Genomic DNA, 112031 nt, shown 5'->3' with positions numbered 1-112031 from the left:
TTTCCACCGGCGTCGCGGCAGTCATATAAAGGAAGATCGCAGCGCCGAGGCCGAACACCGACTGCCAGAAATATTTCCAGCGGCTCGGCAGGCCACGGGAGTTTTTCTCGATGACTTTGCGATAATCGTCGACCCAGCCGATGGCGCCGAACAGCAGGGTCACCAGCAGCACCACCCAGACGTAGCGGTTGCTCAAGTCAGCCCAGAGTAGAGTGCTGACGCCGATCGACGACAGAATCAGCGCGCCACCCATGGTCGGCGTGCCGGATTTGGACAGATGCGATTGCGGGCCGTCGTTACGTACCGATTGGCCGATCTGACGGTTCTGCAGAGTACGGATCATCCACGGGCCATAGCACAGCGACAAGACCAGCGCGGTCAGTACACCGAGAATCCCGCGCAGGGTCAGGTACTGGAAGACCGCGAAGCCTTTGTAGAACTGTTGCAGATACTCCGCTAGCAGCAGCAGCATTAATGTTTCTCCAGACTGGACCCGCACAGAGCCGCAACGATGTTTTCCATCGCTGCGCTGCGCGAACCCTTGATCAAAATGGTGGTGTTTGTGTCCTGCTCGGCGGCGAGGGCCTGGATCAGCTCGGCCTGGGTGCCGAAGTGCTGCGCCTGCTCACCGAAAGCGTTTACCGCGTGGACCATGTTCGGCCCGACCGCGTAAAGCGCGGAAACCTTGCCTCGGGCGTACTCGCCCACGTCGCGGTGCCCCTGCTCCGCCCAGTCGCCCAACTCGCCGATATCCCCGAGCACCAGGACGGTGCGGCCGGAAAAGCCGGCGAGTATATCAACGGCCGCGCACATCGAGGTGGGGTTTGCGTTGTAGGTGTCATCGATCACGCGCATGCCGTTTTTCGCCAGTTGCGCGACGGTGCGCCCCTTGACCGGTTGCACCGCGCCCAGCCCAGTGGCGATGCCGAACAGCGACACGCCCAAGGCGTGGGCAGCAGCGGCGGCAGCCAGGGCATTGGCGACGTTATGGGTACCGAGCAGGTTCAGTTGCACGCGCTCGCTACCTTCAGGCGTGTGCAGGTTGAACGCCGGGCAACCACGGGCATCAGTGGCCAGATCGCTGGCGTGGAAATTCGCCTCGCTGTTGCTGAGAGCGAAGGTCAGCACCTGACGACCGGCAGCGCGGGTCTTCCAGATACCGAAAGCCTTGTCATCGAGGTTGAGCACGGCGATGCCATCGGCGGCCAGACCCTCGATGATTTCGCCTTTGGCTTCGACGATTTTTTCCGGACCGCCGAACTCACCGACGTGAGCGGTGCCGGCGTTGTTCAGGATCGCTACGTGCGGCTTGGTCAGCCCGACGGTGTAGGCGATTTCACCGAGACGCGAGGCGCCCAGTTCGATTACGGCGGAGGTGTGCTCCGGCGCCAGTTCGATCAGGGTCAGCGGTACGCCGAGGTCGTTGTTCAGATTGCCACGGGTCGCCAGCACCGGACCGCGGGTACGCAGGATGCTCGCGAGCATTTCCTTGACCGTGGTCTTGCCGCTGGAACCGGTCACCGCTGCCACGGGCTGGGTGAACGCGGCACGGTTCAACGCGCCGAGTTGGCCCAGCGCCTGACGGGTGTCCTTGACCAGTAATTGCGGCAGCGCGCTGTCGGCGACTTCGCGCTCGACCAGTGCCGCCACGGCGCCTTTGCCGGCAACGTCGTTCAGATAATCATGACCGTCGAAACGCGGGCCGGTCAGGGCGATGAACAACTGGTCGGGCTGGATCGCACGGCTGTCGATACTGACGCCGTCGAAACTCACGTCAGCGCCGATCAAACGGGCCTCGAGTGCGTTGGTCAGTGCGCTGAGTGTCAGGGCCTTAAGCATGGGCCACCTCCCACGCGGTCAGGGCATGATCGGCCTCGACCAGATCGGAAAACGCATGGCGCACGCCGTTGATTTCCTGATAGTCCTCGTGACCTTTGCCGGCCAGCACAATCACGTCGTCAGCGGTTGCGCCGGCAATCAATTGCGCAATGGCCTGACCGCGACCGGCGACGAAGGTGACTTTATCCACAGCGGTGAAACCGGCACGGATGTCGTCGAAAATCACCGCAGGATCTTCGGTGCGCGGGTTGTCGTCGGTGACCAGCACTTGGTCAGCCAGACGCTCGACCACTTCGGCCATCAACGGGCGTTTGCCACGATCGCGATCACCGCCGCAGCCGAACAGGCACAGCAGTTGGCCTTTGACGTGCGGGCGCAGTGCGGTGAGAACTTTTTCCAGCGCATCGGGCGTGTGGGCGTAATCGACCACCACCAGCGGCTGCGTGCCGCCACCCAGACGCTGCATGCGCCCGGCCGGGCCTTCGAGCTTCGGCAGCACTTTGAGAATTTCGTCGAGGGCGTAATCCAGACCGAGCAAGGCGCCGACTGCCGCCAGCACGTTGCTCAGGTTGAAACGCCCGAGCAGCGTGCTGCGCAGGTGGTGCTCGCCTTGCGGCGTTACCAGCGTGGCGCGTACGCCGTGGTCGTCGAACTGCGCTTCGCGGCAAAACAGGTAGGCGCTGCTGTCGAGCAGGCTGTAGGTGATCAAACGCGACTCGCGTTTTTCCGCCGCCAGTTGCCGGCCGAAATCGTCGTCGAGGTTGACCACGCGGCACTTCAGGTCATTCCAGGCGAACAGCCGGGCCTTGGCCTCGGCGTACGCCTGCATGGTGCCGTGATAATCCAGGTGATCGCGGGACAGGTTGGTCATCACCGCCACGTCGAAGGCCAGCGCGGTGACCCGGCCCTGATCCAGACCGTGGGACGAGACTTCCATGGCCACGGCTTTCGCGCCGGCCTTTTTCAGGTCACCCAGGGTCGCTTGCACGGCAATCGGGTTCGGCGTGGTGTGCAGGCCGCTTTCCAGCGCGCCATAGAAGCCGGAACCCAGCGTACCGACGATGCCGCAATGCTGGCCGAGCAGATCCAGCGCCTGCGCGACCAATTGGGTCACGCTGGTCTTGCCATTGGTGCCAGTGACGCCGATCAGGTTCAGATGGTGACTCGGCTCACCGTAAAAACGCCCGGCGATGTCCGACAGCTGCGCCGCCAGCCCCTTGACCGGAATCAGCGGCACGTCAGTGATCGGCAGCACGGTGGCGCCTTCGACTTCATAAGCCACGGCAGCCGCGCCGCGTTGCAAGGCATCGGCGATGTGCGCACGGCCATCGAAGCGGCCACCGGGCACGGCGAGAAACAGATCGCCGGCGCGCACGTTGCGGCTGTCCAGCGCCAGTTCACGGATCAACAGATCGTGGCCGGCGTGGGGGAATATCTTGTTCAGACTTAATGACATCAGCCGCGCCCTCCATTGGCTTTCAGCGGAACGACCGGGGTGGCATTGGCCTGTTGGGTGGTCGGCAGGTTGTCCGGGGTCACGTTCATCAGGCGCAGGGTGCCGGACATCACACGGCTGAACACCGGCGCCGACACCAGGCCACCGAAGTAACCGGCCTTGGTCGGTTCATCAATCACCACAACAATCGCGTAACGCGGATCGCTCATCGGGCCGAAGCCGGCGAACAGCGAACGGTAGGAGTTTTCCGCGTAGCCCTTGGTGCCGACCGAGGTCTTGCGCGCGGTACCCGACTTGCCGCCGACGTGATAAGCCGGCACCTGCGCACGGAACACTCCGCGCGGCGCTTCGATCACTTGCTGCAACATGCCCTGCATGGTTTTCGCCACGGCTTCCGGCAGCACTTGGGTGGTCTGCGGCATCTTGTCGGTTTTGATCAGGGTCAGCGGCGCGAGGCGGCCGTTGTTGGCCAGCGCCGAGAACGCGTGCACCAACTGGATCGCGGTCACGGAAATACCGTAGCCGTAAGACAAGGTTGCAGTTTCAGCCTTGCGCCATTCGCGGTAGTTGGGCAGATTGCCAACACGTTCGCCGGGGAAGCCCAGGCCGGTGTCCTGACCGAGGCCGACTTTCTGCGCCAGACGGAAAATCGTTTCGCCGCCGATATCGAAGGCGACTTTACTCATGCCGACGTTACTGGAATTGATCAGGATGCCGGTCAGATCGAGCACCGGCCCTTCGGTCTTCGACACGTCTTTGATGGTGTATTTGCCGATCTGCAACGAGCCGGGATACACCTCGACGGTGTCGCTCGGTTTCCAGCGGCCGGTTTCGATCGCCGCGCTCATGGAAATGGCTTTCATGGTCGAACCCGGCTCGAACACGTCGATCATCGCGCGGTTGCGCATCATCGCCGGTTGCAGGTTGCGACGGTTGTTCGGGTTGTAGGTCGGCTGGTTGACCATGGCCAGGATCTCGCCGGTCTTCACGTCCATGATCACCAGACTGCCGGCCTTGGCGCCGTTCTCGATGATCGCGTTGCGCAGTTCGCGGTTGGCCAGGTATTGCAGACGCAGATCAATCGACAACGCCAAGGGCTTGCCGGCCTTGGCGTTTTTGGTGACCTGAACATCCTTGATCAGCCGGCCACGGCGATCCTTGATGACTTGTCGCTTGCCCGGCACCCCGGCCAGCCATTCGTCATAGGCCAGCTCGACACCTTCGCGACCGTGATCGTCGATATCGGTAAAGCCGACCATGTGCGCGGTGACTTCACCGGCCGGGTAGAAGCGGCGGAACTCTTCGATGCCATAGACGCCGGGCACTTTCAGATCGAGCACAGCCTGGCCCTGCTCGGGGGTCAGCCCGCGCACCAGATAAATGAATTCTTTGTTGGCCTGGGCTTCGAGGCGTTCGCTCAGCGCTTTCGGGTTCTGGCCCAACGCGGCGGCAAGTGCCGGCCACTTCTCTTTGGCCGACTGCATTTCCTTGGCGTTGGCCCACAGCGTGGTCACCGGCGTACTGACCGCCAGAGGCTCGCCGTTACGGTCGGTGATCAGGCCACGGTGCGCCGGAATCGGAATGTGCCGCAGGCTGCGCGCGTCGCCCTGACCTTTGAGGAAGTCACGGTCGACCACTTGCAGGTCGATGATGCGCCAGCAGATCGCCGCGACCATCAGACCTAGCAGCGCCACCATCAGGCGGAAGCGCCATGGGAACAGTGCGCCTTCGAGTTTCATCATGGCGCCACCATTTTCACGTCAGCCGCGCCAGGGATGTGCATCTTCAGTTGTTCGGTGGCCAGCACTTCGATGCGGCTGTGCGCAGTCCAGGTGCTCTGCTCGAGAATCAGCCGGCCCCATTCGGCCTGCGCCTTGTCGCGCACGCTGAGTTCGTTATAAAGCGTGTTGAGCAATTGCCGGTTCCAGTGCGCGCTGTACGACACGGCAATGGCCGAAAACAGCACGCCGATAAACAGCAACAGCATCAGAAAGCTGCCGCCGGGCAGGGGTTTGGCGAAAAGCTTGCTCACCGCAACTTCTCCGCGACACGCATGACGGCGCTACGGGAACGTGGGTTGGCTTTGAGTTCGGCGTCGGAGGCCGTCTGCGCTTTGCCGTGGATTTTGATTTTCGGTTCGAAGGCGACGTGGCGAACCGGCAGATTGCGCGGCAGATTATCCGCCTCGCCTTTCACCAGTTTGCGCATGAACAGTTTGACGATGCGGTCTTCCAGCGAGTGGAAGCTGATGACCACAAGACGGCCGCCAACTTCCAGCGCGTCCAGCGCGGCGTCGAGGCCGGCTTCAAGATCGCCGAGTTCGTTGTTGACGTGAATGCGCAAACCCTGAAATGCGCGGGTGGCCGGGTTCTTGCCCTTTTCCCACGCCGGGTTGGCGACTTTCAGCACTTCGGCCAGATCGGCGGTGCGCTCGAACGGCTTGATGTCACGGCGCTCGGCGACGGCACGGGCCATACGCCCTGAGAAACGCTCTTCGCCGTATTCCTTGAACACCCGGGCGATTTCTTCCACCGGCGCGGTGTTGACGAATTCGGCAGCGCTGATACCACGGGACGGGTCCATGCGCATGTCCAGCGGCCCGTCATTGAGGAAACTGAAGCCGCGCTCGGCGTCATCGAGCTGCGGCGACGACACACCGAGGTCGAGCAGAATGCCGCTGACCTTGCCGGCCAGCCCCTGCTCGGCAACCACCGAACCGAGCTCGGCAAAGCTGCGCTGCACAACGACAAAGCGGCCGTCTTCGGCCGCTAGCGTTTGCCCGGTGGCAATCGCTTGAGGATCCTTGTCGAATCCGATGAGTCGACCGTCCGGCCCGAGCTGGCTGAGGATCAACCGACTGTGCCCGCCGCGCCCGAACGTGCCGTCCAGATAGCAGCCATCAGGACGTACGGCGAGAGCCTCGACGGCTTCGTCAAGCAGTACGGTGATGTGGTTAAAGCCGCTATCAATAGTCACAGGATCAAATCACGCAGTTCATCAGGCATCGCGCCCGGTTGTTGAATAGCAGCAAGGTCAGCGGCAGATACCGCATTCCATGCATCCTCGTCCCACAATTGGAACTTGTTCAGTTGGCCGACCAGCATCGCGCGCTTATCGAGCTTGGCGTATTCGCGCAAACGCGGCGGAACCAGGAAACGACCACTGCCATCGAGTTCGAGGTCGACGGCATTACCAATCAATAAACGTTGCAGGCGACGGTTCTCTTCGCGAAGCGAAGGGAGTGCGCGCAACTTGGTTTCAATAATTTCCCACTCATCGAGTGGATAGACACACAGGCACGGATCAACGGCATCAATGGTCACGATCAATTGACCGGAACTGCGCGAATCGAGCTCGTCACGGTACCGGCTCGGCATGGCGAGACGGCCCTTTGCATCGAGACTGATAGCGTTAGCTCCGCGAAACACGTCAGCGTTTCTCCAATTTTTATCGTTTTGAGCTCAAAAAACCCACTTCATGCCACTTTCCGCCACTTGCGCACACTATAGGAATGCGCCCACCACACCGTCAAGGCGCGGATTAAAGGAAAAGCCTTACAGAACGGAGATTTAGCGACGTAAAAGGAGGCGCAACGAGAATCTGACGTGAAGTTTCGACCAATAACTTGATGCAGCACTGAAAGCTGCGCTCGAAAGTTAAAGTAGTTTGTTAAGAGTAAGATTTTTTCGGTATTACAAAGGCGCTTCGGCTGTTGATTGAAGCAGGGTGGGAAAAGGCTATTACCGCGTTTGCCGCTGCCGGAGTTTCAGACCAGGCCGGCTGATATTACACAGCCGCGTCTTCTTTGTTTCAAGCAGGGAAAGAAAAAGGTGGAGAGTCGATCTGTAAGCCGGGTTCTGTCTTGAACAGTCATTCGTCTACGATGGCCATCACTGGACATCTTTAGCAACCTACCCGGTCCCAGCGCGGGCCACGCCTTGGGACCCTATTTGGTCTTGCTCCAAGTGGGGTTTACCTAGCCACGAACTGTTGCCAGACGTGCGGTGCGCTCTTACCGCACCTTTTCACCCTTACCGGCGCTTGCGCGCTTAGGCGGTTATTTTCTGTGGCACTTTCCGTAGGCTCACGCCTCCCAGGCATTACCTGGCACTTCGCCCTATGGAGCCCGGACTTTCCTCCCCCCTCTAATTTTCATAGAGGGCAGCGACTGTCCGATCGACTCTCCGCCGCGAAGGTTAACGGCAGAGCGCCGGAAGAACAAGCGCTAAAACCCTCATGAACGCCATGGGCGACGGCTTACACGCCTTTCTGTTTATCCAGCGCCACCTGATACAGCACGTTTTTGCGCTCGCCGGTGATTTGCGCTGCCAGCGCGGCGGCGCGCTTGAGCGGCATTTCCTCCAGAAGCAGATCGAGGATGCGCATGGCTTCACTGCTGACCGCGTCTTCCGACTCCGGCGCGGTCCAGCCGGCCACCAGCACTACGCACTCGCCGCGCTGCTGATTGCTGTCGGACTCGACGAACGCACGCAGTTCGCCGAGCGGCAGGCCTTTGAGGGTTTCGAAGGTTTTGGTGATTTCCCGCGCCAGCAGAGCCTGACGCTCGCCGCCAAACACTGCTTCCATATCCTGCAGGCATTCGAGAATGCGATGCGGCGCTTCATAGAAAATCAATGTGCGCGGCTCTTCTTTAACCGCTTCCAGACGCGCCTTGCGTCCGACCGACTTGGCCGGCAGAAAGCCTTCGAAGATAAAACGGTCGGACGGCAAGCCCGCCGCCGACAGCGCTGCGATCAACGCACAGGCACCCGGCACCGGCACCACGTTGATCCCGGCCGCACGGGCCTGACGCACCAGGTGATAGCCCGGATCGGAAATCAGCGGCGTGCCGGCATCGGAGATCAGCGCGACGTCGTCGCCCGCCAGCAACCGGGTAATAAAGCGGCTACCCTCATCCCGTTCGTTGTGTTCGTGACATGCGGCCAGCGGCGTGCCGATGCCGAAGTGCTGCATCAGGCGCGCCGAATGCCGCGTGTCTTCCGCTGCAATCAGGGCCACTTCACGAAGGATCTTCAACGCCCGGGCGCTGATGTCGTCCAGGTTGCCGATGGGCGTCGCCACCACATAAAGCGAGCCAGCAGCGGAATTCAAAGGACCTGGAGCAGTCAAAGCGCACACCTCGTGATCGGTAAAAGCGGCCATTGTAGCGCGTCATGAGGTTTGCGATGCGCTCCGGCCGAGCGCGGTTTTTCGCCCGGTTGTGCGCTGCCGCAACATTTACTCCAGCTAAATTGACCGATTCACGCCAGTAACATCGCGCCCCGGCCAGTGCTTGGGTACAATTCCACGCTAATTTGATCGAGTATCAGGAACACTTACATGATCGCTTGCCTGCGGCTGTTCACTGCCCTCTGCCTCGCTGCCTTGTTGGCCGCGTGTGCCAGCTCCCCTTCCTCCAGCCTTGGCGAACTTCCACGGACTCCGGACGCCAGCATCGAGCAACTGCTCGAACAGGCTGCCCAGGCTAAAACCCCGGAACAAGCCGCCCTGCTGCGCCTGAGCGCGGCGGACCAGGCTTACCGCCAAGGCAATGCCGGCCAGTCCGCGCAAATCCTGCAACAAGTGCCGGTGGAGCAACTCAAGCCAGGCCAGCAGATTTTCGCCAATACGCTGTCCGCCGAACTGGCCATGACGCGCAATCAGCCGAAAGCTGCGCTGACCGCCCTGAGCCATCCAAGCTTCCAGAAGCTCGGGGAAATGCCGGAAGAGCAGCAAGTGCGCACTGGCACTGTTCACGCCCGCGCCCTTGAAGCCGATGGCCAGACGCTGGCCGCTGCCCGTGAGCGTGTGTTCATTGCACCGATGCTGGAAGGCGAAGCGGCGAGCAAGAACCACGAAGCGATCTGGACCCTGATCGCGTCGCTGCCAACCGATCAATTGCAACCGAACAACACCGACGATCTCGGCGGCTGGATGGCGCTGGCGCAAGCGGTGAAAACCGCAGGCACGCTGGAACAGCAACAAGCCGCGATCGACAACTGGCGTGCGCAGAATCCAAAGCACCCGGCGGCTGTCAACCTGCCGCTGCCGCTGACCAAGCTCAAGGAACTGGCCAGCCAGCCACTGAGCAAAATCGCCCTGCTGCTGCCACAGGACGGCCAGTTGGCGTCGGTCGGCAAAGCGCTGCGTGAAGGCTTCATGGCCGCGCATTATCAGGCGCAACAGGCCGGCCAGAACCCACCTGCCATCGAGTTCTACGACAGCTCGAAGCTGACTTCGATGGACGAGTTCTATCGCAAGGCTCAGGCTGACGGCGTGCAACTGGTAGTCGGCCCGCTGGAAAAACCACTGGTCAAGCAACTGAGCACTCGCCCGCAACTGCCAATCACCACCCTGGCGCTGAACTACAGCGAAGGCGAGCAAGGCCCGGCGCAACTGTTCCAGTTCGGCCTCGCTGCTGAAGATGAAGCTCGCGAAGTCTCCCGTCGCGCCCGCGCCGATGGCCTGCATCGCGCCGCGATCATGGTGCCGAAAGGCGAATGGGGCGATCGCGTCCTGCGTGCCTTCAGCCAGGACTGGCAAGCCAATGGCGGCAGTATTGTTGCCACCGAGCGTGTCGATCAGCCGGTGCAACTGGCCCAGCAGATCGCCGACATGTTCCAGCTGCGTCAGAGCGAAGCTCGCGCGAAGAGCCTGCAGAATGTTGCCGGCACCAATGTCGCCGCCCAGCCTTCGCGTCGCCAGGACATCGAATTCATCTTCTTGGCCGCCACGCCGCAACAGGCCCAGCAGATCAAGCCGACCCTGAACTTCCAGTACGCCGGTGACGTGCCGGTCTACGCGACTTCCCACGTGTACAGCGCCAGCGGCGACGTCAATCAGTACAACGACATGAACGGCATTCGCTTCTGCGAAACCCCATGGCTGCTGGAAACCAGCGATCCGCTGCGCCAGCAGGTGGCTGCGCAATGGCCGCAAGCCAATGGCAGCCTCGGTCGCCTGTATGCCATGGGCGCCGACGCCTATCGCCTGGCACCGCGCCTGGGCCAACTCAAGGCCCTGCCGGACAGCCGCATCGAAGGTCAGTCGGGCAGCCTCGGCATGACCCAGACCCAACGCGTAGTGCGCCAGTTGCCATGGGCACAGTTCGTCAGCGGTCAGGTGCAGCGCCTGCCGGACACACCGCGCTGATGCCCGACAGGTCACGCTCGCAAAGCGGCAAGGATGCCGAGCGCCAGGCGCTCGAACATCTGCAACAACAAGGTCTGCGCCTGCTGGCGCAGAACTGGTTATGCAAACGCGGCGAGCTTGATCTGGTCATGCTTGATGGCGATACAGTAGTATTCGTTGAAGTTCGCTACAGAAAAAACACTCAATGGGGTGGCGCGCTCGCCAGTATCGACGAGCGCAAGCAGCAGAAACTGATCTTTGCAGCACAGTATTTTCTTCAGCGCGAGTCGCGTTGGGCCAATTCCCCCTGCCGCTTCGATGTGGTGGCGATCGACAGCCACCCGAATCAGCTGAACTGGTTGCAGAATGCTTTCGACAGTTGATCGCCTGCACCCTGCCCTGTTTTCGTCCGACACATTTTGCTCTTTGTTTTGCCGGCTGCACATTCACGTGCCGAACAGCCGCGCCACTTAAGGTCACACAGATGGACATGCAATCCCGAATTCGCCAGCTTTTCCAGGCCAGTATCGACACCAAGCAACAGGCGATGGACGTACTTGCACCGCACATCGAGCAAGCCAGCCAGATCATGGTCAACGCCCTGCTCAACGAAGGCAAAATGCTCTCGTGCGGCAACGGTGGTTCGGCCGGCGATGCCCAGCATTTTTCTTCGGAGCTGCTCAACCGCTTCGAGCGCGAGCGTCCGAGCCTGCCGGCGATTGCGCTGACTACCGACACTTCGACGATCACCTCGATCGCCAACGATTACAGCTACAACGAAGTGTTCTCCAAGCAGATCCGCGCGCTCGGCCAGCCGGGCGATGTGTTGCTGGCGATTTCGACCAGCGGCAACTCGGCGAACATTATTCAAGCGATCCAGGCCGCACATGATCGCGAAATGATTGTCGTAGCTTTGACCGGACGCGATGGCGGCGGCATGGCGTCGCTGCTGTTGCCCGAGGACGTCGAGATTCGCGTACCGGCCAACGTCACTGCACGTATTCAGGAAGTCCACTTGCTGGCGATCCATTGCCTTTGCGATCTGATCGACAGCCAACTGTTCGGGAGTGAAGAATGACCCCTAATCGCCTTGGCCTTCTGGCCTTGACCCTGTGCCTCGGCATCAGCGGCTGCACCTCGGTGGTGAACGCCAGCCGTGAGGCGCCGATCGAAGACGACCGCGGCACGCGTACCTTCGGCAGCAAGATCGACGACTCGCTGATCGAAACCAAAGCAGGCGTGAACATCGCCAAGGCCGATCCGGCACTGGACAACGACTCGCACATTGTCATCACCAGCTTCAACGGCGTCGTCCTGCTCGCCGGCCAGACTCCGCGCGAAGACCTCAAGGCCAAAGCCGAACAGGCCGCCGCCAACGTCCAGCGCGTGAAGAAGGTGCACAACGAGCTGCAAGTGCTGCAACCGTCCTCCCTGCTCGCGCGCCAGAACGACGCGTGGCTGACCACCAAGATCAAGACCCAGATGCTCACCGACGCCAGCATTCCTGGCTCGCGCATCAAAGTCGTGACCGAGAACGGCATCGTCTACCTGCTGGGTCTGCTGACCAAACAGGAAGCCACCCAGGCAACCAATCTGGTTCAGGGTGTGTCTGGTGTGCAGAAGATTGTGAAGCTGTTCGAATACATCGACTGACCGTAAAAGGCAGACACAAAAAAGGCGATCCATCCGGATCGCCTTTTTTTATTTCACAACCTTCAAACTTGGCCGGCCACTCGGGCGTGGCGGCTCGCTGCCCGGTGGCGGCGAGTCGTCATCCGGATCGATGTCTTCCTCGTCGTCCATCGGCAACTCGAGGTCAAACACCATGCCCTGGCCGTTCTCACGCGCATAAATGCCCAGGATCGCGCTGATTGGCACGTAGAGACTGTGCGGAACACCGCCGAAGCGGCCTTCGAACGTCACCACGTCGTTATCCATGTGCAGATGACGCACGGCACTCGGCGAGATGTTCAGGACGATCTGGCCGTCACTGGCAAAACCCTGTGGCACCTGCACCGCCGGGTACTCGGAGTTGACCAGCATGTGCGGGGTGCAATCGTTATCCACAATCCACTCGTAGAGCGCGCGGACCAGATAAGGTCGACTGGAGTTCATAGCGGCTCCTTAAGCCTTAGCGCATATCGCGTTCGACACCAGACAGACTCGCCTGGAAAGCCTCACGCGCAAACTGGCGCTCCATATAATCAAGCAGCGGCTTGGCCGGCCGCGGCAGTTCAATACCCAGAATCGGCAAACGCCAGAGTATGGGTAATAGGCAGCAATCCACCAGACTTTGTTCCTCACTGAGGAAGAACGGCTTGTCGGCGAACAGCGGCGAAACGCCGGTCAGGCTTTCGCGCAATTCCTTGCGCGCCACGACCCGTGCTGCCTCTTTGCTCTTGGGATCCAGAATCAGATCCACCAGCCCGCACCAGTCACGCTGAATCCTGTGGATCAGCAGACGGCTGTTGGCCCGCGCCACCGGATAAACCGGCATCAGCGGCGGGTGCGGGTAACGCTCATCCAGATACTCCATCACCACGGTCGACTCCCACAACGCCAGGTCACGATCGACCAGCGTCGGCAGACTGCCGTAAGGGTTCACCTCAATCAGTTTAGGCGGCTGGCGGCCCGCTTCCACGTAAATGATTTCGGCGCTGACACCCTTCTCTGCAAGCACGATGCGCACTCGGTGGGAATAGTGGTCGGCGGGGTCGGAGTAACAGGCCAACCGATTGGTCACGCCCATGGCGATCCTCCTCGCTTGTTGAATTTGTCGGAACCGGAAAAACGCGCGCGCCCAGAGGGCACCTCCCGCAGGGTCTGACTGAGCAGATCCTGCTTTAGCGGAGGCGCCCTTGGGCGCGCGCGATTAACAGCAATGCTTGAAGCGTATCAGTGCACGTCTTTCCAGTATTCACGCTTGAGCAGGTAGGCGAACACAAAGAAGAACGCCAGGTACAGCAAGACATAAGTACCGATGCGCTGATGTTGCAGCTTAACCGGGTTAGCCGAGTAAGCCAGGAAGGTTACCAGATTCTTGACCTTCTCATCGAACTGCTCTTCGTTCAGAGCACCGGACTTCGGCACGATGGTCAACTGATCGCACGCTTCATGGGTCAGCGGCGTGCCGGTCAGCGGATCGTATTGCTTCTTGCCGTCCTCGACGATCTGCACCTGTTTGCAGCCGACGACCTGACGACCTTGCAGGCCGACCAGCACGTTAGGCATGCCGACGTTCGGGAAGACCTTGTTGTTCACGCCCCATGGACGCGCCGGATCTTCGTAAAACGACTTCAGGTAACCGTAGAGCCAGTCGGTGCCGCGTACTCGCGCTACCAGAGTCAGGTCCGGCGGCGCTGCGCCGAACCAGGTCTTGGCGTCGGCAGGCTGCATGCCGATGTTCATGTGGTCGCCAATCTTGGCACCGGTGAACACCAGCTTCTCCAGCATCAACTCGTGCGGGATGCCGAGGTCATCGGCGACGCGCTCGTAACGCTGGAACTTGGCACTGTGGCAACCCATGCAATAGTTGGCAAAGGTCCGCGCACCATCCTGCAGGGCGGCTTTGTCGGAGACGTCGATATCGACACTTTCCAGTTCCGGACCATGACCCTCGGCAGCAAAAACCAGGGAAGGCAGCGCAGCAAAAATCAGAGCAAGAAATAATTTTTTCATCAGCCAGTCACCCTTTCCGGAACCGGTTTGGTCTTCTCGAGCCGGGTGTAGAACGGCATCAGAATGAAGTAGGCGAAATAAAGGAAGGTGCAGACCTGCGACAGCAACGTGCGCCCTGGCGTCGGCGCCAGAACGCCAAGAATGCCGAGAATCACGAAGGAGATGCAGAACACCACCAGCCAGATTTTGCTCAGCCAGCCCTTGTAGCGCATCGATCTCACCGGACTGCGATCCAGCCATGGCAGCACGAACAGCACCGCAATCGCCGCACCCATGGCGATAACGCCCAGGAGTTTGTCCGGCACCGCACGCAGGATTGCGTAGAACGGAGTGAAGTACCAGACCGGGGCAATATGCTCAGGCGTCTTGAATGGATTGGCCGGCTCGAAGTTCGGTTTTTCGAGGAAGTAGCCGCCCATTTCCGGGAAGAAGAACACAATGAAGCAGAAGATGAACAGGAACACCACCACACCGACAATGTCCTTCACCGTGTAGTACGGGTGGAACGCGATGCCATCCAGAGGGATGCCGTTTTCGTCTTTGTGCTTCTTGATATCGACGCCGTCAGGGTTGTTCGAACCGACTTCGTGCAGCGCCAGAATGTGCAAGACCACCAGACCGAGAATCACGATCGGCAGCGCGACCACGTGCAAGGCGAAGAAGCGGTTCAGGGTAATTCCGGAGATCAGGTAGTCACCACGAATCCACTGGGTCAGGTCATCGCCGATCAGCGGAATCGCACCGAACAGCGAGATGATCACCTGGGCGCCCCAGTACGACATCTGGCCCCACGGCAGCAGGTAACCCATGAACGCTTCGGCCATCAGCGCCAGGTAGATCAGCATGCCGAACACCCAGACCAGCTCGCGCGGTTTCTGGTACGAACCGTAGAGCAGACCGCGGAACATGTGCAGATAGACGACGATGAAAAACGCCGAGGCGCCGGTCGAGTGCAGCAGACGCAGGATCGAGCCGTACTCGACGTCGCGCATGATGTATTCAACGGAAGCAAAGGCCTCTTCTGCCGACGGCGTGTAACTCATCGTCAGCCAGACACCGGTGACGATCTGGTTGACCAGCACCAGCAGCGCCAGCGAGCCGAAGAAATAGAAGAAGTTGAAGTTTTTTGGTGCGTAATATTTGCTGAGATGGTCTTCCCACATTTTGGTCGCGGGAAAGCGCGCATCAACCCAATCCATGAACTTGCTCATCACGCTTTCTCCGTATCGACGCCAATGACAATCAGGTCATCGGTCTCATAGGAATGCGGGGGAACTGGCAGGTTCAAAGGCGCAGGTTGCGACTTGTAGACGCGGCCAGCCAGATCGTAGTGGGAACCGTGGCACGGGCAGAAATAGCCGCCTACCCAGTCTTTGCCCAGATCCGCAGGTGCCACTTCGGGACGGAAGGTCGGTGAGCAACCCAGGTGCGTACAGATCCCGATCAGCAGGAGAATTTCCGGCTTGATCGAGCGTACTTCAGGGTCGACATAAGTGGGTTGCGTGGAGTTTTTGGAGGTCGGATCGGAGAGCTGACCCTCGATCTTCTTGAGATTCCCCAGGATTTCCTCGGTACGGCGGACAATGAACACCGGCTGGCCGCGCCATTCAGCAATCATCTGCTGGCCTGGCTCGATTTTGCTGACATTCACTTTCACCGGTGCACCGGCAGCTTTCGCCTTGGCACTGGGAAACCATGACCCCACGAACGGGACCGCAGCCCCCACCGCTCCTGCAGCACCCACCACGGATGTGGCTGCCACCAGGAAGCGACGCCGGCCTGCATTCACGCCGTCATTGCTCATTCAGTCCTCTCCCATCAGCTTTTTTGGCCTGTTAAATCAGGCGTCTACTAAATAAATCAAATGTTACTTATAAAAATTTTGCCCGAATGGTAATGAAAACCCCCAATTCTGACAAGGTTAATTCCCCGGGGCTCAGCCCCTTAAGCCTTGGAGTATAGGGGGTCTACGGCTGTGGCAAGTTGTCACAACGCAATTCTTTGATAAATCGCAGGCATAAAAAAACGCCCGCTTCCGTGAGGAGGCGGGCGTTCTTTTTTGAACGTGGAAGCGGAATTAACGCTTCGAGTACTGCGGACGCTTACGCGCTTTACGCAGACCAACTTTCTTACGTTCAACTTCACGGGCGTCGCGGGTAACGAAGCCAGCTTTGCGCAGAGCGCTACGCAGGGTTTCGTCGTAGTCCATCAGAGCGCGAGTGATGCCGTGGCGGATTGCGCCAGCCTGACCACTTACACCACCGCCGATCACGGTGACGTAGATGTCGAACTTCTCGACAGTCTCGGTCAGCTCCAGCGGCTGACGAACTACCATGCGGGCAGTTTCGCGGCCGAAGAAGTTATCCAGCGAACGGTTGTTGATGGAGATGTTACCAGTACCCGGACGCAGGAAAACGCGTGCGGTTGCGGTCTTGCGACGGCCAGTGCCGTAATTTTGAGTCGCCGACATAATGAACTATTCCGTTAAATCTTCAGTTCTTGGGGCTGCTGAGCAGTATGAGGGTGTGCAGCGCCCGCATAGACTTTCAGCTTACGGTACATGTCGCGACCCAGTGGGTTTTTAGGCAGCATGCCTTTAACCGCGGTCTCGATCACGCGCTCAGGGGCTTTGGCGATCAGCTTTTCAAAGTTGATCGACTTGATGCCGCCCGGGAAACCGGAGTGGGAGTAGTACATTTTGTCAGTGGTTTTAGCGCCGGTAACACGGATCTGCTCGGCGTTGATGACGACGATGTAGTCGCCGGTGTCAACGTGAGGAGTGTACTCAGGCTTGTGCTTGCCACGCAGACGGCTCGCGATTTCGGTGGCCAGACGACCCAGGGTCTGACCAGCAGCGTCGACGACAAACCAGTCGCGCTTTACTGTTTCCGGTTTAGCAGTAAAAGTTTTCATTCTTTATAGCCTCAGGGGCCGCCTGTAAATAAGACGGCGGATCTTACTGAATAGTGCGTACTTTGACAAGTCAAAGGCAGCCGGATACAGACGCTTTCGGGGGCTCGGGTCGGCGCGTCCGTTCAACGGCAAGATTCTTCGGCGGCGGCGCATCACTTCCACTGCAGAAAGAGGTCGGCAATTATGCAGATTGCGAAAAATTTTTCAACCTGCTTTTATGATTGTTTTGCCCAAGGAGCACCCGATGGACTATCGCCAGCTAGGCCGTACCGACCTGAACGTGAGTGCAATCTGCCTCGGCACCATGACCTGGGGCGAGCAAAACACTGAGGCTGAAGCCTTCGCCCAGATTGAACGGGCCAAAGAGGCGGGGATCAATTTCCTCGACACCGCCGAAATGTATCCGGTGCCGCCCAAAGCCGAAACCTACGCCACCACCGAGCGCTACATCGGCAATTACTTCAAGAGTCGCGGTGACCGTTCCGACTGGATCCTCGCCAGCAAGATCGCCGGCCCCGGCAACACCATCGACTACATCCGCGACAAGAACCTGCGCCACAACCGCCAGCACATCACCGAAGCACTGGACGGCAGTCTCAAGCGCCTGCAGACCGATTACATCGATCTGTATCAATTGCACTGGCCGGAGCGCAGCACCAACTTTTTCGGACAGCTGGGCTACAAGCACAAGATCGAAGCCAACCTGACGCCGCTGGAAGACACCCTCGAAGCCCTCGACGAACAGGTGAAGGCCGGCAAGATCCGCCACATCGGTCTGTCCAACGAGACGCCGTGGGGCACGATGCGCTTTCTGGCTCTGGCCGAAGCCCGTGGCTGGCCGCGTGCGGTGTCGATCCAGAACCCGTACAACCTGCTCAACCGCAGCTTCGAAGTCGGCCTGGCCGAGATCGCCATCCGCGAACAGTGCGGCCTGCTCGCCTACTCGCCACTGGCGTTCGGCTTCCTCTCCGGCAAGTACGAAGGCGGCGCCCGACCACCGAAAGGCCGCCTGAGCCTCTACAGCCGCTTCAGCCGCTATTTCAATCCGCAATCCGAAGCGGCGTGCAGCCGTTACGTTGCATTGGCCCGTGAACACGGTCTGGACCCGGCGCAAATGGCCTTGGCCTTCGTGACCCAGCAACCCTTCGTCACCAGCAACATCATTGGCGCGACGACGCTTGAGCAACTGGACAGCAACATTGCCAGTTTTGATCTGAAACTGTCCGATGAAGTGCTGGCCGGGATTGAGGCGATTCACAAGGATCATCCGAATCCCGCGCCGTAACTGACCGCCAAAAGCTTCGCGAGCAGGCTCGCTCCCACAGGTACGGTGATCCCCTGTGGGAACGAGCCTGCTCGCGAAGAGGCCAGTCGGATTACCTCAACAGCGGAACGCGGAGCGTCCCCGGCGGCATTCCCACGCAGAGCGTGGGAGCGATCATCAAAGCGACCGCGCAATAATCTCCTTCATGATTTCATTGGTGCCGGCATAAATCCGCTGCACCCGCGCATCCGCCCACGCCCGGGCCACCGGGTATTCCCACATGAAGCCGTAGCCGCCATGCAATTGCACGCACTCGTCGAGCACTTTGCATTGCAGGTCGGTGGCCCAATATTTGGCCATTGCCGCCGTCGGCACATCGAGTTTGCCTTGCAGGTGCAGCTCCAGGCAGCGGTCAACGAAGACCCGGCCGATCTGGATCTCGGTGGCCATTTCGGCCAGTTTGAAGCGGGTGTTCTGAAAATCGGCAATCGCCTTGCCGAACGCCTTGCGATCGCGGGTGTAATCCAGCGTCCATTGCAGCGCTGCCTCGGCCGAGGCCAGGCCGCCGATAGCCACGGTCAGACGTTCCTGCGGCAACTCCTGCATCAGATAGGCAAACCCGGCACCCGCCTGGCCGAGAAGGTTTTCCTTCGGCACGCGCACGTCCTGGAAGAACAGTTCCGAGGTGTCCTGCGCCTTCATGCCGACCTTCTCCAGGCGCTTGCCCTTCTCGAAGCCCGGCGTATTCGCCTCCACCAGAAACAGGCTGGTGCCCTTGGCCCCAGCCTTGGGGTCGGTCTTGGCCACCACGATCACCAGGTCAGCCAGAAAGCCGTTGGTGATAAAGGTTTTCGAGCCGTTGATCACATATTCCTCACCGTCCAGCACCGCCGTGGTTTTCACCCCTTGCAGGTCGGAACCGGCGCCAGGCTCGGTCATGGCAATCGCCGTGACCATTTCGCCCGAGACCAGTTTCGGCAGATATTTGTGTTTCAGCGCCTCGCTGCCGTAATGCAGGATGTACGGTGCGACGATGTCCGAGTGCAGCGAGAAACCGATACCGGTCAGACCCAGACGCCCGACTTCTTCAATCACCACGGTGCTGTAGAGGAAATCAGCGCCGAGCCCGCCGTACTCTTCCGGCAGATGCGAACAGAGCATCCCCGCCTCCCCCGCCTTGTTCCACAGCGCGCGATCGATGTGCCCCTGCTTCTCCCACTGCGCGTGATACGGCACGGCCTCTTTTTCGAGGAAAGTTCGCACGCTGTCGCGGAACAATTCGTGCTCGGAGCTAAACAGGGTTCTGGGGATCATGCGGCACCTTTCTTTGTTGTTGGAGGGATACGGCTCTCAGAGACTAAGCCCGACTCCTGCTACGGGACACTGGACACATCCGACAAAAAATAAGACGATCCAGCCGTCTGGTGACCACTTTCCCTTATAAAAACAAAACAAAAGTTGAATTATGTCTAAGCACGTCTCCCCGCCCTTGCGGCGCGTCAGCATCCTGGCCATCGACCGGGTTTTCGCTTACACCCTCATGCAGGCCAAGGATTTTTTCCATGTGGCCAGCCTGCGTTACGGCAAACAACTGGGCCACGGCCTGACCCCGGCGTTCGAAACTCGCTTGGTCAGCCCCGATGGCAAACCGGTAAAAAGCTTCAGCGACGTGGTCATGCCGGTCGACGGTGGCCTGGAAAACGCCGACGTGATCATCCTCCCGGCGTTCTGGGACGATTTCGACACGCTGTGCAGCCGTTACCCGCAAATCCTGCCGTGGCTGCGCGAACAGCATGCGCGCGGCGCGGTGTTATGCGGCGAAGCCACCGGAGTGTTCTGGCTCGCCGAAGCAGGGCTGCTCAACGGCAAGGAAGCGACCACTTACTGGCGCTTCTTCAATGCCTTCGCCGAGCGCTTTCCAAAGGTCTATCTGAATCAGGACAAGCACCTGACCGACGCCGACAATCTCTATTGCGCCGGCGGCACGACCTCGGCCTGCGATCTGTACATCTATCTGATCGAACGCTTCTGCGGCGCAAACGTGGCACAAGCCGTGGCCCGCGACATTCTCTACGAAGTGCAGCGCAGCTATTCGCCGGGACGTATCGGTTTCGGCGGGCAGAAGCTGCATCAGGACGTGATCATCCTGCAGATCCAGCAGTGGCTCGAAGAACATTTCGCCGACAAGTTCCGCTTCGAAGACGTCGCCCGCGAGCACGGCATGAGCATCCGCAACTTCATGCGCCGCTTCCAGACCGCCACCGGCGACAAACCGCTGCACTACTTGCAGCGCCTGCGCATCGAGACGGCCAAGGGCCTGCTTTCGGGCACGCGCAAGAGCATCAAGACCATCAGTTACGAGGTCGGTTACGACGATGCGAGCTTCTTCGCGCGACTGTTCCGCCAGCACACCGAGCTGTCGCCGAATCAGTATCGGCAGCAGTTTCAGCAGGCTGCCTGACCCCGGTCAGACTGAAGTCCCTGTGGGTGTAGTCCTCCCACGGGGACTGGCGTGCAAGCTGTGATTCGTCCGACACAAATGAACGAAAACAGAACAACGTCTGGCTGTGTTTTACGACTGTTCGGACGCGCCTGCGCCGACCAGACTACTTCCCAAGCACATCGCATCAGGGAAGATCAACAGTGACCATCGGCTCCAGCTACAACTACCCCTCACAGGCTCCTGGCCTTGAAAAACGCAAAAAACGTTCGCCACAGGGCAAATGGAAAGCCCGTTTCCCCAATCCGCCGGACCTGTGTTTTGACTACCGCGCGTTACTGGAGCAGCCAGGCGGAATCGCCCGAGCGAATGATTCGAGCCATCGGATCTGCATCATCGGCGCAGGCATCACGGGCCTGACGGCAGCGAGAGAATTGCTGCGCTGCGGCTTCACCCAGATCACGCTGATCGAACAGTCCTCGCGAATCGGCGGCAGGCACCTGACCGTTCCCGGCAGTCCCCAATCCAAGGCCAGCCATACCCCATTCGAAATGGGTGCGATGCGTATGCCTTTGTTCAATCGCGAAGGAGAATCGCCGAAGGACGGTCGTTCGCTGATGGCCTACTACGCGACGATATTCGACCTGGCCCTTTCAGACTTTGCCAACCCCGGCAGCCAGTGGGTCAAATCAACCGGCATCTATCTGCGCGAGGGCAGCCTGTCGAAGCAGGCTACGCCGCAAATGCTTATCTGGAAAAACGCCGACGGTCGGACTCGCCCTCCCGGTGAGGAGCTGCAAGCGGTATATGCAAAATGGAGAGCCTTCGCCGACCGCATGACCCGGCACGTTTGCGACAGTTATGCGAGCGAGGAATGGGAGTCCGTGTGGGCAGCTATTGTCGCCAGGTATCACGCCATTTCCTTCCGTGATCTGGTGAGCATGCCGGTGCTGCAACGCTGGGAAAAAGACGCGCCGGGCGATTTTGGCGGGATGGGAATGTCGCCAGAGGAATCGGCCATTTTTTATGCCATCGGCATCGGTGACGGCAGCTGGGGCGCATTTTATGACGTCTGTGCACTGTACCCGCTGCGCACTGCCATATTCGGGTTCAGCAGTCACTTGCAACTGGTGCTGGGTCGGGTAGATGAAAAAGGCGATCCTCTGCCTGACTCTCCGCATATCCGCAGCAATGCGGTTTTCGATTCAACCGGGCTGCAGTTCGAAGGCCCGCGCTACCTCGGTCTCGCGGCGCTGAGTGAAAGCCTTATGTTCATCAAACCTGATGAAACAGCGATGTCTTTCCACGAACACAGCCTGCAATACCGCGAAGGTTTGCTGACCGATAGCGCCGTCACTCGGCTGAAAAAGCTCGACAGCGGTAAAACCCGTGTCTACTACAACTGGAAGCAAAGTCGCCCCCATCAGGCCCAGGAAAATTTCAGCGATTATGACTCCGTGATCATGACGCTGCCTTCGTGGTTGATCGAAACACGAATCAGGCTTGAAAACTTCACGGTACAAATGTTGCCGTTCGAAACGATTAATGCCTACAAGACTGCGCATTGGGAAACCAGCTGCAAGGTGTTCGCTCCGCTGAAGAAATCCTTTCTGTCCGGCAACACCGCTATCCCCCAAGCCATCGTCACGGACAGCTTCATCCACGATGTTTATACCTACCGCTATAACGATCACTACAGCTACGACTGCATTCTTCTCAGTTATACCTGGGAAGATGACGCTACCAAACTCTGCTGTTTCAGCGACAAGGAACTGGTCGCCAAATGTGCCGAAGAACTTGATCGAATCCTGATGAACTGCAGCAATATCGGGCAACGCATCTCGCCTTTCATTGGCCTCAATCAGGCCGTCGTACAGCGCTGGATCACCGATAAGAACTCACTGGGGTGCGCCAAACTTTACCGCCCCGGCGCCTACTACGACGCTGTAAGCCTGATGAAATACAACCGCGAGTATTCCAGTGTTTCGGGGCTGTATTTGTCTGGCGAATCGTTTTCGGTGGATGCCGGCTGGACCGAGCCCTGCTTTCGCGGTGCCATCGATGCTGTAATTCATATTTGCGAAAAAACCTCGGCGCAGTTCAATGGCGGCTTCCAGATAACCGACTATCCACACTACCAGGCCGGACCATGAAGCTTTCAGTCATGCAATTCGGCGTCCTGAGCGTGCACCGTCGATATGTGTTTAATCATCCTAGGAGGTGTACTACAAGCTAACCGGAAAGCGCCGACTTACCTTCCACTGCTGACTCGACTCTTATGTTCCTCCGCCACCCAATGGCGTGCAAACAACAATAAGGGATCATGAAAAATGAGTGAGTCAACCAGCCCCGTTCGTGTCGCGGTCGTGCAATGCGATCCGCAGGTCGGTACGCAAAATCGTGCAGCGAATCTGAGCAACAGCCTGGAGTTGTCACTTCAGGCGGTCAATGGTGGTGCCAACCTCATCGTTTTGCCCGAGCTGACAAACACCGGTTATTTCTTTCGCACTCGACAGGATGCGTTCGATCACGCCGAATCGGTTCCGGAGGGGCCGAGCGTGAGCCGATGGGAGGATTTTGCTCGCCAACATCAGGTGTATCTGGTGGCCGGGCTGACCGAGCGCTACGGAGCGCGCCTTTACAACACAGCCGTGCTGGTGGGGCCTGACGGTTTCATTGGCAAATACCGCAAGGCGCACCTGTGGAATCTCGAGAAGCTCTGGTTCACTGCGGGGGATTGTGGTTTCCCGGTATTCGAAACGCCGATCGGCCGTATCGGCATGCTGATCTGCTGGGACATCTGGTTTCCCGAAGTCCCGAGAATCCTCAGCCAGCAGGGCGCGGACATTATCTGCAGTCTGAACAATTGGGTCTGGACGCCACCGCCACTATTCGATGACGCCGGCAAATGCATGGCCTCGTACCTGACCATGACCGCAGCGCACGTCAACAATGTGTTTATCGCGGCAGCGAGCAGAATCGGCGAAGAGCGCGGTGCTCGCTACCTGGGATGCTCTTTGATTGCCGGCACCAACGGCTGGCCGATCGGCCGGGTCGCATCCGCCGATCAGCAGGAGATTCTCTACGCCGATATCGATTTGACCAGCTCGCGCAGTGCGCCGATCTGGAATGACCTGAACGACCTGCACCGTGATCGACGTTGTGATGTCTACGATCGGATGCTCGGTTACACCCAGCATCCGTGCCTGCCGCGTTGACCGGAGGCCGGGCTATGGACATTCACGCAAAGCAACGCAAAACAATCGTGGCCAGAACCGCGATGGATAGCGCCATCATCGGCCTGATTCTGGGTGCGACCGCATTGATTGCCTGGCTATCGCTCACCCATCATTCGTTGTGGTCGGCACGCTGGCCGGATTACGGCCATATGGTCTCGAGCTTTCCCGACGCTGCTGCCTGGCTGCGCTGGGTGCTCGGGGATATCAGCGAGGTAGCATTCTATAAACACGAGTTTGCCTCGATCGGCCTACTGGCTGGTGCATATTTGGGCTATTGGGCGAATCGAACGGGAAAAGCCTGGCAAGGCTTCACCATCTGTTACGGCAGCGGGCTCTGGCCGTGGCTGGTGACAAGCTCATTGCTGGGCCTGGTGCTGAGCAATCTGCTATGGGGCTGGACTGTCACCGCCACCAGTTGGCAGCCAACCTTTGCGGCATTCGTGTCGTTGCCTGCGGCCATGGTGCTGATGTTCGGTGCCGGCTGGAAAGTTGCCATTAACGGCGCAATCATGGGCGCACTGTGCGTGACACCGCTGTGCCTGCTGATGGTCAATTACGTATGCAACCCACTCGGTCTGCCCGTGGTGATTGGCAATGTTTCGGGCATGGCCATCGCCAGCATCGGCGCCTTCGTGCTTTGTCGCTACGTGCCAAGCCTGGTGAGACCAGCGCAGCTCGAGCCGGCTGCCGAGGAAGTCAGCGTCACCGAGTCCGGCAAGGCGCCGGATTATGGCGTGGTATGGAGCATGCGCCGGGTCTTGGCGGATTTCTCCGAAGCACCTTTCTTCGGCAATGAATGGGCGAGCCTGGGACTGATTGTCGGTGCGTTGCTCGCATTCACGTTGAACCCCATGAGCCCCGTCTACGGCACCGGTCTGCTGCCGCAACTGCTGGCCGGTCAGGCGCTGACCTCGGCACTGGGCGTGTTGATCTGGCGCAGGCAGTGGATGGAGCGCGGTTGGTATCCGACTTATGTGCCGCTGGTGTCCGTTGTTCCGGCTGCGATCCTTACCTTCGGCGGCGCTTGGCAAGTGATCATCTCCAGTGCGCTGCTCGGCGCCCTGATCGCCCCGCCAGTGGCCTGCGCCCTCGCACAGAGGCTGCCAGGCTTTATGCATGGCTTTATCGGCAATGTGTTGTCGATGGCCCTCAGTACGCTTTTGATCCTGCCAATCGTTGGATGGCTCGCCATCCACTGACTTTATCCTGCCCCGGCTGGCTTCTGGATCGTCTCCAGAACAGCCGGTTCTTCGCGAGGTATCACATGGAACTGCCAAAACTGGCCATTGCCGCGCTCGGCGGCACTGTCAGCATGCAATCGACGCAAGACGGCCAAGGCGTCGTTCCGGCGGTGTCCGGCGAAGCGTTGCTGAACACCGTGCCAGAGTTGAATATGCTCGCACGAGCAACCGTCGAGACTTTCGGTCTGTTACCCAGCGCTTCGCTGGATTTCGAATACCTCTTGAACGTATTGGACTGGGCCAACGCGCAGATCAGCCAAGGCGTGGGCGCAGTCATCATCATCCAGGGCACGGACACTCTGGAGGAATCCGCCACTTTCTTCGATTACCTGTGGGCGCACGACGAGCCACTGGTGCTGACTGGCGCCATGCGCTCTGCCATGCAAGCGGGGGCTGACGGTCCGGCAAACCTGCTGGATGCCGGTCGCGTTGCGTTGGCGACATGCAGTCATGGGCGCGGAGCACAGGTGGTTATCAACGGCGAGATTCACCGCGCCAATAGCGTGCGCAAGGTCGATTCAATGGCCATGCACGCCTTCGCCTCGCCCTTGACCGGTCCTGCCGGCTTGTTGGTCGAAAGCGCACCGCGCTACTTTCAGCCGCCCGTTGCGCGCCATGTATTGCCGATGCCGCAAGACACGCTCCCGAAGATCGCGTTGCTGGAAGCATCACTTGGTGCGGACAGTATGCTGTTGGACAAGATAGTCGAGTCGGGTTACGACGGCCTGGTGATCGCCGGCTTTGGTGCAGGCCATGTTTCCACGCACTGGGCCGAGGTCATCGAAGGCATCGCCCGGCACATCCCGGTGATCATTGCCACCCGCACCGGTTGCGGCGCGACGGCGCAAGCGACGTATGGCTTCGCCGGCAGTGAAATCGATCTCACGCGCAAAGGCGCCGTCATGGCAGGATTTCTCTGCCCGCGCAAAGCGAGAATCCTGTTATGGCTTCTGGTTGCCTGCCGACAGCAAGCACAGTTGGTCAAATGCCTCGCTGAATCCACGCCATGAAAAAAGGCCTGCAATCGCAGGCCTTGTTCGTTGCCGAAACTCCGTTTAAGGCTTGTGCGCCCGCGACAGGAATTCGTGAGATTGCATTTCCAGCAGTCGGCTCAGCGTGCGCTGGAACTCGAAGGTCAGCCGTCCGCCGGTGTACAGATCCTTCAGCTCGACTTCGGCAGAAATGATCAGTTTGACGTTGCGGTCGTAGAACTCGTCGACCATGTTGATGAAGCGACGGGCGATGTCGTCGGTGGTGACGCTCATCTGCTCGACGCCGCTGAGCAGCACGGCGTGGAAGATCTTGCCCAGTTCGATGTAGTCGTTCTGGCTGCGCGGGCCGTCACACAGTTCGCGGAAATCGAACCAGGCCACGTCGTCGCAGGTGCGCAGAGCGCGGATTTCGCGGTTCTCGATGATCAGCACATCGTTTTCCACCGCTGCCGTGCACTCCGGCGTCAGTGCCTTGAAGCTCTTGCGCAGGCTTTCGTGCGCGGCTTCGTCGAGCGGATAGTGGAACAGCTCGGCTTGCTCGAGGTGACGCAGACGATAATCGACGCCGCTGTCGACGTTGACGATCTCGGTGTTCTGCTTGATCAGCGCGATGGCCGGGAGGAAGCGCGCGCGCTGCAGGCCATCCTTGTACAGGCCGTCCGGAACGATGTTCGACGTCGCGACGAGGGTCACGCCGTTCTTGAACAGTTCTTCCATCAGCGTGCCGAGGATCATCGCGTCAGTGATGTCGGAGACGAAGAATTCATCGAAGCAGATCACCCGCGACTCGGCCGCGAAGCGCTTGGCGATGATGGTCAGCGGGTTCTTCTCGCCGCCCAGGGTCTTCATTTCTTCGTGCACACGCTTCATGAAGCGGTGGAAGTGCGTGCGGGTCTTTTCCTTGAACGGCAGCGCTTCGAAGAAGGTGTCGACCAGGTATGTCTTGCCGCGACCGACGCCGCCCCAGAAATACAGGCCCTTGACCGGTGCCTGATCCTTTTTGCCAAACAGCTTGCCGAGCAAACCCGGCTTGTTCTGGTCGGCGGCGATCAAGTCGTCGTACAGACGCTGCAAGTGACGCACAGCAGTTTCCTGCGCGGCGTCATGGAAGAAGTCCGGGCGTTTCAGATCAGCTTGATATCGTTCTAGGGGCGTCATAATTCGTTAGCAAGGCAACAAAAACGGGCCGTCACTGTAGCGACGGCCTGTGGGAATGGCAATCGGCCCTTGGTCGGGTCGTGCCGCCGATCAGTCTTGAGCTGGAGTCAGTGCGACGCGCAACGCCTCGATGGCGGCGTCCCGCGCACCGATGTCGGCAAACGCCGGGCTGTCGCCCACGCACTCACCGGCCAGCCAGACGCTGAAGCTCAATTCTTCAATACGCACGTCCAGCGGCTCGCCGGACTGCAACTGTTTGGTCACCTGGCCGGCAGTTTTGCCGTCGGCGAAGTTGCGCGACAGCAGCAATTGCTCGCCATCGGCCGCCAGCAGACGGAAACGGAAGCTGCCGTCGTCCTCGCGGAAGCTGACGAAACGTGCGGCTTTCGCGGCTTTTTTCTTGGTAGTCGCGGCGACCTGAACCTGATTGACGAAAGAACGCAGGCCAACGGCTTCGCGCAATTCATTGAGGAACGGCGTGGCCACGGCGCGGGCCTTCTTCGCACCGATCTGCAGGATGTCTTCCAGATCCGCAGGACGCTCGATCAACTGGTGATACTTCTCGCGCGCTTCGCCGAGATCGTTGTCGAGCAACTGGAACAGGCGATTCTTCGCTTCACCCCAGCCCAGACCACCGAGTAGCTCGCTGCGGAACTCGTCAGCCTGCGCCGGAGTGGCGAAGGCCTGGAACAGAGTGAACAGGTGCGAGTTATCGGGATCTTTCGCTTCGCCCGGGGCCTTGGAGTCGGTGACGATCCGCGAGATCGCGTCCTTCATCTCTTTGGCGCTGGAGAACAGCGGAATGGTGTTGTCGTAGCTCTTCGACATCTTGCGACCGTCGAGGCCCGGCAAGGTGGCCACGCTTTCTTCGATCAGCGCTTCGGGCATGGTGAAGAACTCTCTGCCCTGGCCGAACAGATGGTTGAAACGCTGACCGATATCGCGGGCCATTTCCACGTGCTGAATCTGATCGCGACCGACCGGCACCTTGTGCGCGTTGAACATCAGAATGTCCGCCGCCATCAGCACCGGATAGCTGTACAGGCCCATGGTGATACCGGCGTCCGGGTCTTCACCCGTCTCAACGTTCTTGTCCACCGAGGCCTTGTAGGCGTGCGCGCGGTTGAGCAGGCCCTTGGCAGCGACGCAGGTCAGCAGCCAGGTCAGCTCGGGAATTTCCGGGATGTCGGACTGGCGGTAGAAGGTCACCCGATCGACATCGAGGCCACCGGCCAGCCAGGTCGCGGCGATTTCCAGACGCGAGCGCTGGATGCGCAGCGGGTCATCGCATTTGATCAGGGCGTGGTAGTCGGCCAGGAAATAGAACGAATCGGCCTGGCTGTCGCGGCTGGCGAGGATTGCCGGGCGAATCGCGCCGGCGTAGTTGCCCAGGTGCGGCGTGCCAGTGGTGGTGATGCCGGTGAGAATGCGGGTACGGTTGGTCATGGGTAATCGCTTGTCAGACTGCAATCAATTCGAGAGACGCGGCAGCAGCAGATCTTTGAGATCGGTCAGCTTGCCGTGAAAAAAGTGTCCGCATTCTGCCACTTTCAGCAGCTCATGGGGGCGCTGGAGTTGTTCCGACCACCGGTAGACCAGTTGCGGATCGATGACTTCATCGGTTTCCGGCTGGATCACGGTCAACCCGCCGTGCTGCGGCAGTTGATCCTGCTCGCCCAGACGCATCACCGCCGGGGCAACCATGAACAGGTGTGCAAGCTGGACGCCCTGGGCTTCGAGACGGCCGCCGAGACTTGCTGCAACAAATCCGCCGAAGGAGAAACCGAACAGGGTCAGCGGCAGATCCGGGTGTTTTTCCCGCAGCCATGTAGCTGCGGCCTGAGCGTCGTCGACTTCGCCGGTGCCCATGTCGTGCGTGCCCTGGCTGGCGCCGACGCCGCGATAGTTGAAACGCAAGGTGATCAGGCCTGCGTCGCGCGCGGTGCGCTGCAGGGTCGAGACGACCTTGTTGAGCATGGTGCCGCCCTGTACCGGGTTCGGATGGCAGATCAGCGCGATGCCGCGCGGCTGCTCGTTATCCAGATACAAAGCCTCAATTTGGCCGACAGGGCCGTCAATCACTACAGGGGTTTCACGCATCAGCAAGGGAGGAACTCCGTGACCTCGAATCGGGTCGACTCGTCTAGCAAATTGTCTGTGCCAATCTATTGCGAGTGAATCGCGGTATACAGCGCAGGTTCGAGCCGTTAACGTAAAGCAAAGCCGTTTATAGAGGAAGGACTCGTGGAACACTCGCTCTTAGTTTGGTTGTTACCGACTCTTGCCCTGGTTGTGGGTGTCGCCATTGGATTCCTGATCGCGCGCGTTGCGCCGAACGCCGCACCGAGCCGTACGCAGCGTCAACTGGATGATATCCAGGAGCGTTTCGACAGTTATCAGAACGAAGTGGTCACCCACTTCAACAGCACCGCGATGCTGGTCAAGAAACTGACCCAGAGCTATCAGGAAGTGCAGGACCACCTCGCCGAGGGCGCCAATCGTCTGGCCCTGGACGAGCAGACCCGCCAGCGCCTGATCGCCGCCCTGCACGCCGACGCAGCGCAGGCACCACGCGAACGCCTGACGCCACCGCGCGATCAGGAACCACCGCGTGACTATGCGCCGAAATCGCCAAATTCCCCTGGCATGCTCGATGAGCATTATGGTTTGAAGAAGTAATCGGGTTTCGCGCCCAACAAAAAGCCCCCGGACAATGCTGGTGTCCGGGGGCTTTTTTGTATCGGCTGATTTTGCGGTGACAACACTGGCCTCTTCGCGGGCAAGCCCGCTCCCACAGGGGTCAGGTGTGGAACACAGATTTTGGGTACGCCACCAATACCTGTGGGAGCGGGCTTGCCCGCGAAAGGGCCGGCACAGATGACACAAAAAAATGCCCGAATCACAGGACCGGGCATTTCTTCAATCAGGCAATCGCTTACGGATACTGCTGCACCGTGCCCGGCTGTTGCTGCTGACCACCATACTGCTGACCCGGAATAGCCTTCAGGTTGACCTCGACCCGGCGGTTCTGCGCGCGGCCGTTGACGTCACCGTTACTGGCAATCGGGTTATCCGGGCCGGCGCCACGGGCTGACAGGTTGGCACCGCTGACGCCTTGCGAGGTCAGGTAGGTCGCGACGCTCTGCGCACGACGCTGGGACAGGTCCATGTTGTGCTGGCGGCTGCCGGTGCTGTCGGTGTAGCCGACGATTTCGATCTGGTTCTGGCTGAACTCTTTCAACGAGTTGGCCAGGTTGTTCAGAGGCTGGTAGAAGCTCGGTGCGATGTTCGCCGAATCGGTGGCGAAGGTGATGTTGCCCGGCATGATCAGCTTGATCTGATCGCCCTGACGCTGCACTTCAACGCCAGTGTTGGCCATGCTCGCGCGCAGTTTCTTTTCCTGCTGGTCGGCGTAGTAGCCGTAGCCTGCTGCGGAGGCACCGACCACGGCAGCGCCGATCAAGGCGCCCTTGCCACGGTTGTCGTGTCCGATGGCGGCACCGGCGAGTGCACCGGCCAGCGCACCGAGGCCACCGTATTTGGCGGTTTTGCTCATGCCTTGCGAGCCACCGTCGGCCTGACCCTGATTGTCATACGGATTGGGCGAGGCGCAGCCGGACAGCACGGCCACGGCAGTAGCGACAATAATCAAACGACGCGTGGTGAACATGGAGAGCTCCTGGTTTTTTGCATTCTGTGGTGCAGCGGCCACTGATCAATCAATGGACCTGCGCGGGCGTTGGATCATGACAATGCCTAAAAATTCCGCCCGCTGCCCGTGACAAAAAATTCAGGCACGCACAAACGGGTTCTCACGCATCTCATCACCCAGACGCGTATCCGGGCCGTGCCCGGTGACAACCGTTGCATCCTCGTCCAGCGTATACAGCCGCTGCTTGATCGAACGCACGATGGTCGCCTGATCGCCACCCCACAAATCCGTACGTCCTACCCCTCGACGAAACAGCGTGTCGCCGGCTATCAACAGCTTAGCCTCGGAAAACCAAAAGCTCATGGACCCGGGTGTATGGCCCGGCGTGTGCAGGGCCACGCCGCAACCGCAGGCGAGTTCTTCGTCATCGCTCAGCCAACGATCCGGCGACGGCACCGGGGTGTACGGCACGCCGAACATCTGGCACTGCATTTCGAGGTTGTCCCAGAGGAACTGGTCTTCCTTGTGCAGATGCAGGGTCGCACCGGTTTTCTCCTTCATCTGCCCTGAAGCGAGAAAGTGATCGAGATGCGCGTGGGTATGGATGATGCTGACGACTTTCAGGCCATGGGCATCGAGGCGCGCCATGATCAGGTCCGGGTTGCCGCCCGGGTCGACGACGATGGCTTTTTTGGTGATTGGGTCGCCGATGATGGTGCAGTTGCACTGGAGCGGGCCGACGGGGAAGGTTTCGCGGATAAGCGCAGGGCTGGGCGTGGTCATGGAAAAATCCTGGACAGGGTCAACGCCGTTGGCAACGGCCGATGGCGAATTTTACCGTCGCTAGAGCAATAACCCCAATGCCTTCGCCCGCGCCACGGCCTGCGTACGCCGCTCAACCCCGAGCTTGCTGTTGATATGGCTGGCGTGGGTTTTCACGGTGTGAAGGGAAATGAACAACTGCTCGCTGATTTCCTGATTGGAACAGCCCTGAGCGATCAGACGCAGCACCGCCAGTTCACGGCTGCTGAGTTGTTCGGTAGCGGAGCTTTCCACGGTCGGGCGCGGCGCGGCTGTTGGGAAATGTGTGAGCAATTGCTGGCTGACGGCGTTGCAGGAAAGCGCCTGCAATTGCCCGCGCATCCAGTCGGCATGACTTTTCAGCAGCGCATCGAAGGGCTGGAAGACGCCGCCGGCCGCTGCTTCCAGGGCCTGACTCAACACTTTGCGCGCCTCGGGCTCGCGCCCACCGGACAGCAACAGCGCTACCTTCTGCGTCAACGCCATCACGCTTAGCAACTGCCGCCCGGTCTGCTGGCCGTTTTCATGCAACACGTTCAAGCGCCCTTCGGCAAGCATCGGTTGCCCCTGAATCACATCGAGCAGCGCCTGTTGCAGTTCCACATGCAGCGGCAGCTGTGGATGAAACTCCGGTGGCGCCGCAGCGTTTTCGCCGGTGTAGGTCTGGCCCAATCGTGCAAGCCAAGCCTCGGCAAGATCAATCCGGCCCTGAGCCAGCCACAGCTCGCATTTGACCAGAGTGATCATCGCCAGATAGTAAATCGGCGGTACGTCCCAGATGTGCATCAGACGTTCGGCTTCGGCGAGTTCGGCGAAGGCCTTGGCGAACTCGCCGCTGGCGCCGTCGAGGCGGGCAATCACGCAGTGGCCGATCAGCACGCTGATGTCGCGACAGGCGCGCGCCTCGCCAATCCCGGCCAGCAGACGCACACGTGCGGCTTGCGGCTGCAAACGCATCGCCAGCAGGAAACCTTCATACAACGTCAGCCGCGCGCGCACGGCGTACAGTCGTTGCGGCGACAGACCGCGCAAGCGTTCCAGGCCCTGATGCACTTCATCCAGCGCGCGCAGAATCTCGCCCCGCGATTGCAGAACCCGCGCCCTGTCGTAATGCGCGAGTGCTTCGAATAATGGATTGCCAACCCGCTGTGCCAGCTCGAGGGATTCGCGGTTCAGGCCACGGGCGCGCCACAGATCGCCGTCGGCGATCGCCAGATTGGACAGGGTCGACAGGCACATCAGCCGCTGGCCATAACGCTTGGCCGGCAGGCTCTCCAGCGCTTCACTGCCATAGCGCAGGGTCAGTTCGCGATGGCCGCGTCCGCGAGCGATGATCCCGCTCAGCGCCAGCCATTGCGCCAGCATGGATTTCTGCGCAGTGGCCGAAGGCGCCGGCAGGAAACGGCTCAAATGGCTGGCCAGCTCTTCAGCGGCATCGAGCTGACAGGCCAGCCCCAGCGCCCAGCTGTAGAGCACAATCAGCCGTGGCGTGCTGATCAGCAGACTGTCGGGCAAGTCCATTTTCCAGCGCAGCAGCATGCCGACGTTCTGCTCGGCGAGCAGCTGTTCTTCGGACAGGTTCTGTACGAGATTTGCCGCGACATCGAGATGCCCGGCACGCAACGCCTGTTCCACCGCCTCGTCGAGCAAGCCTTGCGCATTGAACCAGCGGCAGGCGCGCAAATGCAGGGTGGCGTTGGGCACCATTGCCTGGGCGATCGGCCGGCTGCGCAACAAGTCGGAGAACAGATGGTGATAGCGATACCAATGACCGTGCTCGTCCAGCGGCACCAGAAACACTTGGTGAGCGAGGAGAAAGCGCAGGATCTCGGCGCTGTCATGGGCTTCGCGGACGGCGTCGCAGAGCTCGCTGCAAAAGCGTTCCTGCGGAGCTGTTTCGTAGAGAAACGATTGCACTTCGACCGGCAGGCAATCGATGACTTCTTCGAGCAGATAATCGCGTATCAGCCCTTCGCCGCCGTTCAGTGCTTGCGGCAGCGCGGCATCGTTGCCCGCCTCGGCCACCGCCAGCAGCCAGAAGCGCAGACCGGCGACCCAGCCTTCGCTGCGCTGGATCAGGCTTTCCAGTGCTTCGCCGCGCAGTGAGCTGCTGTGGCGATCGAGCAAGGTCAGGGCTTCGTCGTGGGTCAGGCGCAAATCCTGTTCGTGCAGCTCGAGCAACTGCCGCGACAGGCGCAGACGCGCCAGATGCCAGTCCGGGCGCTGACGGCTGGTGACCATCACCAGCAAGCCATCGGGCAGATGATTGAGGAAGAATTGCAGGCAACGATCCAGCACCGGCCCCTGGGCAAGGTGGTAGTCGTCGAGTACCAGCAGCAGCGGTGCAGCAGGATCGAGATGCAGCGCCAGCTCATCGAGCAGACCGTCGAGCCACTCTTCGAACGCGAATGGTTGATGGCGCTGACGCATTTTCAACAGGCCGAGGGCACCAGCGCCCAACGCAGGAAAATAGTCCTGTAGCCCTTCAAGCAAGCGCTCGAGAAAACGTCCGGGATCACTGTCTCGTGGGCTCAAGCCCAGCCAGAGACTTTGCCAATGCGCCGGCAGGCTTTGACAGAACTCCACCGCCAGCGAGCTTTTGCCGAACCCGGCCGGGGCGCTGACCAGCAGCAACCGACCTCCGAGCCCGGCCTGCAGACGCTGGCAAAGGCGCGGCCGCAAGACATAGCCATCAGGCAGCGGCGGGCGGAAAAAACGCCCGTCCAGTGCTGCGACGGTGATGCTTGCGGGACCCGGAAGTGGGGACAGATCAGTCATGGCCGGCTCTTGTTCGAAGGCGATTGGCGGCGTTGCAGATGTCCGCAGCCTAGCCTTAAACGAAGAGGTAATGAAGGTCACTGCTACAAATGGCTACAAAAAGGCTACAGACACAAAAACGCCCCGAACCGGTCGGGGCGTTTTCACGAGGATGCGGCCTCGGGTTTACGCAGGTTTAGCGAACACCATCCTGACGCAGGGCGGCCGGAGTGAAGTCGCTGGTGGTGGCGGTGAAGCCAAAGTCATACGCCTGCTTCTCTTCGTTCTTCATGCCCAGTGCCAGATAGCGGCCGGACTGCAGGTCGTAGAGGGTTTCGAGGGCGTACCACGGCACTTGCTTGTCGTAGTAGTTCTCGGCATGTGCCTCGGCTACACGCCACAGTTGGCCACGACCGTCATAGTGGTCGATGACCGCTGCCTGCCAGGTGTCCTCGTCGATGTAGAAGTCACGCTTGGCGTAGATGTGGCGCTGGCCTTCCTTCAGGGTCGCGACCACGTGCCAGACGCGGCGCAGCTCGTAGCGTGCCAGGTCCTGATTGATGTGGCCGGCCTTGATGATGTCCGAGTACTTCAGCTTCGGATCGTCGAGCTTGTAGCTGTCGGAGGCGATGTACATTTCCTTCTTGCCTTCAAGCTTCCAGTCGTAGCGATCCGGGGCACCGTTGTACATGTCGAGGTTGTCGGAAGTACGCAGGCCGTCGGCGGCGGTACCCGGGCCGTCATACGACACTTGTGGTGCACGGCGCACACGACGCTGACCGGCGTTGTAGACCCACGCCGAACGCGGCTCCTTGACCTGATCGAGCGTCTCGTGCACCAGCAGTACGCCACCGGCCAGACGCGCCGGCGCGGTCACTTTCTGCTTGAAGTAGAACAGGATGTTGCCCGGGTTCGCCGGATCGTAGTCCTTCATCTTGTCGCGAAACACGAACTGATCCTGGAAGTACACCAGGCTGTACGAGCCGTTCGGTTGCGGCGTGGCCTGGGTCACCAGACGGGTCACGCTGCCGCCGCGATAGCGGGTGATGTGGTTCCAGATCACTTCCACGCCGGTTTTCGGGATCGGGAACGGCACGGCGGTATCGAAGTTTTCCAGACCGTTGCCGCCGGACACCAGGTTGGTGCTGGTGGCGTTCTTCTTGATCGCGGCGAACACGTCATCCGGCACGGTGGCGCCGCGATGGGACGGATAGACCGGCATCTTGAAGGTTTCCGGATAGCGCTTGAACATCGCGTACTGGCCCGGGGCAAGCTTGTCCTTGTACTTGTCGACATCCTTGGCAGTGATGGTGAACAGCGGTTGCTCACTGGCGTAAGGGTTGGACAGGAAGCCTTTGCTGTCGACGCTGCCGGCATTCTTCGGCAGTGGTTTCCAGGCCGGGATCGAACCGTCGGCATTACCGGCCATTTCCGCGCCCATCGGCGTCAGGCTCTTGCCCAGTTTGTCCGCTTCGGCAGCAGGCACCGCCGCCATGACACTGGTCGCCAGCAGCGACAGGCCCAGAACACCGGCGTGGAACAGACTCTTTGTTATTTTCATAAATTCGTTCGTCCTGAAATGCAGTGCTTAGAAGTTCACGCCGAAGCTGAGCGCCACGAAGTCGCGGTCATCCACGGTGGTGTACTTGCCGTCGAAGAAATTGGTGTAAGCCAGGCTCGCGGTGTAGGTGTTCTGGTATTCGGCGTCGACGCCCAGGCTGACCGCTTTGCGACCTTCCTCGAAGTTGCCGCCAGGGCCTGGCGAGTAACCGCTGACGTCGTGGGACCAGGCCACGTTCGGCTTGAGGTTCACACCGGCAAACACGTCGTTGTATTCCCAGATCGCCCGACCACGGTAGCCCCACGACATCGACGTGGTGAAACCGTCGTTTTCGCAATTGCGGCTGCGGTTGTTCTGCGGCGAACCGGGACCTGCACCGTTGATGGTGCTGTTGTTGAGGATGTTGGCGCAGGTATCGATACCGCCAGTGGCCGGCAACTCGCCCGGACCGTAGACCGGGTCACGGCCATAGCGCTTGTCGGAACGGCTTTCCAGGCCACCGACGTAGGTCGCGCCGACTTCACCGACGAGGGTCAGACGGCTGGCGCCCATGACCTGATCGAAGAAGTGCGTGAAGGTCGTCTGGATCTGGGTGATTTCCTTGCGCTCATAGCCATGCAGATCCTGACCCGGCACGCCGGTCAGCAGCGAAGCGTTGGTCAGCGCGCCGCCCAGCGGACGCACGCCGGCAAACAGGATGTCGGTGGAGTTCAGTTGTACCGGCGCGTTCGGACGGTAGCTGATCTCACCGCTCCACGCCGTACCGGTAGGCAGGGTGGTGGAGAAGCTCAGACCGTAGAGACGAATGTCTTCCGGGTATTCGATGAAGTAATTGGAGTTGCCCGCAACCAGCAGCGGTGCGAGTGCGGCAAACGGCCCCGGCAGCGCGGCGGCAGTGTTGTAGACCGACTGCGGTGCGCCGGTGGCGCTGAAAATCGGCGCACGGCTGTGGTAGTTCATGAAGTAGGCGCCGAACTCGGTGTCGAGTGGCTCGAACATGTATTTGAGGGACGCGCCCCACTGACCGCTGTCACGCGCGTCACGGTCCGGCCCACGGCGCACCAGCACGCCTTCTTGGTCGACGTTCACACCGTTGGCGGCCAACGGCCCCAAAGCGATCGCCGGAATCTGCGAACGCTTGTTCAGTACGCGCAAATTGTTGTCGCAACCGTCGGCAACGATGTCTGGCTGGGAGAAGAAGGTGCCGCAGTTGTCGACGACGGTCTGATCCCATTCCAGTTGGTAGAACGCTTCGGCCGAGAGGTTATCGGTGAGGCTCTGCGACACGTAGAACATGTTGACCGGGATCAGGCCTTCCTTGATCTCGGCGCCCGGACGACGGAACGCGGAGACGTCGATCGGGTTGATCGAGTTGATGCCGCCGCCGATGAAGGTACTTTCACCCCAGCTCACTACCTGCTTGCCCAGACGCACGGAACCCGGCTGATCGGCGATCGCGTAGTTGTGGTAGACGAAGGCATCGAGGATCTGCCCGCCGGAGGACTTGGCGCCCTCTTTGCGGTTGCTGTCGCTGATGTCCTTGAACTCGCGGCTCTCGTCCTTCAGTTCGAAGTCGTACCAGTACTTGCCACGGACGAACACGCCGGTGTCGCCGTATTTCAGTTCGAGGTCATGGATGCCCTTGAAGATCTTCGAGAAGGTTTCGCCGCTCTTGAAGTTGGCGTGCCCATCATCTGAAGTCTGCGACAGGCCACGGCCGCCGTTGTTGACGCCAATAAGATTCTTGTTCGGGCTCTGAGTAGACCAACTGGCACCGATCGACAGGGACGAGTCGAACTGGCCTTCGATTTCACCGACGTTGAAACTGACGCCGAATGCAGGCCCGGCGAGCGAGGAGGCAAGACTGACCGCCAGAGGCAGTTTCGCCCGGCGCCAGAACTGGTTTACTGAGGTCATCGACGCTACTCCATGTGCATTATTGTTATGGCAGTGAGTACTTTTAAAAACGCTGTGGAGGACCGGGCGCCAGGGCTGCCCGAAATCGTTCCAGAGTTGCTCGCCCCGTTCAGTGCGTGTGCTCCGTTTTCAAAAAGTCCTTGAGCGGACTATAGCCAGCGGGTGGTAGTGCTTGATCCCTCTAAAGTGTGATTTGCAGCCGCCAACCACTCTGGAACAGTCCTTTCGCCAGTCCGACACACGTCGGCACGGCAAGGATGGCTGATTTTTTCGATTTCACAAGCCAAGCGCTTGCTTGGTGGGTCTGGCGCGCCGGTTTCGGCGCGCCAGCAGCCACTTAAAGTGTCGAAAGGAAGGTGCTGTTGTTGGCCTGCCATTCGGTGATGTCGAGGCGGATGCGCTTCTTGTCGAGCTTGCCGACACTGGTCTTGGGAATTTCGGTAACAAGGGCGATCTGACTGGGGATCGCCCACTTGCTCAGGTGCCCCAGCTCGACGAACGGCTTGAGGTGTTCCTTCAGTTCCCGTGCGCCAATCACCTGCCCTTCGCGGACCACCAGCAAGGCAAACGGACGCTCGCCCCACTGCGGATCGGCGATGCCCACCACTGCTACTTCGCGTACCGCCGCATGCCTGCTGATGAGGTCTTCGAGGTCGAGTGAGGAGATCCACTCGCCGCCGGTCTTGATCACGTCCTTGATGCGATCACGAATATCGATCACGCCCATACTGTCGAGCGTGGCGACGTCACCGGTGTGCAACCAGCCACCGGCCCAGAGCTCGGCGCCCTTCTGCGGCTCGTTGAAATAACCTTCGGTCAGCCATGGCGCGCGCAGCACCAGTTCGCCCTGGGTTTCGCCGTCGGCCGGAAGGAAATTGCCCTCGCCGTCGACAATCGCCGCTTCGACCAGTGGCCCCGGCACGCCAGCCTTGATCCGGTAAGTGGTGCGCTCGTCTTCGCTGCCGGCCATCAATTCGTCGTTGAGGTGCGCGCAGGACACCAGCGGCCCGGTTTCCGACATGCCGTACGCGGCCGTCAGTTGAATGCCTCGGGCCTTGGCGTTTTCATAGAGGCTGCGATTGAGCGCGCTGCCGCCGATGACGATTTTCCAGCCGCCAAAGTCGGCGCCCTGCGCGGCTTTGGCGTTGAGCAGCATCTGCAGGATGGTCGGCACGCAATGGGAAAAGGTGACCTTCTCCTTGCGCCACAACTCCACCAGATACTCCGGATCGTAACGCCCCGGATAAACCTGCTTGAGCCCGAGCATGGTCGCCACGTAAGGCAAACCCCAGGCATGGACATGGAACATCGGCGTGATCGGCATGTACACATCGTTGGTACCGAGCAGCCGTACGCTGTCGATCGAACCCATGATCGTCGCCACGCCGATGGTGTGTAGCACCAGTTGCCGGTGGGTGAAATACACGCCTTTCGGATTGCCCGTGGTGCCGGTTGTGTAGAACGTGGTGGCCACCGAGTTTTCGTCGAAGTCTTGGAAATCGTATTGCGCACTCGCAGCGGCCAGCAGTTGCTCATATTCGCCGACGAGGTTCGGCAGCTCTGCGGTTTTCTCCGGCAGATCGCTCAGCAGCAGGGTTTTCTCCACCGTGGTCAGCTGCGGCGCGATGGCCTGATACAGCCCGAAGAACTCGCTGTTGACCAGCACGAAGCGGTCTTCGGCGTGGTTCATGGTGTAGAGGATCTGCTCCGGCGACAGGCGCACGTTGATGGTGTGGATCACCGCGCCGATCATCGGAATGGCGAACATGCATTCCAGATAACGGTGGCTGTCCCAGTCCATCACCGCCACGGTGTCACCAGCCTTGACGCCGGCAGCCGTCAGCACGTTGGCCAGCCGCGCAACCCGCTCGATCAGGGTCGGATAGCTGTAGCGCAACTGGTCGCGGTAGATGATTTCGCGGGTTTTCTCGTAACGGGCGCCGGACATCAGCAGCCGTTTGATCAGCAATGGATACTGGTAGGCCCCATCGGCCGGCGGAATGACCCGAGTCTGCAACATAAGAATCCCTTTTCTGACTGCACGGTGTTGGCGGAGAGATTCGTACTCTAGTGCGCCTGCATGACAGTCAAATCAGCCAAAGGAATGATTTGCAGAGCCGTACAAATGCTAGCTTTGCGCCAGCATTTCGGGCCGAATTAGAAGAAACCACGACCGGTGGGAGCGAGCCTGCTCGCGAAGGCGTAGGGTCAGTGACATTTTTGGTGACTGGACTGGCGCTTTCGCGAGCAGGCTCGCTCCCACAGGGATTGATGTGTTCCAGTTCTCAATGCATCTCGGTGAACGCGATTTTCACGCCGAGAGCAATCAGCACGGCGCCCATGGTGCGGTCGAACCAGTGGCCCATGCGGGCGAAGCCGGCGCGCACCCGTTGTTGGCTGAACAGCATCGCCACCAGGCAGAACCAGATCGCCGTCGCCACCGCCAGGTAAACGCCGTAACCGGCCTGCACCGCCAGCGGCGTGTGCGGGTTGATCACCACGGTGAACAGCGAGAGGAAAAACAGCGTGGCTTTCGGGTTCAGGCCGTTGGTGACGAAGCCTGAGGTGAACGCGCCCCGCGCGGTGCGTACGCCGGTTTCCCGGTGCAAGTCATCGGTGACGGTTTTCGCCGGTTGCGCGCGCAAGGCCTTGAAGCCGATGTACAGCAGGTAAGCCGCCGCCGCCCACTTCATCGCGTTGAACAGCACGATCGACTGCGACACGATCAGACCGATGCCGAGCAACGAATAGCCGACATGCAGGAAAATCGCCGAGCCCACGCCCAGCGCGGTCCAGGTGCCGGCGCGACGCCCATGGGTCACGCTCTCGCGCACGACCACGGCAAAGTCCGGTCCGGGGCTGGCCACGGCGAGCAGATGGATCAGGGCAACGGTCAAGAACTCGGTCCAGTACATGGGGGCTCCTTTGGGGCAGCTTGGTCAATAAAAAATCTGTAAAGAACACAGTCCTGTGGCGAGGGGATTTATCCCCGTTGGGTTGCGAAGCACCCCAAAAATTTCTGTCTGGCCCGCAGGCAATGATTTTGCGACTGCTGCGCAGCCGATCGGGGCGGTGCGACGTTTCGCTAAATCCCCTCGCCACGGGGTTATGTGTCCGCTGCGGGATCAGCGTAACGATTTGTTTCATCTGGTAGGCTCGGCAGAGTACGCCCTCCGCTCACAGCACAAAAGGTACAGTTGATGACGAACACGCGCCGCGCGGTATTCCTTGATCACCCTTCGCTGGATCTCGGCGATCTGGACCTCGGTCCGTTGCGCGAATGCTTCAGCGACTTGCAGCTGTTCGCCCAGACTCTGCCGGAACAGGTCAGCGAACGCCTGCACGGCGCCAGTGTGGCGATCACCAACAAGGTCGTGATCGACGCGGCCGCGATGGCTGCCAACCCGCAACTGAAACTGATCCTGATCAGCGCCACCGGCACCAACAATGTCGACCTCACTGCCGCCCGCGCCCACGGCATCACTGTGTGCAATTGCCAGGCTTACGGCACGCCGTCGGTGGCGCAACACACGATCATGCTGTTGCTCAACCTCGCTACGCGCCTGGCCGACTATCAGCAAGCAGTGGGCGAAGGCCGCTGGCAACAGGCGAAACAGTTCTGTGTGCTCGACTACCCGATCGTCGAACTGCAAGGCAAAACCCTCGGCCTGCTCGGCCATGGCGAACTCGGCGGCGCCGTGGCGCGACTGGCCGAAGCGTTTGGCATGCGTGTGTTGCTTGGGCAGATTCCGGGGCGCCCGGCTCGGCCGGATCGCCTGCCGCTGGAAGAACTGCTGCCGCAGATCGACGCCCTGACCCTGCACTGCCCGCTCAACGAGCACACCCGGAACTTCATCGGCGCCGGCGAGCTGGCCGCGATGAAGCCCGGCGCATTTGTGGTCAATACCGCTCGTGGCGGCTTGATCGACGAGCAAGCGCTGGCCGACGCTTTGCGCAGCGGCCACCTCGGCGGTGCGGCGACCGATGTGTTGAGTGTCGAGCCACCGACCCAGGGCAATCCGCTGCTCGCCGCCGATATCCCGCGCCTGATCGTCACCCCGCATAACGCTTGGGGCAGTCGCGAGGCGCGCCAGCGTATCGTCGGGCAACTGAGCGAAAACGCCCAGGCGTTCTTCAGCGGTGAGGCGCTGCGTGTCGTCAGTTGATAAACTGCGGCACTTTTTTTCAAGGAGCAGTTATGGATCCGCGCAGTGAAGTACTGCTTCGTCAGGCCGAGTTATTCCAGGGTTCGCTGCTGTTGGCCGGCCTGCCCGCCGATGATTTGCTCGGGCGCTTGCCCAACGCGTTCGGCTGGTGCTGGCACGCTGGCGATCAAGCCGCACTGGACGCACGTTTCGAAGGCCGCAGCCAGTTCGGCGTGAATGTCCCGGAGCGCGAGTTCGACAGCGCTGTGGTGTTCCTGCCCAAATCCAAGGACCTCACCGATTACATTCTTAACGCCGTGGCGTCGCGTCTGGCCGGGCGTGAGGTGTTTCTGGTCGGGGAAAAACGCAGCGGCATCGAAGGCGCATCCAAGCAGCTCAATCCGTTCGGCAAGCCACGCAAACTCGACAGCGCTCGCCACTGCCAGCTCTGGCAAGTCACCGTGGCCAATGCGCCTGAAGCGAAACCGCTGGAAAGCCTGGCGCAGACTTACGAACTGCCGCTGGCCGAAGGGCCGTTGAAAGTCATCAGCCTGCCGGGCGTGTTCAGCCATGGGCGCCTGGATCGCGGCAGCGCCCTGCTGCTGGAGCATCTGGACAAACTGCCGAGCGGCCATCTGCTCGATTTCGGTTGCGGCGCCGGCGTGCTCGGGGCTGCGGTGAAACGTCGCTATCCGCACAATCAGGTGACGTTGCTGGATGTTGACGCATTCGCCGCCGCCAGCAGCCGTCTGACCCTGGCTGCCAATGGCCTGGAAGCCGAAGTGCTGACCGGCGACGGCATCGACGCCGCGCCGATGGGTTTGAGCGCGATTCTGAGCAATCCACCATTCCATGTCGGCGTGCACACCGATTATTTCGCAACGGAGAACCTGCTGCGAAAAGCGGCGAAACATCTGAAAAACGGTGGCGAACTGCGCCTTGTGGCGAACAGCTTCCTCAAGTATCAGCCGTTGATCGAGGAGCACCTGGGCGTGTGTGCGATCAAGGCTGAAGGCAATGGTTTCCGGATCTACCGGGCCAAGCGCGGCTGAAAATTTGTTCTTGCCCAATCGGATTTGCCTAGGCAGAATCCGCTCCGTCCTAGGGGAGTAGTCTCCCACGAGCGCCAAGCTCGTCCGGCATACGTCAACATACTTGATCCTCAGATCATGGCGTATGCGACCCAAGCGTCCGCATCAGACGGATCGCAGGGTTTGACAAGACCTATGACACGCACACCTTACCCGGGGCGGGAAGGCTGTACGTGTCATAGCCGTGTCGACCCGCCCCTTAGGAAATCCCTGATGCTGGACTCGCTACTCGTTCCCACCGCAATCGTTGCCTTGGCCGAAATCGGCGACAAGACGCAACTGCTCGCGCTGATTCTCGCCGCTCGCTTTCGCAAACCCTGGCCGATCATTGCCGGGATTGTCGCCGCGACTTTGGCCAACCACGCAGCAGCCGGTGCGGTAGGTGCCTGGGTCGGCAGTTTCTTCTCCGACGCCGTCCTGCACTGGATCCTCGCCGCCAGCTTCGCCGCCACGGCGCTGTGGACCCTGGTCCCGGACAAAATGGATGACGACGAAGCCAGCACGGCGCGCAAGTTCGGGCCTTTCCTGACCACGCTGATCGCGTTCTTCCTCGCGGAAATCGGCGACAAGACGCAGATCGCCACGGTGATGCTCGCCGCGCAATATCCGGAACTGTGGCTGGTGATTATCGGCACCACCGTGGGCATGCTGATTGCCAACGTGCCGGTGGTCCTGGCGGGTAACTTTGCTGCAGAGAAACTGCCGCTGACCCTGATCCGCCGCCTCGCGGCTTCGGCGTTCATGATTCTGGCGATTGTTGCGGTTTATAAAGCGATGCAGAGCAGCGGCTGGGTTTAACCCCGTCTACTGAACTACCCAAAACCTGTGGTGAGGGGATTTATCCCCGATGAAGGATCGTTCCCACGCTCTGCGTGGGAATGCCTCAAGGGACGCTCCGCGTTCCAATGGGACGCAGAGCGACCCGGGCTGCATTCCCACGCAGAGCGTGGGAACGATCATTGGCTCAGGACTTCGGGGCTTTTTCGTACAGCGGCATCACCTTCGGAATCGCTGCCTGCAACGCAGCAATGCGGCTGCTCGATGCCGGGTGAGTGCTCATGAATTCCGGTGGCGCGCCTTCGGAAGCCTTGCTCATCTTGTCCCACAGGGTGATCGCCGCGTTCGGGTTGTAGCCGGCGCGGGCGGCCAGTTCCAGGCCGATCAGGTCGGCTTCGTTTTCGTTGGCGCGGCTGTTGGGCAAGGTCATGCCGTAGTTGGCCACGGTGTCGGCCAGGGCCAGGCTGTCCTGGCCCAGACCGAACAAGGCACCGGCGCCCTGCTTGGCCATTTCCATGCCATAGGCTTTGGACATCGCTTCACGACCGTGCTCGCGCAGGGCGTGGGCGATTTCATGGCCCATGACCGCAGCGATTTCATCGTCGGTGAGTTTCAGACTGTCGATCAGTCCGGTGTAGAAGATGATCTTGCCGCCGGGACCGCAGTTGGCGTTGAGCTCATCGCTCTTGATCAGATTGACTTCCCATTGCCACTGCGCCGCGTCCGGGCGGAAGGTTGGCGCCTGGGCGATCAAGCGGTTGGCGATGGTCTGCACGCGCTTGGCTTCAGGGCTGGTCTTGTCCAGCACACCTTTGCTCGACGCCTCGCCGACGGTCTTCTGATACGACTGCGCGTACATCTGATCGACCTCTTGCGAGGACAGCATGCTGAACATGTACTGCTTGCGCTCCACGCCCACGGCACCGCCGCTGGTGGTGTTGACCGACTGACAACCGGCCAGCAACAGCGCTGCGCTCAAAGCACTTACCACTAATGTCTTGTTCATTCAAAAGCTCCCTGAAAACCTGAGGCGTATCCTAGGCGGCTAATTGTATCGGCGCCAGATACAACGGACGCATTGCGCGTACATCCACCTAAGGCCGCAAGTCTGGCTGGAAATTCCTCAACGCGCATTGAATCCGCCGTGCACCGATCCATCAGCGACATCGCGCGGCGATTCCGACCAGCGTCTCTCATGGCCGCGCCCACCCCGCCGATAAATCCCTCGCAGATTGTCCTCTTGCGTGCGGAGCTACCATGAAGTTCAAGTCGATCCAGTTTTCCGTCGCCGCCCTGGCCGGCGCCATCGTTCTCAGCGTGGTCGCGGCGCTGGTGCTGTACGCGCTGTTCTCCGGCGCTCGCACGCAAGAAATGGTGCAACAGCGCACCCAGGCGCAGTTCGAGCAAGTCATCGAACAGCGCCTGACCTCGCTGGCGCAGACCCAGGTCAGCCAGATCCAGCGCGAACTCGAAGCGCCGCTGCTGATTGCCGGCGGTCTGGTACGGGTCAACGCCCTGCTCGGCACAACCGGCACCGATGGCCAGCCGCGCCTGAGCGTCAGCCGCGAACAACTGATCAGCCTGATCAAGGAAAACGTCGAAAAGAACCCGAAGATTCTCGGCACCTACATCGGCTGGGAAAAAAACGCACTGGACCACAATGACGCGGCCTACATCGGCAGCGCCGTGGTCGGTATCGACCCGGCCACCGGGCGCTTTTTGCCGTGGTGGTTCCGCAATACCGACGGCAGCCTGGGCGTGGACAAACTGGCCGATGTCGACGACCAGAAAACCTTGTCCACCGGCATACGCGCCAGCGAGTACTACCTGTGCTCGAAAGAGACGAAGAAACCCTGCGTGATCGACCCGGCACCGTACAAGGTCGGTGACAAGATCGTCATGCTCGCCTCGTTCATCGAACCGATCATGGTCAACGGCGCGTTCCAGGGCATCGTAGGCGCCGACCTTTCGGTGAACTTCATTCAGGACATGCTGCTCGCCGCCAACCAGAAGCTTTACAGCGGCGCCGGTGAAATGGCTCTGGTCGGCGGCAACGGGCGGATCGTTGCCTACACCAAGGACTCGAGCAAATTCGGTGAAAAAGTCAGCGACATCCTCGACGCCGAACAGGCCAGCAATCTCGCCAACCTCAAGCGCGACGAGGTCACCTATTCGGTGAATCAGGCCAAGGGTCGTATCGAGCTGTACCTGCCGTTCGGCATCGGCCAGACCGACGCGCGCTGGACGCTGATGCTGCAACTGCCGCTCAACGCCGTCATGGCCGATCTGCAAAACCTCCAGGCCGACCTTGATGCCCAGCGCAAATCCGACACCTTCGGCATGGCCATGGTCGGCCTGATCATCGCCGGCATCGGCCTGCTGGTGATCTGGCTGGTGGGCCACGGCATCGCGCGGCCACTCAAACAAATGGTCGCCATGCTCGATGACATCGCTCAGGGCGAAGGCGATCTGACCCGGCGCTTGAGCAGCGACCGCAGCGATGAACTGGGCTCGATTGCCAAAGGCTTCAACACCTTCCTCGCCAAGTTGCAGGCGATGATTACGCAAGTGGTGACCTCGGTGCAGAGCGTCAGCGATTCTTCGGAACACACCGCCGACATCGCCATTCGCACCAACATCGGCGTGCAGAAACAAATGGCCGAAATCGATCAGGTGGCGACTGCGGTGCAGGAAATGACCGCCACCGCCCAGGACGTGGCGCGCAACGCCACCCAGGCCGCACAAGCGGCAAGCCACGCCGACCAGGCCGCCAGCCAGGGCATGCAGATCGTCCGCGACACCTCGAATTCGATTGGCGTACTGGCGGTGGAAATCGGCAAGGCTGTCGAGGTGGTGCAGACGCTGGCCAAGGACAGCGAAAACATCAACGCTATCCTCACCGCCATTCGCGGCATCGCCGAACAGACCAACCTGCTGGCACTGAACGCGGCAATCGAAGCCGCGCGCGCCGGCGAGCAGGGTCGCGGTTTCGCCGTGGTTGCGGATGAAGTGCGCAATCTGGCGCAGAAAACCCAGAAGGCCACCGAAGAAATCCAGAGCATGATCCAGCAGTTGCAACAGGGCACGCGCGATGTCGTGCGCGTGATGGAAGACAGCCAGAACCGCACCGACGAAAGCGTGCAGCACGCGGCGAAAGCGGCCGAAGCGCTGGAGACGATCACCCAGGCGGTGTCGGTGATCAACGACATGAACACGCAGATCGCCAGTGCGGCAGAAGAGCAAAGCGCAGTGGCCGACGACATCAACCGCAATGTGATCAACATCGGTCAGGTGGCGAATGAAGTGGCCGGCGGTGCGGATGAATCGAGCTCGGCGAGCGCCGGGTTGACCAAACTGGCGGAACAGCAGCGGCGGTTGATCAATCAGTTCAAGGTTTGAAAGATCAAGAGCCCCTCACCCTAGCCCTCTCCCTCCGGGAGAGGGGACCGACCGCGATGTCTTGCGCTATACATCGACCTGAAAAAAACAGTCGATTATGGATTCACAACAGATCGTTCAGGTCGGTGTACCTCTCAAGCATCCCCCATTCGGCTCCCTCTCCCTCCGGGAGAGGGCTGGGGTGAGGGGCTTTTGATCCACGCAAATCAAGCCGGGGTCAAACACTCCGGCCCGTTCAACTTCGGATCATTCACCAGATTCGCCAACACCCGCTCGCGCAGCGCCGCCGGTTCGCTGGCGAGCAATCCCTGCAAGACATGCATCGGCGTTTCAGGATCAAGCCAGGCAGCCTGCCCCGCTTCATCAAGAATCAACGGCCGCCGCTGACTCGCCGCCGACTGAGTAATCACTGCCGTGCTCAGCCAGACCTGTTCCTGCACTGGATACGCTTCCCAGATCGCCGCGAAAAACAACGACGAGCCCTCCCCCGGCGTCAACCAGTAAGGCCGCTTGCGCTGGGTGCCGCGCCATTCGTAAAAGCCGTTGGCCGGCAGCAGGCAGCGACGCAAGCGCAAGGCCTCACGAAACATCGGTTGTTCAGCGACGGTTTCGGCGCGGGCATGGGCCGGGGTCTTCGACAGATCGGTCAGCCACGGCGGCGTCAGGCCCCAGCGCGCACGGGCCAGCGTGCGCTGGCCATCTTCTTCGGCACGCAGCATCAACACCGAATCATTCGGGGAAATGTTCCACTGCGCCTGCTGATCGGCGGGAAAACCTGGCAGGGCCGCGAACTCGCGGTTCCAGCGAAACAGGGCATAACGTCCACACATGGGGCAACACGACTCTGAATAAAACGAAGGCCAGCCTAACAGACCAGCGTGCCGGGAAAGCTTTCCGGTTCGTCGCCGGGCAGCGGCAGCGCGGCATTGTACGCGGTGATCAACTCGCGGGCGTATTCGGCCTGATCGTTATCCACCGACAGCCAGAGCAGGCCGAAGATCGGCAATTCACCCGCACCGCCCACCAGATCACGGCCAATCAGATGCGCCTCGATCCCCTCAGTGGCAAGCATGCCCTTGAGCATTTCGCCCTCCATCAGGTTCGCCGGTTCGTAGATGCGCTGCATACGCGGCCCTCACTCGTTTTCGCTGAAGACTTCCAGATGCCACTCTTCTTCATGCACCTGCAGGACAAAGGTGATCGGACGACAGCACACCTGGCAGTCTTCGATATACGTTTGATCCCCACCGGACAAATCCAGAGTGGTCTCGACTTCCTCACCGCAATACGGACATTCATACAGTGCATTTTCCAGCATCGCGGTCTCCCCAGTGACTTGTGCGTATAATCGCCGGTCTATTTGCAGGGCTATTTTTGTCTGACTACTTTTCAGACCGTGCCCCGCGGGTTTTCGATCAAACCCTTTACTTACCCTAGCCGTTTCCAACAAGAGAGCATGATGGGCGAATTCGATGCCATCCGACCTTACGACGACAGCGAAGTACCTGCGGTACTGGCAAGGCTGCTCGGCGACAAGGCGTTTCTAGATATCCTCACCCACTTCCGCTTCCCACGTTTTGCCGGTGCCTTCGGCTGGATGCTCAAACCTCTTATAGCCCATCGGCTGCGTCGTGAGTTTGCCGGCGTGAATTCCGTGGCTACCTTACAGGACAAAGTCGAGTTCTACGTCGACCACACCATCGAGCGCGCCACCGACGGCGTGACGTATACCGGTGTCGAGCAATTCAAGTCCGGCAGCGCCTACCTGTTCATCGCCAACCACCGCGATATCGTCATGGACCCGGCCTTCGTCAATTACGCCGTGTACCACGCCGGCCTGCCGACGCCGCGCATCGCGATTGGCGACAACCTGCTGCAGAAGCCGTTTGTCAGTGACCTGATGCGCTTGAACAAGAGCTTCATCGTCCACCGTTCGATCACCGGCCGTCGCGAGAAAATGGCGGCGTATCAATTGCTGTCGGCGTACATCAATCACTCGATACGCAACGATTGCGCGTCGATCTGGATTGCTCAGGCTGAAGGTCGGGCGAAGGACGGCGACGACCGCACCGAGTCGGCGATCCTCAAGATGTTCCACATGAGCCGCAAGGACGAGCCGTTCGGCGAAGTGATCCGCTCGCTCAACGTGACGCCAGTGTCGATCAGCTATGAGTACGACCCTTGCGACCAGGCCAAGGCCCGCGAACTCTACATCCGCGCCACCACCGGCACCTACGCCAAAGCGCCGGGCGAGGATGACGTGAGCATCGCCAAGGGCATCACCGGCTACAAGGGCCGGGTGCACGTGAACTTTGCCGCACCGATCACCGAGGTGTTCGAAGACACCAAGCAATTGGCGATCGAAATGGACAAGCAGATTCTCGGCGGCTACCGGTTGTTCCCGGTGCATTACCTGGCGTACGCACAGTGGGCGGATGCCGATCCGCAACTGAATGTGCCGACGGCGGCCGAGGTGTTCCCGGCTGACGAACTGGCCAAGGCGCAGGATGAATGGCAAAGCCGACTGGACGCCTGCCCCGCTGAGCATCGGCAGTACCTGGTGCTGCAATATGCGACGCCGGTGCGCAACCAGTATCGGGTCAAGGCTGGATTGCCGCTGTAAAGCAACAGCAAGATCAAAAGATCGCAGCCTTCGGCAGCTCCTACATGGGAATGATGTACATCCTGTAGGAGCTGCCGAAGGCTGCGATCTTTTGCTTTTAAAAGCGGGTGCTGATCCAGGAGACGATCAACGCAAGCCCCAGGCAAGCAAATCCGAAGCGATAGAAAAACCGGTTCATGCGCAACGTCGCCCAATCGAGCATCGGCTCGGCATTGGGCTGCGCCTGGCGCTGTGCCGCCAGACTGGCCTGGGCGCGCTGCTCTCGGCGGCGGGTCGCGTGCAGCAGCCAGCTGCCCGGAAAGGCCAGGAGCAAGGCCAGCAGGTTGATCAACTTGGCGGGATGGGCGGTAAACAGCGTCATCAAGTGCAGCGACATCACAGACCTCGAACTTAACCGGTGTGGCAGACGCCAGACCGACGACCGCGGCGCGGATTCTACCCAAACCCTGACGCCCTGCCCCAGCCTTTGCGACAAATAACATGACAATCGACCGATGGCTGTCCTGTGTCATGGCATCGTCACGTGGATGCTTCACCCTGCGCGCCTCGAAACCCGAATGGAATGCGACATGCTGCACGCGGAAAACCAGGATCGCCTGTACCTCATCACTCCTTACGACGACCAGCAAAGCCTGGTCGGCAGCCTCGCCTTCAACGTGCAGGACCGGCACTGGCTGGTGTATTGCGCGCTGGGCGGGCATCAGCATGCGGACTTGCCCGAAACCGATTTGCTGACCGGCGTGAGCGTGCTTGATTTCTATTCCCAGGCTGCCTGAACGTCAAAAGCACCCTCACCCTAGCCCTCTCCCAGAGGGAGAGGGGACTGACCGAGGTGTTTGCGGTAGATACGCCGACATGAGATACCGCGCCGAATTCAGGTTTTGAAGCACACGCGATCGGCTCCCTCTCCTTGGGGAGAGGGGACTGAACGAGGTGTTTGCGGTAGATACGCCGACTTGAGATACCGCGCCGAACTCAGGTTTTGAAGCACACGCGATCGGCTCCCTCTCCCTCGGGAGAGGGCTGGGGTGAGGGGAATCGATTTCCCATACGACACAAATCTCAGATCCACAAAAAAGCCCGGAACCATCACTGGCCCCGGGCTTTTTCACATTCGCTGCAAACTTACTCAGCGAGCACCTGACCCACGGTCGGGTCCTTGAACAGACGCGTCAGTGCGTCACTCAATACATCGCTGACCAGTTTGGTATTGGTCTCCTGATTCGGCGCCATGCCGAAGCGCTGGTCCAGCGACGCACCGTAACGGCCGCTGTAACGGCGGTTGGCGTTCTGCACGTCGGAGCGGAAGGTCGCGCCGATGGTCGCTTCGGTCACGTACATGCCTTCTTTCGGCGACTGGTATTTCAGCTCGGCCAGGGTCACGGTCAGCTGCGGCGCGTTGGGTGCGTTAGTGGTCGGGGTGAAGCCGAGCAGGCGTACGGCGGCTTCGGCCTGGGCCTGCAGCTTGGGCAGGATCTGCTCGCGCTGTACGGTGATGGCGCTGGTTTCCGGGTACAGACCGCCACGGGTGCCGAGGGTTGGCGACGGACGACCGTCGACCACACGCACGATGACAGGCTGGCCGCGACCGACCGCTGGCAGTTGCGTGGTCAGCTTCGGCTCCGGATTCAGTTGTTGCGGGCTGTGGGCGCAGCCGGCGAGGGTCAAACCGGCGACAGTGATCAAACCGAACAACAGGCGTTGCAACATGCTCTTCTCTCCAGAATCAGGCACAAACAGGCCGGCAGTATAGCGGTGGGCCACTGCGCGTAACCAGCGCCGCACAGTGAATACTGCAATGTCTGACACGCCCCGCCGAAAGCGGTTCCTGTCACACATTCTTCACCGTCCATACACCGCGGCGTCATGGCTTGCCGACAAGCTTCAAAGCAGTCCTCTTTCAAGGAACTCTGCCATGCGTTATCTGATCTCGCTGTTCGCCCCACGCCCGCTGCATCGCAGCTTTGCCCTTCTTGACCGCAACGGCCGTTGCCAAGCCTTCAAGCAGTGCAGCCTGCAACCGATGGGCGACGGCTGGGTGGAAATTGAAGAAATCCGCCTGACCTGGTTGAACCAGCCGCTGCCCGCCAGCGCCCGGGTCGTACCGCGACAAATGCGCGCACGGGGTCAGGTGCAGTTGAGCATCTGACCGGATGCCTAATAAAAGTCATTAAACACGAGCAACTACGCGCATTTCTTCGCTACAATCTCCCCCCGATTATAAGGACGTCTCCTGATCGGGCCCCGCAACAGCGTCAATGCGCATGCATCGACATCAAAATCGCCCACAGAGAGCCGCCCACACAGATCGAGTGAAGTTGGCGCGCTTGCCTGTTCTTCCGGCAAAAACCCGCTTTTCGCGAATCTGCAGAGCTGTCATTCGCTCGGCCACCGCGTTGTTTTGCCCTAGCGGGCAGGTGCCAGGCCAAGGCAGCCCTTTTTTGAGGTTCACGTCTTCAAAAGAGCGTGAAAAAAACGGGTTTTCACAACTTCACAAGAGTGTGGCGAGCAAATGAATAGTTTTGCGTCTGAACATGCACCATTAGCGTCTGAAACAGCCCAACGACACAGGACCGGGTATACCTCGAACATCGGAGCCTGAAGCCTGTCCGCTACGGATTTGGTTGCACGAAAACGGATGACTCGACCATAAGTCGAATTGCCAGCCCTGCGTCAAAATGCGTTCATGGAACGCTTGAAACCAGGCCGCACGCATCCGTCGAAGTTGCGAAAAATTGCGAAGATTCGGACATGGCCCACCTGACCACGGATAGCCCGGGCCCACTGACCTGCCCTGGAACGCCTGGCAGCCATGCCGACAATTTGGTGCTGCAGATTTGGGAGACGCGTTAAATGGCGCATAACGAAGCAGTCGACGTAGTTCTGGTAGGGGCCGGCATCATGAGTGCCACCCTGGCCGTACTGCTCAAAGAGCTCGACCCCGCGATCAAGCTGGAAGTCGTCGAGCTGATGGATTCCGGCGCCGCCGAGAGTTCCAATCCGTGGAACAACGCCGGTACCGGTCACGCCGGCCTGTGCGAGCTGAACTACACTCCGCAGGCTGCCGATGGCAGCGTCGACATCAAGAAAGCCGTGCACATCAACACCCAGTTCGAGGTGTCGAAGCAGTTCTGGTCGTACCTGACCAAAAAAGGCACGTTCGGCTCGTGCAAATCCTTCATCAGCCCGGTTCCGCACCTGAGTTTCGTTCAGGGCGAAAGCGGTGTGTCGTTCCTCAAGGAGCGCTTCAATGTCCTGAGCAAGCACCACGCGTTTGCCGACATGGAGTACACCGAAGACAAAGGCAAGATGGCCGAGTGGATGCCGCTGATGATGCCGGGCCGCTCGCCCGACGAAGTCCTCGCCGCCACCCGCGTGATGAACGGCACCGACGTCAACTTCGGCGCCCTGACCAATCAGTTGCTCAAGCATTTGAGCAGTGCTCCGGACACCCAGGTCAAATACTGCAAGCGCGTGACCGGCCTCAAGCGTAACGGCGCCGGCTGGACCGTCAGCATCAAGGACGTCAACAACGGCAACACCCGCGAAGTCGACGCAAAGTTTGTCTTCCTCGGTGCCGGTGGCGCGGCCCTGCCGTTGCTGCAGGCTTCGGGTATCGAAGAAAGCAAAGGCTTCGGCGGCTTCCCGATCAGTGGCCAGTGGCTGCGTTGCGACAACCCGGAAGTGGTCAAGCACCACCAGGCCAAGGTCTACAGCCAAGCGGCCGTGGGTTCGCCACCGATGTCGGTGCCGCACCTCGACACTCGCGTCGTCGACGGCAAGAAATCCCTGCTGTTCGGGCCATACGCCGGTTTCACCACCAAGTTCCTCAAGCATGGCTCCTTCATGGACCTGCCGATGTCGGTGCGCGCTGGCAACATCGGGCCGATGCTGGCGGTGGCGAAAAACAACATGGACCTGACCAAGTACCTGGTCAGCGAAGTGATGCAGTCGATGGAACAGCGTCTGGAATCCCTGCGCCGTTTCTACCCGCAGGCGAAAGCCGAAGACTGGCGCCTGGAAGTGGCCGGCCAACGGGTGCAGATCATCAAGAAGGATCCGAAAAAGGGCGGCATCCTGCAGTTCGGTACCGAACTGGTCGCCGCGAAAGACGGCTCCCTCGCTGCCCTGCTCGGCGCTTCGCCAGGCGCGTCGGTGACCGTTTCGATCATGCTCGAACTGATCGAAAAATGCTTCCCGGCCAAGGCGTCCGGCGAGTGGGCAAGCAAACTGGCGGAGATCTTCCCGGCCCGTGAAAAGGTTCTGGAAACCGATGCTGCGCTGTATCGCAAGATCAACACGCAGAACAACATCGCCCTGGAACTGGTTGAAGAAAGCAGCGAGACACCAAGCTTCGCTTGATCTTGCGGCATAAAAAACGCCCCGTACTCCTTGAGTGCGGGGCGTTTTTTATGGCCAGGCAAGAACCAATAATCCTGGCTTACAAACCTTTGTAGTGAGGTGGCCTCAGGTGCGAGCCTTCTTGATCAATTCGATGTAGTCGCCAGCGTTGCGATGATCCTTGATCAATTTGACGAAAGTGTTGCCCTGCTCATCCTCGCCATCGACGTCATAACCCGCCGCAACAAAGAAGCCCAGAAAGCGCTCGAAGTCATCGATGCGCAAACCGCGGTAGGCCTTGATCAGTTTGTGCAGCGACGGCGAAGTGGCGTCGACCGGCTCAAAATCGAGGAACAGCTTGATCTGCTCATCGCCGATCTCGTCACCAATCACTTGTTTCTTATCTTTACGCATTGCCGACTCCAGCTCGCAGACATGACACGGGGCGGGCAGTTTACCCCTGCCCGACCGCCCGGCTCAACGCGGACGAATCGCCCCGGTGTGCAAATCGGCCCAGATATGGCCATTGGCATAACTGAGGAACTGTACATACACCGTGTCGTTGCGCAGCAGATCCATCACCACGCGGTACTGAGCGAGCGGATAGAACAGCGTCAGGGTTTTGCTTTTGTCATCGTAGGCCGGCTTTTTCAGGCTTTTGCTCTCGCCGTCGAAACTCACCAGCACCTGAGAAATGCTCGCGCCCTTGTTCAGAGACTTGCCCTTGAGGCGTATCAACAAGGACGAGGTGACCGGAATCGGCTGCTGATTGGACTGGCGCTGCGCACCGACCACCACCGAATACTCGCTGACCTGCAGCAGTTGCTGCTGCTCGGGTTCAGCGTCGCGCAGGGTCAGATCGTCCGGCGGCAGGAACTGGCTGTGCATCGGCGCAGCGGACAGCGGCAGGCTGAGGGACAGCAACAGGGCGGCGAGACTGCGGATCAAGAGGCGCATGACAGGCTCCGGGGGGCGGGGCCGAGCACTCTAGCATGGCTGTCGCGCAAGGATCAGCACACACAAAAACAACTGTGGGAGCGAGCCTGCTCGCGAAAGCGGTGTGTCAGTTTTCAATGATGCTGACTGACACGAAGCCTTCGCGAGCAGGCTCGCTCCCACAGGGGGCAATGCAGGTTCTTACATGCCTTTAACGGCGTAAATCCCGTTGGCGTTGCGCCAGTAGCCCTTGTAGTCCATGCCATAACCGAAGATGTAGCGGTCGATGCATGGCAGGCCGACGAAATCGGCTTTCAGGTCAGGACGTGCCTTACGGTCGTGGTCCTTGTCGATCAGCACGGCGGTGTGCACTTTGCGTGCGCCAGCGTGTTTGCAGAAGTCGATGATCGCGCCCAAGGTGTGACCTTCATCGAGGATGTCGTCGATGATCAGCACGTCGCGGTCGATGAACGAGACTTCCGGCTTGGCTTTCCAGAACAGGTCGCCGCCGCTGGTTTCGTTGCGATAACGGGTCGCGTGCAGGTAGGACGCTTCCAGCGGGAATTGCAGATGCGTCAGCAGTTTGCCGGAGAAGATCAGGCCGCCGTTCATCACGCAGAACACCACCGGATTGCTGTCAGCCAGTTGTTCGTTGATTTGTGCACCGACGCGGGCGATGGCCGCCTCGACTTCAGACTCGGTGTACAGGCAGTCAGCCTCTCGCATGATTTGACGGATATGCTCGAGATCAGCGGACATGGCGCTCTCCAGGGGGTTGGCGGAATTGGAAAAGCGGGCAAAGGTACGCATCCCGCGAGGTCGAATCAAGCTCTTATGGACTAACGTACAGAATGTCCTATAGGACATCACCCTCGGATAGATTAATCTAGGCCGGTTTTTTTGCCCGCCGCCGGAGCCTTTCCCATGCCCATCCTCGAGATCCGCCATCCGCTGATCCGTCATAAACTCGGCCTGATGCGCCGCGCTGACATCAGCACCAAGAATTTCCGCGAGCTCGCTCAGGAAGTCGGCGCCCTGTTGACCTATGAAGCTACAAAAGATCTGCCGCTCGAATCCTACGACATTGCCGGCTGGTGCGGCACCGTGTCGGTGGAGAAGATCGCCGGCAAGAAGATCACCGTCGTGCCGATCCTGCGTGCCGGTATCGGCATGCTCGAAGGCGTGCTCAGCCTGATCCCGGGCGCCAAGGTCTCCGCTGTGGGCGTTGCCCGCAACGAAGAAACCCTGCAAGCGCACACCTATCTGGAAAAACTGGTACCGGAAATCGACGAGCGCCTGGCGATGATCATCGACCCGATGCTAGCCACCGGCAGCTCCATGGTTGCCACCATCGATCTGCTGAAAAAGGCCGGTTGCCGCGACATCCGTGCCATGGTCCTGGTGGCCGCGCCGGAAGGCATTGCTGCCGTCGAACAAGCGCACCCGGACGTGACCATCTACACCGCGTCCATCGATGAACGTTTGAACGAGCACGGCTACATCATTCCTGGGCTTGGCGATGCTGGTGACAAGATCTTCGGCACCAAGCAGAAGGACGCGTGACCATGCAGCAAGAGTTCAACGATCCGCTCTGGCGCACGGTGCTGTCCGGTGCGCAGATGCTGTTCGTGGCCTTCGGTGCCCTGGTGCTGATGCCGCTGATCACCGGCCTGGACCCGAACGTGGCACTGTTCACCGCGGGTCTGGGGACGATTCTGTTCCAGATCGTCACCGGGCGACAGGTGCCGGTGTTCCTCGCGTCGAGCTTCGCCTTCATCACGCCGATCATTCTCGCCAAGGGCCAGTTCGGTCTTGCCGCGACCATGGGCGGGGTAATGGCGGCCGGTTTCGTCTACACCTTCCTCGGCCTCGCCGTGAAGATCAAAGGCACCGGCTTCATTGACCGTTTGCTGCCACCGGTGGTGATTGGTCCGGTGATCATCTCCATCGGCCTGGCCATGGCGCCGATTGCCGCAAACATGGCGATGGGCAAGGCCGGCGACGGCACCGAGCTGATTCACTATCAGACGGCGATGATGATTTCCATGCCGGCGCTGCTGACCACGCTGATCGTGGCGGTGTTCGGCAAGGGCATCTTCCGTCTGGTGCCGATCATTTCCGGCGTGCTGGTGGGTTTTGCCATGTCGTTCTATTTCGGCGTGGTCGACACGGCGAAAATTGCTGCAGCGCCATGGTTCGCCCTGCCGCACTTCACCGCGCCGGAGTTCAACTGGCAGGCGATTCTGTTCATTGTTCCGGTGGCGCTGGCCCCGGCGATCGAGCACATCGGCGGCGTGATTGCCGTGGGTAGCGTGACCGGTCGCGATTACCTGAAAAAGCCGGGCCTGCATCGCACCCTGCTCGGTGACGGCATCGCCACCACTGCTGCCGGCCTGTTCGGTGGCCCGCCCAACACCACTTACGCCGAAGTGACCGGCGCGGTGATGCTGACCAAGAACTACAACCCGAAAATCATGACCTGGGCGGCGATCTTCGCCATCACCCTGGCGTTCATCGGCAAGTTCGGCGCGCTGCTGCAGAGCATTCCGGTACCGGTAATGGGCGGGATTCTTTGTCTCTTGTTCGGATCGATCGCAGCGGTGGGCATGAACACCCTGATCCGTCACAAGATCGACCTGGGCGAAGCGCGCAACCTGGTGATTGTTTCGGTGACGCTGGTGTTCGGCATTGGCGGTGTGCTGGTCGGCACCGGCACCGGTCCTGATGACTTCGGCCTCAAAGGCATCGCGCTGTGCGCGGTGGTGGCGATTGCGCTGAACCTGATCCTGCCGGGCAATGATGGGTGGAAGAACAAGAAGGCGGATGAGCCACTGATTTAACCCCCCGCAATGATCGTTCCCACGCTCCGCGTGGGGATGCCTCAAGAGACGATCCGCGTCCAGTGACGCGGAGCGTCACGGGCTGCATTCCCACGCAGAGCGTGGGAACGATCACTGTGTGAGCGGGCTTGCTCAGAGGGCCAGCGGCGCTCTTTCGCAGAGCGTGGCCAGCGCCTTGGCCCATTGCGGGTCGTCGTTCAGGCACGGCACCAGCACCAACTCCTCGCCCCCCGCTTCGCGGAACTGTTCCCTACCGCGATCACCAATCTCTTCCAGCGTCTCGATGCAATCGGCGACGAACGCCGGGCACATCACCAGAATCTTTTTCGCCCCGCTTTTGGCCAGTTCATCCAGCCGCGCTTCGGTGTACGGCTCGATCCATTTCGCCCGGCCCAGGCGTGACTGAAACGACACCGACCATTTGCCGTCCGCCAGGCCCATGCTTTTGGCGAAGGCGGCGGCGGTACGGAAACACTGCGCGCGATAACAGGTTGCCAATACCGCCGGCGAGGCGCTCTGGCAGCAATCGGCGCCCTTGAGGCAGTGATTGCCCGTCGGGTCGAGTTTGCTCAGATGCCGCTCAGGCAAGCCGTGAAAGCTCAGCAGCAGATGATCGTAATCCTGCTGTAGATGCGGACGCGCACTGGCGGCCAGTGCTTCGATGTATTCCGGCTGATCGTAGAACGGTTGCAAGATCGACAACTGCACATCGAGCTTCATCTCGCGCAGCACGCGTCGGGCTTCTTCGATCACCGTGGTCGTGGTGCTGTCGGCGAACTGTGGGTACAGCGGCGCCAGCGTAATCTTCTTATGTCCCGCTTTGACCAGACGCAGCAGACAGGTTTCGATCGACGGCTCGCCATAACGCATCGCCAAATCCACCGGGCCGTGTTTCCACGCCCGGGTCATCTGCTCCTGCAAGCGGCGGCTGAGCACCACCAGCGGCGAGCCCTCTTCCCACCAGATCGAGGCATAGGCGTGTGCCGATTGTTCGGGACGCTTGATCAGGATCAGCGACACCAGCAACCGCCGCAGCGGCCATGGCAGGTCGATCACGTAGGGGTCCATCAGAAATTGATTGAGGTAGCTGCGCACATCGGCCACCGAGGTGGAGGCCGGAGAGCCCAGGTTGACCAGAAGCAAAGCGTGATCGGTCATGCAACGTCCTATTTCAGAGGCGGCTGGAGAGATCATCCAGAGCCGCGCGTAAATCCGTAAAGCGGAAGCTGAACCCCGCTTCGAGCAAGCGTGCCGGCGTCGCGCGCTGGCCGCCAAGCAATAACAGAGAGAGCTCGCCGAGCATGACTTTCAGCGCCAGGGTCGGCATCGGCATGAACGCCGGGCGGTGCAACACACTGCCCAGGGTCTTGGCAAATTCGCGGTTGCGCACAGGTTTCGGCGCGCAGGCATTATAAGGACCGCTCGCCTGATTCCGGTGCAGAAGAAAATCAATCAGGGCGATTTGATCGTCGATATGGATCCATGGCATCCACTGCCGACCATTGCCCAAAGGCCCGCCGAGCCCGAGCTTGAACGGCAGCAACAGCCGCGACAAAAAGCCGCCCTCGGCCGACAGCACCAGACCGGTTCGCACCAGCACCACGCGGATGCCGAGGTTCTCGGCACGCAGCGCGGTCTCTTCCCAAGCGATACACAACTGACTGGCGAAGTCGTCGATGCCGGGCGGTGATTCTTCAGTCAACTCGCGTTCGCCAGCGTCGCCGTACCAGCCGATCGCCGAGCCGGAAATCAGCAGCGCCGGTTTCTGCGCGCGAGTTTCCAGCCACGCCAGCAGCGTTTCCGTCAGGGTGATGCGGCTGCTCCACAGCAACGCCTTACGGCGATGAGTCCAGGGGCGGTCGGCAATCGGCGCACCGGCGAGATTGACGATCACATCCAGCGGCTCTTCGCCGAGGTCCTCCAGACGCGAAATTCCGCGCACTTGCGCGCCGCAGATCTGCGCGACTTTTTCCGCGCGGCGACTCCACACCGTCAGCCGATGGCCCTGCTCCAGCCAATGCCGGCAGAGCTGACGTCCGATCAAACCAGTACCGCCGGTCAGCAATATGTGCATGACATCTTCCTCGCGTGGCGTTTAACCCGGATCACTAGTCTATTTTTATAGGCAGGGATCTTTTCGATCGGGCAGGCTCTATGGTTTAACAATAGGCCAAGCTGTCAGAACGAGAACGCTAGAAGTTATACCAAAAAACAGAATTGTACAGGTTTGATCGACGGCGTAGTCTGTACAGAAAGGTAAACGAGGCCCCTATGACTGTACCTATCGCAATCATCGGCACCGGCATCGCCGGGCTCTCCGCCGCTCAGGCTCTGACAGAGACCGGGCATACCGTTCAACTGTTCGATAAAAGCCGCGGCAGCGGCGGGCGCATGTCGAGCAAGCGCAGCGACGCCGGCTCGCTGGACTTGGGCGCTCAATACTTCACCGCGCGTGACCGGCGCTTCGTCACCGAAGTGCAGCGCTGGCAGAGCCAGGGCTGGGCCGCCGAGTGGGCGCCGCAGCTGTACACCTTCCAGGGCGGCCAACTGAACATGTCGCCGGACGAGCAGACCCGCTGGGTCGGCACGCCGCGCATGAGCGCCATCACCCGTGGCCTGCTCGATGGCCTGGACGTGCAGTTTGCCTGCCGCATCACCGAGGTCTATCGCGGTGAAGAGCACTGGCATCTGCAGGACGCCGATGGCTGCACCCACGGCCCCTTCAGCCATGTGGTGATCGCCACACCGGCACCGCAAGCCACCGCGTTGCTGGCCGCCGCACCGAAACTTGCCGGCGTCGCGGCCGGGGTGAAAATGGAGCCGACCTGGGCCGTCGCTCTCGCCTTCGAAACCCCGCTGGATACGCCAATCGAAGGCTGCTTCGTACAGGACAGCCCGCTCGACTGGCTGGCGCGCAACCGCAGCAAACCCGGGCGCGACAGCACTCTCGACACGTGGGTGCTGCATGCAACCAGCGCCTGGAGCCGGCAACACATCGACCTCTCCAAGGAGGCGGTGATCGAGCATCTGCACGGTGCTTTCGCCGAACTGCTGCACAGCGCCATGCCTGCGCCGACCTTCAGCCTCGCCCACCGCTGGCTCTACGCCCGCCCCGCCACCGGCCATGAATGGACCACACTGGCTGATGTCGATCTGGGCCTGTACGCCTGTGGCGACTGGTGCCTGTCGGGCCGCGTTGAAGGCGCCTGGCTCAGTGGTCAGGAGGCTGCACGTCGCTTGCACGAACACCTGCAATGAATCGTATCAATCCGCGCAAATTGCTGCTGTCGAAGTGGACAGCAGCCCATCCGCAAAATCGCGAAAAACATTTTCTGGTCACCGAACTGATCCGCGACGAGGAAGGTACGGTGCTGGAAGTTGAATTGCAGGCGGTGCTGACCCAGCGTAGCGAGCGACTCGATTGGCAGGTGCTGAAAGACAGCGAGCACTGGTTACTCGGCTGGAAATAGATTTCCCTTGCGGTGGCGAGCCTGCTCGCGAAAGCGCTGTATCAGATTCGAATTCGTCGACTGCCCCACTGCTTTCGCGAGCAGGCTCGCTCCCACAGATCAACGCCGCACAAAAATCTTATACAAATCATTTGACTTGTACATCCATCGATCTATGCTGAGGAAAAGTTGTACAGCGATAACTCTCTGTACAGGTATAGATTCGAGGTGCTCATGTCTACTGCTTCCCTGTCCAAGCCGAAGATCGCCATCAGCGCCTGCCTGTTGGGCGAAGAAGTGCGCTACAACGGTGGGCACAAGGAATCGCGGCTATGCAGCCGTACCCTCACCGAATATTTCGATTTCGTCCCGCTGTGCCCGGAAGTCGCCATCGGCATGGGCATTCCCCGTGAGCCGATCCGGCTGGTCGGCGACCCTGAACAACCCGAGGCCGTCGGCACCGTCGACCGGACCATCAACGTCACCAGGCCACTGGCCGAGTACGGCGAGAAAATGGCCGCCGAGTTGCAGGACCTGTCCGGCTACATCTTCATGCAGCAGTCGCCCTCCTGCGGGCTGGAACGGGTCAAGGTCTATCACGACAACGGCGCGCCAGTGAACGGTGGCGGACGCGGCATCTATGCGCAGGCATTCTGTGCCCAACATCCGGATCTGCCGGTGGAAGAAGCCGGGCGCCTCAACGATCCGGTGCTGCGGGAAAACTTCATCACCCGCGTCCTGGCCTACAGCGCCTGGCAGCAAGTGCTCGCCGAGGGCCTGAGCCGCCGCGCCCTTACCGAGTTCCATTCGCGCTACAAGTACCTGCTGATGGCGCACAACCCGCTGCAATACAAAAACCTCGGCAAGATGCTCGGCAATATGGCTGACAGCGATCCCGCCGAGCTCGGCCCGCGCTACTTCAGCGAGCTGATGGCCGCGCTGAAGAAATGCGCCACGCGCGGCACCCATTGCAACGTGCTGCTGCACCTCAGCGGTTATTTGAAACAATCGCTGAGCGCCGAAGACAAACAGGAAATGCAGCAGATCATCGGCCAGTATCGCCAGGGCATCGTGCCGCTGGTGGTGCCGTTGACGCTGCTCAAACACCACTTTCGACTCCATCCGGACCCGTACATCGCGCAGCAGGTTTACCTGCAGCCGCACCCGGAAAACCTCAGTCTGCGAAACGCGATCTAATGAACGATAAAACCGACAGCAGCGCCCGGGAAGACCTCGGCGCCGACTTCAAGAAAGCCCTCGACGAGGGCTGGTTGCCGATTCGCGAAGTCGCGCGGCAGACCGGCGTCAACGCCATCACCCTGCGCGCGTGGGAACGTCGCTATGGGTTGGTGGTGCCCCAGCGCACGCCCAAGGGCCATCGACTGTATAGCGCTGAACATGTGCAGCGGATCATGGCCATCCTTACCTGGCTCAACCGTGGCGTTGCGGTCAGCCAGGTCAAGCCACTGCTCGATGCGCCGCAGGCCTTCACGGAAACCGTGGAAAACGATTGGCAGCGTCTGCATCAGACGTTGCTGTCGGCGGTCACCTCGCTCAATGAGCGCGCGCTGGATGACAGCGTCAATCAGGCCATTGCCTTGTATCCGCCACGGACGCTGTGCGAGCAATTGCTGATGCCGTTGCTGGCCGAGCTCGAACAGCGCTGGCAGGGCCAGTTCGGCGCACAGATGGAACGGACGTTTTTCTTTTCCTGGTTGCGCAGCAAATTCGGCGCACGCATTTACCATAACAACCGCCAGCTGCATTCGGCGCCGCTGCTGTTGATCAATCATTCCGACCTGCCGCTGGAGCCACATCTGTGGCTGTGCGCATGGCTGATCAGCAGTGCCGATTGCCCGGTGCAAGTGTTCGACTGGCCACTGCCGGCCGGTGAACTGGCGCTGACCGTCGAGCATCTGCAAGCCCGTGGCGTGCTGCTGTATTCGAGCAAAGCCATGCAACTGGCGCAGCTGCCCAAGCTGTTGGCGAACGTCAACTGCCCGACCTTGATTGCTGGCCCCACGGTGCACATTCACCACACCGAGTTGTCCGCACGCACCGCCCAGACTGCCGATCTGTTCCTGGCTGAAGATCCGCTTGCCGCACACCAGGCGCTGCTCGAGCGCGGATTGATTTGATGATGGGTTTAATCACATGCAACTGATCTGGCTGCGCAGCGACCTGCGCCAACATGACAACACCGCCCTCGCGGCCGCCGCAGCGCGCGGCCCGACTGTGGCAGTGTATCTGTTGAGTCCGCAGCAATGGCTGGAGCACGACGATGCGCCGTGCAAAGTGGATTTCTGGCTACGCAATTTGCGCGAACTGAGCCAGAGCCTCGGCGCGCTGAACATTCCGCTGTTGATTCGCAGCGCGCCGCACTGGGATCAGGCGCCAGCAGAACTGCTCAAGCTGTGCCGGCAATTGAAGATCGAGGCGGTGCACGTCAACGAGGAATACGGCGTCCACGAAAGCCGCCGCGATGAAGCCGTGGCCGAAACGATGCGGGCCGAGGGCATCGAGTTCCACAGCTATCTGGATCAGTTGCTGTTCAAACCCGGCACGATCCTGACCAAGACCGGCACCTACTTCCAGGTGTTCAGTCAGTTTCGCAAGGTCTGCTACGAGCGCCTGCATCGCTCGATGCCTGCACTTGTAAAGGCACCGGGCAAACAGGCCGCGCTGGGTATCGAAAGTGACGCAATTCCGGAGGCGGTCAAAGGCTTCGCCACGCCGAGCGAATCCCTGCGCGCCTTGTGGCCGGCCGGCGAGCAAGAGGCGCGGCGCCGCCTCGACACCTTCACCGACGCGCAGATCGACTACTACCGCAGCGAACGCGATTTCCCGGCCAAACCCGGCACCAGCCAATTGTCGGCGTACCTCGCCGCCGGGGTGATCTCGCCACGCCAGTGCTTGCACGCTGCACTGCAAAGCAATCAGGGCGAGTTCGAAAGCGGCAAAGTCGGCGCAGTGACCTGGATCAACGAGCTGCTGTGGCGCGAGTTCTATAAACACATTCTGGTCGGCTACCCACGCGTCTCCCGGCATCGCGCCTTCCGCCCGGAAACCGAAGCGCTGGCCTGGCGCGATGCGCCGGAAGAACTCAAGGCCTGGCAGGAGGCACGCACCGGACTGCCGATCATCGACGCGGCGATGCGCCAATTGCTCGAAACCGGCTGGATGCACAATCGCCTGCGCATGGTCGTGGCGATGTTCCTGACCAAAAATCTGTTGATCGACTGGCGCGAGGGCGAACGCTTTTTCATGCGCCACCTGATCGACGGCGACCTGGCGGCCAACAACGGTGGCTGGCAGTGGAGCTCATCGACCGGCACCGACTCGGCGCCGTACTTCCGTATCTTCAACCCGTTGAGCCAGTCGGAAAAATTTGATGCCGAAGGCGTGTTCATCAAGCACTGGTTGCCGGAACTGGCCGGGCTCAACAAGAAGGAAGTGCACAATCCGGCGGCAGCCGGAGGACTGTTCGGCGTGGCCGATTATCCGGCCCCGATCGTCAACCTCAGCGCCTCACGCGAGCGTGCGCTGACGGCGTTCAAGAACCTGCCGTCGCGCCAGCCTGTGGGCGGCAGCGATGAGTGAATTCCTGCGCAGCTTCGCCCGCGAGTTTTGCGGGTTGAACAAAGACAACCTGCATCGCCTCGGAGAGCTGTACAGCGACGACATTCATTTCACCGATCCGCTGCACGAAGTTCAGGGCCTGCCACAACTGCGGGATTACTTCAGTGAGCTGTACGCCAACGTCAGCGATCTGCGTTTCGATTTTCACGGCTTTGACCAGATCCGCGAAGGTGAGGGTTACCTGCGCTGGGTCATGAGTTATCGCCATCCGCGCCTGGCCAACGGTCGGGAAATCAGGGTCGGTGGCTGCTCGCACCTGCTCTGGCGCGACAAGGTTTATCGCCATCGGGATTATTTCGATGCCGGGGCGCTGCTGTATGAACACTTGCCAATATTGGGCCGGGCGATTGCCTGGCTGAAAAGGAGAATGGGATGAGTCGTACACCTCCACGGCGGTATTGGTTGACCGGCGCCAGCAGTGGCATCGGTGCAGCCTTGTGTGAGGACATTCTGAAAAGCGGCGCACACCTGGCGGTCAGCTCGCGCTCGGCCGCGCCGCTCAAAGTTTTGTCCCAGCGTTACCCGGGCCAGGTGCTGGTGGTGCCCGGCGATCTGACCAACAGTCAGACCGTGCGTGAAATCGGTGAGCAGATCGCCGAGGCCTGGGGTTCGCTGGACAGCGTGATTCTCAACGCCGGCACCTGTGAATATGTCGACGCGCGCCAGTTCGATTCCTCGATCATCGAGCACGTGGTACGCACCAATCTGCTCGCCAGCAGCTATTGCATCGAAGCCGCCCTGCCGCTGTTGCGCAAAGGCACCGCGCCGCATCTGGTCGGCATGGCCAGCTCGGTGACTTACCTGCCGCTGCCACGGGCCGAAGCCTACGGCGCATCGAAGGCCGGGCTGCGTTACCTATTCGAATCGCTGCGCATCGATCTGGCGGATGAAGGCATTGAAGTCACCATCATCAGCCCGGGTTTTGTCGAAACGCCGCTGACCGAGAGGAACGATTTCCCGATGCCGCTGAGCTGGCCTGCGGATAAAGCGGCGCGGCACATCTTCGCCAAACTCAAGGACCGTCCGCTGGAAATTGCCTTCCCCGGACTGTTCATGGCCGCGCTGTGGCCGCTGTCGAAACTGCCCGCCCGCGCGCAATTGGCGATCGGCAAACGCATGGTGCGCAAGAACCCACCGCAGCGGGACCCGATATGAAAATCGCCGTAATTGGCAGCGGTATCGCCGGGCTCACCTGCGCCTACCTGCTGAACCGCCGCCACGACATCACCGTGTTCGAAGCGAGTGACTGGGTCGGCGGCCATACCCACACCGTACCGGTCAGCGTGGCCGGGCAATCGTTCGCCATCGATACCGGTTTCATCGTGTTCAACGACTGGACCTATCCGAATTTCATTCGCTTGCTCAACCAGCTTGGCGTGGCGTTCAAGCCGACCGAAATGAGCTTTTCGGTAACCGACCCGGACACCGGCGTGGAATACAACGGCAACAACCTCAACAGCCTGTTCGCCCAGCGCAGCAATCTGTTGTCGCCGGGGTTCTGGGGCATGCTGCGCGACATTCTGCGCTTCAACAAAGAAGCCCAGCGCGACCTGATCGAACTGCGCATCGCCGCCGACACCACCCTCGATGATTACCTCAAGGCTGGCGGCTACGGCGAGCGTTTCATCCTGCATTACATCGTGCCGATGGGCGCGGCGATCTGGTCGATGCCGATGGCGGAAATGCTCAATTTCCCGCTGCAATTCTTCCTGCGTTTCTTCAAGAATCATGGCCTGCTCTCAGTCAGCGATCGTCCGCAGTGGCAGGTCATTGAAGGCGGTTCCAGTGCCTATGTGGCGCCGCTGACTGCTTCATTCAGCGACAGGATCCGCCTGAACTGCCCGGTCAAGCGCGTCGAGCGCAACCAGCACGGCGTAGTTATCCACAGCCCGGCCGGCCTCGAACATTTCGACAAAGTGGTGTTCGCCTGTCACAGCGATCAGGCGCTGAACCTGCTGGCCAACCCGAGCGACGCCGAGCGTTCGATTCTCGGTGCCCTGCTCTACGCCGACAACGACGTCGTGCTGCACACCGACACGCGCCTGCTGCCAACGCGCAAACTGGCCTGGGCCAGCTGGAACTATCGCCTCGGCGGCGCCGGCCATACGCGCGCGGCGGTCACGTACAACATGAACATTCTGCAGGGCATCGAGAGCGACACCACGTTCTGCGTCAGCCTCAACCAGACTGCCGGCATCAGCCCGGATAAAGTGCTGGCCCGCTATACCTACGCCCACCCGCAATACACCCTCGCCGCAGCGGCCGCGCAAAACCGTTGGGGCGAACTCGACGGCGAGCAGCACACGCATTATTGCGGCGCCTACTGGGCCAACGGCTTTCATGAAGATGGCGTGGTCAGCGGGCTGCGCGTAGCCGCCGCGTTCGGTGAAACACTGTGAACAGCGCTCTGTACAACGGCGTCATCGGCCACCGACGTTTTTCGCCGCGCCGCCACGAATTCCGCTACCGCATCGGCCTGCTCTATCTCGATCTGAGCGAGCAGGACGCCGTGCTGGCCCTGTCGCCACTGGCCGGGCGCAGCCGCTTTGCGCCGTTCTCGTTTCGCGAAACCGATTACCTGAAAGCCTTCACCGGCAAGGGCATGCGCCTGATCGACGCCGTGCGTCAGCAGGTCGGCGCAGCCATCGGTCATGAGCCACAAGGCGCGGTATGCCTGCTGACCCAGCCGCGCAGCTGGGGGCTGTCGTTCAATCCGGTGAGTTTCTTCTACTGCCATGAAGCCGACGGGCAACTGGCGGCGATCGTTTGTGAAGTGACCAACACGCCGTGGCGCGAGCGTTATCACTATGTGCTGCCGGCGCAGACGCCGACCAGCCTAGTGGATTTCCATCAGCATTTCGCTGTGGCCAAGGCGTTTCACGTCTCGCCGTTTCTGCCCCGCGACCTCGAATACCGCATGAGCTTCAGCCCCGCTGCGCAAAGCCTTGGCGTGCACATGGCCGATTGGCAGGGCAACGAGAAACTGTTCGACGCCACGCTCAATCTGCGCCGTGAACCGCTCGATCGTCGCAGCCTGCATCGCTACCTGCGGCGCTTTCCGTGGATGACCGCAAAAACCGCTCTGGCGATTTATTGGCAAGCACTGCGACTGCTGCTCAAGCGCGCGCCGATCTTCCCTCACCAGGCTGCCGACGGCAGCTTTAAAACCGCCACTGTGCCTCCGAAGGAGCCGCACCATGAAATCCTCTAGCCTGCCGCTCGGTCGCTTCAGCACCAACGGTTTGACCGGCTCGCTGCTGCGCCGTGGCGTGTTGCGCCAATTGGCCCAGCTCAAACACGGACAATTGATGGTCGTCGAGGATGGCGAACAAATGCTTTTCGGCACCCCGGGCAGTGCTCTGCTCGGCGAAGTCCATGTACTCGACCCGGCCCTGTGGGGCATGGTCGCCAGCAGCGGCTCGATCGGCGCCGGCGAAGCATTCATCCACGGCTATTGGAGTTCGCCAGACCTGACTGCTGTGGTGCGCGTGTTCGTCAGCAATCTCGATGTACTCGATGCCATGGAAGGTGGCCTGGCGCGTCTGGGCCGGCCCTTCGTACAAGGGCTGCACTGGCTCAATCGCAACACGCGCAAGGGTTCGCAGAAAAACATCGCCGCGCACTACGACCTCGGCAATGAACTGTTCGAACAGTTTCTCGACCCGACCATGATGTATTCCGCCGCCCAGTTCCTTTCGCCGAGCGACACCCTGGAACAGGCGCAACTGAACAAACTCGAGCGCATCTGCCAGAAACTCGCGCTCAAACCCAGCGACCACCTGCTGGAAATCGGCACCGGTTGGGGCAGCATGGCGTTGTACGCGGCGCAGCATTACGGTTGCCGCGTGACCACCACGACGCTGTCGAAAGAGCAGTTCGCGTTCACTGCCAAACGCATCGAACAATTGGGCTTGCAGGACCGCGTCACCTTGCTGCTCAAGGATTACCGCGACCTGAGCGGCGAGTACGACAAACTGGTGTCGATCGAGATGATCGAAGCGGTCGGCCATCGGTTCCTGCCCACCTACTTCAAGCAATGCGCGCAGTTGCTCAAGAGCAACGGCCTGATGCTGCTCCAGGCGATCACCATTCGCGAGCAACGCTACGAACAGGCCAAGCGCAGCGTCGACTTTATCCAGCGCTACATCTTCCCCGGCGGCGCCCTGCCCTCGGTGCACAAGATGCTCGATGTGGTCAGCCGCGAAACCGACATGAACCTGCTGCACATGGAAGATTTCGGCCTGCATTACGCCAAGACCCTGCGCCTGTGGCACGAGAACTTTCGCCTCGCCCATGGTCGCCTGAGCGAACTGGGCTACGACGATTATTTCCTGCGTTTGTGGGAGTTTTATCTGTGCTACTGCGAGGGCGGATTCCTCGAACGCACCATCGGCACCGCGCAATTGCTGCTGGCCAAACCGGCGGCGATGACCGCGCCGCTGCTCGGGCGCTTCGATGCGTGAGCGAATCGCCAATGCCGTGCTGTTTCAGCTCGGCTGGCTGGCCTGCGTGCTCGGCGGCAACAGTTTGTGGCTGTTGCTGGCGCTGGCGGCACTGGTGATTCATCTGCGCTGGATCAGCAGTTGGGCGGCGGAAGGTCGTTTGATTCTGTGCGTGGTGATTGTCGGCACGGCGGTGGACAGCGTCTTGCGTTACCTCGATGTGTTCCGCTTTGCAGACGCCTCACCGCTGATTCCGCTGTGGCTGATGCTGCTGTGGGCGCTGCTCGCCACCACGTTGCGCCATTGCCTGGCCTGGAGCGCGCGGCCATGGTGGCTGGCCAGCGGACTTGGCGCGATGGGCGGCGCACTGTCGTACTACGCTGGCGGACGCCTGGCGGGCGTGCAATTTCCCTACGGCGATATCCCCACGCTGATCTTGATCGGGCTGCTCTGGGCCGTACTGTTTCCGTTGTTGCATTTGATGGCGCGGCGTCTGGCGCCGTGAGCGTCCGTCAGCGCTTTCACACCCGCGGCGATCACTGCCTTACACTGCCACGATGAAAACCATCCCCCACACCCAAATCGCCGAACCGGCGGTCACCTGCTCGACCTGTGCGGCGTGCTGCTGCCAGCTCGAAGTGATGCTGATCACCGACACCGGCGTACCTGATCGCTTTATCGATACCGATGAATGGGGCGGTGAAGTGATGCTGCGTCTGGACGACGGCTGGTGCGCGGCGCTGGATCGCGACAGCATGATGTGCACGATCTATGAACGACGCCCGCTGATTTGCCGCGAGTTTGAAATGGGCGCGCCGGAGTGCATCGAAGAGCGCCGGGGTATTGCGACAGCCTACCGCTGATTTCTTTGACAACGCAGAAACAACTGTGGGAGCGAGCCTGCTCGCGAAGGCGGTGTGTCAGCCACCATTTGAATTGACTGACACTCGGCTTTCGCGAGCAGGCTCGCTCCCACGTTGGTTCCGCGTAGCGGCGTGTTACAGCGGCATTGTGTAATGCAGCGCGTAGCTTTCTACACCATCGTTGTCGCTGGACAGGCCGGCGTTGGAGTAGTGCGTGGCGCGGATGCCGACTTCGTGGCCGCCGTTGAAGCGCAGGCCGACACCGATGCGGTCTTCGAACTGGAAGGAGCCGCCCAGTTTGTTGCTTTCGTATTCGGTGTTGGAGAAGAACGCCGCGCCGATACCCGCTTCCACGTACGGTTTGACCGACTGACCGGCAAACTCGTAAACGAATACAGGCGAGAACGACAGGCTGTTGTTGCTGGAAGTCTTGTCACCTTCCCAGTACGTGTAGGCACCGCTCCAGTAGCCAGTCAGGCGACCCACGTCGCTCTGCAGCCAGCTCTTGTCCCAGTCGAAATTCATGCCTAAGCGATACGTCATTGTCGAATCGCTGGTACCGCCGACGGCGAATTCAACGCCAGCGGCTTGTGCAGAAATGCTTTGCCCCATCAGTGCGGCCGCAATCGCGGCCAAGCAGAATAGTCGCTTCACTTTGAAACTTCCTTTTCCGGAACGATCGTTTGGTTTTTAGTTGCTGCTGTCGCTATAGAAATCCGCGCTTGGTCAGAAGTTCAGCGTTTTTTTAGTTATTTCACATTTTTTTTACAAGTCGAAGTTTTGCACATTCGACGCAGTTTGGCCCAGCAACGGTAGGATTTTTCTGAGGGATTGCGGATCGCCGCTGGTCCAGAACTTCACCGGCTGGCTCGGACGTTGCGCCAGCAGATCACGCTCGGCGAGCAAGCGTTGCAACTGCCGGGCCACGGCATCTCCGGTATCGATCAGGCTGACATCGTCGGCGATCATCGACCTGAGTAGCGGCTTGAGGAAGGGATAATGGGTACAGCCAAGAATGATCGTGTCGCAGTTTTGCGCCAGCAATGGAGCGACGTAACCTTGCAATAAAGTGCGTAATTCGGCGCTGTGCAGATCACCCGTTTCGATCAGTTCGACCAGTCCCGGACAGGGCTGGGTGATGACTTTTATGTCAGCCGCGAAACGATCCAGCAACGCGGCAAACTTTGCGCTCTGCAACGTGCCGGTCGTGGCCAAGACGCCAACCACGCCGCTTCGTGTGGCCGCTGCGGCCGGTTTGACCGCCGGTTCCATGCCGACAATCGGCCAGTCGGGAAAGTCGCGACGCAAGTCGGCAACACCGGCCACGGTCGCGGTATTGCACGCCAGCACCAACGCCTTGGCACCCTGCTCGCGAAAAAATCCTGCCATCGCACTGCAACGCTGGCGGATGAATTCCGGGGTTTTCTCGCCGTAAGGAATGTGCCCGCAATCGGCGACATAAAGCAGCGACTCGTTAGGCAGCAAGCGCTGGATTTCGCCGAGGACCGACAAGCCGCCGACCCCGGAATCGAACACGCCGATCGGCGCTTCACGCATGGCGGGCGCCACAGACGCTGCAGCCCGGATCGCGCTTGACGCGAAGCTCACGGAATCGCGAGCCCAAGGCGTCGATCAACAACAGTCGCCCCACCAATGGTTCACCAAAACCGACCAGCACCTTCAACGCTTCCAGCGCCTGCAAGCTGCCGACCAGACCGACCAATGGCCCGACCACGCCGGCCTCGCTGCAGGTCAGTTCGGCTTCGCTGCCGTGTCCGTACAGGCAGTGGTAGCAAGGGCTCTCGCCACGCCGTGGATCGAACACCGACAACTGCCCTTCCAGACGAATCGCCGCGCCACTGACCAGTGGCTTGCACGCGGCAACACAAGCGGCGTTAACCGCCTCGCGCGTGGAAAAGTTGTCCGAACAATCGAGCGCCAGATCCACCGCCGCCACCGCTGCGGCGAGGGAATCGGCGTCCAGCGCCTGACGATGAGCGACCAGTTGAATTTCGGGATTGATCGCGCCCAGGCGCTTGAGCGCCGAGTCGACCTTGGACATGCCGACACTGTCGGTGTCGTGAATGATCTGCCGTTGCAGATTGGTCAGATCGACCGTGTCGAAATCCGCCAGATGCAACTCGCCGACGCCTGCTGCCGCCAGATACAACGCCACCGGCGCGCCGAGACCGCCAAGGCCGACGATCAGCACGCGGCTGGCCTTGAGCTTCAGCTGCCCGTCGATGTCGATGTGTTGCAGCAGAATCTGCCGGCTGTAGCGCAGCAATTCCTGATCATTCAGCACGGCAGGCGCCCCAGACTGATGCGTTGATGGCCGCCCAGATCGGTGCGGCTGTGGACTTCTTCAAAGCCACGAGTGAGCAGTAGGTCACGCACGGCTTCGGCCTGATCATAGCCGTGTTCGAGCATCAGCCAGCCGCCGGTTTCAAGATGATCCGGCGCCTGCGCAACAATCAGGCGCAGATCGTCGAGGCCATCTTCACCGGCGATCAGCGCACTGGCCGGTTCGAAGCGTACATCGCCCTCGACCAGATGCGGATCGGCGGCGGCAATGTACGGCGGGTTGCTGATGATCAATTGGAAACGCTGGCCTTCAAGGGCGCTGAACCAATGGCTGCTCAGCACCGTAGCGTTGTTCAGGTGCAGACGCTGGCGGTTGCGTTCGGCCAGGGCCACGGCTTCGAGCACGCGATCCACAGCGGTGACCTTCCACGCCGGGCGTTCGCTGGCCAAAGCCAAAGCAATCGCGCCACTGCCGGTGCCCAGATCAAGAACCTTGGCCGGGGTTGCCGGCAGCAGCTCAAGGGCTGCCTCCACCAGCAGTTCGGTGTCCGGGCGCGGAATCAGCGTGTGCGGCGCGACTTCCAGATCGAGCTTCCAGAAGCCCTGCTGGCCGAGAATGTAGGCCACCGGTTCACCGCTACGCCGCCGTTGCAGATATTCGGCGAAGGTCAGCGCAGCCTCGCTTGGCACGATGCGCTCGGGCCAGGTGTGCAGAAAGCTGCGCGACTTGCCCAGTGCGGCGGCCAGGAGCAATTCAGCGTCCAGACGCGCAGTCGGCGAGTCCGGCAACTCGGCAGCGCGCAACAGGCTGGCGATGATGGTCATTTATTCACCTATCGCTGCGAGTTGGTCAGCCTGATATTCGGCCAGCAACGGCTCGATCACGGCTTCGACGCCACCGGCGAGAATTTCATCCAGCGAATACAGGGTCAGGTTGACGCGATGGTCGGTGACCCGACCCTGAGCATAGTTGTAGGTGCGGATGCGCTCGGATCGATCGCCGGAACCGACCAGCAACTTGCGCTCACTGGCAATCGCGTTGGCTGCCGCTGCGTTCTGCTGATCGTTGAGTTTCGCCGAGAGCCACGCCATCGCCCGGGCACGGTTCTTGTGCTGGGAGCGTTCTTCCTGACACTCGACGACGGTGCCGGTCGGGATGTGGGTAATGCGGATCGCCGAATCGGTGGTGTTGACGTGCTGACCACCAGCGCCGGAGGAACGGAAAGTGTCGACACGCAGATCCGCCGGGTTGATCTCGATGGCTTCGCGCTCGTCCGGCTCGGGCAATACCGCCACGGTGCAGGCCGACGTGTGGATCCGGCCCTGGGATTCGGTGGCCGGTACGCGCTGGACGCGGTGTGCGCCGGATTCGAATTTCAACTTGCCGTAAACGTTGTCGCCTTCAATGCGCGCGATGACTTCTTTATAGCCGCCGTGTTCACCTTCGTTTTCCGAGAGGATCTCGACGCGCCAGCCACGCCGCTCGGCATAACGCGAGTACATGCGGAACAGGTCGCCGGAGAAGATCGCCGCCTCGTCGCCACCGGTGCCGGCGCGAATTTCGAGGAACACGTTGCGCCCGTCATTCGGATCTTTAGGCAGCAGCATGCGCTGCAGATCGGATTCCAGCGTGACCAGCAACTCCTTGGCTTCGCGAACTTCTTCCACGGCCATTTCGCGCATGTCCGGGTCGTTGTCCTTGAGCAGCGCCTGCGCGCCTTCAAGATCGCTTTGTACGCCGAGCAGCTTTTTATAGGCGGCCACTACCGGCTCGAGTTCGGCGTACTCCTTGGAATAGGCGCGGAATTTGGCCTGATCGGCAATGACTTCACCGTCGCCGAGCAGCGCGGTCAGTTCCTCGAAACGGTCCTGGAGAATGTCCAGCTTGTTGAGCAGTGACGCTTTCATTGCGGTTTTTTATCCGAAAAACTATCCGGTGAGCCCTCAAGGGCAAAGAGTTCCTGGGCCATGGCCAGCGCATCGAGCCGGCCTTCGGCAGACAGCTTTTTCAACTGCACGCTGGGAGCATGCAAGAGTTTGTTCGTCAGGCCACGGGCCAGTTGCCCGAGCACGTCTTCGGCGTTGCCGCCGTTGGCCAGCAGACGCAGGGCCTTCTGCAATTCTTCGTCTCGCAAACGTTCGCTCTGTTGACGATAGGCCTTGAGCACATCGACCGCCGCCAGTTCGCGCAGGCGCACCATGAAATCGTCGGCGCCGACCGAGACCATTTCCTCCGCCGCTTGCGCAGCGCCCTGACGGCTCTTGAGGTTCTCGGCGACCACTTCGTGGAGATCATCGACGCTGTACAGGTAAACGTCGTCGAGCTCGCCGACTTCCGGCTCGATATCGCGCGGTACGGCAATGTCGACCATGAAGATCGGCTTGTGCTTGCGCAGCTTCAGCGCACTTTCCACCGCGCCCTTGCCGAGGATTGGCAACTGGCTGGCGGTCGAACTGATGACGATATCGCTGCGCACCAGCTCCGCCGGAATGTCCGAGAGCAGTACCGCGTGGGCGCCGAACTGCTCGGCCAACTGACTGGCGCGCTCCAGCGTGCGGTTGGCAACGACGATGCGCTTGACCCCCAGCTCATGCAAATGGCGCGCGACCAGCGTAATCGTCTCACCGGCACCGATCAGCAGCGCCTGGCTGCGTTGCAGATCGCTGAAAATCTGTTTCGCCAGGCTCACCGCAGCAAACGCCACCGACACCGGGTTCTCGCCGATCGCAGTATCGGTACGCACCTGCTTGGCGGCATTGAACGTCGCCTGAAACAGCCGGCCCAGCAGCGGGCCGATGGTGCCGGCCTCGCGGGCCACGGCGTAGGCCGATTTCATCTGACCGAGAATCTGCGGTTCGCCCAGCACCAGCGAGTCAAGCCCGGAGGCGACGCGCATCATGTGACGAACAGCCGCATCGTCTTCATGCACATAGGCACTGGCGCGCAGCTCGTCCAGGCTCAGATGGTGATAATCGGCCAGCCAGCGCAGCACGACATCGGCCGACAGCTGATCCTGTTCTATATAAAGCTCACTGCGATTGCAGGTGGAGAGGATCGCGGCTTCGCGGCTGTCGGTCAGTCGGCAGAGCTGCTGCAAGGCCTCCACCAGTTGCTCAGGGGTAAAGGCCACGCGCTCGCGGACGTCTACTGAAGCAGTCTTGTGGTTAATACCGAGTGCAAGGAAGGCCATTCAAGGTCGCTGGTGGTGACGTGAAGCCGGCAATTGTCCTACTTCGAAAGATTCAGAACAACTACCGCTGACTATTGTCCCAATCGTCAGCCCCTATAATGGCCACAATTGAGTCTCGGTTATGTTTGGCCGAAGGCTTGTGTCATGATGATCCGACCGCAGGTTAGTCGTCCTCTTCCTATATGAATAGATCTTCCGCGTTGCTCCTCGCTTTTGTCTTCCTCAGCGGCTGCCAAGCCATGGCGCCCGTTGCGCCGGACGGCACCCCGCCGGTCGAAGACACCACGCCCGCACCTGAAAAGCCCAAGGTTTACGGCTCATTCAGCGAGGAAACCGTGTTCAGCCTGCTGAGCGCCGAACTCGCCGGCCAGCGCAATCGTTTCGACATTGCCCTGGACAACTACGTGACCCAGGCCATCAACACCCAGGATCCGGGCGTCTCCGAGCGGGCTTTCCGCATCGCCGAATATCTGGGCGCCGATCAACCGGCCCTCGACACCGCGCTGATCTGGGCGCGCAACGCGCCGGACGATCTCGAAGCGCAACGCGCCGCCGCCGTGCAACTGGCCCGCGCCGGGCGCTACGACGACTCCATGGTCTACATGGAGAAAGTCCTGCAGGGCAAGGGCGACACCCATTTCGATTTCCTTGCGTTGTCGGCCGCCGACACCGATCAGGAAACCCGCAACGGCCTGATGAAAAGCTTCGACCGTTTGCTTGAGCGCCACCCGAACAACAATCAGCTGATTTTCGGCAAGGCTCTGCTGTTGCAGCAGGACGGCGACAATCAAGGTGCGCTGACTCTACTCGAAGACAACCCGCCGGAAGATGGCGAGATCGCACCGATCCTGCTGCGTGCGCGCCTGCTTCAATTGCTCAACCGTGGCGACGAAGCGCTGCCGCTGTTGCAGAAAAGCATCAGGAAATACCCGGAAGACAAGCGCCTGCGCCTGACTTACGCGCGCATGCTCGTCGAACAGGACCGCATGGACGACGCCAAGGCCGAATTCTCCACCCTCGTTCAGCAATACCCGGAAGACGATGAACTGCGTTATTCGCTGGCGCTGGTGTGCCTGGAAGCCAAGGCGTGGGATGAGGCCAAGGGTTATCTGGAAGACCTGATCGCTCGCGAAAGCCATGTCGATTCGGCGCACCTGAACCTCGGCCGAATTGCCGAAGAGCGCAATGACCCACAAGGCGCGCTCATCGAATACGCACAGGTCGGCCCGGGCAATGACTATCTGCCGGCACAGCTGCGTCAGGCCGATATCCTGATGAGCAACGGCAAGACCGCTGAAGCGCAGAGCAAGCTGGCGGCCGAGCGTGACGAGCAACCGGATTACGCGATCCAGCTGTATCTGATCGAATCGGAAAGCCTGTCGGCCAACAAACAGGACGACAAGGCCTGGAAGGTTCTGCAACAAGCGCTGCAGAAATACCCGGACGATCTCAATCTGCTTTACACCCGCGCCATGCTCGCGGAGAAACGCAATGATCTGGCGCAAATGGAGAAAGACCTGCGCCTGATCATCAAGCGCGACCCGGACAACGCCATGGCGCTCAATGCGCTGGGCTACACCTTGTCCGATCGCACCACCCGCTACGCTGAAGCGAAAACGCTGATCGAGCAGGCGCACCAGATCAATCCGGAAGACCCGGCGGTACTCGACAGCCTCGGCTGGGTGAACTATCGCCTGGGCAATCTGGACGATGCGGAGAAATACCTGCGCCAGGCGCTCGAGCGTTTCCCCGACCACGAAGTCGCCGCGCACCTTGGCGAAGTCCTCTGGGCCAAGGGCAATCAACGCGAAGCCAAACAAGTGTGGGGCAAGTTCCTCAAGGATCAGCCCGACAGCACCATTCTGCGCAGCACCATCAAGCGCCTGACCGGATCCGAGAATCTTTAAACCATGCTTTTGCGCCACGTTATTGTTTTCAGCTTCATCGCCCTGCTCGCCGGCTGCTCGGGGTTCGGCACTCGCGAATCGGTCGAGGGCCACGGCAGCCCGGCCCAGTGGGCGGCAAACAAACAGCAACTGACCGGCCTCGACGGCTGGCAGATCGACGGCAAGATCGGCATCCGCGCGCCGAAGGATTCCGGCAGCGGCACGCTGTTCTGGCTGCAACGTCAGGATTACTACGACATTCGCCTGTCCGGCCCGCTGGGTCGTGGCGCGGCGCGCTTGACCGGGCGTCCGGGCAAGGTGTCGCTGGAAGTCGCCAACCAGGGCCGCTACGAATCGCAGTCACCCGAAGCGCTGCTCGAAGAACAGCTGGGCTGGAAATTACCGGTGTCAAATCTGGCCTGGTGGGTTCGTGGCCTGCCCGCTCCGGAAAGCAAGAGTCGCTTGAACCTGGACGCCAACAGTCGTCTGGCCAGCCTTGAGCAGGACGGCTGGAAAGTCGAATACACCGCCTACACCGAACAGAATGGTTACTGGCTGCCCGAGCGCATCAAGCTGCACGGCACCGACCTCGACGTGACGCTGGTGATCAAGACCTGGCAACCGCGCAAGTTGGGGCAATAAAGCATGACCGCTGCACGCCTGACCCTGCCCTCACCGGCCAAACTCAACTTGATGCTGCACATTCTCGGTCGCCGTGAAGACGGTTATCACGAATTGCAGACGCTGTTTCAATTCCTCGATTACGGCGATGAACTCACTTTCGCCGTGCGCGATGACGGCGCGATTCAACTGCACACCGAGTTCGCCGGCGTGCCCCACGACAGCAACCTGATCGTGCGCGCGGCGAAGATGTTGCAGCAACAGTCCGGCTGCGCGCTCGGCATAGACATCTGGATCGACAAAGTCCTGCCCATGGGCGGCGGCATCGGTGGCGGCAGTTCGAATGCGGCGACGACTTTGCTCGGTCTCAACCATTTGTGGCAACTGGGCTGGGATGAAGATCGTCTCGCCGCATTGGGCTTGTCACTGGGCGCCGACGTACCGGTGTTCGTCCGTGGCCATGCAGCATTTGCCGAGGGCGTCGGCGAGAAACTGACACCGGTCGACCCCGAAGAACCGTGGTATCTGGTGCTCGTGCCGCAAGTCGCTGTTAGTACGGCAGAAATTTTTTCCGATCCTTTGTTGACACGTAACACACCGCCCATTAAAGTGCGCCCCGTTCCCGAGGGAAACAGTCGAAATGACTGCTTGCCGGTGGTAGCAAGGCGTTATCCAGAGGTACGTAACGCATTGGATTTGTTAGGTAAATTTACCGAAGCAAAGCTCACCGGAACTGGAAGTTGTGTGTTTGGGGGCTTCCCAAGCAAAGCTGAAGCTGATAAAGTCTCGGCCCTTCTGACAGAGACCCTTACAGGGTTTGTAGCTAAAGGAAGCAACGTTTCGATGTTGCATCGCAAGCTGCAAAGTCTGCTCTAAAGGAATCAAGTGCCCGGCACTTGAAAGCAACAGATACAGGGGCGTCGCCAAGCGGTAAGGCAGCAGGTTTTGATCCTGCCATGCGTTGGTTCGAATCCAGCCGCCCCTGCCATTTTCTCTACTCATCCAGGTTACCCTCAGCCTCTAGGTACTGCGCGTGTCCAAGATGATGGTCTTTACGGGGAATGCCAACCCCGATCTGGCTCGGCGTGTCGTACGTCAGCTGCATATCCCTCTCGGTGACATCTCTGTCGGCAAATTTTCCGACGGCGAAATCACAGCCGAGATCAATGAAAACGTTCGCGGTAAAGACGTCTTCATTATTCAGCCGACCTGCGCTCCGACCAACGATAACCTGATGGAACTGGTAGTGATGGCTGACGCCTTCCGCCGCTCCTCGGCTACTCGTATCACTGCTGTTATTCCTTATTTTGGTTATGCCCGTCAGGATCGCCGTCCGCGTTCCGCACGTGTGGCTATCAGCGCGAAAGTCGTTGCTGACATGCTTACCGTAGTCGGCATCGACCGTGTTCTCACGGTTGATCTGCATGCTGACCAGATTCAGGGCTTCTTCGATATTCCGGTAGATAACATCTACGGCTCCCCGGTTCTGGTGGATGACATCGAAGATCAGCGCTTCGAAAACCTGATGATCGTGTCCCCGGACATTGGTGGCGTCGTGCGTGCACGGGCTGTTGCCAAGTCGCTGGGCGTCGATCTCGGGATCATCGACAAACGCCGTGAGAAAGCCAATCACTCTGAAGTGATGCATATCATCGGTGATGTCGAAGGGCGTACCTGTATTCTCGTCGATGACATGGTCGATACCGCCGGCACCCTGTGCCACGCGGCCAAGGCCCTGAAAGAGCATGGCGCAGCCAAGGTCTTTGCCTACTGCACACACCCTGTGCTGTCGGGCCGGGCCATCGAGAATATCGAAAATTCCGTGCTGGACGAGCTGGTGGTGACCAACACCATCCCGCTGTCCGCTGCAGCACAAGCCTGTGCACGTATCCGTCAACTGGATATCGCACCGGTTGTTGCCGAAGCGGTTCGCCGCATCAGCAATGAAGAATCGATCAGCGCGATGTTCCGTTAAGGGCCCTGCCCTTCGCGAAATGTCTCGTTGACGAAAAGCGCCCCGCCCCGGCATTCCTGTCGGGGCGGGGCTTTTTTGCCCATACCGTGTTCGGCGCTGGTCGCAAACGCCACTCGGTCATGGCTATTTTGGAGATACAAAATGAACGATTTTACTCTGAATGCTGAAGTGCGTTCCGACCTGGGGAAAGGTGCGAGCCGCCGCCTGCGTCGTCTCGCCGCTCTGGTTCCAGCTGTTGTTTACGGTGGCGACAAAGCCCCTGAATCCATCAGCATGCTGGCCAAAGAAGTTGCCAAACTGCTCGAAAACGAAGCGGCTTACAGCCACATCATCGAGCTGAACGTTGGTGGCACCAAGCAGAACGTCATCATCAAGGCTCTGCAGCGTCACCCGGCCAAAGGCCACGTGATGCACGCTGACTTCGTACGCGTTGTTGCCGGCCAGAAACTGACCGCCATCGTGCCTGTACACTTTGTTGGCGAAGAAGCTCCAGTGAAGAAAGGCGGCGAAGTTTCGCACGTTGTTGCTGAAATCGAAGTGACCTGCCTGCCAAAAGATCTGCCTGAGTTCATCGAAGTCGATCTGTCGAAAGCAGAAATCGGCACCATCATTCACCTGTCGGACCTCAAAGCTCCTAAAGGTGTTGAGTTCGTTGCTCTGGCACACGGCGATGACAAGGCTGTTGCCAACGTCCACGCTCCACGTGTTGCTGCAGAACCTACCGAAGAAGGCGAAGCAGAGTAATTCACTCTGTCATGCCGGAGTGAGCAAGTAACATCGCGGACTGGAACGTAGCGAGAAAGCGGGCGAGAACGCGGAGTTTACATCCATGGTAAATGAGCATTTTTCGTCCACTTTCGCCGCTTTCCCCGATCGCGGCGATGTTATCCACCACTCCAAGGAAGGGCCCCTATCGTGACTGCCATCAAACTGATCGTTGGCCTGGGAAATCCAGGCGCTGAATACGAACAGACCCGGCATAACGCAGGGGCCCTTTTTGTTGAGCGCATCGCCCACGCACAGAATGTGAATCTTGTGGCCGATCGCAAATATTTCGGCCTGACCGGGCGCTACTCGCATCAGGGTCAGGATGTTCGTCTGCTGATTCCCACCACTTACATGAACCGCAGCGGCCAGGCCGTGGCGGCACTCGCCGGTTTCTTCCGCATCAAGCCTGAAGAAATCCTCGTGGCGCATGACGAACTCGACTTGCCTCCGGGCGTTGCCAAGCTCAAGCAGGGCGGCGGCCATGGCGGTCACAACGGGTTGCGCGACATCATTGCGCAACTGGGCAATCAGAATACGTTCTACCGCCTGCGGCTTGGCATCGGCCATCCGGGCGTTGCCAGTATGGTTTCAAATTTCGTCCTGGGTCGTGCGCCACGCGCCGAACAGGAAAAACTCGATGCCAGCATCGACTTTGCCCTCGGCGTGCTGCCGGATATCCTCGCCGGGGAATGGAACCGCGCGATGAAAAACCTGCACAGCCAGAAGGCCTGACTTTTACCCGAGGGGAAACACCATGGGATTCAATTGCGGCATCGTCGGCCTGCCTAACGTCGGCAAGTCCACCCTGTTCAACGCCCTGACCAAATCCGGTATCGCGGCCGAGAACTTCCCCTTCTGCACCATCGAGCCGAACAGCGGCATCGTGCCGATGCCGGATCCGCGCCTGGAAGCTCTGGCGGCCATCGTCAATCCGAAGCGCATCCTGCCGACCACCATGGAATTCGTCGACATCGCCGGCCTCGTCGCCGGCGCCTCGAAAGGTGAAGGCCTGGGCAACAAGTTCCTGGCCAACATCCGCGAAACCGACGCTATCGCTCACGTGGTGCGCTGCTTCGAAGACGACAACGTGATCCACGTGTCCAACAGCGTCGACCCGAAACGCGACATCGAAATCATCGACCTGGAACTGATCTTCGCCGACCTCGACAGCTGCGAGAAGCAACTGCAGAAAGTCGCGCGCAACGCCAAGGGCGGTGACAAGGACGCCGTGGTTCAGAAGGCTCTGCTCGAGCAACTGATCGCGCACTTCACCGAAGCCAAGCCGGCACGCAGCCTGATGAAGAACATGAGCGCTGACGAAAAGGCAGTGATCAAGGGCTTCCACCTGCTGACCACCAAGCCGGTCATGTACATCGCCAACGTGGCTGAAGACGGCTTCGAGAACAACCCGCACTTGGACGTGGTCAAGGCCATCGCCGAAGAAGAAGGCGCCATGGTCGTTCCGGTGTGCAACAAGATCGAAGCGGAAATCGCCGAGCTCGACGACGGCGAAGAGAAGGACATGTTCCTCGAGGCCTTGGGCCTGGAAGAGCCTGGCCTGAACCGCGTGATCCGCGCCGGCTACGAAATGCTCCACCTGCAGACCTACTTCACCGCCGGTGTCGAAGAAGTCCGCGCCTGGACCGTCAAGGTCGGTGCCACCGCCCCACAGGCCGCTGGCGTGATCCACACCGACTTCGAAAAAGGCTTCATCCGTGCCGAAGTCATCGCCTACAACGACTTCATCCAGTACAAAGGCGAAGCTGGCGCCAAAGAAGCCGGCAAATGGCGTCTGGAAGGCAAGGATTACATCGTCAAGGACGGCGACGTGATGCACTTCCGCTTCAACGTCTAAGCAACAGCCGGGCAAGAAAAAGCCGCGTTTCATACGCGGCTTTTTTGTGCCTGAAATTCAGTGACTGAGTACATTTCCCTGTGGGAGCGAGCCTGCTCGCGAATGTGGCGTGTAAGCTAAGCATTCGTCAACTGACCCACCCATTCGCGAGCAGGCTCGCTCCCACAGTTCGATTCGTCTGTTCAGGCCTTTCTGGTACGCGGTAAAAAGATCGCCAACACACCAAACAACGGCAAGAACGAGCACAGGAAGTACACATACTCAATCCCGTGCACATCCGCCAGATGCCCGAGCAGCGCGGCACCAATCCCGCCGAAACCGAACATCAGGCCGAAGAAGATCCCGGCAATCATCCCGACATTACCCGGCACCAGTTCCTGCGCGTACACAACGATCGCCGAGAAAGCCGACGCCAGAATGAAGCCGATCACCACGCTGAGAATGCTGGTCCAGAACAGATCGACATGCGGCAGGATCAAGGTGAACGGCGCGACGCCGAGGATGGAAAACCAGATCACTGCCTTGCGCCCGATCTTGTCCCCGATCGGCCCGCCGAAGAACGTCCCCGCCGCCACTGCGCCCAGGAAAAGAAACAAGTGCAGCTGCGAGCTGGCCACCGACAGGTCGAACTTCTCGATCAGGTAGAAAGTGAAGTAGCTGGTGAAACTGGCCATGTAGAAATACTTGGAGAACACCAGCAGCCCCAGGACCACCAAGGCACTGGTCACCCTGCCCTTCGACAAGCCGTGCGTCGCCGCCTGGCCGGCCTTGAGCTTGAACAGGTTCAGGTGATTGGCGTACCAGCGGCTGATGCGGTAAAGCACGAACAGCGCAAACACCGCGAACAGACCGAACCACGCCACATTGCCCTGGCCGAAGGGAATGATGATCGCTGCCGCCAGCAACGGGCCGAACGCGGAGCCGGCATTGCCGCCGACCTGAAAGGTCGATTGCGCCAGACCAAACCGGCCGCCCGAGGCCAGTCGCGCAACACGCGAGGCTTCCGGGTGAAAGGTTGACGAGCCAATGCCGATCAGCGCCGCCGCCAGCAGAATCAATGGGAAGCTGCCGACCACCGACATCATCAGAATGCCGATCAACGTACACACCGTGCCCGCCGGCAACAGCCACGGTTTGGGGTGGCGATCAGTGTGGTAACCGACCCACGGCTGCAACAGCGACGCGGTCAACTGGAAGGTCAAGGTGATCAGGCCGACCTGGGTGAAGGTCAGGCCATAGTTGGCTTTGAGCATTGGGTAGATCGACGGCAGAACCGACTGGATCAGGTCGTTGATCAAATGCGCCAGCGCCACCGCGCCGATGATGCGCATCACCAAGGGGCTGCTTTGCGGAGCAGCGGTCGCCGAGGCAGCGGCGGTCTGAACGTTGCTGATAGCCATGGAAAATTCCGGACAGCAGATGGGTGCCCGCAGGCAGGTGCGTCAATGTGCCATTTTTCGGTGCGCTCGCGCCATCCCCTTAGGCAGCTAACTAACTGACTGGTCGTCGAGCAAACGGTGATAGCGCAACGCCATGGTCTGAATCTTGCCTTGCTTCTGCCCTTGAACACGATCGCCTTACAAAGGCGCTCGACAATGGGAAGTTTCGCTACAGAGCCGGCCTACAGAGCGGGCATGGGTGAACTTTCGAGGCCTTTTAGAGGGCACAGGTCGCAGCCGAAAGGTTCGCGATGCACGCCAATGGTGCGTGGTGTCCAGAGGAGTCATGAGGCATGCAGGCTTTCCTTTCACCGGGGATCAAATTGCTGGGGCGGTTTGGCTTCGCAGGTAAATTCCAATTATTGTTTCTGCTGTTCATTCTGCCGCTGGCCGGCAGCCTGTTGATGATCGGCCATGACTATCGAGAGAAGCTCAATCTGATCTCCGGCGAACGTGCCGGTGTGCGTCAATTGCTCGCGCTGGATGCGCTGGATAACCTGCTCGCCGCGCAACGCGACCGCGCCGCCCGCTGGCGCGCCACCGAGACCAATCGTCAGCCGACACCGGCCACCCTCGCCGCCATGGCTGCCTTCGACGGCGTGCAACCGGCGGTGCTGCAAGCCACCACCGAGCTGGGCAATGCCCTGAACCAGCAAGGCGCCGACGGCGCAATCCTCGAGCGCTTTCAGGCGCTGCAAACCGCACTCAATGGCCTTGATTCGAAAAGCCTGAGCAGTGTCGGCTGGTGGCCGGACGGTTATGACCGCTTCACCAATGCCCTGGCCGCGCTGCAAGCCTTGCGCGAGCAGATCGTCATGGACAATCGCCTGACCCTCGCGCCGTGGCTGGAAACCTACCTGCTGACGCAGATTTCCACGCAACACGCACCGGACCTGATCGAGCGGGTCGGCCGTCTCGCCGCGGTCGGCCAGGCTTCGGTCGTCTCCGGGCAGTTCACCCTGCAGAGCCGCCTGCAGTTGCGCGACCTGCGCAGTCGCATCGGGGACGCCCGCGAGCAACTGGTGAAAACCGCCGGCCTGCTGGAGGCGCGTCTGCCAGCCGAGCTGCAAGCCTGGGCTGGCCAGTATCACGACAGCCTGAAACACCTCGACAGCGGCCTGAAAGTTCTCGACGACGGTGTGTTTGGCGGCAGCATCAACCTCAAGCCAGAGGACTTCGAACGCAGCCTCGACGCGCTGCTCACCGACCTCGCTTCCCTGCGCCAGCAATCCCTGGTCGCGCTGGATCAGCGGCTCGATGCGTATTACAGCTCGGCGATCCGCCAGTTCATTGTTGTCGCCGCAATCTTCGGTTGCCTGCTACTGGCCGCGTTGTACCTGTTCGTCTGCCTGCAAGCCTCGATCCGCCGCAGTGCCAGCGGCATCACCTTGCTCGCCGAAGCCTTGCGCGACGGCAACCTGAGCCTGCAAGTGCCGGTGGTGGGGCGCGATGAACTGGCAGCGATCAGCACCGCGCTCAACGTCGCCGTGGTGCAATTGCGCAGCAGCATGCTTGGCGTCGACCACGAGACCTCGCAGTTGAGCAACGCGGTACGCAGCCTCAACCAACACTCCAGCGGCGCCCTCGGTGAAGTTGAGGCGCAGCAGTTGCAGATCAGCCAGATCGCAGCTGCCGCCACGCAATTGGCCGCGACCTCGCAAGGCGTCGCGCAGAGTTGCGAACAGGCCTCCGGCAGCGCCCAGCAGACCCGGCGCATCGCCGCCGACAGCAGCCGCGACAGCCAGCGCACCACGGCCAGCATTCAGCAGCTCAATCAGCGCCTGAACGACACCGCCGCCGCGCTTGGCCGGGTCAGCGAGCAAGGCCAGCAGATTCAACTGGTCGTGGACACCATTCGCGGCGTCGCCGAGCAGACCAACCTGCTCGCGCTCAACGCCGCCATCGAAGCCGCCCGCGCCGGCGAACAGGGTCGCGGCTTTGCCGTGGTCGCCGACGAGGTGCGCAGCCTCTCGCAACGCACGCAATCGTCCACCGCGCAGATCGCCGGCACCGTCGACAGCCTTCGCGCTACGGTCAACGAAGCGGTGAGCCTGATGGAAGCCGCGTGCGGGCAGGCGCAGTCGGATGCCGAAGCGGTCACCGGCCTCGGGGAACGTCTGGGTGAAATCGCCAGCGCCGTGCAGAGCGTCACCGACACCCTCGCGCAGATCGCCACGGCGGTTGAAGAGCAGGCGAGCACCGCCGATGAAGTCAGCGGCAATATCCAACAGGTCGATCAGGCCGCCGTGCGTTTGCTTGAAGGTGCACGGGCCGTAAACCTCGCGGCGGACACCTTGAGCCAGGGCAGCGAAGCCCTGAGCGCCAATACCGCCAGATTCCAACTGCGCTGACGCCCTCCCCGGCCCCGATTTTCGGGGCTGGAGGATAAGCGGTTGAAAACAGGAAGAAATATTTTCGATTTACGCTTGACGCTTTGCCATTTCAGGGGAATAATGCGCGCCACTTGGCTACATAGCTCAGTTGGTTAGAGCATAGCATTCATAATGCTGGGGTCCGGGGTTCAAGTCCCTGTGTAGCCACCAAGTACTAAAAACGGCTTACCGAAAGGTAGGCCGTTTTTTTATGCCTGCAATAATCTCCCCTCCGGTTCCCCACCCACAGAAGGTCTATCTTCAGCCCTTTCGATTGATCAGTGGGCTCGCAGCCGCTCATCCGTCAGACTTTCTTACAGTTTGCACTGCGCCTTTTTTCATATAAGCCACATATCAAATTCAAGATAATGCCTTCCTCCCAACCAGGCTTTTAGCCAGGTATTACGGGCCCCGCCCGCCATAAAACTCTAGATAATCAAGAGCGCTATATGAGAAAAAACGCCGCTATCCCTTGAGGGTTAGCGGCGTTTTTCCTACGCAAATGGCGTTGCGGCTTTACTTGGATGATTCATCTATTCCGCTGTAATCACCAGACACCCTTTCATCACGCGCACTTTGACGTTCTCGTTTACCTCGAATCCCGCTTGCCCCAACCACAGCCCGCGCAGCCTGATCCAAGGCACAGGCTTGCCGGGGTTGTAGGGTGTGCCCTTTGTGTGGACCGGGTAAAAATCAGCGGCGATTTTCAACCGGCGTTCAGTGATGGGGGTTGATGTCGTATGATTGGTTTTAGCCATGGTTCAGCTCCTTCTAAGCTGCTTTGTGGTTAGCGAGGCCAGGGTGTTCGCGCACCTTGGTTCCGCGTTCTTTGGGTTACTTCAAACTTCTGTTTCTTCGTTGCTCGTTTTGGTCCCTGCCTGTGCGATCAGGGCGTCGAGCATCTGCGCAATTACCTTTTGTTGGACCTTCGAAAGCTCATTGATGGACTGCAGCCGTCGATACCACGTCGAGGTCAAGCTGCGTCTGGGCGTCTCCGTGTACGAGGGAACCCCGAGCAGGTCTTCAACGGGAACGCGAAGCGCAAATGCCATCTTCACCAGTGTCGTGACCGGCATGCTGCGCGTGCCCTCCTCGTAACCCTGAAAGGTCTGCCGGGAAAGACCTAAAGCCCTTGCAAACCGCGTCTGTGTTATCTCGTGCACCGTGCGTAAATGTGCAATGCGACTGCCCAACGCCACCAGAAAATCACGATCCTCATTGGAAATGCTCATGACAGCGGCCGACTGAAAATAAAATCGAAAGGCAACGGACTCATCCTCTTCATCTGATATCCATCCTGGAAAAACTACAGAAACCATCCTCAGGCAGCGGCGCGTAGGTTGTCGACCTGAATAATCTGTAAGAGAAATCCGGCGTAATCCGCCATTCATACGAAAAGACTACAGGCGCGACCGACGATAATTTCGCCTGAATCAGGCGCAAAACCGACGCACTGAGATAGCCCTGTAGGAAGCAGGCTCTGCTCACGTAAGAACTAGATTTTTCGTCATTTCAAGTACCCGCCCCTCTCTCCCCGAACTCCCCCTGGACCGACAAGCTTCCCCGGCTCGATTCAAAGCCATACAGGGAGTTGTCATGGCTCGATTCAAATCTCTTTTCGACGAAGACTGGGCTTGGGCACGCGATTACGGCGGTGCGTCATGGGGCGGGTGGTTGCCACCTCGAGCGCCGGAGGAGTCGGTGTACATCGAGAAGGACGAGTGGCCTGCGCCCAGGCCACGCGAAGACAGGGTCTTTGCCAAGTCCTGCACGCCGGACAACTGGTGTCGCACGGACGCTGGCACTGCCAAGGAGCCAGCCAGCAACTTCGGCAAGATCATGGTCGCCGGCGCCATGCTCATGCCCTCCGCCAGTACCGCGGTCGCGACGGCGATAGGTGCTGACCTGGCTTTGGGGCGTCTGGCCGGCGGCGGGATTTTGCAACAGCGCCTGAACTGGGCCATCCGTGGCGCCGGCGGGCCGGCCAGCGTGTTTGTGCTGGGAATGCTGCCGAGCAAAATGGCCGACGGCACGCTTCACACCGACGAAGAACTACGCCGCATGAGCCGCGCCACCACGCGCGTGCGCTTCCAGTTTCGTCGTGATGCCGAAGGTGTTCTGCGGGTTTACGGCATCCATTCCGGCGCCTCTGGCGACGACGCCGTACGCACGGTGAACGTCAAGTGGAACGCCGACAAGACAGCCATGGAGGCCAAGCTCAACGGCATCACCATTCTCTGGACGCCGCAACGCGGGCCGCTGGGGTCGATGCCTCCGCTGGTTTATCCCGACCACGGTGAGGCACTCGACCCGATCCTCGTCCACCCGATCCCGGACAACACCGATAGCCAGATTGAGGGTCTGCCGGGCGAGGATGTAACGGCCGAGGATTGTATTCTGGTGTTCCCGGCGGACACCGGGCTGAAGTCGTTATATGTGGTTTATTCGAGGCCGGCGAGGCAGACGCCGGGGATCGTTACGGGGGTGGGGGAGGATGTGGGCGGTATTTGGCTTGACCATGCTCAAGCTCAGGGTGGCGCCCCTATTCCGACCAGCATCGCGGATAAACTCAGAGGGAGCGAATATTCTAGTTTTGATTCGTTTAGGCGGGCTTTTTGGGCCGTTGCCTCAATAGACAGCGCAGTGGCACAACAGGTCAGCGAAGATAATCTACGACGTATGCGCAACGGAAATGCGCCCCGCGCCCGCTTAGGTGATGCAGCAGGGAAAAGGATCTCTCATGAGATTCATCATGTGGAACCGATATCCGAAGGTGGTGATATCTACAACGTAGATAACCTAAGGGTCTACACACCCAAAAACCATGTCGACGTACACCGTAAATAAGGGCATAGCATGAGCGACCCATTCATCAAAAGCAGCTTTTCCGACTATACCGAGCAGGATTTCATTGATCTCATAGATGAAATAAGAAAGGAAGATATAGCGCCGACAGATCTCCGTGCAGATGCATTGATTCTGCACTTCAACAAGATAGTAGGACATCCGAGCGGGATGGATCTGATCTACTACCCCGAGCCCGGAGCAGATACAACATCTGCCGGAATAGCTCGTACAGTCATGGCATGGCGCGAAGCGAATCGACTACCCGGGTTCAAGACATGAATCCTGCCGCCCGTTTCATTTGAGCTGTGGAACTTCAACTTGAGAACGTTATGACTAACATATCCGACTACACCGAAGCAGAATTCTTGAAATTTGTGCAATCTGTTCTTGCAGCCAACACAAGCCCAGACGAGATTCTCGATCCGCTGTTATTTGAATTTGTACGTCTGTGTGAGCACCCAGCGGGCACTGACCTCATCTATTGGCCCGAGGATATGAAACAACAAACAGCCGAGGGCATTACCAAAATTGTGAAAGACTGGCGTTCTACCCGTGGTCTGTCCGGCTTCAAGCAATAAATTACCCTGCAATACTCTCAAGAAGATCGCACCACCCTAGCTACCGCTTTCGCGAGCAGGCTCGCTCCCACAAGGGCATCGTTTTCGGCCAATCGATTGGCGCGGCCGCTGAGCGGGAGTGCTGTAATCCTCACGCAGTTTGCACCCCGCCGGCCCGCTCGATAAAGTCCCCCAAGACTTCTACCCCACGGACGGAGATCCCGCGTGTTTCCAGCCCAGCCTTTGAAGCGCTTTCGCCTGCCAGCCCTGACACTGCTTGTCAGCGCTCTGACCCTCACCGCATGCAACGCCCCGCCCTCTTCTTCATTGCCGCTGGCACCGGAAGCTGCATCCGGTTACCGCACTGATCTGCAAACCCGGCACGCCAATAAACACATGGCTGCCGCTGCCAATCCGCTCGCGGCCGAAGCCGGGCGGGAGATGTTGCGTCAGGGTGGTTCGGCGATTGATGCGGCGATTGCGATGCAGGCGGTGTTGACGCTGGTTGAGCCGCAGTCTTCCGGGATCGGTGGCGGGGCGATGATTGTGTTGTGGGATGGCAAGCAGGTGCGCACCTATGACGGCCGCGAAACGGCGCCGGCCGGGGCCACCGAGAAGCTGTTCCTGAAGGCTGACGGTAAACCGATGGCCTTTACGCAAGCGCAGATCGGCGGGCGCTCGGTCGGTACGCCCGGGGTATTGCGCGCGCTGGAGCTGGCGCATCGGCAGCACGGTCGCTTGCCATGGGCGAAGCTGTTTGAGCCAGCGATCAAACTGGCCGAGCAAGGCTTTGCGATTCCCCCGCGTCTACATTCGCTGCTGACTGCCGATCCACTGATACGCCAGTCGCCAGACATGGCTGCGTACTTCCTGAATGAGGATGGCAGCGTCAAAGCTGTCGGCACGCGCCTGCAGAACCCGAAGTTGGCGGCCGTGTTCAAACGTATCGCCAGCAAAGGTGCCGATGCGCTGTACAAAGGTCCGATCGCCGAAGAGATCGTCGCCAAGGTTCAACAGCACGCCAACCCCGGCAGCCTGTCGCTGAACGATTTGCAGCGCTATCAGGCCAAGGAACGCGCGCCGCTGTGTACCGACTACAAGCGTTGGCAGGTCTGCGGCATGCCGCCACCGTCGTCGGGCGGGATCGCCGTGGCGCAGATTCTCGGCACGTTGCAGGCGCTGGAGACTCGCGATCCACGCCTGTCGCTGACCCCGCTTAAACCAGTGAACAGCAATAGGCCGGCCGGCATCGAACCGGCGCCGCAAGCGGTGCATCTGATCGCCGAGGCTGAACGTCTGGCCTATGCCGACCGTGCGCAATACGTGGCCGACACCGACTTCGTCCCGGTGCCGGTCAAAGGTCTGCTCGATCCTGCCTACCTGGCCAGCCGCGCCAGCCTGATCGGCGAGCGCAGCATGGGCAGCGCCAAACCGGGCACACCGCCGGGCGTACAGGTGGCCTACGCACCGGACCGCTCGCCGTTGCGCATCTCGACCTCGCAAGTGGTGGCGGTGGATGATCTCGGCGGCGCCGTGTCGATGACCACCACCATCGAAGCCGCGTTCGGCTCGCACCTGATGGTTCAGGGTTTTCTGCTGAACAACCAGATGACCGACTTCTCTTTCATCCCCGAAGAGAACGGGCAGAAAGTCGCGAACCGCGTCGAACCGGGCAAACGCCCACGCTCGTCGATGGCGCCGACGCTGATCTTTGATCGCAACACTGGTGAATTTGTCGCCACGGTCGGCTCACCCGGCGGCTCGCAGATCATCGAATACGTGGCGAAAACCACCATAGGCCTGCTCGACTGGAACCTCGATGCACAAAGTGCGATCAACCTGCCCAACTTCGGCAGCCGCAATGGCCCCACCGAACTGGAACAGGGACAGTTCAGCCCAGCGCTGATTCAGGCACTCAAGGACAAGGGCCACACGCTCAGCGAAATCGACATGACCAGCGGCACCCAAGCGATCGTGCGGGTGAAGGATGCGCAGGGCAAAGCGACATTGACGGGGGGTGCCGATCCTCGGCGTGAGGGAGAGGCGTTGGGGGATTGAGTATTACGAAGTGGGCAGAAAAGGCTTACCGGGAGGTAGGCCTTTTTTTGCGCACAGCGATTGCTCTCATTGATCAGCGATTCGCCACCAAATGCACCCCAAACAACAAATAGCACCCACCTGCCAACCGATCCAGCCACTGGCGTGACCGCTCGTAGACACCGGCAACCCGGCGGCTGGCGAAGAACAGAGCGACGCTGCAATACCAGCTGAACGACAGCGTGGCCATGGTCAGCACGGCCAGCGCCAGCAGTAGCGGCGGCACGTGGGGCGGCATGGCGGTGGCGAAGATGGTGGCGACAAAGAGTGCCGATTTCGGATTAGTCATGTTGCCCAGGAAACCGCGAGCGTAGACGCCGAAATAAGTCTGCCGGGGCGCAGCCGATGCACCGGGGGCAATCGCAGCCTTGCGCTTGAATTGCTTCAGCCCCAGATAAATCAGATAGCAACCGCCGGCAATCTTGAAGCCCAGATAGAGGGTCGGCGCGGCGTTGAACAGCGTCTTGATTCCCAAGCCGCCAGCAAGGCCCCACAGCACCGTGCCGGTGGCCACGCCCAGCGCAGCCACCACGCCATGTCGGCGCGAGTGACTGGCCGCGAGTTGCGCGATGTTGAAGAAATTTGGCCCGGGCGTGACCACCGCCACTGTCCACAACAGCGCCAGCGACAGCAACGGGGCAAGATAACCGGCAACAGAAACGTCCATGAGCGTTGCGCCTGAGCAGTGGAATCAAGCCTCTACCTTGCTACATCCGCTGACGGTTTTCCATCAACGTCATTTAAACCGCCAACGTCTTGCCATCCACCCCATCCCCAATCTTCAGGAAATGCCCGCCCGCCACGTGGTGCAAGGTACGCAATCTATCCTGCCCCTCGAAATGCCAGCGCCCGTCGCTGAACACACGCTCATCGGCCTGGGCAGCAATGACTTCGGCAAGGAACAGGTCGTATTGCTCGTGATTGCGCGGCTCCGGCAGCAGGCGGCATTCGAGCCAGGCGACACAGCCCTCAAGCAGCGGCGCTTCAATCTGTTCGCCAGCGAAGGTGTGTAGGCCGTACGCCTGAAACTTGTCCTGACCTTGGTTGCGGGTGATTTCCAGGCCGGAGGTGTTGCCGACGGTTTGCACGATATCGGCCTGATTGACGCACGGCACGTTCAACACAAAAGTGCCGGAGGCTTCGAGCAACTGGCGGGTCCAGGTGGATTTGTCGAGGACGACGGCGACTTTCGGTGGTTCGAAATCCAGCGGCATGGCCCAGGCGGCGGCCATGATGTTGCGTTGGCCGTCGTGAGCGGCGCTGACCAGCACGGTCGGCCCGTGGTTGAGCAGGCGGTAGGCTTTGTTCAGGGGCACCGGACGGCGGTGGGAGACGCTCATGGGGATCTGCTCCGGAAGAAAAGGAGCAGATTGTAGCGCTGTCACTGGAGAATCACAGAACCTGTGGGAGTGAGCAGATGCGGCGCTGCCCCTCGGTGATCGTTCCCACGCTCTGCGCGGGAATGCATCCTGTGACGCTCTGCGTCACGCCAGCGAAGGAACGCGGAGCGTCCCGGGCGGCATTCCCACGCAGAGCGTGGGAACGATCAGTGCGGTGTCAGTGAGAGAGCTGATTGGCAAACTGGCCGACCGCATCCACCACTTTCTGCGCACCGTCCTGAATCTCGACAATCACCGTGCCCGCCTCCGCCGCCAGCGCCAGGCCCTGTTCAGCCTGAAGCTTGCCGTCGGTCATCAGTGCCACGGCATTGCGCGCCATTTCCTGGTTCTGCCGTACCACGCCGACGATTTCGTCCGTCGCTTGGCTGGTGCGCGAGGCCAGTTGCCGAACCTCGTCCGCGACCACGGCGAAACCACGGCCCTGCTCGCCGGCCCGGGCGGCTTCGATGGCAGCGTTGAGCGCCAGCAGGTTAGTCTGTTCGGCAATGCCGCTGATGGTTTTGACGATCGTGCCGATCACCAGCGACTGCTCGTTCAGCGCCTCGATACCTTCGCCGGCGGCTTGCATGTGCCGCGACAAATCACGCATCACGTTCACCGCTTCGGTGACGACCGTGGTGCCCCGTTGTGCGGTGCTGTCGGTTTGTTGCGAGGTGCTGTAAGCGATGCTGGCCGCGTCGGCAACCGCCTGCTCGCGGTTGACCTGATCGGTGATCACCGTGGCGAATTTCACCACTTTGTACAGTTTGTCGTTGGCATCAACCACCGGGTTGTAGGACGCTTCCAGCCACACCGTACGACCATGGCTGTCGATACGCTTGAAGCGGCCAGCGACAAACTCACCGCTGTTCAAGCGCCGCCAGAAGTTCTGGTACTCGGCGCTGTTGTACTCATCCGGGGCGCAGAACGTGCGGTGATGTTTGCCTTTGATCTGCGCCAGGCTGTAACCCATGCCGTTGAGGAAGCGATCATTGGCGCTGAGCACATTGCCGTTGAGGTCGAACTCGATCACGGCGGTGGAGCGCACCAGCGCGCCGATCAGGTTCTCATGCTCGCGGGAGGCTTCGATGGTGCGGGTCCGGTCGCTGGCGTAGAAGGAGATGTGTCTGATCCGGCCATCGGACGAGCGCACCGGTTGCACGATGGAACGCAGCCACGCCTCGTCGCCATTGCCGCGCAACAGGCGCACGGCGCCGGCAAAATGCTCGCCACGGCTCATCGAGTTTTTGAAGCGCTGATGGAATTCGTCGGATTTGACGTGGGCCGGCACGATGTCTTCAATTGCCCGGCCGACCAGGTCCTGGCTCTTGTAGAGCATTTCATCGAGAAAATTCTGGTTGACCGAACGAATCCGCCCGTCGGGCTCAAGGGTCAGCGCGAGCATTTCGCTTTCCAGGCTTTCCTTCACTTGTACAAGGCTGGAGAGTTCTTCGCGCAGAGCAGCCAGCTCTTGTTTCAAGCGTTTATTGAACATGGGAAAGCACCGATGGCAGGGTAGTTAGCGGATACAACCTAGCCATCGGCCTTGCGCAGCTTTTCTGAAGCCAGCTCCAGACCCGTCAGTCGAAAATAATCCGGCGCTTGCGGTTCAGGCAGCGCCGGCAGCCTGACACGGTCCGGTACGCGGCATGCGCGCACCGAAATACACCGCCGTCAGAACTCCCACCGCGCCCATCACTGCACAGAAGATTACGCAGACCCAGAGGCTCCACGGCATCAGACCAATCAGCAACAGCGGTGTGATACTCGCCCAGGCGGCGTAGGCAATGTTGTAGGTGAAGGAAATGCCCGACACGCGAATCCGCGCCGGGAACAACCCGACCATCACCGAAGGCACTGCACCCACTACCCCACAAGCGAGACCGGCGACCGCATAGGCCATGCCGATCCAATGCCCGCCCATGATCAGACAGCCATACAACACGCCAATGCCCAATGGCAGCAACAGGCTGTAGAGCATGACCGTGCGCCAGGCGCCGATGCGGTCGACCAGCAGACCGGCGATCACGCAGCCGATATTGAGAAAAACGATGCCCAAGGCACTGAGGCCGAAGGTGTGGCTGGCGGTCATGCCGAAGGTTTTCTGCATCATGGTCGGGGTGATGACGACGAACACCACCACTGCCGAGGTGAGTACGCAGGTGAGCAACATGGCCGGCAGCATGGCCAGACGATGTTCACGCAGCACCGTGCGCAGCGGCAGCTCGACCCGCGCCTCGCGCTGCGCTTCCATGGCCATGAACACCGGGGTTTCGCTGAGCCAGCGGCGCAGATAAACGCCCACCACGCCGAACACGCCGCCGAGCAGAAACGGATAGCGCCAGGCGTAATCGAGAATTTCGGCAGGCGTGAAAACCTGCGCCAGGAAGGTCGCGGTGAGTGCGCCGATCAAGTAACCGAAGGTCAGGCCGGCCTGCAAGAATCCGAGGGCGTAACCGCGATGGCCGACAGGCGCATGCTCGGCGACGAACACCCAGGCACTCGGCACTTCACCACCCACCGCAGCGCCTTGCAGGATGCGCAGCGCCAGCAACAGCAAGGGCGCGAAATAGCCGATCTGCGCGTAGGTCGGCATGATCCCGATCAGCAGGCACGGCAGGGCCATCATCAGGATGCTCAGGCTGAACACCTTTTTGCGGCCCAGACGATCGGCGAAATGCGCCATCAGAATCCCGCCCAGCGGCCGCGCCAGATAACCGGTGACGAAGATGCCGAAACTCTGCAGCAAACGCAGCCACTCGGGCATTTCCGGGGGGAAGAACAGCTGACTCAGGGTCAGTGCGAAGAATACGAAGATGATGAAATCGTAGATTTCCAGCGCCCCGCCGAGCGCCGCAAGGCCGAGGGTCTTGTAATCGGCACGGCTGAACGGCGCCGGTCGGGCTGGAGAATTGGCAGTCATGACAAAGAACTCAGGCATCGGCAAAAACCAAGGCGCTCATGGTCTACGCAAAAGCGCGGATCGACAACCCGTCAGACCATAGTCTCGGTTTGCGAAAACCTGCTCAACAAAAGGGCGGCGCTTGATTTACTGTTAGCGCCTGTCCAAGGGACCACGCCAACACCGACCAGCCGCCCATTTGGGAGCGAGCCTGCTCGCGAAACGTCAGTTCAGACAATCTGATGCTGAATGTGCCGACGTCTTCGCGAGCAGGCTCGCTCCCACAGGGGATCTCTGTGGCTGTCGAGCCGGGCGACTGCTCCCGCGGACCAAAAATAACCATAAAAAATCCGAGGTACTTCCCGTGGCCGTTGATATCGAAGATAGCCGCTCCGCGCGCTTTGCCCTGCGCTGTTCCAGTTTTGCCGAACGCTGGTTTCCCGACTCCTGGGTGTTCGCCGCGTTGGCCGTGATCATCGTTGCGCTGGCCACTCTGGCCATGGGCGCCAAACCCACCGCTGCAGCGATGGCCTTCGGCGACGGCTTCTGGAGCCTGATCCCGTTCACCATGCAGATGGCCTTCGTGGTGATCGGCGGCTATGTCGTCGCCAGCTCTCCGCCCGCAGTCAAACTGATCGACAAACTGGCACGCATCCCGAAAAACGGCCGCTCCGCCGTGGCCTGGGTGGCGTTGATCTCGATGGTCGCATCGCTGCTCAATTGGGGTCTGTCGCTGGTATTTGGCGGGCTGCTGGTACGCGCCCTCGCCCGCCGCACCGATCTGAAAATGGATTACCGCGCCGCCGGTGCTGCGGCATACCTGGGACTTGGCGCGGTGTGGGCGCTGGGCTTGTCATCGTCCGCCGCCCAGTTGCAGGCCAACCCAGGCAGCCTGCCGCCGTCGATCCTGTCGATCACTGGCGTAATCCCGTTCACCGAAACCATTTTTCTCTGGCAGTCCGGGGTCATGCTGCTGGCGCTGATCGTGATTTCGATCATCATCGCCTACGCCACCGCGCCCGGGCCGAATTCGGCACGCGACGCCAAGGCCTGCGGCATCGACCCCGCGTTCAACCTGCCGCCACTGCAACCGCGCACGCGCCCCGGCGAATGGCTGGAACACAGCCCTTTGCTGATCATCGTGTTGGTGCTGCTGGCGGCGGGATGGCTGTTTCACGAGTTTTCGACCAAACCGGCGATTACCGCGATTTCCGGCCTGAACACCTATAACTTTCTGTTCATCATGCTCGGCGCGCTGCTGCACTGGCGCCCGCGCAGCTTCCTCGATGCGGTGGCCCGTGCGGTGCCGACCACCACTGGCGTGTTGATCCAGTTTCCGTTGTACGGCTCGATCGCCGCGCTGATGACCACCGTCAAAGGCGCCGACGCGCAAACCCTCGCGCATCACATCTCGACCTTCTTCGTCAGCATCGCCTCCCACGACACCTATGCGCTGCTGATGGGCGTCTATTCGGCGATTCTCGGTTTCTTCATCCCGTCCGGCGGCGGCAAATGGATCATCGAAGCGCCCTACGTGATGCAAGTCGCCAATGACCTGCAATACCACCTCGGCTGGGCAGTGCAGATCTACAACGCCGCCGAAGCCTTGCCGAACCTGATCAACCCGTTCTATATGCTCCCGCTGCTGGGCGTGCTCGGGTTGAAGGCGCGGGATCTGATCGGCTTCTCGTTTGTGCAACTGCTGGTGCACACGCCACTGGTGCTGCTGCTGTTGTGGGCGTTGGGGACGACATTGGCGTATACGCCGCCGGTGATGCCGTAGCAAAAACGAGCCAGGCCTGTGGGAGCGAGCGCTCGCTTGCACAGGTCTGGCGTGGAAATCATGAAATCCACACTCAACCGCTTTTCTGTCAAACACCGCTGATCCACTATGAAGCGCCCCCAAATCGAGGGGAACCCACGCTGAAAAGGATCTGAGCATGTTCAAACTCGCAGGACTTACCCTCGTTGCACTGACGCTAAGCGCCGCCGCTCACGCCGATGTCGACGTGAAACTGGGCAGCACCGAGCGCGTCACCCGGCTCTTCGCCTACCCCAACAATTGCAGCGTGATCTGCTTTCGCAACTGGACGCTGGAGCAGACCGTTGCTCACTATCTGAGTCAGAGCGTCCAGCGCGACGGTTACGCCGATGCCAAGGTGCTGGTGAAGACCGACAACGATCAGCTCTACGCCGAGATCACCGGTGTGCCGGACGGCTATGACAAGCCGCTGTCAGCGTTGCTCGACGCCGGCGATCTGGCTTATGCCGGCGCCAGCAAGCTCAATGCCGATGGCAAATGGGCCTATAGCTGGTATCTGTTCCTGCCGTTGGGCATGGCCCTGGAGAATCGCAAGAGCGTCGAGTTGCTGCACTTCCCGCCTGACTACTCGCTGACCCAGGCGCAGGACTACCTGCGCTCGAACACCACCGATCGCTGGGCGACGTTGCTGACCGATAACGGCATCCCTGCCGGGCAGACGCCGGCCTATCAGACCATCATCGACATCGCGCCGATTGCCGCGCCGTCCAATGCCGGCGGGGATCTGGAGGACGTCTACGACTACTTCAAGGATTACCAGACCACGCTGGTCAAGCAGTTCAGTAAGACCGCCAGCGGCACGACGTTGCCGATGGTTGCGTTCGGGGCGCCGGTGCGCAACTGGATCAAGGAACAATATGGGCCGACGGTGGGCGTATTGGGGCTGGCAAGCATCAGTCCGGCCGAAGGGGTGAATGTGCCAGTGCTCGGTTCCAACCATCCGAGCTATATCTGGTACGCCGCCGATCCGAAGAGCTATACCGGCGACGATGCCCAGGCCAAGGCTGACGCGGCGGGCCTGAAAGTCATGGGCCAGGATTTGAGCGCGGCTTGCTGGCAGGCCGGGATGGGCAGCAAACCGGGCAGCGATGCGCAGGCCACGCTGAACAGTTGCACGCAAACATGGCAGGTGACGCAAAAGGTCAAAACCTGCGAGTTGTTCTACACCTCGATCCGCAACCTCAGCGCTGAACAAGCGGCTGCCAAGTGCGCCACGCGACCGGTCAAGACACAACTGCAGCAGCTGAAAGCGCCACTGCCTGCGGCCGCCGTGCCCGCACCCGCTCTGTAGTCGCTGCCGGAGCCCCGTGTCAGCCAATGCTGACGCGGGCCAACGGTGATCGCGCCTGTCAGGTTTGACAGTAGACCGGTACCTTCAATTGCGCGACGCTTGGATCCAATCATGCTTCGCCTGGCGAGGCATGGTCACAACCCGGAGGCAACACTCAACAACAAGGATCGTTATGAACAATCAAGCCATGGGCCGGCACCTGCCGCGCGACACAGAAGGCATCTATCCGTTCGCCGGACTTCCGGTGCGGCTGGGTTTTCCATCCTGCGACGACTTCCAGATCATCCACGACGAACGTGGCATGGCCACGGCGGTGGTCGCGCGTCGCGAATTTCTGCGTATCAGCCGAATGTGCCGGGTTTCCGGGCAATTGCTGCCCTATCGCTGTCGACAGACCCGTCAGCTGCAAACCGGCATACACGTTTACGATCCGCGCTTTTGCGGGGTGCTGGAACACGCCTGCGACCCGAATGTATTTCTCGACATGAGCGAATTGTGGCTGTGGGCCTTGAAAGATATCCACAGCGGCGAACATCTGAGCATCGATTACGCATCGACCGAAGACAAACTGCTACGCCAGTTCGCCTGCGATTGCGGCTCGTCGCGCTGCCGTGGGTGGATCACCGGTTACGACGAACCACCTACGCCTGAAGGCCAGCGCTTTTTACAGCGCTGGCGGCATCCAGGCCGTAACTGAACGCCTCGGTTACGGCGCGCCGACCGGACGCAAGCGATATTGCGGCGGCAACTGTTCGAAACCACTGATGGTGGTATTGAGACTTTTCCAGCGGCCATCCTTGATCCCGTAGATGCAGCCGTGGATCGACAGCGGCTGCCCGCGATGCCATGCGTTCTGGATGATGCTGGTGTGCGCGACGTTGGCCACTTGCTGGATCACGTTGAGTTCGCACATGCGATCGACCTGCTCTTCTTCGGTCGCCAGCTTGGCCAGTTCTTCGCGCTTTTCGTAGTACAGATCGCGGATCGACCGCAGCCAGCCGTCGATCAGGCCGAACTGGCGATCCTGCATCGCCGCACGCACACCGCCGCAGCCGTAGTGGCCGGTGACGAGGATGTGTTTGACCTTGAGCACATCAACCGCGTACTGGATCACGGACAGGCAGTTGAGGTCGGTGTGCAGCACGACGTTGGCCACGTTGCGGTGCACGAACAGATCGCCCGGCAGCATGCCGACGATTTCGTTGGCCGGTACGCGTGCGTCGGAGCAGCCGATCCATAGATATTCCGGAGTCTGCTGGCGCGCCAGTTTGGCGAAGAAATCCGGGTCTTCCTTGGTGATCGCGTCAGCCCAACGCTCGTTGTTATCAATCAGGTCTTGTAGATCGTGCATGGATAAGGCCTCAAGAAAGATGCGCAGGTTTGATAGACGACCACCCGTCGAAGTCACGCCGCCAGCGCAAAGTGTTTTCGTTGGAATTCTCGCGCGCCCGGTGAGTCCACTCAGTAAGGCCCACACTATGAGGAATTGCCATGACTGATTCACGACGCCCTTATGATGCGGTGCAACCGGAACCCATCGATGATAACGAAGACCGCATGGGCTCGGTGCACGAGCTGGATTTCGACGATGAAGAGCCCAGCGCGAAGATCGGCGATGAGCTGCCCGAGCGTGAACGTGAACAATTGATGCCGGCTGAGCGAGTGCGTGAGGCGGGCATGACCGGGGCCTCGGTGGACGATCATCAGCCGACTGACGATGACCTGAGCCCGGAAACGTTGATTCGCGAGGATGGTGCGCGCGATGCCGAGGAAGTCGGCGAGGGCAATCAGGCGGATTGGGATCTGAGCGTGGTCGATGAAAATGACATCGGCGGCGGTGACGGGCTGGATGAAGCGGAACTGGCGGATCTGGATCCGCTGGATGGCAAGCGCTGATCCGCTGACTTGAAATTTGCCCCCTGTAGGAGCTGCCGAAGGCTGCGATCTTTTGATTTTGCTTTGGATCTTACAAAAACAGGATCAAAAGATCGCAGCCTTCGGCAGCTCCTACATGGCCTCAGTCAACCAGGGTACAGACCATCACCACCGCATCCTCACGCCCACCCACCGCCGGATAATAATCGCGACGCCGGCCGATCTCGTTGAAGCCATACCGCTCATACAACCTGAACGCAGCCGTGTTGCTGTCGCGCACTTCGAGAAAGCATTCCCGAGCCTCGGCCGCATACGCCCGCGACATCAGATGCTCAAGCAATGTCAGCCCCAACCCGCGCCCCTGATTTTCCGGCTTGACGGTGATATTGAGCAGGTGCGCCTCATCAAGAATGATCTGCACCACACCGTGGCCCACCTGCTGCTGCCCTTCGAACATCAGCCAGATCTGGTATTTGCCCAGGCCATCGAGAAAGATGCCCCGGGTCCACGGATGGCTGTACGCGGCGTATTCGATCTTCAACACAGCGTCCAGGTCCGCCTCGGTCATCGGGCGAAAGGTTACAACCTCACTCATCGGATTGTTTCCAGCGCGCCATCAGCCGACGCATGGCTTGCCACACAGCGGCCTTGCGCTGTGGCTCTTCCATTAACAGTTCCAGACCGGGAATCGCCCAGGCCAGGCCCAGACCTTCGATCTGCAATTCACTATTGAACGCTTCGGCGTCCGCTTCCCCGGCAAATTTCACCGCCGGCAGGCCGATCAGCCACAGACAGGCGCAGGGCGCCGCTTCCATCTGCACCGAGAGAAAACCCTGCACGAAGTCGCGCGCCGCTTCCGGGCCTTGATCCAGCGTGCCGCGATTGAGCCACGGCCAGCGCACAGGTTCGCCGACGATTTGCGGCGCATCCGGCAGACCGGCGGCGCGCAGCATGTCCTTGAGCAGCAGGTAGGCCGGATCGCGACTCTGAAACGCTTCGCCTGTGGGTAACTCGACCAGCAGCAGGCAGCGCCCGGCGCGCAGCAGTTGCAGGGCGAAACGCGGTGGCGGCACTGGCGCTGGCTTGACCACCACCGGCGTGTCGTCGACTTCTTCCACCGGTTTCGCGCCGTTGCGGGTACTGGCCAGCGACGGACGCGGCACCTCGATTTTCGGTCGCTCGGCCTGACGCGCGGCAGGCTGCGCCGGTGCTTCGGCCAGAGGCGCCGGAACAACCGGTACCTCAAGCTCAGGCTCGGGCATCTCCAACAGCTCGGGCCGCGACGGTGCGGCGAAAGGCAGTTCGGTGCGCGGCAGCCAGTTGACCACCTGCATGGCGTTCAAATAGGCGCGGCGGCGGGACTCGATAAGCAAAGGTCGGCCACTTGTGGATAACGGAAAGTGCGCTGATTCTACCGCCCTTCGCACAAGATCGCTCGCTGTTGATCGATACCCCGCGCTGCGCTGCGCCGCTGCCCTTTGGGCAAAGAATGCGACAGCCCGTCCCGAGAGTGAATCGCCGCGCCTGTGATGCAGTACAATCGCCGCTTTTAATCGCCAACCAGCCGGCCATTCCGATGATCGAACCCAAGCGCGTCTTGCGCGCCCTCGCTGAACACTGGGCACTTCTGGAGCCACTGTGCGAGCACTTCGACCAAGGCACCCTGAGCCTCAACGAACTGCGCACGCAACTGGCCGCCCAACAACTCGACAGCACGCCGCAGGACATCACCAGCCTGCTCGACGTGTGGATTCGCCTCGATATTCTGGTTCCGGTGGCGAAAAGCCCGAACCGTTTCGAGCTCAACGCGCAGATCCACGACTTCCTCGCCTACCTGCGCCGCGAACACCGCCTCGGTCTGTGCCTGGAAATCGAAGCCTATTTGCGTCACCTGGAGCGTCTGGCCGGTTATATCCAGGACGCTTTCGACGTTCGTGATGGCAACGATCTGGCGCGCCAGCTGCGCTTGCTCGACATGCGCGTGCGCGACGTACTGAAGAAACTCGACAACGATGAACAGGCCCTGGTGGCAGTCGCCGAACGGGCGAAGACCAGCGACCGGCAGATTCCGCTGCGTCAGCGTTACGCCGAAGTACTGGCGACGTGGGACGAATACGTCGAGCCGATGATTGATCTGGTCAACGCCGACGGCGCCTTCGAACAAGGCGTGCGCAAGGTCGAAACGGTGCTACTGAAGATGCTCAGCGAACAGCAGCGCCTCGGCCATCTGGTCGATGACGACATGCTCCTGCGCACCCACGCGCGCATCCTCGAAATGCAGACCAGCGCGCAACTGACCCTGCGCCATGCCCGCGAACTGCTGCTGCCATTGCGTGAAGAAGCGCGTCGGCATAACGCCGTGACCCGTGGCGCCGCACTGGCGCTGGCGGCGATCCGGCGTAAAGGCATCGACGCCGTGCCGCAAGCGGCGATGCCGCTGTTCACCCGCCCACAGAGCACTTTCCTGGGCAGCGCCAGTCAGGTCGAAGCCTACGTTTATGCGCTGGCGCGTTTCGAGCCGAAACCGGCGCGCTTCCCCAAGGCGCACAAAACCCAGAAGGCGGGCGACGCTCCACGTGCACCGCGCACCGTGCGCGAGATGGTCGATCGGTGCGAAGAGTCCCTGCCGATGCCGGATCTGATGACCTGGCTGCTGGAGCAGGAACCGGATGGCGCCACCGACGAATTGCTTTACTGGTTCTCGCGCCTGTCGCGGGAAAAACGCTTCAAGCGCGAGCGTCTGGAACGCCGCGAATACCACACTCACGAGCACCAGGTCAGCCTGCGCTCCTTCGCCCTGCTCTCGGCCAGCGACACCGCCGCCGAGGATTCTGCGAGCATCCCAAATGCATCTTGATCTTTCCGAACTGTCGCAACTGGCGCCGATCTTCCGCGAGTTGTTCAAGGGTTACCACGTCAGCCGTCGTGATCCCGAGCTGTACGCGCAATTGTCGAATTTCCAGGACCAGTACCGCACGCTGTTCAAGGCGCTCGGCTTTGAACTGGTCTGCGACACCCGTGGTTTCTACTATTTCGTGCCGGACATGGCCGCTGCAGCGGTGAACAAGACCGCCCAGCGTCTGGCGCTGTTCACCTTCATCCTCGTCGAGCACCTGGCCGATCAGGGCCGCGACCCGATCGCCGTGCTCGACGGCGGCAGCCTCGGCCGCGAAGAATTGCCGTCACTGCTGGACAAGTACCGCGACCTGTTCATTCAGGCCGAAGTGCAGACCGTCGAAGAACTCGAAGAAAAAATCATGCGCCGCATGACCCAGCTTGGTTTTGCGGGCGAAGAAAACGGTGTCTACCGCTTCCTGCCGCCGATGCACCGTTTCCTCGACGTGTGCCTGTCGGTACAACAGGACCGCGACCTGGCAGCCAGCGTCCACAGCGTTCTGCCGCTGCCGGCGCCGGTGCTGATCGACGAAGAAGCCGAAGCGAAATTCCTCGAAACCGACGATCCGCTCGATCTTTCCGAATTTGAAGAAGAAAGCGAAGAAGACGCACTGGCCCGCGCCATTGCCGAAGAACAGGAGTCCGATGCATGAGCCAGGAACGCTACGGCATCCGCCGCTTTGCCCTTTTGAACACCGCCGGTTACAGCCTCGGTCTGTTCCCGCTGGAAGAACCGTTGTCGGTTTACGGCGCGAACAACCTCGGTAAATCAGCGTCGATCAACGCCTTGCAGTTCCCGATTCTGGCGCGCATGTCGGACATGAGCTTCGGCAAGTACAGCCTCGAACAATCGCGGCGCTTCTACTTCGCCTCCGACACCAGTTACATCCTCGTCGAAGTCAATCTGCCCCACGGCCCGCACGTGATCGGCGTGGTCGGGCGCGGCCCGGGCGGTGGTTTCGGCCACCAGTTCTTCGCCTACGCCGGCAAACTCGATCTGGCCCACTACCAGAAAAACGACACCTGCCTGCGCCAGAAAGAACTGTTCAGCAATCTCGAAAAAGAAGGCCTGAAAGCCTACGAACTCAAGCCGGATGAACTGCGCCGCTTGCTGGTTGGCGGCCATACGTCGATCCCGCTCGACCTGACCCTGATCCCGCTGCGCTCCACCAGCGAGCAGAGCCTGAAGACCTTCCGCGCGCTGTTCATCAACCTGCTGCACATGCGTGAAATCACCGCGGCCAAGCTCAAGCAACTGTTCCTCGATGCCTTCGAACACAGCCTGCGTTCGGGCAGCGTCGATTACATCGCCGCGTGCGAAGAAGCCTTCCGCGACGTGCGGCGCATGGAGCAGGACTACAACTCGCTGGTCGCCGCCGGCCCATTGGTCGAAGCGCTGGCCAACGGCGTGAAACAGCGCGATGTGCTGCGCGGCAAACTGCATCGCCTGTCGCCGCTGCTCGATTCCCTGCTCGGCACCTGGTCGGATTACGCCACGGCGCGCAAGGAAGAGCTGACCATCCAGGCTGAGCACTACCGTCGCGAGCAGGACGATCTGCAAAACGATCAGCGCGGCGGCACTCAGGAACTGATGCGTCTGGAGCGGGAAATTTCCGGTATACAGCGCTGGCTCGGTGAGCTGTCGGTGCTGAAGAACCGCTTCGCCCTGGTCGATGACGTCAAAGTGCTCGAGCAACAATTGCTCGCCGCCAAGGATGCTCACGATGAACTGGCCGGTGCCCTGGCGCAGTCGCGTCAGTTCAGTGCCGAAGATCTCGAAGAGCGTCTGCGCGATCTGGAAAAACGCCTGAAGTCGGTGAAACAGCAACTCGATCACGCTGATAACAACAGCTACGCCCGTCTGCGCGAAGAGTTCTCGCAACAGGACGTCGAACGCCTGATGCGCCTGTTCAACAGCGCGCTGTTCAGCCTGCCGCTGGGCGAGCACGGCATCACCCTCGACGAAGACGGCGAGTGGGTCAAATCGGTCGAGCTGATTCTTGACGGCTTCAAAGGCGAGCGCTTCGAAGTGCCGGGCCTGTCGATCGACATCTCGCACATCGAGCCGCCAGCCTTGCAGGCGCTGGCCGACCGTGCAGCGTTGCGCGATCAGAAAGAGCGTCTGGACAAAGAACTCAAGCAACTGAAAACCCAGCAAGCCGTGGCCGCCGACCGCGCCGCGAGCAAGACCCAGACCGAGGCGCTGTATCAGCAGGTGCTGGACGCGCAGAAGGCGCTGGAAGATTTCCGTCGCACCCAGACACTGAGCGCCGAGGAAAGCGACAAACTCGAACAACTGGCGCAGATGGAAGCTGCGCAGGACGAACTCAAGCGCTCCAGCGATGCCTTCACCGAGCGCGTCCAGCAACTGTCGGCCAAGCTGCAACTGGTCGGCCGGCAGATCGCCGACATGGAAGCCAAGCAACGCACCCTCGACGACGCGCTGCGCCGTCGTCAGCTGCTGCCAGCGGACCTGCCGTTCGGCACGCCGTTCATGGATCCGGTCGATGATTCGATGGACAACCTGCTGCCGCTGCTCAACGACTATCAGGACAGCTGGCAGGGTCTGCTGCGTGCCGATGGGCAGATCGAAGCGCTGTACGCGCAGGTGCGTCTGAAAGGTGTGGCCAAGTTCGACAGCGAAGATGATATGGAGCGGCGTCTGTCGTTGCTGATCAACGCTTACGCGCACCGTACCGATGAGGCCCTGACCCTCGGCAAGGCGCGGCGCGCGGCGGTGACCGACATCGCCCGCACCCTGCGCAACATCCGCAGCGATTACGACAGCCTCGAGCATCAACTGGCGCTGTTCAACCGCGAGATCAACAAGCGTCAGGTCTCCAACCTGCAGAGCTTCCGCATCGTCCTCGCGCCGAACAAGGAAGCGCTCAAGCACATCGACCAGATCATCCACAGCGCCGGGCAGTACGAGGAAGGCGAAACCCTGTCGGTGTTCGACCTCAGCCAGAGCGCCGAGCAGGACAACAAGAACGAAGAGGCCAAGGAATATCTGGCGCGGCTGGTGGCAGCGAACCACAACCAGCTCGGCCTCAAGGACTTGTTCGAACTGGCCTTCGAGATCACCAAGGTCAACGGTCAACCAGTCATCCACACCGACATCGACGGCGCGGCCTCCAACGGCACGACCATGACCATCAAGGCGCTGACCAACATGTACTTGTTGCTGCACTTGATGGATCGCGATCTGGCCGGCCGCGTGCGTCTGCCGTACTACCTCGACGAGGCGGCGGACATCGACGAGAAGAACCAGGCGGCGCTGCTGGAAACCAGTCTGCAACTGGGCTTCGTGCCGATTCTGGCGAGTGTGAAGCCGCAAGTCTGCGCCAGTGTCGCGATCGACCTGGAAGGCGGCAGCGGCCCGGCAGGCATCTACATCGATGAAGCGGACTGGAAGTACATTCGCCGCCATGATGTGGTCAAGGCCACGCTGAATGTGCAGGCGGATGAGCCGGAGCTGGATGCGGTTTGATCGGCTTTAGCTGAAGGCAAAAAGGGCCGCGATCTGATGGGATCGCGGCCCTTTTTTATGGTCTGGATTTTGTGTTGATGTGGCTGGCCCCTTCGCGAGCAGGCTCGCTCCCACAAGTGGAATGCGTTCCCCTGTGGGAGCGAGCCTGCTCGCGAAGACGTCTCAACAGACGCCACTATTTACCAAGCTGAATCTTCGGCGCCCAGGTCAGCCATTCATCCTCGAACTTGTCGAACAACGGGAACGTCTGCTCGGCCCGCGCCGGATTGCCCATGCGCTCGCCATCCGGGGTGGCGAAGGCAATCCCGCCCTGAATCAGTGTCTCCAGCGACTCGGTGCGCACCGTCACGCCCTTGAACAACCCATAATCGAAGCCCACGCCGCTGGTGTTCCAGAAGCGGCTGCCGCTGCGCACCAGCGGCGCATACTTCGGCTCGATCAGGATGTGCACCAACACACGGTCAGCGGTCTGGCCCAATTCATAACCGGTCACCTTTCCGACGGTGATTTCACGGTAGGTCACTGGTACGCCAGGCTTAAGCGAACCGCGACGGGCAGCGCTCAACACCAGACTCAGACCCGCTTCTTGCTTGGTGACTTCCGGCGCCTCGGCCAAGGCAACGAAGTTCTTCTGCGGGCCGAGATTCTTCGCCGCCGGCTGGACTTCGATGTATTTACCGGTGACCAGCGTTTCCAGATTCTGCGTCTTGATCAGGCCCAGTTCCGGCTTGACCACCCAGAACTGACTGCCGACTCGCGCAATCTTTTCCGGTACTTCGGTGATGCGTGCGGTGAGGATTACCGACTGCATGTCATCGGTCAGATCGACGCTTTCAATCTTGCCGACATCGAGCCCCTTGAAACGTACCGGCGTACCGCTGCTCAAGCCGTCAGCGCGATCAACCTTGATCGTCACTACCGCGCCTTTCTTGTTCGCCTCATCGTGATCGGCGAACAGACGGAAGCGCGGGATGCGTTTCTTCAACGGCGCATTGGCTTGCGGCGTTTCAAAGGCGATACCGCCGGCCATCAGGGTTTGCAAAGATTCACTCTTGACCTGAATGCCGCCGGTCAAGCCACCCGTGAGGGTAATCCCGCTGACATTCCAGAAGCGCGTCGAGGCGTTGACGAGGTTTTCGTATTCCTTCTCGATGTGCACGCCGATGACCAGCTGCTTCTTGGTTCGGGAGAACTGGTAGCTCTGCACCGAACCGACCTTGACCTGCTTGTACAGAATAGGACTGCCGACATCGATCGAACCCAGCGAATCGGTAAACAACACCAGATGCAGGCCCGGCGAACGCAGATCCAGCGGCGGTGCTTTCGGTCGCGCCTCGAATTCGCGTTTCGGCGCAGCGCCTTTGTCGCCCGGACGCACGGCGATGTAGTTACCTTTCACCAGCGCTTCCAGGCCGGTAATACCGGCAAGGGATATCGACGGTTTGACTACCCAGAACTGCGTGCCCTCAACCAGATAGTCTTCGGCCAACGGATCAAGGGTCAGCTCGGCTGTTGCACTGTTCAGGTCCGGATCGACTTTGAGCGCTTTCAGGTTGCCGACCTGAATGCCTTTGTACATCACCGGTGTGCGACCGGCCTGCAGGCCCTCGAAATCACTGAGTTTGACCTTCACGCGAATCCCGGCGGCGGCGGCGTCGAAATCTTCATAGAGACGGAACGGCAGGCTCGGGTCGGTCGCAGGGCTGTCCTTGCGATTCTCCGGCGTGGCGAAGGCGATACCACCAGCGACGATGCTGGCCAGGGATTCGCTGCGCACTTTCACGCCGGACAGGTTGGCGTCGATGCTGATGCCGCTGGCGTTCCAGAAACGTGTGTGTTTGCGCACCAGTTTCGCGTAGGTCGGCTCGATGAACACCTTCAGTTCAACGGTGCTCTGATCCTCGGAAAGCACATAGCTTTTGACCTGACCGACCTTGATCTGCTTGTAGAACACCGGGCTGCCGCGATTCAGCGAGCCGAGGCGATCGGCCTTGATGGTCAGGTGCAAACCAGGCTTGGCGTCAGACAGTGGCGGTTCTTCGGCGAGTGCCTTGAACTTGCGCACGGGCTCGCCTTCACCGGGACTGATCGCGACATAGTTACCCGAGACCAATGTCTCCAGACCAGTGATACCGGCCAGGGTCACGCTCGGTTTGACCAGCCAGAACCGAGTGCTGGTCTTCAGGTACTGTTCCACGTCCTTGTTCATTTCGATGGTGGCGATCACCCCTTTCGAGTTGCCTTCATCGTCGAGCTTGAGCGTCTTGACCTTGCCGACCGGCATGCCTTTGTAGACCACTTCGGTCTTGTTGGCCTGGATCCCTTCGCCGCTTTCGAAGCGCACCTGAATTTCGATACCGGTCTCGGAATAAGCACGCCAGCCGAGCCAGCCGCCGATGATCAAAGCGATCAGAGGCAGCACCCAAATGGCCGACCAGTTCGAAGCCGGTCGGGTTTTCGCTACAGGCAAATCAGTCATGGTCGTCGTCCGACTCCGTATTATCCCAAATCAGTCGGGGATCGAAAGTTACTGCGGCGAGCATCGTCAGAATCACCACAGAGGCGAAGGCGACGGCGCCCAGATTGGCTTCGACACTGGCTATCCGGCCGAAGTTGACGACCGCCACGAGAATGGCGATCACAAAAATATCGAGCATCGACCAGCGGCCAATGAACTCGATGAATCGGTACATCCAGATGCGCTGACGGGCCGACAATGGCTGCCGGCGCTGCACTGAAAACAGCAACAACGCGATGCCGACCAGTTTGAACGTGGGCACCAGAATACTGGCGATAAACACCACGCTTGCGATCGGAATCATGCCGTGCTGCACCAGTTCAATTACGCCGGACATGATGGTGCTCGGCTCACCCTGGCCCAGAGAGCTGACCGTCATGATCGGCAAGACGTTGGCCGGAATATAGATAATGGCTGCCGTGATCAACAGCGCCCAGGTGCGGGTCAGGCTGTTGGGGCGGCGAGCGTGAACCTGCGCGCCGCAGCGGGTACAGCTTTGCTCATCGACGTCAGCTTCTTGCTTGTTCAGTTCGTGGCATTCGGTGCACACCAGAATGCCCGCATCAATCGCCCGCATGGGCATCCTCTCCTGATAATGCCTGCCAGATCTGATGCGGTGACATCACCACCTCCAGCCAGACTTGTACCAACAACAAGCCAATGAAACATGCCAGCCCGAGGCCGACGGTGATTGCTGCCATATCCGCCAGCTTCACGATCGCGACGAGGACGCCCATGAGGTAGACCTCGAGCATGCCCCAGTCTCTGAGGTGGTGGTAAATACGATAGAGCAGCAAACCGTAGCTTCGGCCGACATCGAAACGAATCGTCAGTAACACAAACAGCTGGCACAGCAACTTGAGCAACGGTATCGCCATACTGCAGAGGAAGACGACAATCGACACTCCTTGCATGTCGGTATTGAACAGACCGACCACGCCACTCCAGACCGTATCCTGCGAAGATTGCCCGAGGATATTGAGTTGCATGATGGGTAAAAAGTTTGCCGGTACGTAAAGTAATAACGCGGCAATCACCAGGGCGAGGCTGCGCTGCACCACGTTATGGCGGTGGGCGTACAGTTCGTAACCGCAGCGCGGGCATAGGGCCTTTTCACCATGGGCAAGTGTCGGCTTGCGCATCAGCAAGTCGCACTCGTGGCAGGCTATCAAGTCTTCCAGCGGTAAATCTGACAGCCCGGGGGCGTCAACCGATTCTGACATACAGGCTCTGGCTCCGATAAAGATGGGGCTATTCTAGTGTTCTGCTTCGAAAATAACTGTGCAATTTTGTTCGCCGTAGCTCTGAAAAACTTTCTCGCAGGCAAAACAAAACCCCAACTGCTTTCGCAATTGGGGTTTCG

At 60.3% G+C, this 112031-nt stretch carries 108 protein-coding genes, 2 tRNA genes, 1 other RNA gene, 1 pseudogene and 1 riboswitch (1 of these 113 running past the window's edge); of the genes and pseudogenes, 54 read left to right on the top strand and 58 right to left on the bottom strand.

The features are described from left to right. The 9 genes from mraY to rsmI form a co-directional block, all read right to left on the bottom strand. On the bottom strand, positions 1 to 472 hold the start of the coding sequence (mraY, locus tag D8U71_RS16145) for a phospho-N-acetylmuramoyl-pentapeptide-transferase (protein ID WP_016773275.1). Its footprint begins 611 nt before the window's first position; the window shows 472 of its 1083 coding nt (coding positions 1-472); its start codon is at positions 470 to 472; its stop codon lies beyond the left edge, outside the window. Then, positions 472 to 1839 carry a UDP-N-acetylmuramoyl-tripeptide--D-alanyl-D-alanine ligase gene (gene murF / locus D8U71_RS16140; protein ID WP_130888196.1) on the bottom strand — a complete coding sequence of 456 codons (1368 nt, stop codon included), beginning with the start codon at positions 1837 to 1839 and terminating at the stop codon, positions 472 to 474. The genes mraY and murF overlap by 1 nt, the downstream gene beginning before the upstream one ends. Next, positions 1832 to 3295 (bottom strand): UDP-N-acetylmuramoyl-L-alanyl-D-glutamate--2,6-diaminopimelate ligase, encoded by a 1464-nt coding sequence (locus D8U71_RS16135; protein WP_016773271.1) that lies wholly within the window; start codon positions 3293 to 3295, stop codon positions 1832 to 1834. Before D8U71_RS16135 ends, murF begins: the two co-directional genes overlap by 8 nt. Continuing rightward, positions 3295 to 5034, bottom strand: a complete 1740-nt coding sequence (locus tag D8U71_RS16130; protein ID WP_174823877.1) for a penicillin-binding protein 2 — start codon at positions 5032 to 5034, stop codon at positions 3295 to 3297. The genes D8U71_RS16135 and D8U71_RS16130 overlap by 1 nt, the downstream gene beginning before the upstream one ends. After that, complete coding sequence (gene ftsL, locus D8U71_RS16125) at positions 5034 to 5327, bottom strand: cell division protein FtsL (RefSeq protein ID WP_016773269.1); 294 nt, start codon at positions 5325 to 5327, stop codon at positions 5034 to 5036. Before ftsL ends, D8U71_RS16130 begins: the two co-directional genes overlap by 1 nt. Then, complete coding sequence (gene rsmH / locus D8U71_RS16120; protein ID WP_125925733.1) at positions 5324 to 6265, bottom strand: 16S rRNA (cytosine(1402)-N(4))-methyltransferase RsmH; 942 nt, start codon at positions 6263 to 6265, stop codon at positions 5324 to 5326. Before rsmH ends, ftsL begins: the two co-directional genes overlap by 4 nt. A gap of 2 nt (positions 6266 to 6267) precedes the next feature. Then, positions 6268 to 6723 carry a division/cell wall cluster transcriptional repressor MraZ gene (mraZ, locus tag D8U71_RS16115; RefSeq protein WP_007917012.1) on the bottom strand — a complete coding sequence of 152 codons (456 nt, stop codon included), beginning with the start codon at positions 6721 to 6723 and terminating at the stop codon, positions 6268 to 6270. A gap of 402 nt (positions 6724 to 7125) precedes the next feature. Next, positions 7126 to 7479: RNase P RNA component class A (gene rnpB, locus D8U71_RS16110), an RNA gene on the bottom strand. Positions 7480 to 7552: 73 nt separating this feature from the next. Next, entirely contained in the window at positions 7553 to 8458 is a 906-nt protein-coding gene (gene rsmI, locus D8U71_RS16105; RefSeq protein ID WP_130888195.1) for a 16S rRNA (cytidine(1402)-2'-O)-methyltransferase, read from the bottom strand. 177 nt (positions 8459 to 8635) lie between these two features. Between rsmI and D8U71_RS16100 the strand changes: the two genes are divergently transcribed. The 4 genes from D8U71_RS16100 (at position 8636) to D8U71_RS16085 (ending at position 12079) form a co-directional block, all read left to right on the top strand. Continuing rightward, entirely contained in the window at positions 8636 to 10447 is a 1812-nt protein-coding gene (locus D8U71_RS16100) for a penicillin-binding protein activator (RefSeq protein ID WP_122603712.1), read from the top strand. Beyond that, a complete protein-coding gene (locus D8U71_RS16095; protein ID WP_016773265.1) occupies positions 10447 to 10809 on the top strand; it encodes a YraN family protein in 363 nt (120 codons plus the stop codon). Before D8U71_RS16100 ends, D8U71_RS16095 begins: the two co-directional genes overlap by 1 nt. A gap of 101 nt (positions 10810 to 10910) precedes the next feature. Continuing rightward, on the top strand, positions 10911 to 11504 hold the full coding sequence (locus D8U71_RS16090; RefSeq protein ID WP_008082788.1) for a phosphoheptose isomerase: 594 nt from the start codon (positions 10911 to 10913) through the stop codon (positions 11502 to 11504). Further along, entirely contained in the window at positions 11501 to 12079 is a 579-nt protein-coding gene (locus tag D8U71_RS16085) for a BON domain-containing protein (protein ID WP_024014250.1), read from the top strand. The genes D8U71_RS16090 and D8U71_RS16085 overlap by 4 nt, the downstream gene beginning before the upstream one ends. A 48-nt stretch (positions 12080 to 12127) precedes the next feature. Here D8U71_RS16085 and D8U71_RS16080 read toward each other — a convergent pair whose 3' ends face one another. From D8U71_RS16080 to rplM, 7 genes are all read right to left on the bottom strand, one after another. Next, complete coding sequence (locus D8U71_RS16080; protein WP_016773263.1) at positions 12128 to 12541, bottom strand: ClpXP protease specificity-enhancing factor; 414 nt, start codon at positions 12539 to 12541, stop codon at positions 12128 to 12130. A gap of 16 nt (positions 12542 to 12557) precedes the next feature. Beyond that, on the bottom strand, positions 12558 to 13175 hold the full coding sequence (locus tag D8U71_RS16075) for a glutathione S-transferase N-terminal domain-containing protein (protein ID WP_007961620.1): 618 nt from the start codon (positions 13173 to 13175) through the stop codon (positions 12558 to 12560). A 146-nt stretch (positions 13176 to 13321) separates the two neighbouring features. After that, entirely contained in the window at positions 13322 to 14104 is a 783-nt protein-coding gene (locus D8U71_RS16070; RefSeq protein ID WP_024014251.1) for a cytochrome c1, read from the bottom strand. Further along, on the bottom strand, positions 14104 to 15315 hold the full coding sequence (locus D8U71_RS16065) for a cytochrome bc complex cytochrome b subunit (protein ID WP_024014252.1): 1212 nt from the start codon (positions 15313 to 15315) through the stop codon (positions 14104 to 14106). The genes D8U71_RS16070 and D8U71_RS16065 overlap by 1 nt, the downstream gene beginning before the upstream one ends. Continuing rightward, the gene (gene petA, locus D8U71_RS16060; protein ID WP_007917031.1) at positions 15315 to 15908 is read right to left on the bottom strand and encodes a ubiquinol-cytochrome c reductase iron-sulfur subunit; all 594 of its coding nucleotides are present in this window, start codon (positions 15906 to 15908) and stop codon (positions 15315 to 15317) included. Before petA ends, D8U71_RS16065 begins: the two co-directional genes overlap by 1 nt. Positions 15909 to 16181: 273 nt before the next feature. Further along, entirely contained in the window at positions 16182 to 16574 is a 393-nt protein-coding gene (gene rpsI, locus D8U71_RS16055) for a 30S ribosomal protein S9 (protein WP_003228056.1), read from the bottom strand. Between the two features lie 14 nt (positions 16575 to 16588). After that, positions 16589 to 17017 carry a 50S ribosomal protein L13 gene (gene rplM / locus D8U71_RS16050; RefSeq protein WP_003228062.1) on the bottom strand — a complete coding sequence of 143 codons (429 nt, stop codon included), beginning with the start codon at positions 17015 to 17017 and terminating at the stop codon, positions 16589 to 16591. Between the two features lie 244 nt (positions 17018 to 17261). Here rplM and D8U71_RS16045 point away from each other — a divergent pair, with 244 nt between their 5' ends. After that, positions 17262 to 18302 carry an NADP(H)-dependent aldo-keto reductase gene (locus tag D8U71_RS16045; RefSeq protein WP_024014253.1) on the top strand — a complete coding sequence of 347 codons (1041 nt, stop codon included), beginning with the start codon at positions 17262 to 17264 and terminating at the stop codon, positions 18300 to 18302. A gap of 156 nt (positions 18303 to 18458) precedes the next feature. Here D8U71_RS16045 and D8U71_RS16040 read toward each other — a convergent pair whose 3' ends face one another. Then, positions 18459 to 19595: an acyl-CoA dehydrogenase family protein gene (locus D8U71_RS16040; RefSeq protein WP_125925709.1), complete on the bottom strand. Its 1137-nt coding sequence runs from the start codon at positions 19593 to 19595 to the stop codon at positions 18459 to 18461. A gap of 250 nt (positions 19596 to 19845) precedes the next feature. Between D8U71_RS16040 and D8U71_RS16035 the strand changes: the two genes are divergently transcribed. From D8U71_RS16035 to D8U71_RS16015, 5 genes are all read left to right on the top strand, one after another. Then, complete coding sequence (locus D8U71_RS16035) at positions 19846 to 20742, top strand: GlxA family transcriptional regulator (protein ID WP_162999820.1); 897 nt, start codon at positions 19846 to 19848, stop codon at positions 20740 to 20742. Positions 20743 to 20924: 182 nt separating this feature from the next. Beyond that, positions 20925 to 22874, top strand: a complete 1950-nt coding sequence (locus tag D8U71_RS16030; protein ID WP_130888194.1) for an FAD-dependent oxidoreductase — start codon at positions 20925 to 20927, stop codon at positions 22872 to 22874. A 177-nt stretch (positions 22875 to 23051) separates the two neighbouring features. Beyond that, positions 23052 to 23939, top strand: a complete 888-nt coding sequence (locus D8U71_RS16025; RefSeq protein ID WP_130888193.1) for a nitrilase family protein — start codon at positions 23052 to 23054, stop codon at positions 23937 to 23939. Positions 23940 to 23953: 14 nt separating this feature from the next. Then, a complete protein-coding gene (locus D8U71_RS16020; protein WP_130888192.1) occupies positions 23954 to 25159 on the top strand; it encodes a hypothetical protein in 1206 nt (401 codons plus the stop codon). 65 nt (positions 25160 to 25224) lie between these two features. Beyond that, complete coding sequence (locus D8U71_RS16015) at positions 25225 to 26211, top strand: asparaginase (RefSeq protein ID WP_130888191.1); 987 nt, start codon at positions 25225 to 25227, stop codon at positions 26209 to 26211. A 45-nt stretch (positions 26212 to 26256) separates the two neighbouring features. Here the strand turns inward: D8U71_RS16015 and zapE are convergent, their stop codons facing one another. The 3 genes from zapE to D8U71_RS16000 all read right to left on the bottom strand — a co-directional run bounded on the left by zapE (position 26257) and on the right by D8U71_RS16000 (position 29451). Next, positions 26257 to 27351, bottom strand: a complete 1095-nt coding sequence (gene zapE / locus D8U71_RS16010; protein WP_016773254.1) for a cell division protein ZapE — start codon at positions 27349 to 27351, stop codon at positions 26257 to 26259. Positions 27352 to 27441: 90 nt separating this feature from the next. After that, positions 27442 to 28797 carry a tryptophan--tRNA ligase gene (locus D8U71_RS16005; RefSeq protein ID WP_130888190.1) on the bottom strand — a complete coding sequence of 452 codons (1356 nt, stop codon included), beginning with the start codon at positions 28795 to 28797 and terminating at the stop codon, positions 27442 to 27444. A gap of 24 nt (positions 28798 to 28821) precedes the next feature. Next, positions 28822 to 29451 (bottom strand): alpha/beta fold hydrolase, encoded by a 630-nt coding sequence (locus tag D8U71_RS16000; RefSeq protein ID WP_130888249.1) that lies wholly within the window; start codon positions 29449 to 29451, stop codon positions 28822 to 28824. 144 nt (positions 29452 to 29595) lie between these two features. Between D8U71_RS16000 and D8U71_RS15995 the strand changes: the two genes are divergently transcribed. Next, positions 29596 to 30030 (top strand): DUF1043 family protein, encoded by a 435-nt coding sequence (locus D8U71_RS15995; protein WP_016773251.1) that lies wholly within the window; start codon positions 29596 to 29598, stop codon positions 30028 to 30030. 256 nt (positions 30031 to 30286) lie between these two features. Here D8U71_RS15995 and D8U71_RS15985 read toward each other — a convergent pair whose 3' ends face one another. The 7 genes from D8U71_RS15985 to D8U71_RS15955 form a co-directional block, all read right to left on the bottom strand. Continuing rightward, positions 30287 to 31021, bottom strand: a complete 735-nt coding sequence (locus D8U71_RS15985; RefSeq protein WP_076564082.1) for an OmpA family protein — start codon at positions 31019 to 31021, stop codon at positions 30287 to 30289. A 120-nt stretch (positions 31022 to 31141) separates the two neighbouring features. Further along, the gene (locus D8U71_RS15980; RefSeq protein ID WP_024014263.1) at positions 31142 to 31786 is read right to left on the bottom strand and encodes an MBL fold metallo-hydrolase; all 645 of its coding nucleotides are present in this window, start codon (positions 31784 to 31786) and stop codon (positions 31142 to 31144) included. Between the two features lie 60 nt (positions 31787 to 31846). Next, on the bottom strand, positions 31847 to 34582 hold the full coding sequence (locus D8U71_RS15975) for a LuxR C-terminal-related transcriptional regulator (protein ID WP_130888188.1): 2736 nt from the start codon (positions 34580 to 34582) through the stop codon (positions 31847 to 31849). A 175-nt stretch (positions 34583 to 34757) separates the two neighbouring features. Further along, positions 34758 to 36122 carry a DUF1329 domain-containing protein gene (locus D8U71_RS15970; protein WP_024014265.1) on the bottom strand — a complete coding sequence of 455 codons (1365 nt, stop codon included), beginning with the start codon at positions 36120 to 36122 and terminating at the stop codon, positions 34758 to 34760. Between the two features lie 27 nt (positions 36123 to 36149). Further along, positions 36150 to 38039, bottom strand: coding sequence for a DUF1302 domain-containing protein (locus D8U71_RS15965; RefSeq protein ID WP_110603014.1), 1890 nt, complete (start codon positions 38037 to 38039; stop codon positions 36150 to 36152). Between the two features lie 337 nt (positions 38040 to 38376). Beyond that, positions 38377 to 40059: a fatty acid--CoA ligase gene (locus D8U71_RS15960; RefSeq protein ID WP_130888187.1), complete on the bottom strand. Its 1683-nt coding sequence runs from the start codon at positions 40057 to 40059 to the stop codon at positions 38377 to 38379. A 265-nt stretch (positions 40060 to 40324) separates the two neighbouring features. Further along, a complete protein-coding gene (locus D8U71_RS15955; RefSeq protein WP_130888186.1) occupies positions 40325 to 40954 on the bottom strand; it encodes a LysE family transporter in 630 nt (209 codons plus the stop codon). Positions 40955 to 41239: 285 nt separating this feature from the next. On the opposite strand from D8U71_RS15955, the gene D8U71_RS15950 reads away from it, so the two are divergent. From D8U71_RS15950 to D8U71_RS15940, 3 genes are all read left to right on the top strand, one after another. Beyond that, positions 41240 to 42205: a 2-hydroxyacid dehydrogenase gene (locus tag D8U71_RS15950; protein ID WP_130888185.1), complete on the top strand. Its 966-nt coding sequence runs from the start codon at positions 41240 to 41242 to the stop codon at positions 42203 to 42205. 32 nt (positions 42206 to 42237) lie between these two features. Continuing rightward, positions 42238 to 43236: a class I SAM-dependent methyltransferase gene (locus D8U71_RS15945; RefSeq protein WP_016773244.1), complete on the top strand. Its 999-nt coding sequence runs from the start codon at positions 42238 to 42240 to the stop codon at positions 43234 to 43236. A gap of 40 nt (positions 43237 to 43276) precedes the next feature. Continuing rightward, positions 43277 to 43399, top strand: a riboswitch (yybP-ykoY riboswitch). A gap of 89 nt (positions 43400 to 43488) precedes the next feature. After that, positions 43489 to 44073 carry a TMEM165/GDT1 family protein gene (locus D8U71_RS15940; RefSeq protein ID WP_041479980.1) on the top strand — a complete coding sequence of 195 codons (585 nt, stop codon included), beginning with the start codon at positions 43489 to 43491 and terminating at the stop codon, positions 44071 to 44073. A gap of 166 nt (positions 44074 to 44239) precedes the next feature. On the opposite strand, the gene D8U71_RS15935 is transcribed toward D8U71_RS15940, so the two are convergent. Further along, positions 44240 to 45058: a M48 family metallopeptidase gene (locus D8U71_RS15935; protein ID WP_016773242.1), complete on the bottom strand. Its 819-nt coding sequence runs from the start codon at positions 45056 to 45058 to the stop codon at positions 44240 to 44242. 251 nt (positions 45059 to 45309) lie between these two features. Here D8U71_RS15935 and D8U71_RS15930 point away from each other — a divergent pair, with 251 nt between their 5' ends. Continuing rightward, positions 45310 to 47451, top strand: a complete 2142-nt coding sequence (locus D8U71_RS15930) for a methyl-accepting chemotaxis protein (RefSeq protein ID WP_130888184.1) — start codon at positions 45310 to 45312, stop codon at positions 47449 to 47451. 206 nt (positions 47452 to 47657) lie between these two features. Here D8U71_RS15930 and D8U71_RS15925 read toward each other — a convergent pair whose 3' ends face one another. The 3 genes from D8U71_RS15925 to D8U71_RS15915 are packed head-to-tail and all read right to left on the bottom strand — an operon-like array spanning position 47658 to position 48769. Next, positions 47658 to 48281, bottom strand: coding sequence for an SOS response-associated peptidase (locus tag D8U71_RS15925; protein WP_071173563.1), 624 nt, complete (start codon positions 48279 to 48281; stop codon positions 47658 to 47660). A gap of 35 nt (positions 48282 to 48316) precedes the next feature. After that, entirely contained in the window at positions 48317 to 48577 is a 261-nt protein-coding gene (locus D8U71_RS15920) for a DUF2007 domain-containing protein (protein ID WP_016773239.1), read from the bottom strand. Between the two features lie 9 nt (positions 48578 to 48586). Next, positions 48587 to 48769 carry a CPXCG motif-containing cysteine-rich protein gene (locus D8U71_RS15915; RefSeq protein WP_024014273.1) on the bottom strand — a complete coding sequence of 61 codons (183 nt, stop codon included), beginning with the start codon at positions 48767 to 48769 and terminating at the stop codon, positions 48587 to 48589. A gap of 138 nt (positions 48770 to 48907) precedes the next feature. Here D8U71_RS15915 and D8U71_RS15910 point away from each other — a divergent pair, with 138 nt between their 5' ends. Next, positions 48908 to 50074, top strand: coding sequence for a 1-acyl-sn-glycerol-3-phosphate acyltransferase (locus D8U71_RS15910; RefSeq protein ID WP_130888183.1), 1167 nt, complete (start codon positions 48908 to 48910; stop codon positions 50072 to 50074). A gap of 97 nt (positions 50075 to 50171) precedes the next feature. On the opposite strand, the gene D8U71_RS15905 is transcribed toward D8U71_RS15910, so the two are convergent. After that, complete coding sequence (locus D8U71_RS15905; RefSeq protein WP_016770663.1) at positions 50172 to 50450, bottom strand: hypothetical protein; 279 nt, start codon at positions 50448 to 50450, stop codon at positions 50172 to 50174. 193 nt (positions 50451 to 50643) lie between these two features. Between D8U71_RS15905 and D8U71_RS15900 the strand changes: the two genes are divergently transcribed. Beyond that, positions 50644 to 50850 carry a hypothetical protein gene (locus D8U71_RS15900; protein WP_016770662.1) on the top strand — a complete coding sequence of 69 codons (207 nt, stop codon included), beginning with the start codon at positions 50644 to 50646 and terminating at the stop codon, positions 50848 to 50850. Positions 50851 to 51199: 349 nt separating this feature from the next. Here the strand turns inward: D8U71_RS15900 and D8U71_RS15895 are convergent, their stop codons facing one another. Further along, positions 51200 to 51784 (bottom strand): YajG family lipoprotein, encoded by a 585-nt coding sequence (locus tag D8U71_RS15895; RefSeq protein ID WP_024014276.1) that lies wholly within the window; start codon positions 51782 to 51784, stop codon positions 51200 to 51202. Positions 51785 to 51989: 205 nt separating this feature from the next. Here D8U71_RS15895 and D8U71_RS15890 point away from each other — a divergent pair, with 205 nt between their 5' ends. Continuing rightward, a complete protein-coding gene (locus D8U71_RS15890; RefSeq protein WP_016773235.1) occupies positions 51990 to 52223 on the top strand; it encodes a hypothetical protein in 234 nt (77 codons plus the stop codon). A gap of 704 nt (positions 52224 to 52927) precedes the next feature. Continuing rightward, positions 52928 to 54436 (top strand): malate dehydrogenase (quinone), encoded by a 1509-nt coding sequence (gene mqo / locus D8U71_RS15885; RefSeq protein WP_024014277.1) that lies wholly within the window; start codon positions 52928 to 52930, stop codon positions 54434 to 54436. 105 nt (positions 54437 to 54541) lie between these two features. Here the strand turns inward: mqo and D8U71_RS15880 are convergent, their stop codons facing one another. From D8U71_RS15880 to D8U71_RS15865, 4 genes and pseudogenes are all read right to left on the bottom strand, one after another. Beyond that, positions 54542 to 54829, bottom strand: coding sequence for a PA4642 family protein (locus D8U71_RS15880; RefSeq protein ID WP_123444169.1), 288 nt, complete (start codon positions 54827 to 54829; stop codon positions 54542 to 54544). Positions 54830 to 54892: 63 nt separating this feature from the next. After that, positions 54893 to 55372 carry a hypothetical protein gene (locus tag D8U71_RS15875; RefSeq protein ID WP_071173567.1) on the bottom strand — a complete coding sequence of 160 codons (480 nt, stop codon included), beginning with the start codon at positions 55370 to 55372 and terminating at the stop codon, positions 54893 to 54895. A gap of 69 nt (positions 55373 to 55441) precedes the next feature. Next, positions 55442 to 55543, bottom strand: a pseudogene (locus D8U71_RS28625) (metal ABC transporter ATP-binding protein); the annotation flags it as partial. A 9-nt stretch (positions 55544 to 55552) separates the two neighbouring features. After that, entirely contained in the window at positions 55553 to 56110 is a 558-nt protein-coding gene (locus tag D8U71_RS15865; protein ID WP_016773231.1) for a hypoxanthine-guanine phosphoribosyltransferase, read from the bottom strand. A 165-nt stretch (positions 56111 to 56275) separates the two neighbouring features. Here D8U71_RS15865 and upp point away from each other — a divergent pair, with 165 nt between their 5' ends. Both upp and D8U71_RS15855 read left to right on the top strand, forming a co-directional pair. Then, entirely contained in the window at positions 56276 to 56914 is a 639-nt protein-coding gene (gene upp, locus D8U71_RS15860) for a uracil phosphoribosyltransferase (RefSeq protein WP_024014279.1), read from the top strand. 2 nt (positions 56915 to 56916) lie between these two features. Continuing rightward, positions 56917 to 58191 (top strand): uracil-xanthine permease family protein, encoded by a 1275-nt coding sequence (locus tag D8U71_RS15855; protein WP_027612217.1) that lies wholly within the window; start codon positions 56917 to 56919, stop codon positions 58189 to 58191. A gap of 132 nt (positions 58192 to 58323) precedes the next feature. On the opposite strand, the gene hemH is transcribed toward D8U71_RS15855, so the two are convergent. Together hemH and D8U71_RS15845 are read right to left on the bottom strand one after the other, a co-directional pair. Beyond that, positions 58324 to 59349 (bottom strand): ferrochelatase, encoded by a 1026-nt coding sequence (gene hemH / locus D8U71_RS15850; protein WP_130888182.1) that lies wholly within the window; start codon positions 59347 to 59349, stop codon positions 58324 to 58326. 13 nt (positions 59350 to 59362) lie between these two features. Then, positions 59363 to 60265, bottom strand: coding sequence for a TIGR01777 family oxidoreductase (locus tag D8U71_RS15845; RefSeq protein WP_130888181.1), 903 nt, complete (start codon positions 60263 to 60265; stop codon positions 59363 to 59365). A gap of 197 nt (positions 60266 to 60462) precedes the next feature. Between D8U71_RS15845 and D8U71_RS15840 the strand changes: the two genes are divergently transcribed. From D8U71_RS15840 to D8U71_RS15785, 12 genes are all read left to right on the top strand, one after another. After that, positions 60463 to 61449: an NAD(P)/FAD-dependent oxidoreductase gene (locus D8U71_RS15840; protein ID WP_024014282.1), complete on the top strand. Its 987-nt coding sequence runs from the start codon at positions 60463 to 60465 to the stop codon at positions 61447 to 61449. Next, positions 61446 to 61661: a TIGR02450 family Trp-rich protein gene (locus D8U71_RS15835; RefSeq protein WP_076564097.1), complete on the top strand. Its 216-nt coding sequence runs from the start codon at positions 61446 to 61448 to the stop codon at positions 61659 to 61661. The genes D8U71_RS15840 and D8U71_RS15835 overlap by 4 nt, the downstream gene beginning before the upstream one ends. 213 nt (positions 61662 to 61874) lie before the next feature. Then, complete coding sequence (locus D8U71_RS15830; protein WP_041479992.1) at positions 61875 to 62837, top strand: DUF523 and DUF1722 domain-containing protein; 963 nt, start codon at positions 61875 to 61877, stop codon at positions 62835 to 62837. Next, complete coding sequence (locus D8U71_RS15825; protein ID WP_016773222.1) at positions 62837 to 63778, top strand: MerR family transcriptional regulator; 942 nt, start codon at positions 62837 to 62839, stop codon at positions 63776 to 63778. Before D8U71_RS15830 ends, D8U71_RS15825 begins: the two co-directional genes overlap by 1 nt. A 16-nt stretch (positions 63779 to 63794) precedes the next feature. Further along, complete coding sequence (phrB, locus tag D8U71_RS15820; RefSeq protein ID WP_122602302.1) at positions 63795 to 65240, top strand: deoxyribodipyrimidine photo-lyase; 1446 nt, start codon at positions 63795 to 63797, stop codon at positions 65238 to 65240. Then, on the top strand, positions 65233 to 65655 hold the full coding sequence (locus tag D8U71_RS15815) for a nuclear transport factor 2 family protein (RefSeq protein WP_125925721.1): 423 nt from the start codon (positions 65233 to 65235) through the stop codon (positions 65653 to 65655). The genes phrB and D8U71_RS15815 overlap by 8 nt, the downstream gene beginning before the upstream one ends. Further along, entirely contained in the window at positions 65652 to 66434 is a 783-nt protein-coding gene (locus D8U71_RS15810; protein WP_016773219.1) for an SDR family NAD(P)-dependent oxidoreductase, read from the top strand. The genes D8U71_RS15815 and D8U71_RS15810 overlap by 4 nt, the downstream gene beginning before the upstream one ends. Then, positions 66431 to 67678 (top strand): FAD-dependent oxidoreductase, encoded by a 1248-nt coding sequence (locus D8U71_RS15805; protein ID WP_016773218.1) that lies wholly within the window; start codon positions 66431 to 66433, stop codon positions 67676 to 67678. The genes D8U71_RS15810 and D8U71_RS15805 overlap by 4 nt, the downstream gene beginning before the upstream one ends. After that, on the top strand, positions 67675 to 68490 hold the full coding sequence (locus tag D8U71_RS15800) for a DUF1365 domain-containing protein (protein ID WP_016773217.1): 816 nt from the start codon (positions 67675 to 67677) through the stop codon (positions 68488 to 68490). Before D8U71_RS15805 ends, D8U71_RS15800 begins: the two co-directional genes overlap by 4 nt. Beyond that, positions 68477 to 69742 (top strand): cyclopropane-fatty-acyl-phospholipid synthase family protein, encoded by a 1266-nt coding sequence (locus D8U71_RS15795; RefSeq protein ID WP_016773216.1) that lies wholly within the window; start codon positions 68477 to 68479, stop codon positions 69740 to 69742. The genes D8U71_RS15800 and D8U71_RS15795 overlap by 14 nt, the downstream gene beginning before the upstream one ends. After that, a complete protein-coding gene (locus tag D8U71_RS15790) occupies positions 69735 to 70226 on the top strand; it encodes a DUF2878 domain-containing protein (protein ID WP_130888180.1) in 492 nt (163 codons plus the stop codon). The genes D8U71_RS15795 and D8U71_RS15790 overlap by 8 nt, the downstream gene beginning before the upstream one ends. Positions 70227 to 70278: 52 nt before the next feature. Continuing rightward, entirely contained in the window at positions 70279 to 70584 is a 306-nt protein-coding gene (locus D8U71_RS15785) for a YkgJ family cysteine cluster protein (protein WP_024014290.1), read from the top strand. A 135-nt stretch (positions 70585 to 70719) separates the two neighbouring features. On the opposite strand, the gene D8U71_RS15780 is transcribed toward D8U71_RS15785, so the two are convergent. The 6 genes from D8U71_RS15780 to hemA all read right to left on the bottom strand — a co-directional run bounded on the left by D8U71_RS15780 (position 70720) and on the right by hemA (position 76079). Continuing rightward, positions 70720 to 71238 carry an acyloxyacyl hydrolase gene (locus tag D8U71_RS15780; RefSeq protein ID WP_122507863.1) on the bottom strand — a complete coding sequence of 173 codons (519 nt, stop codon included), beginning with the start codon at positions 71236 to 71238 and terminating at the stop codon, positions 70720 to 70722. 111 nt (positions 71239 to 71349) lie between these two features. Further along, entirely contained in the window at positions 71350 to 72141 is a 792-nt protein-coding gene (gene murI / locus D8U71_RS15775) for a glutamate racemase (protein WP_130888179.1), read from the bottom strand. After that, on the bottom strand, positions 72134 to 72889 hold the full coding sequence (locus D8U71_RS15770; protein ID WP_130888178.1) for a molybdopterin-synthase adenylyltransferase MoeB: 756 nt from the start codon (positions 72887 to 72889) through the stop codon (positions 72134 to 72136). Before D8U71_RS15770 ends, murI begins: the two co-directional genes overlap by 8 nt. After that, positions 72883 to 73713, bottom strand: a complete 831-nt coding sequence (gene prmC, locus D8U71_RS15765; RefSeq protein WP_130888177.1) for a peptide chain release factor N(5)-glutamine methyltransferase — start codon at positions 73711 to 73713, stop codon at positions 72883 to 72885. Before prmC ends, D8U71_RS15770 begins: the two co-directional genes overlap by 7 nt. After that, positions 73714 to 74796 carry a peptide chain release factor 1 gene (gene prfA, locus D8U71_RS15760; RefSeq protein WP_129997684.1) on the bottom strand — a complete coding sequence of 361 codons (1083 nt, stop codon included), beginning with the start codon at positions 74794 to 74796 and terminating at the stop codon, positions 73714 to 73716. Continuing rightward, positions 74793 to 76079, bottom strand: coding sequence for a glutamyl-tRNA reductase (hemA, locus tag D8U71_RS15755; protein WP_016773209.1), 1287 nt, complete (start codon positions 76077 to 76079; stop codon positions 74793 to 74795). The genes prfA and hemA overlap by 4 nt, the downstream gene beginning before the upstream one ends. 182 nt (positions 76080 to 76261) lie before the next feature. On the opposite strand from hemA, the gene D8U71_RS15750 reads away from it, so the two are divergent. The 8 genes from D8U71_RS15750 to ychF all read left to right on the top strand — a co-directional run bounded on the left by D8U71_RS15750 (position 76262) and on the right by ychF (position 83184). After that, complete coding sequence (locus D8U71_RS15750; protein WP_041480005.1) at positions 76262 to 77986, top strand: tetratricopeptide repeat protein; 1725 nt, start codon at positions 76262 to 76264, stop codon at positions 77984 to 77986. A gap of 3 nt (positions 77987 to 77989) precedes the next feature. Then, the gene (lolB, locus tag D8U71_RS15745; protein ID WP_123444159.1) at positions 77990 to 78607 is read left to right on the top strand and encodes a lipoprotein insertase outer membrane protein LolB; all 618 of its coding nucleotides are present in this window, start codon (positions 77990 to 77992) and stop codon (positions 78605 to 78607) included. A gap of 3 nt (positions 78608 to 78610) precedes the next feature. Continuing rightward, complete coding sequence (gene ispE / locus D8U71_RS15740; protein ID WP_130888176.1) at positions 78611 to 79462, top strand: 4-(cytidine 5'-diphospho)-2-C-methyl-D-erythritol kinase; 852 nt, start codon at positions 78611 to 78613, stop codon at positions 79460 to 79462. Positions 79463 to 79499: 37 nt separating this feature from the next. After that, positions 79500 to 79574: transfer RNA gene (locus tag D8U71_RS15735), tRNA-Gln, on the top strand. Positions 79575 to 79619: 45 nt separating this feature from the next. After that, positions 79620 to 80561, top strand: coding sequence for a ribose-phosphate pyrophosphokinase (locus D8U71_RS15730; RefSeq protein ID WP_003171603.1), 942 nt, complete (start codon positions 79620 to 79622; stop codon positions 80559 to 80561). A gap of 141 nt (positions 80562 to 80702) precedes the next feature. Continuing rightward, positions 80703 to 81305: a 50S ribosomal protein L25/general stress protein Ctc gene (locus D8U71_RS15725; protein ID WP_024014298.1), complete on the top strand. Its 603-nt coding sequence runs from the start codon at positions 80703 to 80705 to the stop codon at positions 81303 to 81305. Between the two features lie 171 nt (positions 81306 to 81476). Beyond that, complete coding sequence (gene pth / locus D8U71_RS15720) at positions 81477 to 82061, top strand: aminoacyl-tRNA hydrolase (protein ID WP_016773203.1); 585 nt, start codon at positions 81477 to 81479, stop codon at positions 82059 to 82061. Between the two features lie 22 nt (positions 82062 to 82083). Continuing rightward, positions 82084 to 83184, top strand: coding sequence for a redox-regulated ATPase YchF (ychF, locus tag D8U71_RS15715; protein WP_016773202.1), 1101 nt, complete (start codon positions 82084 to 82086; stop codon positions 83182 to 83184). 182 nt (positions 83185 to 83366) lie between these two features. On the opposite strand, the gene D8U71_RS15710 is transcribed toward ychF, so the two are convergent. Next, positions 83367 to 84584, bottom strand: a complete 1218-nt coding sequence (locus D8U71_RS15710; protein ID WP_073473520.1) for an MFS transporter — start codon at positions 84582 to 84584, stop codon at positions 83367 to 83369. Between the two features lie 332 nt (positions 84585 to 84916). On the opposite strand from D8U71_RS15710, the gene D8U71_RS15705 reads away from it, so the two are divergent. Beyond that, a complete protein-coding gene (locus D8U71_RS15705) occupies positions 84917 to 86974 on the top strand; it encodes a methyl-accepting chemotaxis protein (RefSeq protein WP_130888175.1) in 2058 nt (685 codons plus the stop codon). Between the two features lie 115 nt (positions 86975 to 87089). After that, positions 87090 to 87166: transfer RNA gene (locus tag D8U71_RS15700), tRNA-Met, on the top strand. 362 nt (positions 87167 to 87528) lie between these two features. Here the strand turns inward: D8U71_RS15700 and D8U71_RS15695 are convergent. Both D8U71_RS15695 and D8U71_RS15690 read right to left on the bottom strand, forming a co-directional pair. Further along, a complete protein-coding gene (locus tag D8U71_RS15695; protein ID WP_130888174.1) occupies positions 87529 to 87753 on the bottom strand; it encodes a SymE family type I addiction module toxin in 225 nt (74 codons plus the stop codon). 81 nt (positions 87754 to 87834) lie between these two features. Beyond that, the gene (locus D8U71_RS15690) at positions 87835 to 88227 is read right to left on the bottom strand and encodes a helix-turn-helix transcriptional regulator (protein WP_241664234.1); all 393 of its coding nucleotides are present in this window, start codon (positions 88225 to 88227) and stop codon (positions 87835 to 87837) included. 364 nt (positions 88228 to 88591) lie between these two features. On the opposite strand from D8U71_RS15690, the gene D8U71_RS15685 reads away from it, so the two are divergent. The 4 genes from D8U71_RS15685 (at position 88592) to ggt (ending at position 92457) form a co-directional block, all read left to right on the top strand. Then, complete coding sequence (locus tag D8U71_RS15685; RefSeq protein ID WP_130888172.1) at positions 88592 to 89842, top strand: S-type pyocin domain-containing protein; 1251 nt, start codon at positions 88592 to 88594, stop codon at positions 89840 to 89842. 9 nt (positions 89843 to 89851) lie between these two features. Beyond that, positions 89852 to 90121, top strand: a complete 270-nt coding sequence (locus D8U71_RS15680; RefSeq protein ID WP_130888171.1) for a bacteriocin immunity protein — start codon at positions 89852 to 89854, stop codon at positions 90119 to 90121. A gap of 50 nt (positions 90122 to 90171) precedes the next feature. Beyond that, positions 90172 to 90420, top strand: a complete 249-nt coding sequence (locus D8U71_RS15675) for a bacteriocin immunity protein (RefSeq protein WP_130888170.1) — start codon at positions 90172 to 90174, stop codon at positions 90418 to 90420. A gap of 204 nt (positions 90421 to 90624) precedes the next feature. Further along, the gene (ggt, locus tag D8U71_RS15670) at positions 90625 to 92457 is read left to right on the top strand and encodes a gamma-glutamyltransferase (RefSeq protein WP_130888169.1); all 1833 of its coding nucleotides are present in this window, start codon (positions 90625 to 90627) and stop codon (positions 92455 to 92457) included. Between the two features lie 73 nt (positions 92458 to 92530). Here ggt and D8U71_RS15665 read toward each other — a convergent pair whose 3' ends face one another. From D8U71_RS15665 to D8U71_RS15650, 4 genes are all read right to left on the bottom strand, one after another. Continuing rightward, the gene (locus D8U71_RS15665) at positions 92531 to 93163 is read right to left on the bottom strand and encodes a LysE family transporter (protein WP_130888168.1); all 633 of its coding nucleotides are present in this window, start codon (positions 93161 to 93163) and stop codon (positions 92531 to 92533) included. A 73-nt stretch (positions 93164 to 93236) separates the two neighbouring features. Further along, positions 93237 to 93836, bottom strand: coding sequence for a flavin reductase family protein (locus D8U71_RS15660; RefSeq protein ID WP_130888167.1), 600 nt, complete (start codon positions 93834 to 93836; stop codon positions 93237 to 93239). Between the two features lie 217 nt (positions 93837 to 94053). Then, positions 94054 to 95370, bottom strand: coding sequence for a PAS domain-containing methyl-accepting chemotaxis protein (locus D8U71_RS15655; protein WP_130888166.1), 1317 nt, complete (start codon positions 95368 to 95370; stop codon positions 94054 to 94056). 114 nt (positions 95371 to 95484) lie between these two features. Beyond that, entirely contained in the window at positions 95485 to 96798 is a 1314-nt protein-coding gene (locus tag D8U71_RS15650) for an MFS transporter (protein WP_130888165.1), read from the bottom strand. Between the two features lie 343 nt (positions 96799 to 97141). Here D8U71_RS15650 and D8U71_RS15645 point away from each other — a divergent pair, with 343 nt between their 5' ends. The 3 genes from D8U71_RS15645 (at position 97142) to D8U71_RS15635 (ending at position 100587) form a co-directional block, all read left to right on the top strand. Next, entirely contained in the window at positions 97142 to 98560 is a 1419-nt protein-coding gene (locus D8U71_RS15645) for a TIGR00366 family protein (protein ID WP_016773194.1), read from the top strand. 157 nt (positions 98561 to 98717) lie between these two features. After that, positions 98718 to 99890, top strand: coding sequence for a hypothetical protein (locus tag D8U71_RS15640; RefSeq protein ID WP_130888164.1), 1173 nt, complete (start codon positions 98718 to 98720; stop codon positions 99888 to 99890). A 172-nt stretch (positions 99891 to 100062) separates the two neighbouring features. Beyond that, positions 100063 to 100587, top strand: a complete 525-nt coding sequence (locus D8U71_RS15635) for a lysine methyltransferase (protein ID WP_130888163.1) — start codon at positions 100063 to 100065, stop codon at positions 100585 to 100587. A gap of 9 nt (positions 100588 to 100596) precedes the next feature. On the opposite strand, the gene can is transcribed toward D8U71_RS15635, so the two are convergent. Next, the gene (can, locus tag D8U71_RS15630) at positions 100597 to 101241 is read right to left on the bottom strand and encodes a carbonate dehydratase (RefSeq protein WP_122747852.1); all 645 of its coding nucleotides are present in this window, start codon (positions 101239 to 101241) and stop codon (positions 100597 to 100599) included. Positions 101242 to 101381: 140 nt separating this feature from the next. Here can and D8U71_RS15625 point away from each other — a divergent pair, with 140 nt between their 5' ends. Further along, on the top strand, positions 101382 to 101786 hold the full coding sequence (locus D8U71_RS15625; RefSeq protein ID WP_122611786.1) for a serine kinase/phosphatase: 405 nt from the start codon (positions 101382 to 101384) through the stop codon (positions 101784 to 101786). A 121-nt stretch (positions 101787 to 101907) separates the two neighbouring features. Here D8U71_RS15625 and rimI read toward each other — a convergent pair whose 3' ends face one another. After that, on the bottom strand, positions 101908 to 102360 hold the full coding sequence (gene rimI / locus D8U71_RS15620; RefSeq protein WP_130888162.1) for a ribosomal protein S18-alanine N-acetyltransferase: 453 nt from the start codon (positions 102358 to 102360) through the stop codon (positions 101908 to 101910). After that, a complete protein-coding gene (locus D8U71_RS15615) occupies positions 102353 to 103099 on the bottom strand; it encodes an energy transducer TonB (protein WP_110602976.1) in 747 nt (248 codons plus the stop codon). Before D8U71_RS15615 ends, rimI begins: the two co-directional genes overlap by 8 nt. Positions 103100 to 103341: 242 nt before the next feature. On the opposite strand from D8U71_RS15615, the gene mksB reads away from it, so the two are divergent. The 3 genes from mksB to mksF are packed head-to-tail and all read left to right on the top strand — an operon-like array spanning position 103342 to position 108150. Then, entirely contained in the window at positions 103342 to 104622 is a 1281-nt protein-coding gene (gene mksB / locus D8U71_RS15610) for an Mks condensin complex protein MksB (protein WP_160768349.1), read from the top strand. Continuing rightward, on the top strand, positions 104612 to 105313 hold the full coding sequence (gene mksE, locus D8U71_RS15605; RefSeq protein WP_016773189.1) for an Mks condensin complex protein MksE: 702 nt from the start codon (positions 104612 to 104614) through the stop codon (positions 105311 to 105313). Before mksB ends, mksE begins: the two co-directional genes overlap by 11 nt. Next, entirely contained in the window at positions 105310 to 108150 is a 2841-nt protein-coding gene (mksF, locus tag D8U71_RS15600) for an Mks condensin complex protein MksF (RefSeq protein WP_130888161.1), read from the top strand. The genes mksE and mksF overlap by 4 nt, the downstream gene beginning before the upstream one ends. Positions 108151 to 108325: 175 nt before the next feature. On the opposite strand, the gene D8U71_RS15595 is transcribed toward mksF, so the two are convergent. From D8U71_RS15595 to D8U71_RS15585, 3 genes are read right to left on the bottom strand one after another with little or no spacing between them, the layout of a single operon-like run. Beyond that, complete coding sequence (locus tag D8U71_RS15595; protein ID WP_016773187.1) at positions 108326 to 110629, bottom strand: MlaD family protein; 2304 nt, start codon at positions 110627 to 110629, stop codon at positions 108326 to 108328. Continuing rightward, positions 110622 to 111245: a paraquat-inducible protein A gene (locus tag D8U71_RS15590; protein WP_071173597.1), complete on the bottom strand. Its 624-nt coding sequence runs from the start codon at positions 111243 to 111245 to the stop codon at positions 110622 to 110624. Before D8U71_RS15590 ends, D8U71_RS15595 begins: the two co-directional genes overlap by 8 nt. Next, the gene (locus tag D8U71_RS15585; RefSeq protein ID WP_041480024.1) at positions 111232 to 111891 is read right to left on the bottom strand and encodes a paraquat-inducible protein A; all 660 of its coding nucleotides are present in this window, start codon (positions 111889 to 111891) and stop codon (positions 111232 to 111234) included. Before D8U71_RS15585 ends, D8U71_RS15590 begins: the two co-directional genes overlap by 14 nt. Between the last annotated feature and the right edge of the window lie 140 nt (positions 111892 to 112031).

Origin of the sequence: Pseudomonas sp. Sample_21, from assembly GCF_004307525.1 — a bacterium.
GTDB lineage: Bacteria > Pseudomonadota > Gammaproteobacteria > Pseudomonadales > Pseudomonadaceae > Aquipseudomonas > Aquipseudomonas atacamensis.
The sequence above is the reverse complement of the archived record's forward strand: the minus strand, read 5'-3'. Positions and strand labels throughout refer to the sequence as shown.

What these genes read in the sequence shown, in the direction of transcription:
- D8U71_RS15980 (WP_024014263.1), bottom strand. Translation starts at nt 31,786, where the DNA reads ATGACCACGCCCAGCCCTGCGCTTATCCGCGAAACCTTCCCCGTCGGC.
- D8U71_RS15835 (WP_076564097.1), top strand. Translation starts at nt 61,446, where the DNA reads ATGAATCGTATCAATCCGCGCAAATTGCTGCTGTCGAAGTGGACAGCA.
- D8U71_RS15985 (WP_076564082.1), bottom strand. Translation starts at nt 31,021, where the DNA reads ATGTTCACCACGCGTCGTTTGATTATTGTCGCTACTGCCGTGGCCGTG.
- zapE (WP_016773254.1), bottom strand. Translation starts at nt 27,351, where the DNA reads ATGACGCCCCTAGAACGATATCAAGCTGATCTGAAACGCCCGGACTTC.
- ychF (WP_016773202.1), top strand. Translation starts at nt 82,084, where the DNA reads ATGGGATTCAATTGCGGCATCGTCGGCCTGCCTAACGTCGGCAAGTCC.
- mksB (WP_160768349.1), top strand. Translation starts at nt 103,342, where the DNA reads ATGATCGAACCCAAGCGCGTCTTGCGCGCCCTCGCTGAACACTGGGCA.
- D8U71_RS15590 (WP_071173597.1), bottom strand. Translation starts at nt 111,245, where the DNA reads ATGCGGGCGATTGATGCGGGCATTCTGGTGTGCACCGAATGCCACGAA.
- D8U71_RS15815 (WP_125925721.1), top strand. Translation starts at nt 65,233, where the DNA reads ATGAGTGAATTCCTGCGCAGCTTCGCCCGCGAGTTTTGCGGGTTGAAC.
- D8U71_RS16080 (WP_016773263.1), bottom strand. Translation starts at nt 12,541, where the DNA reads ATGAACTCCAGTCGACCTTATCTGGTCCGCGCGCTCTACGAGTGGATT.
- upp (WP_024014279.1), top strand. Translation starts at nt 56,276, where the DNA reads ATGCCCATCCTCGAGATCCGCCATCCGCTGATCCGTCATAAACTCGGC.
- D8U71_RS16070 (WP_024014251.1), bottom strand. Translation starts at nt 14,104, where the DNA reads ATGAAAAAATTATTTCTTGCTCTGATTTTTGCTGCGCTGCCTTCCCTG.
- D8U71_RS15915 (WP_024014273.1), bottom strand. Translation starts at nt 48,769, where the DNA reads ATGCTGGAAAATGCACTGTATGAATGTCCGTATTGCGGTGAGGAAGTC.
- D8U71_RS15895 (WP_024014276.1), bottom strand. Translation starts at nt 51,784, where the DNA reads ATGTTGCAACGCCTGTTGTTCGGTTTGATCACTGTCGCCGGTTTGACC.
- D8U71_RS15680 (WP_130888171.1), top strand. Translation starts at nt 89,852, where the DNA reads ATGAGCGACCCATTCATCAAAAGCAGCTTTTCCGACTATACCGAGCAG.
- D8U71_RS15935 (WP_016773242.1), bottom strand. Translation starts at nt 45,058, where the DNA reads ATGAACAAGACATTAGTGGTAAGTGCTTTGAGCGCAGCGCTGTTGCTG.
- D8U71_RS16100 (WP_122603712.1), top strand. Translation starts at nt 8,636, where the DNA reads ATGATCGCTTGCCTGCGGCTGTTCACTGCCCTCTGCCTCGCTGCCTTG.
- D8U71_RS15840 (WP_024014282.1), top strand. Translation starts at nt 60,463, where the DNA reads ATGACTGTACCTATCGCAATCATCGGCACCGGCATCGCCGGGCTCTCC.
- rplM (WP_003228062.1), bottom strand. Translation starts at nt 17,017, where the DNA reads ATGAAAACTTTTACTGCTAAACCGGAAACAGTAAAGCGCGACTGGTTT.
- prmC (WP_130888177.1), bottom strand. Translation starts at nt 73,713, where the DNA reads ATGACCATCATCGCCAGCCTGTTGCGCGCTGCCGAGTTGCCGGACTCG.
- D8U71_RS16040 (WP_125925709.1), bottom strand. Translation starts at nt 19,595, where the DNA reads ATGATCCCCAGAACCCTGTTTAGCTCCGAGCACGAATTGTTCCGCGAC.
- mksE (WP_016773189.1), top strand. Translation starts at nt 104,612, where the DNA reads ATGCATCTTGATCTTTCCGAACTGTCGCAACTGGCGCCGATCTTCCGC.
- D8U71_RS15750 (WP_041480005.1), top strand. Translation starts at nt 76,262, where the DNA reads ATGAATAGATCTTCCGCGTTGCTCCTCGCTTTTGTCTTCCTCAGCGGC.
- D8U71_RS15825 (WP_016773222.1), top strand. Translation starts at nt 62,837, where the DNA reads ATGAACGATAAAACCGACAGCAGCGCCCGGGAAGACCTCGGCGCCGAC.
- D8U71_RS15595 (WP_016773187.1), bottom strand. Translation starts at nt 110,629, where the DNA reads ATGACTGATTTGCCTGTAGCGAAAACCCGACCGGCTTCGAACTGGTCG.
- D8U71_RS15890 (WP_016773235.1), top strand. Translation starts at nt 51,990, where the DNA reads ATGCGTTATCTGATCTCGCTGTTCGCCCCACGCCCGCTGCATCGCAGC.
- D8U71_RS16065 (WP_024014252.1), bottom strand. Translation starts at nt 15,315, where the DNA reads ATGAGCAAGTTCATGGATTGGGTTGATGCGCGCTTTCCCGCGACCAAA.
- D8U71_RS15650 (WP_130888165.1), bottom strand. Translation starts at nt 96,798, where the DNA reads ATGACTGCCAATTCTCCAGCCCGACCGGCGCCGTTCAGCCGTGCCGAT.
- D8U71_RS15955 (WP_130888186.1), bottom strand. Translation starts at nt 40,954, where the DNA reads ATGTACTGGACCGAGTTCTTGACCGTTGCCCTGATCCATCTGCTCGCC.
- D8U71_RS15910 (WP_130888183.1), top strand. Translation starts at nt 48,908, where the DNA reads ATGATGGGCGAATTCGATGCCATCCGACCTTACGACGACAGCGAAGTA.
- D8U71_RS15705 (WP_130888175.1), top strand. Translation starts at nt 84,917, where the DNA reads ATGCAGGCTTTCCTTTCACCGGGGATCAAATTGCTGGGGCGGTTTGGC.
- D8U71_RS15975 (WP_130888188.1), bottom strand. Translation starts at nt 34,582, where the DNA reads ATGACTGATCTGTCCCCACTTCCGGGTCCCGCAAGCATCACCGTCGCA.
- D8U71_RS16005 (WP_130888190.1), bottom strand. Translation starts at nt 28,797, where the DNA reads ATGACCAACCGTACCCGCATTCTCACCGGCATCACCACCACTGGCACG.
- D8U71_RS15965 (WP_110603014.1), bottom strand. Translation starts at nt 38,039, where the DNA reads ATGACCTCAGTAAACCAGTTCTGGCGCCGGGCGAAACTGCCTCTGGCG.
- murI (WP_130888179.1), bottom strand. Translation starts at nt 72,141, where the DNA reads ATGCGTGAAGCGCCGATCGGCGTGTTCGATTCCGGGGTCGGCGGCTTG.
- phrB (WP_122602302.1), top strand. Translation starts at nt 63,795, where the DNA reads ATGCAACTGATCTGGCTGCGCAGCGACCTGCGCCAACATGACAACACC.
- D8U71_RS15900 (WP_016770662.1), top strand. Translation starts at nt 50,644, where the DNA reads ATGCTGCACGCGGAAAACCAGGATCGCCTGTACCTCATCACTCCTTAC.
- D8U71_RS15940 (WP_041479980.1), top strand. Translation starts at nt 43,489, where the DNA reads ATGCTGGACTCGCTACTCGTTCCCACCGCAATCGTTGCCTTGGCCGAA.
- D8U71_RS16000 (WP_130888249.1), bottom strand. Translation starts at nt 29,451, where the DNA reads ATGCGTGAAACCCCTGTAGTGATTGACGGCCCTGTCGGCCAAATTGAG.
- D8U71_RS15795 (WP_016773216.1), top strand. Translation starts at nt 68,477, where the DNA reads ATGAAATCCTCTAGCCTGCCGCTCGGTCGCTTCAGCACCAACGGTTTG.
- murF (WP_130888196.1), bottom strand. Translation starts at nt 1,839, where the DNA reads ATGCTTAAGGCCCTGACACTCAGCGCACTGACCAACGCACTCGAGGCC.
- D8U71_RS15845 (WP_130888181.1), bottom strand. Translation starts at nt 60,265, where the DNA reads ATGCACATATTGCTGACCGGCGGTACTGGTTTGATCGGACGTCAGCTC.
- D8U71_RS15855 (WP_027612217.1), top strand. Translation starts at nt 56,917, where the DNA reads ATGCAGCAAGAGTTCAACGATCCGCTCTGGCGCACGGTGCTGTCCGGT.
- D8U71_RS16075 (WP_007961620.1), bottom strand. Translation starts at nt 13,175, where the DNA reads ATGGGCGTGACCAATCGGTTGGCCTGTTACTCCGACCCCGCCGACCAC.
- can (WP_122747852.1), bottom strand. Translation starts at nt 101,241, where the DNA reads ATGCACGATCTACAAGACCTGATTGATAACAACGAGCGTTGGGCTGAC.
- rimI (WP_130888162.1), bottom strand. Translation starts at nt 102,360, where the DNA reads ATGAGTGAGGTTGTAACCTTTCGCCCGATGACCGAGGCGGACCTGGAC.
- D8U71_RS15625 (WP_122611786.1), top strand. Translation starts at nt 101,382, where the DNA reads ATGACTGATTCACGACGCCCTTATGATGCGGTGCAACCGGAACCCATC.
- D8U71_RS15950 (WP_130888185.1), top strand. Translation starts at nt 41,240, where the DNA reads ATGACGAACACGCGCCGCGCGGTATTCCTTGATCACCCTTCGCTGGAT.
- mksF (WP_130888161.1), top strand. Translation starts at nt 105,310, where the DNA reads ATGAGCCAGGAACGCTACGGCATCCGCCGCTTTGCCCTTTTGAACACC.
- D8U71_RS16130 (WP_174823877.1), bottom strand. Translation starts at nt 5,034, where the DNA reads ATGAAACTCGAAGGCGCACTGTTCCCATGGCGCTTCCGCCTGATGGTG.
- D8U71_RS16090 (WP_008082788.1), top strand. Translation starts at nt 10,911, where the DNA reads ATGGACATGCAATCCCGAATTCGCCAGCTTTTCCAGGCCAGTATCGAC.
- D8U71_RS16095 (WP_016773265.1), top strand. Translation starts at nt 10,447, where the DNA reads ATGCCCGACAGGTCACGCTCGCAAAGCGGCAAGGATGCCGAGCGCCAG.
- D8U71_RS15635 (WP_130888163.1), top strand. Translation starts at nt 100,063, where the DNA reads ATGAACAATCAAGCCATGGGCCGGCACCTGCCGCGCGACACAGAAGGC.
- D8U71_RS16135 (WP_016773271.1), bottom strand. Translation starts at nt 3,295, where the DNA reads ATGTCATTAAGTCTGAACAAGATATTCCCCCACGCCGGCCACGATCTG.
- D8U71_RS15710 (WP_073473520.1), bottom strand. Translation starts at nt 84,584, where the DNA reads ATGGCTATCAGCAACGTTCAGACCGCCGCTGCCTCGGCGACCGCTGCT.
- rpsI (WP_003228056.1), bottom strand. Translation starts at nt 16,574, where the DNA reads ATGTCGGCGACTCAAAATTACGGCACTGGCCGTCGCAAGACCGCAACC.
- D8U71_RS15585 (WP_041480024.1), bottom strand. Translation starts at nt 111,891, where the DNA reads ATGTCAGAATCGGTTGACGCCCCCGGGCTGTCAGATTTACCGCTGGAA.
- D8U71_RS15830 (WP_041479992.1), top strand. Translation starts at nt 61,875, where the DNA reads ATGTCTACTGCTTCCCTGTCCAAGCCGAAGATCGCCATCAGCGCCTGC.
- D8U71_RS16015 (WP_130888191.1), top strand. Translation starts at nt 25,225, where the DNA reads ATGGAACTGCCAAAACTGGCCATTGCCGCGCTCGGCGGCACTGTCAGC.
- D8U71_RS15695 (WP_130888174.1), bottom strand. Translation starts at nt 87,753, where the DNA reads ATGGCTAAAACCAATCATACGACATCAACCCCCATCACTGAACGCCGG.
- D8U71_RS16025 (WP_130888193.1), top strand. Translation starts at nt 23,052, where the DNA reads ATGAGTGAGTCAACCAGCCCCGTTCGTGTCGCGGTCGTGCAATGCGAT.
- D8U71_RS15675 (WP_130888170.1), top strand. Translation starts at nt 90,172, where the DNA reads ATGACTAACATATCCGACTACACCGAAGCAGAATTCTTGAAATTTGTG.
- D8U71_RS15875 (WP_071173567.1), bottom strand. Translation starts at nt 55,372, where the DNA reads ATGCGCCTCTTGATCCGCAGTCTCGCCGCCCTGTTGCTGTCCCTCAGC.
- D8U71_RS15960 (WP_130888187.1), bottom strand. Translation starts at nt 40,059, where the DNA reads ATGTTGCAGACTCGGGTCATTCCGCCGGCCGATGGGGCCTACCAGTAT.
- mqo (WP_024014277.1), top strand. Translation starts at nt 52,928, where the DNA reads ATGGCGCATAACGAAGCAGTCGACGTAGTTCTGGTAGGGGCCGGCATC.
- D8U71_RS15865 (WP_016773231.1), bottom strand. Translation starts at nt 56,110, where the DNA reads ATGTCCGCTGATCTCGAGCATATCCGTCAAATCATGCGAGAGGCTGAC.
- D8U71_RS15805 (WP_016773218.1), top strand. Translation starts at nt 66,431, where the DNA reads ATGAAAATCGCCGTAATTGGCAGCGGTATCGCCGGGCTCACCTGCGCC.
- D8U71_RS15880 (WP_123444169.1), bottom strand. Translation starts at nt 54,829, where the DNA reads ATGCGTAAAGATAAGAAACAAGTGATTGGTGACGAGATCGGCGATGAG.
- prfA (WP_129997684.1), bottom strand. Translation starts at nt 74,796, where the DNA reads ATGAAAGCGTCACTGCTCAACAAGCTGGACATTCTCCAGGACCGTTTC.
- D8U71_RS15930 (WP_130888184.1), top strand. Translation starts at nt 45,310, where the DNA reads ATGAAGTTCAAGTCGATCCAGTTTTCCGTCGCCGCCCTGGCCGGCGCC.
- D8U71_RS16085 (WP_024014250.1), top strand. Translation starts at nt 11,501, where the DNA reads ATGACCCCTAATCGCCTTGGCCTTCTGGCCTTGACCCTGTGCCTCGGC.
- D8U71_RS15790 (WP_130888180.1), top strand. Translation starts at nt 69,735, where the DNA reads ATGCGTGAGCGAATCGCCAATGCCGTGCTGTTTCAGCTCGGCTGGCTG.
- D8U71_RS15615 (WP_110602976.1), bottom strand. Translation starts at nt 103,099, where the DNA reads ATGCAGGTGGTCAACTGGCTGCCGCGCACCGAACTGCCTTTCGCCGCA.
- D8U71_RS15725 (WP_024014298.1), top strand. Translation starts at nt 80,703, where the DNA reads ATGAACGATTTTACTCTGAATGCTGAAGTGCGTTCCGACCTGGGGAAA.
- hemA (WP_016773209.1), bottom strand. Translation starts at nt 76,079, where the DNA reads ATGGCCTTCCTTGCACTCGGTATTAACCACAAGACTGCTTCAGTAGAC.
- D8U71_RS15640 (WP_130888164.1), top strand. Translation starts at nt 98,718, where the DNA reads ATGTTCAAACTCGCAGGACTTACCCTCGTTGCACTGACGCTAAGCGCC.
- D8U71_RS15655 (WP_130888166.1), bottom strand. Translation starts at nt 95,370, where the DNA reads ATGTTCAATAAACGCTTGAAACAAGAGCTGGCTGCTCTGCGCGAAGAA.
- rsmI (WP_130888195.1), bottom strand. Translation starts at nt 8,458, where the DNA reads ATGGCCGCTTTTACCGATCACGAGGTGTGCGCTTTGACTGCTCCAGGT.
- D8U71_RS15685 (WP_130888172.1), top strand. Translation starts at nt 88,592, where the DNA reads ATGGCTCGATTCAAATCTCTTTTCGACGAAGACTGGGCTTGGGCACGC.
- D8U71_RS15970 (WP_024014265.1), bottom strand. Translation starts at nt 36,122, where the DNA reads ATGAAAATAACAAAGAGTCTGTTCCACGCCGGTGTTCTGGGCCTGTCG.
- D8U71_RS16020 (WP_130888192.1), top strand. Translation starts at nt 23,954, where the DNA reads ATGGACATTCACGCAAAGCAACGCAAAACAATCGTGGCCAGAACCGCG.
- petA (WP_007917031.1), bottom strand. Translation starts at nt 15,908, where the DNA reads ATGAGCAATGACGGCGTGAATGCAGGCCGGCGTCGCTTCCTGGTGGCA.
- D8U71_RS15665 (WP_130888168.1), bottom strand. Translation starts at nt 93,163, where the DNA reads ATGGACGTTTCTGTTGCCGGTTATCTTGCCCCGTTGCTGTCGCTGGCG.
- ispE (WP_130888176.1), top strand. Translation starts at nt 78,611, where the DNA reads ATGACCGCTGCACGCCTGACCCTGCCCTCACCGGCCAAACTCAACTTG.
- D8U71_RS15660 (WP_130888167.1), bottom strand. Translation starts at nt 93,836, where the DNA reads ATGAGCGTCTCCCACCGCCGTCCGGTGCCCCTGAACAAAGCCTACCGC.
- D8U71_RS15905 (WP_016770663.1), bottom strand. Translation starts at nt 50,450, where the DNA reads ATGTCGCTGCACTTGATGACGCTGTTTACCGCCCATCCCGCCAAGTTG.
- D8U71_RS15690 (WP_241664234.1), bottom strand. Translation starts at nt 88,227, where the DNA reads ATGAGCATTTCCAATGAGGATCGTGATTTTCTGGTGGCGTTGGGCAGT.
- hemH (WP_130888182.1), bottom strand. Translation starts at nt 59,349, where the DNA reads ATGACCGATCACGCTTTGCTTCTGGTCAACCTGGGCTCTCCGGCCTCC.
- D8U71_RS15810 (WP_016773219.1), top strand. Translation starts at nt 65,652, where the DNA reads ATGAGTCGTACACCTCCACGGCGGTATTGGTTGACCGGCGCCAGCAGT.
- D8U71_RS15945 (WP_016773244.1), top strand. Translation starts at nt 42,238, where the DNA reads ATGGATCCGCGCAGTGAAGTACTGCTTCGTCAGGCCGAGTTATTCCAG.
- D8U71_RS15920 (WP_016773239.1), bottom strand. Translation starts at nt 48,577, where the DNA reads ATGCAGCGCATCTACGAACCGGCGAACCTGATGGAGGGCGAAATGCTC.
- D8U71_RS15925 (WP_071173563.1), bottom strand. Translation starts at nt 48,281, where the DNA reads ATGTGTGGACGTTATGCCCTGTTTCGCTGGAACCGCGAGTTCGCGGCC.
- D8U71_RS15785 (WP_024014290.1), top strand. Translation starts at nt 70,279, where the DNA reads ATGAAAACCATCCCCCACACCCAAATCGCCGAACCGGCGGTCACCTGC.
- lolB (WP_123444159.1), top strand. Translation starts at nt 77,990, where the DNA reads ATGCTTTTGCGCCACGTTATTGTTTTCAGCTTCATCGCCCTGCTCGCC.
- D8U71_RS16045 (WP_024014253.1), top strand. Translation starts at nt 17,262, where the DNA reads ATGGACTATCGCCAGCTAGGCCGTACCGACCTGAACGTGAGTGCAATC.